Below are 112,533 nucleotides of genomic sequence, written 5' to 3'. Positions count from 1 at the left end.
AATTCGACGAAGTCCACTCCCCCGGCGACGGCGGCACGGACGGCGGCGAGACTGGTGTCCCAGTCCGGGAAACCCGGGACGAGATAGACGCCGAACCCGAGCCTGCCGGCGGTGGCGGCGCTCTCGCGAAGACCGGCGGTCATACCGTCAGCTCCTGACGGGAGGCCGCGATGTCCATCACCCGCAGCGCGCAGTAGGTCTCCCACAGTGTCGAACCGGGATTCTTGCCGAACCCGCCGTCCGGTTGCGCGCACCGCCGGACGGTGGCGTCCAACTCGGCCCACGGCCAGGCCAGATTCAGCAACTGCACGGTTCGCGCACCCCAGTAGGCGCTCGCGAGCGACCATTCCGCTTCGGACGGCCGCATCCGGATGTGCCCGGAACCGTCGTCGCACGAGACGACGAACGGACCACTCGCCCGCGCGTCGGCGTGGTCGCGTCCGGTGCCGAGCCACTGCCGGATCGCCACCGAGCAGTAGGTCCGCTCGATGTCGGACGGGCGATCGGGCAAGAGCGAGCACCCTCGATCGTCCTTGGTGCAAGCACTGAGGAACCTGCGGATCGCAACGGCCGCGGACGGTTCCGGCCGGGCATCGAGGATGATCAGGCATCGCACCCCGTAGAACAGGTCGTCCATGTCCACGACGGTCTCGTCCCCCGAGCAGAGCGCCTCGCCCACCCAGCGGACCACCGCGGCCGAATCGGGCACGGTGACCCCGGCGAGCTGATACAGCCGCAAGGCGTAGTACGTCGCGCCGAGGGAAGGCCCGCCACCGCGGAACATGGCGTAGGCACCGCCGGTCCTCGCCGCGGAGGCGAATTCCAGCTCCTGCCGGGTCAGGCCGTGTCCCCGCATGGCGCGGATCTCCGCGCCGAACCGGGTGGCTTCGAGGCTGGGGGCGTTCTCGTCGGTCTCGACGAGCAGCCCGTCGTCGTCACGGCAGCCCTCGACGAAGGTCATGGCGTCGGTCATCGTGATCGTTCCTTTCTTCCTCAGCCGGGCGCGGATCCGAAGATCTCGTTCTGTGGCGGGAAACTCTGGAAGTCGAGTGCTTCGAATCCGTAGTGGGCGGGCATCTGCTGCGGCGCGGGAGTGTGGAACAACAGCGAATCGGCGTGCAGCCGGTTCCCGGGGGCGTGGGAGTACGCGTTGTACAGATCCAGCGCCCGGCGTTGTGCCTGCGGGACCGAGGCCAGCGGCCCGGCGTCGACGAAGTCGGCGACCTCCTTCAGCACGGCCATCCCGAGGCAGAAGGTCAGCAGGTCCTGTGGTTCGGTGACCAGCCCGGCTCCGGTCCGGACCACGCGATACGGCTTCGGCATGGCTTCGAGGAGGTCCCCGGAGTAGATGACGAAGTCGGCGACGTCGGTGCCCGCGATGTCCAGTTCGAGGATGCTGGGGCTGAGCAGATAGTTGAGATAGCCGAAGATCTTGGGGTTGCGGCTGAAATAGAACAGGCAGGCGGCTTCTTCCTCGGCACGGGTCTCGGCGTCCACTTGCCCGGCCAGCCTGGACATGACGGTGCCGTAGCACCCGGAATCGACCAAGGCGACGCTTTCGGGCTCGAACCGCTCGCCGTCCCGCAGCCCCAGCACGTCTTCGAGCGTGCCGTGGTCGGCGCGGGACGCATGGGCGAGCCGGATGTCCAGCCCGGCGGACGGTTCGAGCCGTCGCGCCGTGAGGTAGGTGGTCAGCATGTCGCGCGCGAGGAAGAGGACGTGACGGCGATGACGGTGCACGCACCATCGGACGACCCAGTCCGCGAACGACACCCACAGCGGGATCCAGGGCCGGATCCGCCAAAGGAACCGTTCGATCGCCGAGCCGACACCGTCCGCGCCCGTGCGGCCGCGGCCGGGATCGACCGCGTGACACACCTGCGCCATCTGGACTTCGGAGAGATCACCTTCCCCGCGCATGGTTTCGATGAAGTCGTGGAGCGCCTCGTCCATACCGGGGGCGGGGGAACCCGTGATGGCGCACCAATGGTGGATCCAGTACTCACCCATCCGGGCCCACTCTGCCGACGCGCTGACCGCGTCGTGACCCGGACAGTCGACGAGCAAGCCGGTCAGCCACGCCGGGACGTCGCAGGCCGGCACTCGAGGGCCGGCGGCCAGCACGGCCGCGGCGCCTCCTCTTCGGGATCGTGTTTCGCGCTCCTGGGGCATACGCCTGGCCTTTCGGTCGGTGTTGCCGGGGGCGCCACGCCGCGGATCCGGTGGGGATGGGAAGAACGGGGTACCGGTGGGTGACGCCGTCGTTCGCTGGTGGTTTCACCGTATGAGGCGGGAGAAGCCGTGGCGATCACTTCGGCGCACGGTCCTGTCCATCATCCGTACCCGGCAAGGCCGTGTCCTGTAAGTAACGCCGGGGCGTGCTGAGCCGTGGAAAGGGAGCGGGGGACCTTCGGTGTCGCGTTCCCGGCGGGCCTAACCCGCAAGAAGGACGACGGCGGCGGCCGCGCCGAAGAGGCCGACGACCTGTGGCCGGGCGAGACGTTCCTTGAGGACGGCGATGCCGAGCAGCACCGGGATGGCGGGGTACAACGAGGACAGCACCACCGCGATGGCGAGCAACTGACGCTGCGTCGCCAAGGTGTACAACACGATCGCCGTCGCCCCCAGCACGCCGGTGAACACGGCCGGTAGCACCAGCTTCGGGCGCAGGCCGGGCGGTCCCGATCGGGTCATGGGGAGCAGGGCGAGGGTGGAGATCACGCGGCTGGCCACGATCGGCCACAGGCCCGCCGACGGATCGACCTGTCCGAGCCCGATGTTCTGCAGCGCGAATCCGGCGCCGGCGATCAGTCCGTCGACGGCGCCGTGCGCGGCGTTGCCGTCACCGTCATTCCCGCCGCGCGCGATGAGCCACAGCGCCGGGAAGGCGACGGCGATTCCGCACCAGGCGAGCGGGTCCGGACGGTCGTTCAGGATGGCGACCCCCGCGAGCACCGGAACCGCGACCCCGCCGACGACGCTGAGCGGCACGACCACGCTCATCCGGCCGCGGCTCATGCCCCGGTAGAGAAAGAGCACTCCGACCCCGGTTCCGAGCCCGGAAAGCCCGCCCCATGCCAGATTCGCGGCACCGATGGAGGGGGCCGAGACGAAGAAGGCGGCGGCCGCCGTCGCGATCAGGCCGCCGGCCTGGCCGATCAACGCGACGAGTTCGGGTTTGGCGTGCCGCGAAAGGAGGCCCGCGGAGAAGTCGGCGAGCCCGAAGCACAGGGCGGAGAACAACGCGAGTGTCTCACCCATGCTTTCCTGCCTAGTGCACGATCACCGGCCCCGCAACTTCTCCGGCATCAGCGAAAAGGGCCGATAAGGCGGCGCAGCGTATGGGAAGGGGCCTCGCCGAACCGGTCGCGATAGGTGGCCGCGAATCGGCCGAAATGGAAGAACCCGTGCCGCTGAGCCACTTGCGCCACGGTGACCACGTCGGGTTCGCCCGCCGACAGATCGGCGTGGGCGCGCCGCAACCGGACATCGCGGAGATAGGCGTTGGGAGTGGTCGCCAGATGCCGTTTGAAGCCCTTCTCCAGTGCACGGACGCTCACCCCCAGTTCACGGGCGAGACTCGGCACCGAATGGTTCCGATGCGGCTGCGCGTCGATCAACCTGATGGCCTCGCGAATGGTACGCGACGATACGAGTTTCGCATCACCGGTCACGACATCCCAATAGTTGTGCCGTTGCGATGCCAAAAACGTTGTCATCAATCCTTGTTCGACGGAATCCGCGACGGCGTCGATTTCCAGGGCACTGTCCGTGTCGTCCAATGACCCGAGGTAAGCACCCAAAGCGTCGTACCAGCCCTTCGCGGGCTGACGAGCGAGGTTGAGCACCTCCTCGAAGCGCAGCGGTTGCGGCAGAGCACGTCCGAGCATCGAACTCAGCCGCGTTTCCAGCACTCCGCGATCGATGACGACCATCAACTGGGCGAACTTCCGCGTCCAGCGCGCCTCCATCGCCGCGCCGGGATTGACCACGTGACCCCGCCGTTCCCGGATGTGCAGTCCTCGTTTGCCGCCGATGACGGCGGCACTGCCGGTCACCGGGATCGAAATCAGGAACCGGCGGCGAGGACATTCGACCCACAGCCCGGCCGCGACCGGATACTCGAGGTAGGCGACGGTGAAGTTCTTCGTCTGGCGGGCGTGCACGCGGCCCGTCGAACCTTCCGGCGCGGAAAGCGGCCGGAACCGGCATTCCCCGAGAAGACCGGCGAGCTCGTTCCCCATCTCGCCGGGGTCTTCCGAAACCAGCAGCGTGTAGTTTCCGAGCGGCCTGTGCACTCGAGTGCCCCCTTTTCGGACAGCGACGAACGGGGCACTTGCCGTGCGGCACCCCCATTTACCGGAACACCGGGCCATCGGTTCACGTGCGGCCCGCCTCCCGTATACCCGGAATCGATCGGGTGACGTGATTCAAGGGGTAAATACGTTCGAATAGCCCAGAAGATCCACAAATGCGCACCGGCGTAACCATTCGCGAGAACTCTAAACGCGTCGATTCCGGTCAATCCTCGCGGACTCGGCACCTCCCGTCGTCACCCAGCGCTGACGGGCAAGCGATACGCGCACAGAGACAAAGGGGGCGGGGCAGGCCGCTCCCATACTGGCCGTCCAGCGGAGATGAGGAGCAGCGAATGAGCCGAGACGACACGTCGCTCGCGAAGAACGTCTTGGGCGTGCCAGGCATCGTCTTCCTCGTGCTCGCCGCGGTCGCGCCCCTGACCGGGATGATCGTGATCGCGGCCATCGGCATCGCGCTCGGGAACGGCGGTGGGATGGTCGCGGCCTTCCTGCTGGCCACGGTCGTCCTGTTGCTGTTCGCGGTCGGCTACGCACAGATGTCGCGGGTGCTCACCAGCGCGGGCGGCTTCTACGCCTTCGTGGTCAAGGGGCTGGGCAGGACGCCGGGGCTCGTCGCCGGTTTCGTCGCGATGCTGGGCTACAACTGTTTCGTCGCGGGCGCGATCGGCACGAGCGGGTTCTTCACCTCCACGGCGATCGACGACGTCTTCGGGCTGCACCTCGATTGGCTCTTCTGGAGTGCGGTTTCGGTGGTGCTGGTCCTTCTGCTCAGCCGCCGGGGAATCGCGGTGAGCGCGAAGGTGCTGGGAGTCTCGCTGATCCTCGAGGTGTCGATCCTGCTGGTCATGGACTTCAGCGTGCTGTTCCGGCACGGCTTCTCGTTCGCCGCCTTCAGCCCCTCCGTGCTGTTCCAGGGTGCCGGTGGGCTGGCGTTGTTGTTCGCCGCCAACGCTTTCATCGGGTTCGAGGCGACGGCACTGTTCGGCGAGGAGGCCAAGGATCCCAAGCGGACGATCCCGCGGGCGACCTACATCGCCATCGGGTTCATCGGGGTGTTCGCCGCGTTCACGACCTGGGCCGTGGTCAGCGCGATCGGCGCCGAACAGGCGCAGGACGTGGCCGTCGCGCATCTTTCGAGCGGGGACCTCGTGCTCTCGGTCGCCCAGGAGTATCTCGGCGGCCCGCTGACCAAGGTGATGTTGCTGCTTCTGGTGGTCAGCCTGTTCGCGGCGTTGCTGGCGCTGCACAATTCGGCGACCCGGTATCTGTACGCGCTGGGCCGGGTCGGCGTGCTGCCACGTCTGCTGGGCAAGACCAGTCCGCGCAACGGAGCACCGCGCTACGCCTCGATCGTCCAGCTGGTCTTCGGCTCGGTGGTGGCACTGGCGTTCCGGCTCGCCGGGCTCGACCCGGTCGCCGACCTCACCGCGAGCATGACCGGCTTCGGCACGCTGGGCATTCTCACCCTGCAACTGTTCGCCGCGGTCGCGATCCTGGTCTATTTCCGCCGGACGCGGGATCGCCGGGTGGTGAAGACGCTGATCGCCCCCGGGCTGGGTGCGGTGGGGCTCGGGATCATCGTGACGCTGGCGATCCTCAACTTCCCGACGCTCGCCGGGTCGAGCAACGGCGTCGTCCCGCACTTGCCGTGGCTGCTCCTGGTGGTCGCGCTGGCGGGGCTGGCGCTCGCCGGCTGGCTGCGCAAGTTCCGGCCCTCGGTGTACGCGGCGCTGGAGACCGACCTGGAACGCGACGCCGCGCCGAAGCCGTCAGAGGCTGTTGGTCAGTGAGAGGTTGAACGAGTAGCGCGAGGCGCGGTACACGTGCCAGCCGTATTCCACGACCTTGCCGGAGTCGTCGTAGGTGGTGCGCCGCATGGTGAGCAGCGCCGCGCCCGGCTCCTCGTCCAGGAGTTCGGCGTCCTCCTCGGTCGCCTGCCGGGCCCCGACGTTCTGCTGCGCGGCGTGCAACCGGACACCCGCCGAGCGCAGTAACTGGTAGAGCCCCTTGTCCCGCAGTTCGTCGTCGGCCGGGTCGATGAGGCCGTCGGGCAGGTAGTTGTTCATGATCGCCAGCGGTTCGCCGCCGGTCGAGCGCACCCGCTTCAGCCGCCGGACGTGGGTCAGGCCCGGTGTCTCGAGGTGCTCGATCGCCTCGTCGTCCGCGGGCTCGACCCGATTGACGAGGACGACGGACTCCGGCCTGTCGCCGAGTTCGCTGAGGTCGTCGAAGAGGCTGCTCAACCGCAGCGGGCGGGCGACCTTGGTGCGGACGACCTGGGTGCCGACACCGCGTTTGCGGACGAGCAGCCCCTGGTTGACGAGCGACTGGATCGCCTGGCGGATGGTCGGCCGCGACAGGTGCAGCCGCGCGGCCAGGTCCAGCTCGTTGTCCAGCCGGGCGCCGTTCGGCAGCCTGCCGTCTTCGATCGCGGCGCCGAGCTGCCTGGCGACCTGCGAGTACAGCGGCTCCGGGCCGTTCGGATCCACCACGATCTCACCGGGTGCCCAGGGTTTCATGCGCGGAGCCTACCGCGTTGGGCCACTATGACCTTATGTCCATATGTCTTGACAAAGTCTCCGAGCGCTTGCGAAGGTCGAAGCACCACGCGAGCCTGGAGGAACGAAAGTGTCGGACACAGTGCGCCGGATAGTCGCCGCGCGGGTGCGCGATCCGGGGGCCGTCGCGGTGGCCGCGGCCACCCGGGTCCGGGCGAAATCGCCGTTCAACGACAACGGCCGAATGATGATCATCGCCGCGGACCATCCGGCGCGCGGCGCGAACGGTGTCGGCGCCGATCCGCTCGCGATGGCCGGCCGCGTGGGCCTGCTCGACCGCCTCGGCCTGGCACTGGAACGCCCCGGCGTCACCGGCGTGCTGGCGACCCCGGACATCATCGACGATCTGCTGCTCCTCGGCGCCCTCGACGGCAAGACCGTCATCGGGTCGATGAACCGCACCGGCCTCGCGGGATCGAGTTTCGAGATCGACGACCGGTTCGCCTGCTACGACGCCGAAACGATCGAGCGGATGCGGTTCGACGGCGGCAAGACGCTCACCAGGATCTGCCTGAGCGACCCGGCGACGCCGAGCGCGCTCGAGAACACCGCGAAGGCGGTAAACGACCTCGCCGACCGGAAGCTGATCGCGATGGTCGAGCCGTTCCTCTCCGAGTGGGTCGACGGACGCCTCCGCAACGACCTCTCCCCCGATGCCGTGATCCGGTCGATCACCATCGCCTCCGCACTCGGCCGCTCGTCGGCCTACACCTGGCTGAAACTCCCGGTGGTCGAGGACATGGAGCGCGTGCTGGCGGCCTCGACACTGCCCGCCGTGCTGCTGGGCGGCGAGGTCAAGGATCCCGACGCCGCGTTCGCCGCCTGGCAACGCGCGCTCGCGCTGCCGACCGTGCAAGGCCTCGTGGTCGGCCGCTCCCTGCTCTATCCGCACGACGGCGACGTCGCCAAGGCCGTCGACACGGCCGTCGGACTGCTGTGAACACCTGTGGAGGACAACGCGTGAAGACCATCGACCACTGGATCAACGGCACCGCGACCACGGCGGGCTCCACCCGCACCGCGCCGGTGTTCGACCCGGCCGCGGGGCGCCCGCAGGCGGAAGTGCTCCTCGCGGAACCGTCCGATGTGGACACAGCGGTGTCCGCCGCGGGCAAGGCCTTCGAGACGTGGGGCGATTCGTCGCTCTCGCAGCGGACCAAGGTGATGTTCGCCTTCCGTGAGTTGCTGGTGAAGCACGAGGACGAACTCGCCAGGATCATCTCCTCCGAGCACGGCAAGGTGATCGACGACGCGCGCGGCGAGATCGTCCGCGGCCGCGAGATCGTCGAGTACGCCTGCGGGATCGCCGACGCGCTGAAAGGCGGCTTCTCCGACCAGGTCTCACGCGACGTGGACGTGCACGACTTCCGGCAGCCGCTCGGGGTCGTCGCCGGGATCACGCCGTTCAACTTCCCGATCATGGTCCCGTTGTGGATGCATCCGATCGCGATCGCGGCCGGCAACACGTTCGTGCTCAAACCCAGCGAGCGGGTCCCGTCCGCGTCCCGGCTGGTCGCCGAGCTGTACGCCGAGGCCGGTCTTCCCGACGGCGTGTTCAACGTGGTCAACGGGGACAAGGTCGCGGTCGACGCGATCCTGGAGCATCCCGGTATCGCCGCCGTGTCGTTCGTCGGCTCCACGCCGATCGCCAAGTACGTCCACGAACGCGCGACGGCGACCGGCAAACGCGTGCAGGCGCTGGGCGGGGCCAAGAACCACGCCGTCGTCCTGCCGGACGCCGATCTCGAGTACGCCGCGAACCATCTCACGGCCGCCGCGTTCGGTTCCGCCGGACAGCGCTGCATGGCGATCTCCATCGGCGTCGCCGTCGGTTCGGCAGGTGACAAGCTGGTCGAGATCCTCGAACGCAAGGCGGCCGAGATCAAGGTCGGCCCCGGTCACGAAGCCGGCAACGACATGGGCCCGGTGGTCACCGAGGCCGCGCGGCGGCGGGTGATCGACTCCGTCGCCCTCGGGGCGGAGCAGGGTGCGACCGTGGTGGTCGACGGCCGGGAGCTGAGCGTCGCCGGTCACGAGAACGGGTTCTTCGTCGGACCGTCCCTTTTGGACAAGGTGACGACCGGAATGTCCGCGTATCGCGACGAGATCTTCGGGCCGGTGCTCGGGATCGTGCGGGCGTCCACTCTGGACGAAGCGATCGAGCTGATCAACGCGAATCCCTACGGCAACGGGACCGCCGTCTTCACCGGCAGTGGCGAGGCGGCGCGGCGCTTCCAGCGGGAGGTGAAGGTGGGGATGATCGGGGTGAACGTGCCCATCCCGGTGCCGATGTCGTACTACTCCTTCGGCGGCTGGAAGGACTCCCTCATCGGCGACAGCCCGATCCACGGCCCGGCGGGCGTCCGGTTCTACACGCGGGCGAAGGTCGTCACGACGCGATGGCCGCACTCCGCCGCCGGCTTCAACTTCCCGACGTCCAGCTGACCCACGCAATGGTGAAAGTGATGTGCCAGGGCGCTTGGCCGACCCTTGGCCGTCCACAAGGGACACCAACTCAAGCCAATGCGTCCATTTCGGGCCCTTTGCGTAAATTTGCAGAGGGGTCGTGAGTGGGCATGAGCGTTCTAACGAGCTTCCCCTTGGGTACCTACTGCGTGACCTGTGGCGCTTCTTGCGTGATGACGTGATGCCGGGTTGAAGTACATGAAGGACCCCTTCCTGTACCTAGGCGCAAGGATGGGGTCCTTCATGTACTCGGGTTCTGCGCGTGAAGGGCCCCTTTGAGACGTTCATCGTCTCAAAGGGGCCCTTCACGACATCCCCACGATCGCGAAAACTCACGTGAGCGCCTGGCTGGAGTCCTTTGGGTACCTGGGAGAGGTGTGAAGGTCGAGTTTCCTCGGCTGAGCCGAGGGAAGGCGGCCTTCACGCGCCACTGTTGTGACTGCTGGCGCCTGTGGGGCAAACGCGGCGATGACCGAATCCGGGGCCTGGCATCAACCGCAGCCTCAACCACGTAGGCACCTAAGACACCCTTGACTCTAACCCTCATTGCCACTCACGACCCTCACGCAAAACCGGTCATGCAGGCCATACACCAGACATTTCACCGCGCCATATTTGCCTTACCCTCAATAAATGCGAGAGTCAGCCCACCTCTTGCCGTTGCCGTTTCCCGACGATCCGCCAGCCGACCGCGAGTACCACGACCAGCACCGGGATCGAGTAGAACGCGATCTTCTCGGCACCGTCGGAGAAGCCCATCAGGACGACCACCAGCGCGAGGAAACCGAGCGTCGCCCAGCCGCTGTAGGGCGCCCACGGCATCCGGTAGGACGGCCGTTCCAGCTCCCCGCGCAGCGCCGCCTGGCGCATCCGCATCTGGCAGAAGATCAGCGTCGCCCAGGTGGTGATCACGCCGAGCGAGGCGATCGCGATCGCGATGTCGAAGGCGTCCTTCGGCACCAGGTAGTTGAGCACCACGCCGAGCACGTACGCGCCCGAGGTGAACAGGATTCCGCCGTAGGGCACGTGACGGCCGCTCATCTTGCCGACGAACTTCGGCGCCTCACCCTTGTCCGCGAGCGCCCGCAGGATACGACCGGTCGAATAGAGCCCGGAGTTGCAGCTCGACAGCGCGGCGGTGAGCACGACCGCGTTCATCACGTCGCCGATCCCCGGGATCCCGAGCCTGCTGAACACGGTGACGAACGGGCTCTCGCCGCCGTTGTAGAACGGCCACGGCAGCAGCATCGCCAGCAGCAGCACGGATCCCACGTAGAACACGCCGATCCGCCAGACCACCCCGTTGATCGCCTTCGGCAGCACCTTGCGGGCGTCCTTGGTCTCACCGGCGGCGATGCCGACGACCTCGATCGCCGAGTACGCGAAGATGACCGCCTGCAGCGTCATCAGCGCGATGCCGATGCCCGCCGGGAAGAAACCGTTGTGGGCGGTCAGGTTGTGCACGCCCGCCGTGGTGCCGCCGATGTCCGCGCTGGTGAGCACCAGCCCGGTCGCGGTGACCAGGAAGACCACGATGGCCAGCACCTTGACCACCGAGAACCAGAATTCCAGCTCGCCGAACAGTTTCACCGACAGCAGGTTCACCAGGATCAGCACGCCGAGCGCGACCAGCGCGGTGATCCACTGCGGCACGTCGGGCAGCCACTTGTGCACGTAGATCGCCACCGCGGTGATCTCCGCGATGCCGGTCATCGCCCAGTTCACCCAGTACATCCAGCCGGAGGCGAAACCCGCCCACGGCCCGATGAACTTGCGGGCGTAGGTGACGAAACTGCCGGAGGTCGGCTCGTGCAGCACGAGCTCACCGAGGGCGCGCATCACGAAGTAGGCGGCGATACCGCAGAGCGCGTACGACAGGACCAGCGAAGGCCCGACCTGGTGGAGCTTGCCACCGGCACCGAGGAACAGCCCGACGCCGATCGCGCCGCCGATGGCGATCATCTGCACTTGGCGGTTGCCCAGTGCTTTTGAGTAGCTTTCACCTTTTTCGGTGAGCAGCGAGGAATCCATGGTTGCCAGACGCTAGAGCGTGTGCGGCACGTCACCAACAGTGCTAAGGAAGACTTAAGGTGTGCGGGACGTCACTCAGGTGGTTTAACCGGATTTTCCCATTTCGATTTGACAAGTTCACTCGCGAACCCCGATCTTCGCGCGCGAAGACGCACTTCTACGCTACGGCCGTGGACCTCGCAGCGCTGCTGGACCGGATCGCCGACGACGTCGCGCCGGAGATCGGCCGCGGCTCCGTCGCGGACTACATTCCCGCCCTCGCCAGGGTCGAACCCCGGCAGTTCGGCATGGCGGTGGCCGAAGTGGACGGTCGGGTGCACGGCGTCGGCGACTGGGAGGTGCCGTTCTCCATCCAGAGCATGTCGAAGGTCTTCACCCTGGCGCTCGCGCTCTCCCATGGCGACGGGGTGTGGGAGCGGGTGGGCCGCGAGCCGTCCGGCAACCCGTTCAACTCGCTGGTGCAATTGGAGAACGAGGACGGAATCCCCCGCAATCCGTTCATCAACGCCGGCGCGCTGGTGGTGACCGACGAATTGGCGCATCACGGTGACGCGGCGGAAACACTGCTTCGGTTCCTCCGTGCGGAAAGCGGCCGCGCGGACATCGGCATCGACGACGAGGTCGCCGCTTCGGAGGCCGCGCACGCCGATCGCAACCGCGCGCTCGCCTATTTCATGGCGTCGTACCGGAACATGCGTCATCCGATACCCGCCGTCCTCGATCAGTACGTGCGTCAATGCTCGATCGCGATGAACTGCGGCGACGTCGCGCGCGCGGCGGTGTTCCTCGCCCGCCACGGCGTTCGCAACGACGGCACCCGGCTGCTCGAGCGGAGCGCGGCCAAGCGGGTCAACGCGGTGATGCTGACCTGCGGCACCTACGACGCGGCGGGCGAATTCGCCTACCGTGTCGGGCTTCCCGGCAAAAGCGGCGTCGGCGGCGGCATCGTCGCGATCGTCCCCGGCCGGTGCGCGATCTGTGTGTGGAGCCCCGGACTGGACCCGCGCGGCAACTCCGTCGCGGGCGTCGCGGCGCTCGACCGGTTCACCACCATGACCGGCTGGTCGATCTTCTGATCGGTTTGAACCCGCGGCGACGGGGAAGCCGCCAGCGTGCAGACCTTTCTCCCGTGTGCCGATTTCCGGGCCTCCGCTTCCGTCCTCGACCAGCGGAGGCTCGGAAAGCAGCGCGTGGAGGCGATCCAGGTCCTGCGTGCGCTGACGGTGCCGGGGTACGGCTGGCGCCATCACCCGGCCGCGGCGATGTGGGCGGGCTACGAAGAGGCGCTCGTCCGGTACGGCTTCGACATCTGCGACGTCTGGTGCGAGACCGGCCGCCAGGACACCTGCCGCGAAACGCTCCGGCTCGACCTGCTCCGCGCCACCGGGCTGGACGACGTCCGCACACAGGCCCGGCTCGCGGACGCGAAGGAGCTCCCTCCCTGGCTCGGCGACGCGGACTTCCACCGCAGCCACCAGTCCGCGCTCGTCCGCAAACAACCCGAGCACTACCGCCCGAGGTTCCCGGACGTCCCCGACGACCTGCCCTACGTCTGGCCCGCGTCGGACCGTCCACGACGAGAAGGAGCGTTTCCGCAAAGGCGGCAAGGTCCGCTGGAGAAGTCGTGAGCGAAGAGCAGCGGCTCAGGTGCTGGGCCGCCCCATTTCGTGTCCCGGCCGTCCCTCGGTCCGCCGTTGCCGCTTGATCCGCTCTTCGTGCAGGTGCCGCCGCCCTCCGGTCAGGTCTTCGGCGACGTCCCGGGTCAGGTCGCGGTAGGCCCGGTAGTAGCCGTCGTCGTACTCCTCGATCAGCTGGAAGGTCCACCGGTCCGACAGCACGTTGAGCCCGATCAGCTCGGTCTCGATCCGCTCGGCCCAGTCCGCGTGCCCCGCCTTCCGGAGCCCTTCGACGGCCTCGCCGACGGCGAAGTCGGCGGTTCCCGTGAGGTGGTGGAAGGCATACAGGTGGCCGCGCGCCTGTTCGACCGTTTCGAGCGCGAAGACCAGCTTTCCGACCGCGTCGACGGTCGCGTCGTCGGGTTCTGAGGATGAGTCCGGCATAGGCGATGACTTCCCCGGAGCCGTCGTCTTTACACCCCGGCGACGGCGATCCGGACGAACGAGCGGATCAGCGGGGTCTCCCGCCCGGTCGTCCACGCGACGACGAGCGGGCTCGGCGGCATATCGGCCAGCGGTACCCAGGTGAGCCCGTCGGGCAGCGCGTGCCCGAGCGGCGCGATCCCGGCCGAGCCGTTCCACAGGACGGCCTGAAGGCATTCGCTGACCGTGCGCACCACCGGACCGGCGGGCCGCTCCCCGATGGGCGCCGCCCCGTTCCAGTACTCACGCCACCGCGGATCCGTCCCGTCCGGCAGCTGGAACCAGGGCCGATCGGCGACGTCGGCCAGCGTCAGCGACTCACGACCGGCGAGCGGGTCGCCGGTGCGCAGGACCAGCCCCACCGGGTCGGAGCGCAGGACGCGGACGCTGATGCCGGTCTCGTCGAACGGTGAGCGGGTCAGCGCGACGTCGGCCAGCCCGGCGAGCAGGCCGGTGGTGGGATCGGTGAAATCCGCCTCACGGAAGCGGATCGAGACCTCGGGATGGCGTCGCCGGAACGCCTCGGCCAGCCGGATGCCCGACTCCCCCGCTCCGTCGGCGAGCGTGCCGATGGTGAGCGTGGCGGGGCCCGCCGCCGCCGTCACCAGGGCGCGGGCGCGTTCGGCCTGGTCCAGCAGGGCGCGGGCCTCGTCGTACAGGATGGTCCCGGCGGCGGTGGGTTCAACCCCGGCGGCAGAGCGGAGCAGCAGGACGACGCCCAGTTCGTTCTCCAGCTGCCGGATGGCCCGGCTCAGCGGCGGCTGGGTCATGTGCAGCCGCGCGGCGGCCCGGCCGAAGTGCCTCTCCTCGGCGACGGTCACGAAGTAGCGCAGCAGTCGGAGCTCCATCACCAGCGATGATACCCATCAGGTATCAGGGCCAGCGGATCGGACTTGGACGGCGGGCGGAGACCGGCGGAACAGTGAGGTCATGCCCTTCGAACCCCTCACCCACGAACCCGCCGTCGAACCCGGCCGGGCCCGCGAAATCGCTCGCGACCTCGTGGTGATCCCGAATCTCGGTGTCGACCTCGTCCCCAACATCGGGGTCATCGGCGGCTCGCATTCGGTGCTCGTCGTCGACACCGGACTCGGTCCTCGCAACGCCGAGAAGGTACTCGCCTTCGCGGCCGAACACGCCCGCGGCCGCAGGCTGTACCTGACCACGACGCATTTCCATCCCGAGCACGCTTTCGGCGCACACGTATTCGCGGAACAGGCGACCTACCTCGTCAACAGCGCGCAGGCGGCCGATCTGGTCCACAAAGGACCGGGCTATCTCGAGATGTTCCGCGGTCTCGGCACCCCGGTCGCCCGGGCACTGGACGGCGTCGGCCTGGTCACCCCGGACGTGGTCTACGACGAAACCTACGACCTCGATCTCGGCGGCCGGATCGTGCGCATGGCGGCCACCGGACGCGCCCACAGCACGGGTGACCAGGTGGTGACCGTGCCCGACGCGGGGGTGCTGTTCACCGGAGATCTGGTCGAGACCGGTCAGTTCTCGATCTTCCCGTGGTTCCCGCCGTACGACATCGATGTCTCGGGAGGGCGCTGGATCGAAGTGCTGCGGCGGCTGGCCGCCGCCGGGCCGGACATCGTCGTCCCCGGCCACGGCGACGTCTCCGGACGCCGGATCCTGACCGACGTCCGGGAGTACCTCGAACTGCTGCGTGACGAGACCTGGACGCGGCGCGACTCGTCCCTCCCCGAAGAGACCATCGCCGCCGAGGTCGAAGCGCTGATGATCGAACGCCACCCCGAATGGGAAGGCCGGGACTGGATCGCGAAGGGCGTCGGTTGCTTCTGTGCCGATCACTCAGGCCATGAGACAGCAGGCACCGGTGAAGCAGCCGAAGGTGCCTCCGCTTGACGTGTTCTTCCAGTTGTCGAAGTGATCGATGACGATCTCGACGTCGGTCTGCCCGGCGGCGGTGACATCGATACCCGAGTCGGCGAAGAAGCTGCGGATATCGTCGGAAACGGCGCTCTTCATGGAAGATCTCCCTCGAACCTGCGGTGTTTGATACCGAAATCGTGCAGGTTCACCCCCGTCGGCCGACAGTGCGAAGCGCTATGGACGGGGTGTGGCTTTCGACTGCTCCACTCGTGTCAACCGGGTGGCGCGAGTGGAGCAGCCGAGCGCTACTTGAAGATCGCGATCGGATGGACGACGAGTTCCCCGGTCTTGGGATCCCAGTCCTCGACCTTGCCGAGGCACCGCGCCCGGAACGCGCCAGCCGGGGCGGAGTCCCGCAGGTCGCTGGTCACACAGGTGAAGCGGATGCTCCTGCTCTTCGACGGATCGTCCGGGTTGCCGTACGGCGCGACGAAAACCGTCTCGGTGTCGGTCTGGGAGCGTTTACGGAACAGGCCCTTCACGGAAACGAACGCCTCGACGCCACGCAGCCGGGTCTGGAGCTGCCGGGTGCTTTCGGGACCGTCGGACCAGCCGAGTTCCTTCACCAGCGCGCGATTGTGGACGAGTTCCTGCTTCGCCAGATCGACGTGGATGATGTCGTGGTGCTTCTCCAGCACCTTCGTCACGATGCCGATCACCGTGATCGGTTCGGCCTTGCGGATGTACCGCCGGAACTCCTCATCGGTGTCCGTGCGCTCCGATTCCCCTCTGAGCGGACCGATACCGCCCGATCCCAAGAACCGCCAGCCCCGGCTTTTCCGTTTCTCCACCTCCTGTTCCAGCGCCTCGTTGTAGCGATGCAGCTGGTACAGACCCATCACGGATTTCGTGTGCAGGTAGAAGCCGATGCCCCGGACCATCCCCTGATCGCCGTCGGAACGCGCACGGCGCCAATGCCGTACGAAGACGACGATCGCGACGACGAAGGCGACCACGGTCAGCACCCAGACCGCGAGCCACAGTCCCCAGACTTCCCACCACAGATCATCGGCAGCCACGGATCTCCTTGAAGGCGTCGAGCAGGGATGTCGCGTTCGCGTCGACCATCCGGCCACCGGTGGCCACGGCCGCGCGATCCAGTTCGGCGGGATTCGCCTCGCCGAACCGGATCGTGTACGTGTGCACGCCGGGATCCCTTGGCGCGCGCAGGAATTCTTCGATACCGGGGCCGGTGTTGCTCTCCCCGTCGGTCATCAGCACGATCGAAACGCCGCTGCCGGGCTCGGCGCGGCGATGGGCACCGGCCTTCGCGTACGCCTCGCCGAGCGCGGACCAGACCGCCGTGTTGCCGTCGAACTCGTCGGCGGCGATGAAGGCCCGCAGCGCGCCGAGATCCTGCGGCCCGCCGATGGTGAACTCCTTGTCCCCCAGTATCTTCCCGCCGAAGCGGAGGACCGTGAGCCGCTCGCCGCGGTAGAAGCGGTCGAATCCGCCGTCCGGGCCGCCGCTCAGCCCGGCGAAGGTCGCCCGGAGCGCGGCGATCCGCGGCCCCTTCATCGAACCCGAGAAGTCGAGCACGAAGATCACGCGTCCGGGTGTCCGGCCGGCGGGGGCCGCGTAGTCGTCGAGCAGTTTGTCCACGACTGCCTGCTCGTCGGGGAAGTACAGCGAGTTCCCGATCGAGGCGGGCAGCCTCGGGTCGAGCGCCACCTCCCCGGCGATCGGCCGCCGGAGAGTCCGCTCCATCAGCTTCTTCTGTGTCGCCGGGCTTCTCAGCCAGGAGACGACCTTGTCGTACGCCTCCCGTTTGGCAGGGTCGAGCAGGAGGAGCGGGTAGTCGGACTGGACGATGCCGTCCCTCGGGTACACCAGCTCAAGTGGCGTCTTGAGCCGGCCGCTCGCGTTGAGGGTGAGCAAAGTGGACTCGTACCCGATGATCGCGTCCACGTCCTGGCGCTCGGCGAACCGGTCGGTCACCGCGGCCGACGTGTCCGCCGTGAGCGTGTGCCCGGTGCGGAAGCCCTGCAGCTTGTCGCATTTCACGTCCTGGAGCCGCAGTGCCGCTCCGGTGCCCGAGGCGGCCGTCGCCACTCCGACGAGTGAGGTGAGCCCGCTGGTCGACTTCGCCGGATCCGCCATCGCGAACCGGAACCCGCCGCCGGCCGCCGCGTCCGCGAGATCGGCCCACGAAAGCTTGCCGTCCGGTTTGCCGCGGCGCAGCTCCGCCGCCTTCGCCGGGGTGATCCCGACGATGACCGGCGACACCATGGTCTTGGTCGCGAGCGGCCGTTCCCCCTTGTCCGCGGACTGCCGGTACTTGAGCTGGAAATACCGGTCGGTGGAAAGCCAGGCGAGATCGTGTGCGGCCTTCCCCGGCGTGAGGGAAGTGGTCGCGTCGACGGTTCCCCGGAAATCCATTTCCAGTTCGATTCCCGTTTCCCCGCGAAGGTCGTCGAGAATCGGCCCGAGGTCGGCCAGTTCGGAACTGGCCAGCACGCGCAGTTTCACCTTCTGCCCGCCGCTCGTACAGGCGGCGACCACCAGGAGCAGGCAGCACAGGACCGCGAGGAGCCGCTTCACGGGCAGTCCCCGACGGTCTTGATCATCTCTTCCAGTACCGGATTGTCCGGTAGCGGCGTGGTGCTGTCGTCGTCCGCGACCTCCGGGGCGGTCAGCCCCTGTTCGCGCAGGAAGTCGTACAGCCGCGCGCTTTTCGTGGTGCCCGCAGGGGTCGCGACGCCGAAACCGAGCTCCATCGCGCGGCGTTGCAGCTCGGGATCGAAGGTGATCAGCTCGCCCAGCCGTTCCGCTTCCGGTTTCAGCGCCAGGAACTGCGGTTTCGTCAGGATGTTGTCCTTCGGGTACAGCAGGACCCGGTCGAGATCCGGCCGCCCGCTCTGCGCCTTGGCGCGCAACTGCATCGCGAGGTACTGATGCTCGTAGATGACGACGATCGGCTTGTCCCCTTCGGCGAGGTTCGCGTACGACTCGGACAGATCCGCCGATGGGAAGCCTTGCGCCGCCACGAGCGGTTTGACCCGTTCGGCCAGTGCCTTCGCGCTCGTCAGGTTCGGCGGCCCGGCGGGCGCGCCCGCCGGGCGCGGGTCGACGACCGGGACCTGACGGCCGTTCTCCAGGAACGCCAGCAAGATCAGGTACGTCGCGCCCGAGTTGGAGTCGCAGATGTTCGACGTCTGCGCGAGCACCCTGTTCCCGTTCTCCGCGCCGAACTCGCCGACGCCCAGTGAATCCCAGGTGCGCTCCTGCCGCATCGTCTGGATGAACTTCTCGGTGTCCAGCGTGTAGTACAGCGGATCCTGCTGTCCCGGCGGTTTCGTGGCGATCTTGTTGCTCTCCAGCGTTTCCGCGTAACGGCGATAGGTGGCGAGGACGATCGGGCTGGTGAACGGCTGCCGCGCGCTGCCCGTCCACTCGTTCGCCCTCGACCGCCGGACGAGACTCGCGGCCGGCTCGCCCGACATGAACACGAAGTCGTACTGGCTGAGGTCGTGGGTGGCGACGTCACGCGATCCCGCCCTGGTCACGTGGACGCGGATGCGGTGGCGCATCAGGATTTCCTGGACCTTCGCGTCCTCGAAGAGATCCGATTTGGAGCCCATCTTGCCGCGCAGGACCAGGGTCTGCTGGAACGGCACCACGATCGTCCCGCTCAGGAGCAGGGCGATCAGGCCGCTCACGGCCAGCGCGAACGCGGGCCCGAAAGTGCGGAGAAAACGACGGCGAAGAAAGAACGCCGAGGGTTTTGGTCGGATGGTGAGCTGGGGTTCTTCACGAAGCGAGCTATCGGTGGTCACCGATTTCCTCCCCGAATGTCCGGCAAGCCCATTTTACCGGGAGGCACCGACGGAAAAGCACGTCTCGATCCGGCTTCGGTACCCACCCTCACCAGGCCGGGAGGCCGGACGGTTAGGCTCTTCGGTGGCGAAAACCGCCATGCACCACGACGCCGGGAGATCTGAACCGCCATGCTGGACCGAGCAGTCATCGACGCCCTCTTCCCCGCCGACCTGCCCGAGCCCGAGCACTGGGAACAGCGTTACCCCGCCCGCGAGCTCCCCGAGGGCGCCATGGTCACCCGATTCGGCCCCTCGCCGACCGGGTTCGTGCACATCGGCGGCGTCTACGTCGCCACCATCGACCAGGACGTCGCCCGCCGCAGCGGCGGCCGCTACCTCGTCCGGGTCGAGGACACCGACCGCTCGCGCGAGGTCGAAGGCGCCATCGACCAGTTCGAGCGCGGCTTCGCCTACTTCGGCCTCGCCGCCGACGAGGACATCCACCGCGGCGGCGACTACGGCCCGTACCAGCAGTCCGAGCGCGAGCAGATCTACCTGACCTACGTCCGTCACCTGCTCCGCTCCGGCCGCGCGTACCTCGACTTCGCCACCAAGGACGAACTGGCGGCGATCACCGCCCGGCAGCAGGCGACGAAGCTGCCGACCGGCTACTACGGCTCGTGGGCCATCTGGCGCGACGCCGACCCCGCCGACGTCCAGGCCAAACTCGACGCCGGAGACCCGTACGTCGTCCGGTTCCGCGCGCCGGACGACACTGGCGCCCGCGCCCGGTTCACCGACGCCATCCGCGGCCCGCTGGAGGCCGAGGCCAACCGCAACGACGTCGTCATCCTCAAGAGCTCCGACCAGAGCCCGCGGCTGCCGACCTACCACTTCGCGCACGCCGTCGACGACCACCTCATGCGCGTCAACCTGGTCATCCGCGGCGACGAGTGGATCTCGTCGGTGCCCGTGCACCAGCAGCTGTTCGACGCGCTCGGCTTCGACCCGATCACCTACGCGCACATCGCCCCGCTGATGAAGCAGGAGGGCGGCAGCAAGCGCAAGCTGTCGAAGCGCAAGGACCCGGAAGCGAGCGTCGACTTCTACATCGAGTCCGGCTACCCCACCAAGGCCGTCCTCTACTACCTGCGCGGCCTCGCCAACGGCAGGCTCGCCGAAATGCCGCTCGACCAGGCCCTGGCCGAGCCGATCAACCTGGACGAATGCGGCGTCGCCGGCCCGCTGGTCGACCTGGTCAAACTCGACGACATCTCGGCCGACCACATCGCCACGCTGTCCGGCGCCGAGATCCTCGAAGAGGTCCGCGCCTGGGCGGAGCTGTTCGACCCCGAGCTGAAGACCGTCCTCGACGCCGAGCCGGACCTCGCGCTCCGCGCCCTCGCCGTCGAACGCGACGGCGCCGAGAACCCGCGCAAGGACCTGAAGAAGTGGAGCGAGTTCCGCGCCGTCTACGGCTTCTTCTTCCCGCAGCTGCACGCCGCCGTCGCGAGCCCCGACGACGAGCGGATCACCGCCCTCGGCGTCGACCGCGAGGTCGTCCAGGCCGTGGCGCGGGACTTCGTCGGCAGCTACCAGCAGCTCGACGACGGCCAGGAGTGGTTCCAGCAGATCCGCGAGGTCGCGGCGAAGCACGGCTTCGCGAAGAACGCCAAGGAGTTCAAGAAGAACCCCGAAGGCTTCCCCGGCTCCATTCGCGAGGCTTCGCAGATCATCCGGATCGCGATCACCGGCTCGACCCGGAGCCCGGACCTGCACTCGATCACGCAGGCGCTGGGCCGCGAGGAGACGCTGGGCCGGTTCGCCGGCCTCGTAGGCGAGTGACTCGTAACCGCGGTTTCGCGTGTCTGGACGGACGACACACGTGACCAGACGGACGACACACGTGATCGGGCGGACGACACGAGGCGGAACCCGGCCCCACGCGTGTCGTCCATCCAGACACGCGTGTCGTCCGTCTGATCACACGTGCCGTCCCCTCAGTCACGCGAGTCACGTCCCCAAGCACGACCGGCGCCGGGGTCACAGCTGCCCACGGTCACCAGGGATCACATCTGAAAGTAGCGAAAGCCTCTTTCCCTACCTTCACAGTAGGCAAGGAGGCCCTCACTACAGGAGAACGCCGTACTCAGCAGCGACACCGGCCCCGCGCCACGACACGTTCGACTTTCCCCTCAAGAGAACCGTCCTTACCGGTTACGAGGCGGGCAGGAACTGGTCGTAGAACGCCGTCTTGATCGCGACGACCGCCTGCTCCGTCTCCCGGAACCGCTCCCGCGCCTCGCTCGAGTCGATCAGCTGCACCAGCCGCAGCCCGAGCTGATCGGAATGCGTGAGCGAGAGCGGGGACGCGGCGGCGAGCGGGCGGGACTTCGCGTCGTGCACGTGGTGCGGGTAGTAGAAGACGGACCGGTCGCCGAGCACCGGACCGATCCGGCGCCACAGTTCGCCGTACTCGACGGAGACCAGCACCTCGCCCCAGAAGCGCAGAATGGTCAGCAGTTCGACGTCGGCGTACTTCGAGTCGCCCGCCGAGGCGATCAGCTCCATCGTGGTGTCGACGCAGGCCGTCGTGGCCAGTGACTTCCGCGACCGCACCAGCGCTTCCCGCGGGACGCCCAGCGCGAGGATGTCCGCCATCATGTCCTCGCGATGCGAAGGCGTATTGCCGGGCGAAGTGGTGTCCGGGTACTCCTCACGGACGATGACACGGGCGATCCGTTTGGACTGCTCGTCGGTGAGCAGGTCGATCGCCAGGTCGTAGGCCATGGTGAACGCCAGCGACAGGAAACGCCGCTGCAGCAGGACGGTCTGCAGACCCTCCTGCGACAGCTCGGTGACGCCGCGCAGCGCCGGGTGGTTCCGGAACCGTTCGATCAAACCGTCTTCGAACTCGTCGAGTTCGCGCATCACTTCACCTCTTGCTCAGAAACGGATCATGTCGATGCTTCGGTTCCAGTCGCCGAGGTCCACGTCGCGGCCGATGTCCCACAACGTGTCGAGCTCGCGCTGGATCTGTTCGCCGAGCACGGTGTCGTGCGTGCCCTCGATTTCGAACTGCGGCGAATCGATCGCCAGTTGGCCGTGCAGGAACATGCTGACCAGGTAGCGCCCGTCGGCCCGGTACACCGAGACCGAGGCCTGCGAGTTGAACACTCGCACCTTCAGGTTGGTCTGCCGCTTCGCCAGCCGCCGGTGCAGACGGGAGAGGGTCTCCAGGCACTCCCCGATCCCGGTGCTCACGAAGGTCTTGCCCGCGCCGTCGCTCCGGTCCAGTGCCGCTTCCCGCAGCCCCACGAGCATCGAATTCGGGTGCAGCAGCATGATCCGCACCTGGGCGCGCCGGTCGACGATCGCGGCTTCCAGTTCCTTTTCCAGGCGTTGCAGGTTGGGGATCCAGGTGTTCAGGATCGTCACCTGCTTGGCCTTCGCGATATGCGCGGCGAACTCGTCGTCCGGGAAGCGTTTGTGCACCTCGACCACACCGCCGTAGTGCGAACGGCGGCGGCTCGCGGCGATGGTGTCGATGTCGAGGCCGGCGAGGCGATCGCGGATGTCTTCCAGCGCGCGCAACGGGGTCAGCTCGATGAGCAGCACGACGACCACGCCGCTGACCATGATCAGGGTCAGCGTGCTGATGCCCTTCGGCGCCACTTTGTCCAGCAAGCCGAGCTGTTCCGCGATCCCGACCGCGAAGCCGACCACCGCCAACCCGCCGAGACTGAGCAATTCGAGCCAGCGACGCATTCTGCGGAGCATTCACCCTCCGGGATCCGGCAGCCTTGGCCCTTATGCTCCCACGATCTTCGACAGTGATTGTGATCGGGGTCACCACTTTGGCGCCTTGCCATTCTTTCTGCGGATTCATGCGAAAAATCGAATTCGACGCGGGAATCCGCGGTACGAAGGGCGCACGTCACAAAGCAGCCGTGAAACGCGCGGGCCCCGACAGACGACTTACCCGGTACGCAAGTACGGAAAGTTGTGGTCGATGAGCGCTGATCGTGTTGTCCAGCTGCGCTGGGAGTTCCGCCACGTGGCCGGCGACGGCCGCGCGGCGCTGTCCTACCCGGGGATCTCCGTGACCCGGAGCAGGTTGGGCGAGATCGTCGACCGTACTTGGCTACCGGTCGGGGAAGAACCCACCTTCGACGACGACGAGGCCTTGATCGCCGTGCTGCACGCCGCGTGGCGTTGGACCAGGCCGGCCGCGTAAGTCCTTACTCCTCGCCGGATTTGTACCGGCGCTGGAGCTCTTCTTCCTGTTCACGCGGCGACTTCTCCACCCAGCGCCCGTGGACGAGGTCGTTCTCCGTGTAGTCGGCACGCCGGGAAGCCCAGTCCGGCAACATGAACTTGCGGCTCCCGCCGCGTCCGCGATCGCGCAGATCGGTGAGAACGGCGATGCCGATCACCAGGACGAGTATCCCGAGCGCTATCCAGATTCCGACCATGTCCGCTCCCCCGCAGATGAAGTCGTTTCCGTCAGCTTAGCGCCGAACGACTCGTGAGCGGACATCCTTTTCGGGAAGTGCCGGAATGGAGCATGACGGTCTCCCCGATATCCATGGGATACCGGGGAGACCGGGGGCGGTCAGCCCCGGGCGTTCGGGTCGATCGCGTCGCCGGCGAGTCCGGTGGCGGCGTCACCGAGGGCACCGGTGGAGTCGACGACGCCCTGACCGGCCGCGGTGGCCGAGTCGACGGCGTCCTGGCCCGCGGCGGTGGCGTTCTCGGCGAGACCCTGGCCGGTCTCGGCCAGTCCACCGGCGGACTGGGTGACCTGGTCGGCGGCGCCGGAAAGGTCGACGCCGGTCAGTTCGCTGACCTTGTCGCCCGCGCCGCCAAGGAGTTCGGCGGCCTTTTCCTTCAGCGAGTCGAACAGGCTCATCTGGGGTACTCCTCGGATCGATCGTGCAGAGGCGGCTGAAGGTTCACCGTACAGGACAAATCGGTCACGGTGCGCCGCCCCCGCCGCTCCGGACAGGTGAATACCGCGAGGAATTCAGCGGCAGGGCGGCCGGTAGCGGTCGATCGAAAGACCACGGAAGTCGAGCTTGTTCGGGGTCTTGCCGACGAAGACCAGTCCTCGCGCTTCGGTCAGCGCCGAGGCGAAGGAGTAGCCGGGCGTACCCAGCTCGGGCAGCGTCGTCCACGCGTCGGCCTTGAAGCTGAAGAACTTCTTCACGATCTTCCCGCCGGTCGACGGCACCTTCGTGAGCCACTTGTCGCCGCCGCTCCAGTGCGAGGCCGGGCGCAGCTGGACATAGAGGTCGTCGGTCGCGCTGTAGGTCATCCAGAAACCGGCGGATTTCGAGAGATCCGCTTGCGCTTCGAACTGATTGCCCAGCCACACCACGACCACGTGCCATTCGGCGTTGAGGAAGGTCACCTTGGCCGCGTAACCGCCGCGTTCGCGGACGAGCAGACTGCCGGTCGGCGGAATCGTGGTTCCCTCACCGGAAGCGAGCCAGTGCTGCAACCGGTCGATCGAGGGGGTGGCGCATTCGCAGCCGTGCCGCGGCGGATGGCCGCCGGACGCGTTCGCGACGGCACCAGGGCCGATCAGCGAAGCCAGGAGCACCGACGCGATCACCGCGAACGTACGACCGAAAGGAACCCCGGATCCTTTGCGCATCCGCGGAAGTTAGCACAACGATCACGAGGATCGGGACGCTCCGGCGAGCAGATCGTCCAGCTCCGCGGCGAACAACAGGGCAGGGTCGAATCCCATCCCGTCGAAGTGCCCTGCCAGTTCGAGGGACAGGACACCGTGGAGCCGGGTCCAGAACGTCACGGCACGGCGGAGAACAGCGGACCGCACCGGCGAATCACCCGCCCATTCGCGATGGTCCTCGAGATGACTGTCGAACAGCGTCACCCGTCCGTCGTCCGGGCACGCGGCATGGACCTCGATCAGCGCGGCCATGATCTCGTTCGAGATCGCCGTCATGTCGCCCGGCGCGCGATAGCCGGGGATCGGAGTTCCGTAGACGAACAGGTATCGCTGGGGATCCGTCAGCGCCCATTCCCTGACGGCGTAGGCGACTTCGGCCACGCCACCGGACGCGGCGGCCGCCTGGACGGTGTCGGCGAGGCTTCGATAGGCGTCGCGGATGAGGTCCGTGACGAGGTCGTCGCGACTGGCGAAGTACCGGTACAGCGCCGGGCCGCTCATGCCGACGTGTTTGGCGATCGCGTTGAGGGACAACGCGGACACGCCCGCCGTGGCCAGCTGCTCCCACGCGTACCGCTTGATCTCCGCGCGCACCTGCGCCCGGTAACGCTCACGCGAGGTCTTCCCGTCCGTGTCCATCGACCCCTCCTTCCTGACGGTTAGAGGTTATCACTTTCCCTATTGACACTCACTCTGTCCTGATTATAGCTTCTAACTATCGCAAGACTAACTAAGCAGATGAAGGAGCAAGACCATGCCGGACACCAAGATCCGCCGCCGCACCGTCGCCGCGCTCCCCTTGGCGATCGGCCTCCTTGGCGGCGCCGTCACCCCCGCACAGGCCGCCACCCCCACTTCCCCGGCGCCGCTTTCCTGCCAGGGCAAGACCATCGACACGAAGGCCCCGATCCACTACCGCACCGAGACCCTGATCAACGCTCCCCTGAGCAAGATCTGGCGGCTTCAGACCGACGTCGAACGCTGGCCGTCGTGGCAGGAGCCGGTGCTGAGCAGCGAACGCCTGGACTGGGGCCCGCTCCGGAAGAACTCCCGGTTCCGCTGGACCACTCCGGCACCGCCCACGGCCACGACGCCCGCCACCACGTTGTCGATCACCTCGACCGTCCACCAGCTCCAGCGCGGCAAGTGCATCCGCTGGAGCGGGCCCGCGATCGGCGAGGGTCTCGGCATCGACAACGGCATCCACGTCTGGAACTTCACCGAGGTCAAGGGCGGTGTTCTCGTCCGCACCGAGGAGAACTGGTCCGGTGCCCAGGTCGAGGCCGACGTGCCCACCGCGACCAAATTCCTCGGCTGGGGCCTCGAAGCCTGGCTGAAGGACCTCAAAGCCACCGCCGAATCCCGCTGCTGACCCCCGCAAGTAGGTGACTAATTGCGGGGCACGGCAGCGTGGCGTGTTGCCTGGGTGTCGGCTCGCGCCGCGGTCTGATGCCCCCAATGTGGCATTGGGGACGCTGACCGTCCCCAATGCCACATTGGGGGCACGCCCGGCTTCCCAAGTCCTCAGCGAGGTGTTGTCAAAGTGGCTTTCGCAACCCAGCCAACCCCAGAGCACGACACGTTCGCCTTACGCCTCACTAATTGCGGGGCACGCTGTCGGTGAACGAGGGAATCACGCCGAAGGAGGCCTTCCGTGAAGCCCGGCGCAACGTCGCGAGCACGGCGGGTCCCAGCACCAGGATCGCCACCGCGTTGGTGATCGCGCGCCCCGTGTCCCATCCCGCGGTCGAAGTCAGCAGCGTGAACACGGCGAACCGGTGCAGGTTCTCCAGCACCGGGGCGCCGGGGACGTAGGAGATATGCCCGTCGTGGTACGGCACTTCGACGTCGGTGATGAACGGCCAGAACCACAGGTTCATCAGGAATCCGAACACGTACGCGACGAAGATCCCGAACACCACCAGCATCGCGATCTCGGCCTTGCCGGTGACGCGGCGTGGCAGCAGTCCCGCGCCCATCCCGATCCACGCCGAGCACATCATCTGGAACGGCAGCCACGGTCCCACCCCGGCGGTCAGCAGCGCCGAGGCGAACATCGAGGTACAGCCGAGCACGAAACCGAAGCCGGGCCCGAACACCCGCCCGGCCAGCACCAGCAGGAAGAACACGGTTTCGATACCCGCGGTCCCCGCGCCGAGAGGCCGCAGGGCCGCGTTCACCGCCGAAAGCACGCCGAGCATCGCGAGGGCTTTGGAATCCATGCCCCCTTCGGACATTTCGGCCAGCACGATGACGATCAGGATCGGCAGGATGCCGAGGAACACGAACGGCGCGTCCGTGCCGTGCTGCATCGACTGGGGTTCGACGCGGACCAGAAGCGGCCAGAGGAACATCATCAGCCCCGCGAGCGACGCGAGGCCGAGCACCGTCGCCGAGCGCGGCCCCAGCCGGACCGCGGGCGCCGTCTTCACGGGACCTCCTGCGGCAGCGCCGATCGGACCTCTTCGACGGTGAGCCAAGGCTCGCCGAGGATCTTGGCGATCTGCGTGGCGAACGCCGGGGAACCGCCGAGCACCTCGCCGGTCGGGCCGTCGGAGACGACCTCCCCTTCCGCCATCACGAGCACGCGGTGCGCGATCGTCGCGACGAACTCGACGTCGTGGGTGGCCACGACGACCGCCCTGCCCTCGGCGGTCAGCGACGCGATCATCCGCGCCAGCGCCGACTTCGCCGTGTAGTCGAGGCCGCGGGTCGGTTCGTCCAGCAGCATGATCCGCGGCGCGGCGGACAGCTGCACCGCGAGCACGAGCGCGAGCCGCTGGCCTTCCGAAAGGTCACGGGGATGCGACGCGGGATCGATGCCCGGAGCGAGCTTGTCGAGCAGATCCCGGCAATGCCCCGGCTCCGCACCCGATTCCGCGTCGGCCGCCTCGCATTCGGCGGCGACGGTCTGCAGGTACAGCAGGTCACTCGCGGTCTGCGGAACCATGCCGACGAGTGTGCGGGCCGCGGCACTGCTCAGCGTCTTCGGATCCTGGCCTTCGACGGTGACCTTGCCACCCTGCCGGGGGCCGGAGCCCTGCACCGCCCACAGCAGCGACGACTTGCCGGAACCGTTGCGCCCCATCATCGCCAGCACCTCGCCGGCGCGCAGGGTCAGGTCGACCTCCCGCACAGCGACCTTCGGCCCGTACCGCACGACGACCCCCGACGCGGTCAGCAACTCTTCGCCGTCGGTCGTGCTTCGCGCGGGCGGGGTGCCGAGGGACAGCGACGACGCGCGCCGCCGGGCGTCACGCACCGACATCGGCAGCGGATCCCAGCCCGCCAATCGTCCCAAGTGGACGATCGGCGGCGCGATGGGCATGTCCCGCAACACCTCCGGCGGTGTCCCGTCGATCACTCCCCCGGTGCCGGGGACATGGATCATCCGGTCCGCGAACGGGATCACGCGTTCCATCCGGTGCTCGGCCATCAGCACCGTCGTGCCGAGGTCCTCCACCAGCCTGGCCAGCGTCGCCAGCACCTCCTCGGCGGCGGTCGGGTCCAGCGCCGACGTCGGCTCGTCCAGCACCAGCACCTTCGGATGCGTGGTCAGCACCGAGCCGATCGCCACCCGTTGCTGCTGCCCGCCGGACAGCGTCCGCAGCGCGCGTCTGCGCAGCTCCGCGATGCCGAGGAGGTCGAGGGTCTCTTCCACCCGGCGGCGCATCACCTGCGGGCTCAGGCCGAGTTGCTCCATGCCGTACGCGAGTTCGTCCTCGACCGTGTCGGTGACGAAACCCGCGAGCGGGTCCTGGCCGACGACGCCGACCAGGTGCGCGAACTCGCGCGGCGGCCGGGATCGCGTCGTGACACCGTCGACGGAGACCGTTCCTTCGAGGTGTCCGCCGGTGAAATGCGGGACGAGACCGTTGATCGTGCCGAGCAGCGTCGACTTGCCCGCCCCCGTCCGGCCCGCGAACAGCACGAGTTCGCCTTCACCGATGGACAGGGTCACATCGGCCAGCACCGGTTCGGAGCGGCCGTGATAGGTGAACGAGACGTTCTTCAGTTCGATCATGCGTGCACTTCTTTTTCTAGTGCGGCGTAGGGAGGTTCGGGTACCGGGGTCAGGAAGGCGGGCAGCACGCCGATCAGGACTCCGAGCAGCGGCCCCCACGAAAGCGTCGGCCAGGACAGGTCGATCAACGACGGGTTCATGTTCATCGGGTTCACGCTGGACGTCACGAACAGGATCACCGCGACCCCGATTCCGCTGACCGCGACGAGGATTTCCGGCGGGTGCCAGCGATCCGGCCGGTAGCGCGTGCGCCGCACCCGCTTGCCCGCCGACCAGAACCCGATCAACCCGATCACCAGTCCCGCCGAAAGCACCGGTGCGGCGAGGTATCGGGGCGTCGAACCGTCCAAAGTGGCGTAAACGCCGACGCAGACGCCGATCAGGCCGACGATCATCAGCGTTCCCGTGATCAGCCTCGCCCGCGCCTCGACCAGTCCCGCGCGGCCGTAGCCGCGAGAGTCCATCGACGCGGCGAGTTGCAGTGAACGGGAAAGCGCGTCCTCCAGCACCGGGATGAGGACGGTGTGCAGGACCTTCACCTTCTTCTTGCCCGAGCCGCCGCGCAGCTTGCGTGCCCGCCGGACCCGCAGCACGCTTTCGGCGAGCTGAGGGAACACCGACAGTGCGACGATCACCGCCGTGCCCACCTCGTACAACGCCGGCGGCATCGCCTTGAGCAGCCGTTTCGGGTTCGCGAGCGCGTTGGCCGCGCCGAGGCAGATCACCATCGCCGCCAGCCGCATCCCGTCGTAGAGCCCGCCAAGCAACGATTCCGCGGACACGTCGCCGAAGAGCCGGATCCCCGCCGCCCATTCCGGCAGCGGGATCTCGGGCAGCCGCAGGAGGATCGTGGAACCCTCGGCGCCGCCGAACACGACACGGAAGAACACGCGGATCGCGACGATGAACGCGCCGAGGTACAGGTAGAGCCGGAAGGCCAGCGCCCACGGCGCTTCACTGCGCCGGGCGACGACGACGTACCCCGCGACGGCCACGATGGTCAGCAGCAGCCACGGGTTCGTCGTGCGGGTCGCCGCGACGGCGAGCCCCAGCGCCCACACCCACCAGGCGGCCGGATGCAGGTCGCGCGGCAGGAAGTAGGACGTCATCAAACTCCTTGTGCGCGTTTACGTCTGCGTGCCACCAGGAATCCTGCCACGCACAACGCCAGTACCGCGCCGCCGGCGGCCCAGGGCGCCCAGTCGCTGGCTCCGGACTCGCGTTCGATCACCGCGTTGACGTCCTCGGCGTTCTCGCCCCCGGTGAACGCGACGTTCGACGACGGGTCCTTCGCCTTCGGCCTCGCCGACGCGCTCGAACGCGGCTTCGGCGGCGGGAGCGCGCCGGAACTCGGCCCCGCGGCGGTGGCTTCCCCCGCGCCCGGCTCCGCACCAGCCGTCGGTCGCGGACCGTCGGCCTGACCGTTCCCGGGCTGCGGCCGCTGCCGCTCACCGGGGTCTCCGGTGACCGGTTTGGCCTCCTCGCGCGGCACGCACGGCCGGCCTTCGGTACCCGGCCGCACCGCGGCGATCCGCGGGACCGGATTGTTGTCGGTCGTGGCGTTCAAGGAGAACGACCAGCCTTCGAAACCGCCGGGGATGAAGTCACGGTTCTTGACGCCCCACTGGCTGTAGTCCCACGCGCAGTTGTTCGAAGCGTTCCAGTAGGACCAATAGGCCTGCGCCGGGGGCGTGTCGACACACTGCTCCCGGTACTTGTCGTGGCCGGTGACCGGCAGGTTCTCGGCCGCCGAAGGGCGGTTCTCGATCCGGCAGACGAACGACTCGCCCCAGCGCTGCACCCCGGCGATCTGGAAACCGGCGCCCTTGACCGCGTCCAGCCCGGTGCCGCGGGTGGTCTGCGGATTGCAGCGCACGATGGTCGTGCCGCCGAGCCGCTGGAAGTCGACCACCACGGTGACCCCGTTGCCGTCCTTGCAGAAACCGGGATATCCCTTGCTCTGGTCGACGGCGTGCGCGGACGGCGCCGTGGCGGCGATCAGGAAGATCGCCGCCACCGCGAAAAGAACCCTCCTCACGGGATGGCCGGGTTCCTCGGCGTGACACCGGGCGGCGGGTTGGTGGCCGCCGACTTGTTCAGCGAGAACGACCAGCCCTCGAAGCCGCCGGGGGTCACGTTCCGGTTGACGGCGCCGGAGGTGCTGTAGGTCCAGGTCGAGCCGGAACCGTTCGCATGCCAGTAACCCCAGTACGCGCCGGTGGGCGGAGTGGTGACGCACGCCTCCTTGTAGCTGGGGTTGGCCGACAGCGGGAGGGTCTCCGTCGCGGACGGGCGGCCTTCCACGCGGCAGACGAAAGCGAGCCCCCAGCGTGCGGTGCCGGCGACCGCGATTCCCGCGTCCTGCAAGGCCTTGATGCCCGTGCGGGCGGTACCCGGCGCGACGTTGGGCGAGCAGCGGGTGATCGTCGGCGCGGCGGTCCCGCCGTTGCCGTCCAGTTCCTGGAAGTCGACCACGACGGTGACCCCGGTGAGCGCGTCGGCGCCGGTGCAGATCCCGGCGTAGCCCTTGGTGGTGTCGACCGCGTTCGCGGGTGCGGCGGAAAGCCCGATCAGTCCGATGAGGACGGATGTCACGGCCAGCATTCTCTTCATGGTGTTGCCCCCTTTTTCTTGGTGTAACGGCGAAGTACGAAAACCAGTGCGAGCACGGTGAGCAGCAGCAGGACGGCCAGCCCGGCGAGCCCCCAGATCAGCCATGACGGCGGGGAGCCGGACTGCTCCGCGGCCAGCACCGGTGCGGCGGACGGATTCGCCTCGGTCAGCGGCAGCCGGATCGCGGGCGAGAGCGGCGAATCCGCCGCGTTGAGCCAAGATCGGCCCGCGACTCCTTGCGCGGCGGCCAGACTGGTCGGGAAATCGGTCTCCCCGGCGGATCCCTTGGCCAAACCGCCATCGGGCTGGACCAGTTCGCCCAGTGATCGCGCGGTTCCGCTCGCGTCGAATCCGGCGGTCTGCCGCGCGGCGGCGACGGCGGCGCTCAGCGCGACGTCCGGCTCGCCGCCCTCTCCGGTGACCATGCCCTCGCCGGTCGGCCGGACGCCGAGCGCGCCCACCGCGGAGACGAACGCCGACACGCGCCGCTCGCTCCAGCCGTCCGGGCGCCTGGTCGAGGGCGCGGCGTCGGTGTGCGGACGGGCGGCCAGCGCGGTGACCGCGGCGGCGGTCGCGGCGAGGTCACCGGAACCGCACTCCACGGTGTCGAGGTGCTTCGGGAAGGTTCCGTCGGCGCACTGGCGCGAAAGGAGCAGTTCGACCGCCGGACCAGGATCGGCGGCGGTGGCGAGCACCGCCCAAGCGTGCCGCTCCACGGTCTCGTCGGCGTCGGCGAACGATCCGGTGTCGGTGAACTTGCCGTCGACGCCACGCAGCTTCACCAGATCGGCGCGCAACTGCCCGGCGATGTCCGCCTTGGCGAATTCGGCGACGAGCACGAGTTTCGCGAGCGGTCCGGCATACGATGCCTCGCCCTGCTCGTACGGCGCGCCGTGGGCATAAGCCTGTACGGCTTCCGGCTTCACCAGGAACTGCGACGCGCGGGCGACCGAGTCCGGCTGCTGGTCCAGCGCTCGCAGGGCCAGCACCACGTCGGCGGTGGCGTCGTAGTCGACGTAGGTCTTGCCGTCCTCGGTCACCTCGACGTGGTCACCGTCGGTGAGCCGGTTCGCCAGGTAGGCGCCGAGGCGGGCGGCCGGTGTCGCCGTGTCCGGAGTGGTGATCGCCGTCGATGTCCGCACCCGGACGCCGGTGGACGTCCCTGCTTTCTTGGGTTTGGGCGGCGGCGTCACCGACGTCGTGATGGTGGTCGTCGTCGTCGCGGGAGCCGGGACGCTGCTGGCCGGCGGCTGAGTTTTGCCCTTCGCGAGCGAGTAGAAGCCGATCTGGGACAACCCGAGCGAAGCCTGGGCACCCGCACGGATCCAGGTGTCGACCCCGCTGATACCCGAGGTACGCGCGGCCTCGTAGGAAGCCGGGTCGTAGGCGATCGCGCCGAGTTCGCCCGCGAGCTTGGTGCCGGAGTCGGCGGCGTTCGCCTGCGCGGATTTGAGATACCGCACCCCCTTGTCCACCGCCGCCTCCGCGCCACCCGCGTCGGCGAGCGCCTTGACGATCATTCCGGTGCTGTTGGTGTTCGGCGCCTCGGTGCTGGCGCCACCACCCCAGCCGCCACCGGCAGTCTGGTTCGCCTTGAGCCAGGAGACGGTCTTGGCGATCGGGGCGTCGAGTCCGGTCGCGCCGGCCTTCCGTGCGGCCAGCAGCGCCGAGAGCCCGAGACCGGTGGCGTCGCCGTCGGTCGGGGAAAGGTCGAGCGGTTTGCCTTCGTCGCAGGTCGAAACCTTATCGCCGCCCGGGGTCACGTGGTCCCCGGTCTCGTTCGTCGGGATGTATTTGAACAAGAGGCGGAAGTAGCCCTCGGAACACTGCTGGGTCAGCAACCTGTCGATGGCGATCCGGTCGTTCTCGCCGGCCGCGGCAAGGCCGATGACGCCGAGCGCCTGGCCGAACGAGTTCGCGTCGTTGTTCACCGCGCCGGTGCGCTCCGGATCTTTGGAGTAATCGCTGATCCGGCCCTTGTCGGGGCCGTTGCGCATGATCGCGGCATGGGTCTCGGCTACCAGGTCGTACCCGTCGACATTTCGCGGGTCGCGGCCGGAAACCTGGGCGGCGACCAGCGTCTTCGCCAGCGCGCCGCCGACGACGACCTTGTCGTATCCGGCACCGGGAACCAGTCCGTCCCAGGTGAAGTAGTCGGTGGCGTGGCCTTCGTCGTCCAGGAACTTCATGATCGGCTCGGCCTTCGCGCCGTCACCCGACGCGTACAGCGCGAAAAGCACGTCGAGCATCAGGCCGTGGTCGGGCAGCGCGCCACCGGAGGGGTTCTCGAGCGTGCCGTCCGGCTTCAGCTTCGTCGCGAGCCAGCGGGAATTCGCCTTCGCGGCACCGGGATCGTTCGCGGCGGTGGCCGTCCCGGTGAGCAGCGCGGCGATCACACCGACACTGACGGCGAACGCCACTGCGGCGAGGGACCGGCGGCGCATGACTCCTCCTTGCGGCATGACGGAGGACAGGCGTGAGACGCCGCAGTCACCCCTGTTTATCGCGACAGTGGTTCGTTCATCCGCCCGTTCGGTATCCCGGCTCGCCCTGGTGAAGGGCCCACGGTTGCGCGACAGCGCCGGATTTCGACCGGCTTCCCCGTCACGGGCGGCGGTATTCGGTTGTCGAGCCAGCCGAGGTTAACACCCGATCACCACCGGCAGGCACCGCTGACCAGGTCGGTCGCCAGGATCACATCGGCTCTTCGCGCCCGGCGGTACCCGGACGCTCGGCCGGGGTGAGACTCTTCGGTTCGTTCACAGCGGTCGTTGGGGGAAGGGTTCTCATGAGACGTTTGATTTTCGCTGTCGCCATGGTGTGCGGCATCGGGCTGGTCGCCGCTCCGGCGGCGGCCGCGGCCACCCACGACAAGGCGGACGCCGCCGCGGGCTGGCTCGCGAGGCAACTGGTCGACGGGGAAAGGTTCGAGGCCGACTTCGGCGGCCAGAAGTTTCCCGACCAGGGTTTGACCATCGACGCGATCTTCGCGTTCGCCGCGGCCGGGGTGTCGGACACGAACGCGGGCAAGGCGATCGCCTGGCTGGCGAAACCGGAGATCACCATGGGCTACGTCGGCGGCGGCACCGAGGCGTACGCGGGCGCGCACGCGAAACTGCTGCTCGCCGCGCAGGTTCGCGGCAAGAACCCGGCGTCGTTCGGCGGCGTCGATCTCAAGGCGGGCCTGCTTTCGTTGCTCACGCCGTCCGGCCGGTTCTCCGACCGCTCCGAATACGGCGACTACTCCAACGCCCTCTCGCAGTCGCTCGCCCTGCTCGCGCTGGACCGCACCGGCGACGTCCCGGAGCAGGCCGTGACGTTCCTCGCGGGCACCCAGTGCCCCGATGGTGGGTTCCCACTGAACTTCGGCGAAGCGACGTGCACGAGCGACGTCGACGCGACCGCGACGGTCGTCCAGGCCTTGCGCGCCACCGGTGACCCGGTGAACGCCGGCGAGGGCACCTCCTGGCTGGTCACCAAGCAGCACCCGAACGGCGGCTTCGGTTTCGCCACCAACGCGCCGAACGCCAACAGCACCGGACTCGCCGCGCAAGCGCTGGCCGGGCACCGTCCCGCCGCCGCGCTCAAGGCGCGGGAATTCCTGCGGTCACTGCAGACCGGCTGCGCCGGCACCGAGGCGGCCCGCGGCGCGATCGCCTACGACGCCACGGGCCTGAACCCGTCGACCGCCCCGCGCGCGACCGCGCAGGCGATCCTCGGCCTGGCCAGGGTTCCGCTGAGCGACCTGCACGGCGGCGGCCGTCCGCAGGCCCCGGTCCTCGCCTGCCCGTAACTCGCGTGATCAGAGACGGAACTCGCGTGATCAGAGGCGTAACACACGAATCACGCCTCTGATCACGCGAGTTACGCCTTAGATCACGCGAGTTACGCCTTCGAGGGCAGGTCCGGTCAGCGGAGCTGCTCGACGATCTTGGCCAACTCGTCGAGACGCTCCAGGGTTTCGGCTTCGGGCAACGTCGGCAGGATGAGCGAGACCTCGTCGGCCCCGGCGTCGGCGAGCCGTCGCAGCAGCCCGGGATCGGCCGGGGCACCGAACACACTGATCCGGACGTCCTCGCGGCCCTGGTCGGCGAGCCAAGACCGGACCCGGCGCAATTCCTCTGGCGGTGTCACGGAATGCGGCAGCCAGCCGTCGGCGTGCTCGGCGAGCCGTTTGAGGCCCGCAGGCCCCTGGCCTGCGACGTAGATCGGCGGATGCGGTTTCCGCACCGGTTTCGGCCAGGAGTAGACCGGGTCGAAGTCGATGTGCTTTCCGTGGAACTCCGCCTCGTCCTTGGTCCAGATCTCCTTGAGCGCCTGGAGTTGTTCGGTCAGCAGCGCGCCCCGTGTCCGCGGCTCGACGCCATGGTTGCGCATCTCCTCGATGTTCCAGCCCGCTCCCACGCCGAAGATCACCCGTCCGTTGGAAAGCAGGTCAAGGCTGGCGATCTCCTTGGCCGTATAGAGCACATCTCGCTGGATCATCAGGGCGACCGCGGTGCCGAGGCGGAGGGTCGAGGTGACGGTCGCGGCGGCGGCCAGCGCCACGAACGGGTCGAGATTGCGGAGGGCCCCTCGCGGCAGCTCACCGCCGGGGTACGGACTCTCCCGGCTGACCGGGATGTGGGAGTGTTCGGGGAGGTAGAGGGAGTCGAAGCCTTTCTCCTCCAACGCCGCGGCCAGTACGTGCGGCCGGATTCCTTCGTCGGTCACTGAAGTCGCGATACCGAAGTCCATACTCGGCTACGACTCCAGGACCGGGGTGAGTATTCCGCCACGCCGAAAGACGCCGGTCCAGGTGGCGTGTCATTCGCCGGCGGCGACGCGGCGCGCGAGTTCCACGCGGGACCGCACACCCAGTGCCGTGAAGATGTTCCGCAGGTGGTGATCCACCGTTCGATGGCTGATCACCAGCCGCCGCGCGATCTCCTTGTTCGTCTCCCCCGCCGCGACCAGCCGGGTGATGGCGTCCTGCTGCGGCGTGAGCCCGGCGAGTGATCGGTGCGGCACGTCGACGGTCTCACCGGTGGCGCGCAACCCGGCGCGGGCCCGGTCGGCGAACCGCTTCGCGCCGACGTTCTCGAAGCCGCGCAAGGCATCGCGGAACTGGTCGCGCGCGTCCCGGGTCCGCCGGTGACGGCGTAGCAGGGTGGCGTAGGCGAACCGGGTCCTGGCGAGTTCCACCGCGCCGCCCGCCCGCCGGTGCGCGTCGATGGCCAGCCGGAAACGCCGTTCCGCGATCTCCGGATCCGGCGTGGTCAGCGCGTGGCAGCGGTGGCTCAGCGCGAGCCAGCAGGGTTCCGCTCCGGCCAGGGTCCAGCGGTCGAACACCTCCAGCGCGGCAAGGGCCCGTTCGGGCCGCCCGGAACTGACGGCGGCCTCGACGAGTTGCGGAGTGGCCAGCACCCGGATCACCGGCTGGTCGCCGGAGACACCCGAAGCGAGATCTTCGAGCCTGCTCAGGGCGTCGTCGGGCCGGTCTTCGGCCAGGTCCAGACAGGCGTTCGCCCACGCGGCGACGGCGGCGGGCCTGCCGAGACCGCGTTCGGCGATGCCTTCGGTCGCCTCGTCCAGTTCCGGTACGCGGTCGCCGAGGAGCGCGGCGGCCAGCCCCAGCAACGTCAGATGTTCCATCCGCAGGTTGTGGGGCGCGTGCAGACCGTCGCGGGACGCCGCCCGCGCGCACGGGATCCGGTCGAGCGCGATGGCCGAAAGCGACAGGTAGATCAACGCCCACGGCAGTTCCGCGTGCCGTTTGCCGAGCCGCGCGCGGCTCACGGCGGCGGCAGCGTATTCGTGCGCCCGTTCGGCATGCCCGCGGGCGAAGGCCGCTTCGGCGGCCCAGACGGCTCCGGCGACGTCCGCTCCGGCCATCCCCCGACCGACGGCGTCGTTCAGCGGGAGGACAGCGTCGTCGTGACGTCCGGCGTAGACCGACGTCAGACCACGGAAGTGCGAGAAGGCCAGTCCCTCGCCGGCGGGGACCGTCCGCGCGAGCGCCCGGTAGCCGCTCAGGTCGCCGCCGAGCCGCCGTGCCTCGCCCGCCAGCAGGAGTGCGGCGGCCGGATCGGGCAGCAGTTCCGCCGCCGTGCCGAGTTCGTGGGTGGCGACGGCGGGATCGCCGTCGCGCAGCTCGATCTCCCCGTGCAGCAACGCCACCGCGCCCGGCTTGCTGTCCACTTTGGACAGCAGCAGACGAGCCCACCCTGGTCTTCCCGCCTGCCAGGCCGCGTCCGCGGCGGCCAGCAACCGGTCCGCCCGCGTGGCCGGATCGGCGGTCAGGGCGGCAGCGCGTTCCAGCTGCCGCGCCGCGGCCGCGTGATCCGCCGCCGGTGCGGCGGCGAGCGCGTCGGCGAGCGGCGCGGACGGCGTGGCGGCCGCCATCGCGCGATGCCAGAGCGCGTCGGGCCCCTCCTCGGCGGCGGCCAGCCGCGCGTGCGCCGCCCTGCGGTCGGCCGGTGACGCCGCCGCGTACCACGTCGCGTTCCTCGCGGAAGAGTCCATGCAGGTGGCGAGGAACCGGAGGCGCTCGTCGAGCGGCAGCGCGTCGAGCTCGGCCGCGTAGCGAGGCAAGCGCTCCCGGAGGATCGGCGACACCGGCTCCCGTCCCGCCGCCTGCGCGGGCGTCAACGAAGCCGCCAGCGCGACGAGATCCGCGGGGTTCCCGTCGCCGAGTTCGACCAGCTGCGGGCGTACCCCGGCGGGCACGCCGCGATCGCGCAACACCAGGTCCGCGGCGGATTCGGTCAACGGCGGCAGCTCGACGGAGTCGAACTCGTCGGATCCGGATCGCGACGCGAGCACCATGCCGACCGGGGCCCCGGCCAGCCGTCTGCCCGCGAAACCCAAGGCCGCCAAGGACTCCGGATCGACCCACTGCGCGTCGTCGACCCAGCAGATCGTCGGTGCCGAAACGGCGCCGAGCCGGTCCCTGGCCTCCGCGCCGCTGGAGACGGACGCGCCGAACATCCGATGCAGGGCGCCATACGGCAGCGTGCTTTCGGCCCGCAGGCCCCGCACCCCGACGAGACGGACGCCGAGGGTGGCGCGCAGTGCGGTGAGCAGGGCCGATTTACCGAGCCCCTCCGTGCCGTGGACCAGCACGGCACGGCCGGCGGGCGACCGCAGCCCGCCGAAGAGGTCGTCCCTGCCCCGCAGCGGGTACACAGGCATCGGCGCCTCCTCGAGCTCCCTCTCGATGAAACACCAGGCGCAAGTGTTTCACAAGGTCCTGCTCGGCACCCGTCCTTCCACGAGGGCTCCGAGCAGTGTCGACGCCGCGTCGAGATCGGGTGTCCGGGAGGCGAGAACGTCCGAGTAAAGGAAGGCCTCCCCCAGCCGCACGATCGCGTAACAGAGGCTGTCCAGGCCGACCGCGGGCACGAAACCGCCGTCCTCGACGTCGCGGCGAAGCAGCTCGACGTGGGCCGCGATCACCCTCGGCTGGACGCGTCCGTCCGGGTCGGTCAGCAGCCGGATCGCCAGCACCGGCTCGTCGTCGAGGAAGCGCCGGAACCCGGCGCTCGCCGCCAGCACGGACCGGTACTCGCGCATGATCGAAAGACAGCGCAGTTCACCGGCCGCGTTGCGCACCACGTCGCCCTCTTCGCGCTCCCAGGTGCGCGCGGCGGCCGTCAGGGTGCGCTCGGACAGGTAGTAGAGGGCATCACCGAGCAGGTCTTCCCGGTTGCCGACGCGGCGGAACAGGGTGCTGCGCGAGATGCCGAGGTCCTGGGCGAAGGCGGAGGTGTCGACGCGGAGGCCGCGATCGATCCACCGCGCCGCGGTGCGGACTATGTCCTCGGCTGAGGGGTTCACGATCGCCGATCGTACGGGCGACCGGCCCGGCGGGGGCGGTCGCGGATCAAGACTGGCGATTTCACCGATGCAGCCTGCTCCGGCCGTTTGCCACAGTCCATCACCACGGACTGTGTTCAACGGCGAACGGAGAGGGCACCATGCGTAGTACGACCCGGATCCTTTGTGGACTGGCCACCGTCGCGGCACTCACTATCGCTCCCACGGCCTACGCCGCCGAGAATCCCTACGAACGAGGCCCGGACCCGACGGAAAGCAGCATCGAAGCCTCCCGCGGCTCCTTCGCGGTGTCGCAGACCTCCGTTTCGAGCCTGGCCGTCACCGGGTTCGGCGGCGGCACCATCTACTACCCCACCAGCACCACGCAGGGCACGTTCGGCGCGGTCGCCATCTCGCCGGGATACACCGCGTCCCAGTCGAGCATCGCGTGGATGGGCCCGCGGCTGGCGTCGCAGGGCTTCGTGGTGTTCACGATCGACACCAACACGATCTACGACCAGCCCGCGAGCCGCGGCGACCAGCTGCTGGCCGCGCTCGACTACCTGACCCAGCGCAGCACCGTCCGGTCCCGCGTCGACACCAGCAGGCTCGCGGTGGCGGGCCACTCGATGGGCGGCGGCGGTTCGCTCGAAGCGGCGCAGGACCGGCCTTCGCTGCAGGCCGCGGTGCCACTGGCGCCGTGGAACACCCAGAAGTCGTGGTCCTCGCTGCGGGTGCCGACGTTCATCGTCGGCGGCGAGTCCGACTCGGTCGCACCGGTGTCGTCGCACTCGATCCCGTTCTACACCAGCATTCCCGCTTCGGCGGAGAAGGCGTACATGGAACTGGACAACGCGAGCCACTTCTTCCCGAACACGGCGAACACGACCATGGCCAAGTACACGATCTCGTGGCTGAAGCGGTTCGTGGACAACGACACCCGCTACGAACAGTTCCTCTGCCCCGCCCCGGACGACCGCACGATCAGCGACTACCGGGACACGTGTCCGCACGCCTGAGTGTCTTGGGTCCCGGCGCACCCGCGCCGGGACCTCCTCTCTCCGTTGGGAGTTCCTGCGTGACCCTGTCGACCTTCGAGATGTCCGGCGTGTCGGTGACCTTCGGTGGTCTCGTCGCGCTGTCGGACGTCTCCCTGAGCGCCGCACCCGGCCGGGTGCTCGGCGTGATCGGCCCGAACGGGGCGGGCAAGACCACGCTGTTCAACGTCGCGTGCGGGTTCGTCCGCCCGGACACCGGCACGCTGACCTGGCGCGGTACGGAACTGCGGCGGCTGCGCCCGCATCACCTCGCCGGCCTCGGCATCGCCCGCAGCCTGCAGGAACTCGGCCTGTTCGACCGGATGACCGTGCTGGAGAACGTGCTCGTCGGCGCGGGAAGGCATGCGAAGTCCGGCTTCTGGACTTCGTTGCTGGGCATGACGAAAAGCGAGAAGGCGCTGGCCGAACGGGCGATGGCGCGGTTGGAGGAGTTCGGCATCGCCGACGTCGCGCATCGCTATCCCGCCGCTCTTCCTTATCCGGTGCGGAAAAGGGTCGCCCTGGCGCGAGCGCTGGCGGCCGAACCGGATCTGCTGCTGCTGGACGAACCGGCGGGCGGCCTGTCGTCGGCGGAGATCGCCGAGGTCGGCGAACTGGTCCGCGGACTGACCGAACGCATGTCGGTGATGCTCGTGGAGCACCACATGGATCTGGTGATGGGCGTCTGCGACGAGATCGTGGTGCTGGACTTCGGCAGGGTCATCGCCCGCGGGACACCGGACGAGATCCGCGCGGACCCGGCGGTCCAGGCGGCGTACCTCGGCGAGGAGGTGGCCGGTGCTGACCGTTGAGAACCTTTCGGCGAGCTACGGCCCGGTGCGCGCGCTCGATTCCGTGAGCCTTTCGGCCGCGGAAGGCGAGATCACCGCGGTGCTCGGCGCGAACGGCGCGGGCAAGACCACCTTGCTGCGAACCATCTCCGGACTCGTCCGGCCGACGGGTGGCAGTGTCTCGCTCGCGGGCCGGGACCTGGGCCGGGTGTCCACAGAGGACCTTCCCGCGCTCGGACTCGCGCATGTGCCCGAAGGCCGCGGCGTACTGGCCGAACTGACCGTCGAGGAGAACCTGCGGCTCGGCGCCCTCGGGGCACGCGGCCGCGCGTCGGCGGCCGATCTCCGCCGGATCTACGACCTCTTCCCGGCGCTCGCCGACCGCAAGAACGGTTCCGCGCACGTCCTTTCCGGCGGGGAACGGCAGATGCTGGTCATCGGCCGCGCACTGCTTTCCCGGCCGAAGGTGCTGCTGCTCGACGAGCCGTCCTTGGGGCTCGCGCCCCGGATCGTGGCGCGGATCTTCGGCCTCCTGCGCGGTCTCGTCCACGACGAGGGACTGGCCGTCGTGCTGGTCGAGCAGAACGCGCGCAGCGCGCTGTCCATCGCCGACCACGGCGTCGTGCTCAACCTCGGCGAGGTCGTCGTCCGGCGGGACGCGGCCGCGCTCGTCGCGGACGACGACCTCCGGCACGCCTACCTCGGATTCTGAAAGGGAGCACTGTGCAGCAACTGCTCACCACCGCGCTCACCGGCCTGACGCTGGGCGTGGTGTACGCCGCGTTCGCGCTGGCGCTGGTGCTGATCTGGCGGGCGACGCGGATCGTGAACTTCGCGCAGGCGCCGATGGCGATGATCACCACCTACCTGGCGCTGGTCCTGATCGACGCGGGCTGGTCGTACTGGGCCGGTTTCGCCGTCGCCCTGATTTCCGGGCTCGTGCTCGGCGCGCTGGTGGAACGCTTCGTCGTCCGGTTCGTCGACGGCAAGGCCGAGATCAACGCCGTCATCCTCACCCTGGGGTTGTTCATCGTGTTGCACGCGCTGGCGGCGCTGGTGTTCGGGTCGCGGTACCGGTCGTTCCCGGCGCCGTTCGGGCTCACCGGGTTCCGGGTCGGCGACACGACGATCGCGCTGACCGGATTCGGCGTGTTCACCATCGCCGCCGTCGGCGTGGTGCTGATCGGGCTCGTGGTGCTGTTCCGCGGTACCGACCTCGGCCTGCGGATGCGGGCCGCGGCGTTCGATCGGGAAGTGGCCCGCCTGCTCGGCGTGCGGGTCGGGCGGATGCTCACCCTCGGCTGGGCCCTGGCCGCTCTCGCCGGTTCGCTGTCGGGCCTGCTGATCGCCGGCGGCGGCCTCGTCCATCCGTCCTATATGGATGGTGTGGTGGTGTACGGCTTCGTGGCCGCCGTGCTCGGCGGGCTGGACAGCCCGGTCGGCGCGGTCGTCGGCGGTGTCGTCCTCGGCCTGTCGTTGAGCCTGGTGAGCGGTTACGTCGGCGCGGAACTGGTGCCGCTCGCCGCGCTGGCGCTGCTCATGGTGGTGCTGCTGCTCAAACCCGGTGGCCTCTTCGCCGTCGTCCGTGAACGGAGGGTCTGACTTGCCGCGCGGTCATCTGCTGGGCGCGCTCGCCGCGCTGGTCGTCGTCGTACTGGTCCTGGAGACTTCCGGGCCGTTCCTCACCGCGCAATTCACCACGATGGCGTACCTCGCGATCGCGGCGGGCGGCCTGACCGTCCTCACCGGACTCAACGGGCAGCTTTCGCTCGGGCACGGCGCCTTGATGGCCGTCGGCGCGTACTCGACGGCGCTCCTGCTGAAGTCGGCGGTCTTGCCGCTGCCGGTGATCCTGCTGCTGGCGGTGGTGATCACGCTCGCCGTCGGGGCGCTCGTGGGAGTCGCCGCGGCCAGGCTGCACGGCCCGTATCTCGCCGGGGCGACACTGGCGCTCGCCGTCGCCGTACCCGGGATCCCGTTGTTCTTCGGTGAGGCGCTCGGCGGCGAGCAGGGCTTGCCCGTGCGCATGCCGGAGATACCCGGCTGGCTGGCCGACGCCGCGTACTTCGTCACCGGCCAGGATCTCACGTCGATCCGTTATCTCGCCTACCTTTCCTGGCTCGCGGTGATCGTCGTGTTCGTGCTGCTGGCGAACCTGTCCCGAGGCCGTGTCGGACGTGATTGGCGGGCGGTGCGCGACGAGGATGTGGCCGCCGAACTGGCCGGGATCGACCTCGGCCGCACGCGGGTGCGGGCGTTCGTCGTCAGCGCGGGCTGCGCGGGGCTGGCCGGAGCGCTCATGGCGTTGTCGGCGCGGCTCGCGGCGCCGAGCGGGTTCGCGCTGACGTTGTCGCTGCTGCTGGTGTCCGCGGTGGTGCTCGGCGGTCTCGGGAGCCTCACCGGAGCGCTCGCCGGGGCGGCGCTGCTGACCTTCCTGCCGCCGCTGGTGACCGGCGCTGGCACGGATCTCGGCCTCTCCGACGTGCAGGCCGCGCATCTGGCGCCGTTGATCTACGGCCTGGTCACCGTCCTGATCGTGCTGCTCGCACCCGCCGGTCTCGCCGGTGGGCTGCGGAAACTCATCCACTCTAGGAGAAGTTCATGAAACGCTGGACCAAGGCCGTGGCCGTCTTCCTCGCCGTCACGGTCACCGCCGCGTGCGGCGCGGGCGGCAGACCCGAGGGCGAACAGAAGGGCTCGACGGTCGGCATCACCGACACGACCATCAAGATCGGCGCGCATTTCCCGCTGACCGGCGTCGCCGCGCCGGGCTACAGCGAGATCCCGAGCGGGCACCAGGCCTACTACGACTACGTGAACGCGAACGGTGGCATCAACGGCCGCAAGATCGAGTTCGTGGTGAAGGACGACGGCTACAACCCGACCAACACCAGCGCCGTCACCAACGAACTGGTGCTCAAGGACGAGATCTTCGCGATGGTCGGCGGCCTCGGCACGCCGACGCACAGCGCCGTCGTCGAATTCCTGAACACCTCGAAGGTGCCGGACCTGTTCGTGTCGTCGGGTTCGCTGCGCTGGGGCGACGATCCGAAGAAGGCGCCGGTCACCTTCGGCTGGCAGCCGGACTACGAGATCGAAGGCAAGATCATCGGCGACTGGGTGCGCAAGAACCTGCCGAACGCCAAGGTCGGCCTGTTCCTCCAGGACGACGACTTCGGCCGCGACGGCGAGAAGGGCGCCCGGCGGTACCTCGGCGACCAGATCGTGGAGGTCGCGAAGTACTCCCCGGGCAACACCGACATCGCGCCGCAGATCGCGAAACTCAAGGCCGCGGGCGTGGATCTGGTGCTGGGCTTCACCGTTCCGTCGTACACCGCGCTTTCGCAGCTGGCCTCGCTGAAGATCGGGTTCAAGCCGAAGTGGGTATACAGCAACGTCGGCTCCGATCCCGCCCTCGTCGGATCACTGCTCGCGCGGTTCTCCGAAGGCAAGGTCACTAACGGCGCGTCGCTCATCGACGGCGTGATCACCACCGAGTACCTGCCGGGTGTCGACGCGCCGGACAACGCGTGGACCAAGCTGTGGCACAACGTCTGGAAGGCGCACGGCAAGGGCGGCGACCTGACGAACTACCGCATCTACGGGATGGCGCAGGCGTACACGTTCGTCCAGGCGTTGCAGGCGGCCGGAAAGGATCTGACGCGCGAGCGCCTCGTCGAGGTGATCCAGCAGTCCGGGAAGGCGTTCGAGGGACCGGGATCGGCGCCGTTCCGCTACTCCGCCGACAGCCACCTCGGCATCTCCGGCATGTCGGTGGTCGAGCTCAAGGGCGGCGTCGGCAAGGATCTGACACCGGTACTGGTGACCGACCTCGGCGACGCGCCCATCAAGCCGGACGACTCCGCCGCGAACGACGGGCCGCCGCCCAACGGGATTCCGGGCAGCTGAGTCAGTTCGCCGGCAGAACGCGCCCGCGTACCTCGCCGAACCCGATCCGCGAGCCGTTCGCGCCGGGCGCGGTGCCGGTGATCACGACCTCGTCGCCGTCCAGCAGGAAGGTGCGTTCCTCCCCCTTGACCGTGAGCGGTTCCTTGCCGCCCCAGGACAATTCGAGGAACGCACCGCGCTGGTGCTTCTCCGGTCCGGAGATCGTGCCGGAACCGTAGAGGTCGCCCGTGCGCGAGGAGGCGCCGTTGACCGTCAGGTGGGCGAGCATCTGCGCGGGCGACCAGTACATCTCGCGGAAGGGCGGGTGGCTGACCTCCTCGCCGTTCCATGCGATGACCAGGTCGATGTCGAGGCCCCACGGGTCGCTTTCCCGCAGGTACGGCAGCGGCTCCGGATCCGTCTGGCCGGGCAGGGGGATCCGCGCCGCCTCCAGCGCGATGATCGGCACCACCCAAGGCGAGATCGACGTCGCGAAGCTCTTGCCGAGGTGCGGGCCCAGCGGGACGTATTCCCACGCCTGGATGTCGCGGGCCGACCAGTCGTTGAGCAGGACGGCGCCGAAAACGTGGCGGGGGAAGGAATCTGGGGTGATCGGGGCGTTCAGCGGGGTTCCGGTGCCGACGATGAAGCCCATCTCGGCCTCGATGTCCAGCCGCGTGCTCGGCCCGAACACCGGCGCCGTGTCTGCGGGGGCCTTGCGCTGGCCGCTCGGGCGCATGATGTCCGTACCGGAGACCAGGACGGTGCCGGACCGCCCGTGGTAGCCGACCGGGAGGTGTTTCCAGTTGGGCAGCAACGGTTCCGCGTCCGGGCGGAACAACCTGCCGACGTTCGAGGCGTGGTGCTCGGAGGCGTAGAAGTCGACGTAGTCCGCGACCTCGATCGGCAGGTGCAGGGTCACCCGTTCGATCGCGTGGACCGCGCCGTCGGGGACCTCGCCGGCGACCAGGTCGCGGATCCGCTCCCGGACCGCCACCCAGCGGTCGTATCCCTGCGCCATGAACGGGTTCAGCGTCGGCGCGGCGAAGACGTCGTCGCCGAGCGCCGCGGCCAGGTCGACAAGGGAGTCGCCGACGCGCACGCCGACACGCGGGGAACCGCCGTCGACGGAGAACACGCCGTACGGCAGGTTGTCGATCCCGAACAGCGAGCCTGCGGGGATGTCGATCGTGGTCATGCCTCTCCTCGGGGCGCCTCGAGCAGGCCGAGTCCGGCCAGTTCGGTCAGGGGGTCGGTGATACTGCAGGTGCCGAACGACGTGAACGCCGCGCGGACGGCGGCGACGCGATCCGCGTCCAGCGCCCGAAGCCGTCCGGCGATGACGGCGCCGTCTCGTTCGGCGAGAACGGCTTCGACGTCGCCATCGGTGAGGACGGCGTCCGCCGCGAGCATCAGGTTGAGGAAGCCGTGCTGTTCGAAGCCGGTCTCCGGATCGGTGTTGCGGAGGGCGTGGTGCAGCCCGGCGGTGGCCTTGAACGGAACGCCCGCCCCGACGGCCGCCCGGACCGCGGCGGCGAGTTCGGCTTCGCCCGGGTACAGGTCGGCCCGGACGCCACCGGTGCGGAACTTCGCGCGGTGACCGGTGCCGGAAAGGGCGGTCAGCAACGGAAGACGCCGGTCGTCACGCGGGATCTCGACGAAAACCGGTGCGGTGGCACCGGAAATCGCGGCGAGCACCTCGTCCGGGCCCATTCCCTCCGGGACGGCGATCTCGAGCGCGTCGAGGTTCACCGGGAGCTTCTCCACTGCGTCGAGCACGCCGTCGAGCTGCGCGGGCCCGCCGGGCAGGGTCACCGAGACCGGCAGTGGGGTGTCCCGGTCTCCCAGCACTTCGGCGAGGTCGCCGAGCGCGGTGGCGGCTAGGACGAGCGGGCCGACCAGGCCCGCGTACCAGGCGGAGACGTGCTCGTCGTGCGCCGCGACGGCGTCCGGCAGCGGGGCCAGCCCCGGCGGGAACACCGCGGCGTCGTCGCACAGCCCGGCGAAGAGCGCGGGAATCCGTCCGCCGTCCACCATGGTCTCCTCCTCGCCGATTTAGTTCACACTTTGACTACCCCTCGGGCAGCGTAGTCCGGTCCTCGCCGCGACGGGAAGGCCTACTTGCGGCTCCGCGTGCCGAACTCGGCGCGGCTCGTGATCAGCTTGCCCAGCAGCATGACGAGGATGCGCTGTTCGGTCTCGGTCAGCGCGTTCGTCCAGCCGAACTCGCGCTCGTTGTGCTCACGGAAGACCGAGACCATCTCCTCGTGCCCCGCCTCGGTCAGCGAGAGCTGCACCGAACGGCCGTCGCGCTCGTCCGGGACCCGGTGGAGCATCCCCTCCGCGACCAGCGTCTTGACCAGATTCGACACCGCCGCCCGGCTCATCCCGGTCAGCCGGGCCGCGCTGGTCGGTTCGAGCGGCCCGGCGAGCCACACCACGAACAGCAGCCGGAACGCCGACCACGACCGGCCGCGTGGCCGGTGCACCGCGGCTTCGAGATCGTAAGTCACCAGGTCGGAGGCACGATTGAGGGTCAGCAGCACCTCGGTCGCCAACTGGTGCCGGAAGCCGTACTCCTGCGCGAGCCGCCGGTTCGCCAGCGCCACGAACGACCAGAAGTCGAGCCCGGCCGCGTCCACCGCGTCCACGTCTTCCATCACCGAACACTAACCCGGCTTCGCGAAAATAATCAAAGTCGAAACTATCGCTCCCCGTAACTCGCGTGATTGGAGCCGTAACACGATGTTCCGCCTTCAATCACGCGAGTTACGGCTTCAATCACGCGAGTTACGCCTTTGTCGCATGGAGCTTTCTCTATCAAGGTGCCTGGAGAGTGGAGGTTTCTCCATGGCGAGCCACCGGCCCGCCCCTGTTTGCTGAAGGCATGAGCAGAACGCAAGTCCCACCGGGCACCGCCAAGGCCGTACGGGTGGCCGCCGGAGACCTCGTCCGGGTGATCGACGTCGAAGGGGGCCAGGTCGGCGACGTGTTCGCGTTCACCGGCACCGGGGCCGAGCTGACCGAGCACCACAGCGCGGCGCACACGCGCGCCGGGATCGACCGGCTGTTCCCCGCGGTCGGCGAGTCCTTCCTGACCGGCCTGCGCCGCCCGATCCTGACCCTGGTCGAAGACACCTCACCCGGCGAGCACGACATGCTCATCCCGGCGTGCGACCCGGCCCGGTACGCCGCGCTGGGCGCTCCGGGTCACCGGTCCTGTGCCGCGAACCTGCGTGAGGCGCTGGCAGACGAAGGCCTGGGCTTCACGGGTCCGACGCCGCAGCCGATCAACGTCTTCATGCGCGTCCCGGTCGGCGAGGGCGGCCGCCTGAGCTGGCTGACCGCGTCTTCGCGGCCCGGCGACGCGGTGACCCTGCGCGCCGAACTGGACTGCGTCGTCGTGGTCTCCGCCTGCCCTCAGGACCTCGTCCAAATCAGCGACGCCGGACTCACCCCGCTCGCCATCGAAATCGTCCACAATGGAGGAACTCAGTCATGACCACGACCGTCGGACACCCCGCGCTGGCCCCGATCACGCTCGGCGGCCTCGCGCTGCGCAACCGGTACGCCGTCGCCCCCATGTCCCGCGTCTCGGCGAGCCCGGACGGCACCCCGACCGGCGAAATGGCCGACTACTACACCGAATTCGCCCGCGGCGGCTTCGGGCTGGTGTTCAGCGAGGGCACCTATCCCGACAGCGCGGCCAGTCAGGGCTACCTCAACCAGCCGGGCCTCGCGCGGGACGAACACGTCGCGGGCTGGCGCGTCGTCACCGCCGGTGTACGCGCGGCGGGCGGCCGGATGATCGCCCAGCTCATGCACGCCGGGGCGATCTCCCAGGGAAATCCGCACCGGGGCCACACCGTCGCTCCTTCGGCCGTCCAGCCGCGCGGGGAGATGATGCCCGCGTACGGCGGCTCCGGGCCGTGGCAGGTCCCCCGCGAATTGACCACCGCCGAGATCGACGACGTCGTCGACGGTTTCGCGGCCGCGGCCGTGCGTGCCCGTCAGGCCGGGTTCGACGGCGTCGAGGTGCACGCGGCCAACGGGTATCTCCTCGACCAGTTCCTCACCGACTACACCAACCAGCGCACGGACTCCTACGGCGGGCCGGTCGCGAACCGGATCCGGCTGACCTCCCGTGTCGTGACCGCCGTCGCCGAGGCCGTGCCGGACCTCGTGACCGGTGTGCGGCTGTCGCAGACGAAGGTCAACGACTTCACTTACCGCTGGCCCGGCGGGCGCGACGACGCCGAGGTGATCTTCGCCGCGGTCGCCGAGGCGGGCGCGCAGTACCTCCACATCGCCAGCGAGGGCCGGAACTGGCTCGAAACGGCGAAGCTGGCCGACGGCGGCACCATCACCGCACTCGCCCGGCAGGTCACCGGGCTGCCGGTGATCGCCAACGGCGGGATGCACGACCTCACCCAGGCGCACGAGGTCCTCGCCGGCGGACACGCCGACCTGCTCTCCCTCGGGCACGGCGCGCTGGCCAACCCGGATCTGCCCGCCCGCGTCGCCGCGGCCCAGCCCCTGGTCGAGTTCGACCGGGCGATGGTCTCCCCGACGGTCACGGTGGCGAACGCGCGCCGCTGGCGGGAGAGTCGGCAAGCGTGACGGAACCAAGCTGGCATGGCGGCGCGGCCGCGGTGGCGACCCTGACCTTCGACGTGGACGCGGAATCCCCGATCCTCGCGCGAGGACGGGGCTACGCCGAACACCTGTCGACCATGTCCCATCAGGCGTACGGGCCCCGCGTCGGGGTGCCGCGCATCCTCGACCTGCTCGACGAACTGGCCGTGCCCGCGACGTTCTTCGTGCCGGGCTGGGTCGCCGAACAGCGGCCCGGCCTCGCCGCCGCGATCGTGGAGCGCGGGCACGAGGTGGCCCACCACTCCTACAGCCACCGGCCGCCGACCACCATGACCGCCGCCGAGCAGCGCGCCGATTTCGAACGGGGCATGGCGGTCTTCGCCGCACAGGGCATCGAGATCAGCGGGCATCGCGCGGCGGGCTGGGAATCCACTTGGGACACTCCGGCGCTGGTGGCCGAGCACGGATTGAGCTACGACTCGTCGCTGATGGCCGACGACCGGCCGTACCTGATCGAGACCGGGGCGGGCCGGATCGCGGAACTGCCGGTGCACTGGTCGCTCGACGACTGGGAGCAGTACGCGTTCCTTCCCTCACCGCAGATCGGTTCGGTGATCACCTCTCCGGCGCGGGTGCTGGAGATGTGGCGCGCGGAGCTGGACGCGATGCGCCGCTACCGATGCCTGTTCAACCTGTGCCTGCACCCGTTCCTCTCGGGCAGGCCCGGGCGGCTGGCCGCCGTGCGCTCGCTCATCGAGTTCGGGCTCGGCCTCGGCGACGTGCGGTTCGCCCGGTGCCGTGACGTGGCCGCCGCGGCGCTGGCCGACCCCGCCTTGCCCGTGGAGCCGTTGCGGCGACTGGAAATCGATCCGGCGGTCTATCCGGACTGAGCTGCCTCCAGCGCCAGGAACAGGTCGACCCGGTCCGCGGTCCGCCCGACGTCGCGGCCGGTCAGCTCGGTGACCTTGGCCAGCCGGTTGCGCAAGGTGTTGACGTGCACGTACAGCGCCGCGGCGGTGGCCGCCCACTGGCCGTCGTGGTCGAGGAACGCCCGCAGGGTCGTCTCCAGGTCGCCGTCGCGGAGGCGGTCGTGCTCGCGCAGCGGGCCGAGCAGGGCGTCGGCGAAGGTGTGCCGCCACTGCTCGTCATGCGACTCCAGCAGCAGCCGGTAGCTGCCCAGTTCGGCGAAACTCGCCGCCACCGGGCCGCCACGCCTGCCACGGAGCACACGGCAGGCTTCGCGGCTGCGCGACAGCGGCTCGCGCAGTTCGGCCGCGCCGGACACGGGATCGGCGAGCCCGACGACCCCGCGCCCGCCGCCGAGCCGGTGTGACACCGCCGCCGCCAGCCGGGGCGCGAACGCGGCGGGCGACTGCCTTCCCGACCGGAACGGCAGCACCGCGACGACGTCTCGGCTGCCCGCCGCCACGACCGCGGGCAGCCCGTCCGCCAGCAGGAAATCCGTCACGGCCTCCGCCATCCCCGCCCGCGTCGCGGCGTCGTCACCCGCGAACGCCAGCGCGATCACGGACAGGGGCCCGTCCGGGTCGACCCCGAAGGCCCGCAGCCTGCCGGGCACCTCCGCGACGCGTTGCGCGCCCGACAGCACCATGTCCAGCAGTTCGACGGCGAACCGCATCTCGATCGCCTGCACCGCCTGATGCCGGGCCACCTCCAGGCTGAGGTAGCGCGCGGTCTGCTCCAGCGCGTCCCGCTCCTCGCGCGTCAGGTCGGCCGCGGGACGCAGGCACAGCAGCGCGGCGTCCGCGTCGCCGATCGCGCCCACCGGGAACAACGCCGCCCGGGTCCCCGCGCCGAGATCCGCCTCCAGCGGCGGCGGACGACCGGCCAAGGCCTCCGCCGCGGCACGCGACTGCCCGGCGTCCAGTTCGGCGCCGTCGGACGCGAGCTCCCGGCCCATGCGGTCCACGACCGCCAGCGGCAGTTCGTGCTCACGGCGGAGGACCGCGAGCACCCCGGACGTGCCCGCGCCCCTCGACAGCGCCGAGGTGAGCTCGTCCCCTCGGCGTACCAGCGACATCAGCGCGTTCTGCCGGTCCGCGGCCTGGATCGCGGCCGCCGCACGGGTGACCGCCGTGAAGGGCACCGCCACCGAGATCTCCAGCAGCGGCAACCCGGCTTCGCGGCACGCCTCGGCGAGCGCCGGAGGGGTGTCGCGTTGCTCCACGCGCAGCCCGAAGATGATCCCCGCCGCTCCGGCGCCGACCACCCGTGCGACGAACTCCGCCGGCTCGACGCGGTCCAGCCACAGGCCGTTGGTCAGCACGACCTCGTGCTCGCGCACGTACGGCCCGGGATCGGGAAGTTCGGTGTTGTGCACCCACAGCACCTGCTCGGTGAGCGCCCCGTCGCGGCCGGGGACGACCACCCGCAATTCGAGATCCGGGTCGTCGGCCAGGGCCGCCAGCGTCAGCATGACTGTGAATATATCCAGCCGCGTACGTCCTTTATGGATGAACGGCCATTTCATCGTTTTGTCATGAGCGCTGGTTAGCGTGCCTCGGAGACCCTTCAGGATTCGAGGAGAGCCACTGTGACGGCAGTTTCCCGCACGATCGCCGAGCGCTACACCCTGCTCGAGGAGCTGGGTCGCGACGGGACGGCCGTGCTGTGGCGTGGCGAGGACGGGCCGGACGGCCGCCAGGTCGCGATCAAGGAACTACCGTTGCCCACCCACGAGCCCGCCCTCGTGGAACGCCTCCAGCGGGAGGCCCGCGTCGCGGTGGATCACCCGTCGGTGGTGCCCGTGCACGACGTCGTCGCCGACAACGGGACGGCGTTCATCGTGATGGACCTGGTGGAGGCGCGGACCCTGGAGGAGCTGGCGTCGGCGGGTCCGATGCAGCCGCGGTTCGTGGCCGAAATCGGCGGAAAGGTGCTCGGCGCGCTCGCCGCCGCGCATACCGCGGGCATCGTGCACGGGGACGTGCGGCCCGCGAACATCCTGGTGGGTCCCGACGGCGCGGTGAAACTGACCGGTTTCGGGATCGCCAAGGCCCTCGACCCGGTCGGTACTCCGGCCTTCCTCGCCCCCGAAACGATCGCGGGACACGAAGGCACTCCCCACTCGGATCTCTGGTCGCTCGGCGTGACCCTGCTCAGTGCGAGCGAGGGCGGGAATTTCTTCCAACGGGCGAACGTCGCGGCCACGCTGTACGCCGTCGTCAACGAGCAGCCGTCCTTCGACCGGACGTACGGGCCGCTCGCGGACGTCCTCCGCGGGCTGCTGGCGAAAGCGCCGCAAGCGCGCCTGCTGCCGGATCACGCGCTCCCGCTGCTGGCCCAGGCCGCGAGCGGGGTCGAAACCCCGGTGCCGATCCTGCCCGCGCCGCGGCGGCCCGGGCTGACCCCGCCCTCCGTGTTCGCGGTCCTGGCCGGGGTGGCGGGCATCGTGCTCGGCTTCGCGCTGCTCGCGAACGCGATGCTGGTGCACCAGGCGTACTACTTCTTCGAGTTCGCGCATCTGCCGATCACCGTGGGAGACATCAGCTTGGTCCTCGCCGGAGTGGCCGCGGTCGCGGGTGGCGCGAGCCTGCTCGCCAAGGTCCGGGCAGGGCAGATCATGCTCAGCGTCTCCGCACTGCTGACGCTGTTCTCGCTGTGCCTGCTGACCTTTCTCGGCGACGATCGAGAGCACCTCGGCCTCCCGGTTCAGCCGGGGCTCACCATCGATGTCCTCGTTCTCGTCTTCGCCGTCGTCCTGGCGGGAGTCGTCTGGCTGGTACCGGCCAAGCGTCCTGCTGTCGGCTGATCCGCTCACAGCAGAGAAACCGGCGGCCGCCCGCGCCCCGGCGGCATGGTCGGGGCATGACCGACTACGAGAAACAACCACTCTTCGACCAACGGCTCCGGGAACGGTTCTTCAGCCAGCGTGTGCTGGTCCTCGACGGCGCGCTCGACGACGACAACGGCACGGTCCTCACCACCCAGCTGCTGTCCTTGGCGAGCGAGGATCCCCGCAAGGACATCGCGTTGTGGATCCACTCTCCCGGCGGTTCGGTCCCCTCGATGCTCGCCATCCGCGACGTGATGCGGCTCGTGCCGTGCGACGTCGCCACCCTCGCACTCGGGCTGGCGTGCAGTGCCGGGCAGTTCCTGCTTTCCGCGGGCACCCCTGGCAAACGGTTCGCCCTGCCGCACGCGCGGATCCTGATGCACCAGGGTTCGGCGGGCATCGGCGGTTCGGCCGTCGAGGTGGAGGTGCAGGCGGACGACCTGCGCTACACGCGGGACACGGTGCTGGGCCTCATCGCCGACGACACCGGGCAGCCCATCGACCGGATCTTCGCCGATTCCCTCCACGACCGCTGGTTCACCACCGAGCAGGCGCGCGAATACGGCTTCATCGACCACATCGTCGAAAGCCTCGACCAGGTCGTCCCCGTCCGCACGCACAGACTCGGCCTCGGCACGGAAAGGGGTGCGGGCGCATGAGCACCTACACCATCCCCAACGTCATCTCCCGCAGCCCCGCAGGCGAGCGGATCATGGACGTCTACTCGCATCTGCTGTCGGAGCGGATCATCTATCTCGGGACCGCGATCGACTCCGGCGTGGCGAACGCCCTGATCACGCAACTGCTGTACCTGGAAGCGGACAACCCCGAGCAGGAGATCAACCTCTACATCAACACCGAGGGCGGCGACCCGTCGGCGATGCTCGCGCTGTACGACACGATGCGCTTCATCAAGGCGCCGGTGGCGACGACCTGCGTCGGCCAGGCCGTCGCGGCCGGCGCGATCCTGCTGGCCGCGGGCGAGGCGGGGCACCGGTTCGTGCTGCCGCACACCCGGGTGGTGCTGCACCAGCCCGCCGCGCAGGGCCGCGGCACCATCCCGGACCTCATCCTGCAGGCCGACGAGGTGGTGCGGGTGCGGACGCAGCTGGAGGAGATCCTTTCCGCGCACACCGGCCGCTCCGTCTCGGATCTGCGGCACGACACCGACCGGGACCGCGTGTTCGACGCGGCGGGCGCGGTCGCCTACGGACTCGCGGACCGCGTCCTCGACGAACGTGCCTAAGCGCTGTCCTGTAACTCTGTTCGCGGTCTCCGCGCCTAGTGTCCCGGGTCGGAAGTTCGTGTGGCGGTTCGGCGTGGTGCCGAAGGATCTTGTTTCTTGTTTCGTGCGGTGAAGATGCTGTCGGCTGAGGCCGTGAGCATTTCGCTGACTTCAAGGTAGCCAGGAGGCCTTCATGGCGAGGTTCCGGACCGGACACAGGAGCCTGCCCCATCTTGAGTGTCCACAAGGGACACTTCCAGGCGGGTCGTGAGTGGCGATTCGGGTTCTATTGAGGGGTAAGGCAAACGTGTCGTGTCTCGGGCGAGACGGCGGGCTGGGTGACGCGACACCGCACTCGCGTGTTCATAGCCGGATCTCGCGTGTTCAGACTCCGCACACACCCGAGTGCGGCATCCAGACACGCGAGTCACGTCCCCAAGCACGCGAGTCACGCCTTGCCGAAGTACATGAAGGCCCCCCTTCCAGTACCTGGGCGCAGGGTCCCGGCAAAGTCGAGATCTTGCAGGTCAGGCGACTACTCCTGCTCTATCGCGGGGCCGCATGTGCCGATGATGGAGCTTGATTCTGGACGCCGACGGGGCTTCAGCGTCCACAAGGGACACCGCCGGGCGATTGAGTGTCCGATTAATGCCGCTATGCACGTTTCCGCGAGGGGTCGTGAGTGGCAATGAGGGTTAGAACGACACAAATCACTCACGACCCTCTCGCGAAACCGTGCAAGTCACCCAAATCGGGCACCTTTGTCTCGTAAAAGGTCCCTTGTGGACAGTCAAGAGCCGGGTGAGGCTCCTTGCGGGAGCCCGCTCCAGTCGGGTCCGCCACGACACGTTCGCCTAGTCCCGCTCTAGCGGCGGAGCCGACCAGCAGTTATGCGACTTTGCCGGCACCCTGACCTAGGCGCAAGGAACGGGGCCTTCATGTACTTCACGACCAGCCGCCGAAGTCACAGCCGCCCCACCGTCACCAGGGACCACATCCGACGGTAGCGAAAGCCTCCTTCCCTACCCTCAGAGTAGGCAAAGAGGCCCTCACTACCAGGAGAACGCCTACGCAGAAGCGTAGGCACCGGCCCCACGCCACGCCACCTTTGCCTTTCCCCTCAAGAACCCGAATCGCCACTCACGACCCCCGGACCAGGCGCGAAACGGCCGGATATCGATACGGATTTACGGCGCGAACTTCCGGTGCAGGACACTGGCGCTGTGTCCGCCAAGTATCGCCTGGATTGCCGACCTGCGGAAAGAGAGCGGGGGACCTTTGGTGTCGCGTTCCCGGCGGGCGGGGTGTGTGGATATAGGGACGTTGAGTGTCCCTCTATCCACACACCCCTCACTCGCTGTCAGGGCCATCGCTGACCGTGTGGATCTTGGTGCGTTGGATGACCCGAAATCCACACGGTCACCGCGAGAGGACCGCGAACATGACTTGCAGGACAGTGCCTAAGCGGCCATGAGTACGGGCCCTCGCGGGCGGCGGCCGACCGCGAGCCCCGTGCCGCCGCCCCGGCTGATCGTGCCCGCGATACCGAAAAGAAGGTCCGCCAGGTCGATCCCGAGCGCGCCGGTGACCGGGTCGCTCATCTCGCTGGACGGTTCCTTGCGGCCGCGCTCGATCTCTGAGAGGTACTGCGGCGAGATCCCGGCGCGTTCCGCGATGTCGACGAGGCGGCCGCCCTGGTCCTCCCGCGCGGCGCGCAGGCTCTTGCCAAGCACGTCACGCCACAGCGGCTCCGGTTCGGGGCGCTTCTGCTGGAAAGGGAGGATGTCCGCCATACGATCATCGTGACATCGCGCCGGGACGCGCGGGCGACGTTCCGCTCAAGGCGAAACCGAGCCACGGAACGCGCGCCGGTACGCGCCCGGCGTCGTGCCGACCTGATCGCGGAAGCGCCGTCGGAGGTTCACGGCCGACGTCAGCCCGACTCGGGTCGCGATCACCTCCACCGGCAAGCCGGTCTCCTCCAGCAGAGCGCGCGCCTCGGTCACGCGGCGCGTCAGCAGCCATGCCCCCGGCGTGGTGCCCAGCTGATCGGCGAACCGCCTGGCGAGCGTGCGGGGCGAGACGTTGAGGTGCGTGGCCAGGTCGCCCACCGACAACGGTGTCCCGAGGCGGTCGCCCGCCCACTCGAGGAGACCGTCCAGTTCGTCGCCGGGCGGCGGGGCCGGGACGAACTGCGCCTGACCACCGTCGCGGTGCGGCGGCATCACCATGTGCCGGGCGACGAGGGCGGCGTGCGCGGCGCCGTGGTCACGCCGGACCAGGTGCAGGCAGAGGTCGATCCCCGCGCCCGCCCCGGCACTCGTGGCGACGTCGCCGTGGTCCACGTAAAGCACATCCGGTTCCACGCGTATCCGAGGGAACTCTTCCTGTAGCTGAGAAGCACGCGCCCAGTGCGTGGTCGCCGCCCTGCCGTCCAGCAGCCCGGTGCGGGCCAGCGCGAACACGCCGGAACAGATCGTGACGAGCCGCGCTCCCCTGGCGTGCGCACGCAAGAGCGCTTTGCGCACGGGGACCGACAGGGGCGCCTCCACCGGGGACCAGCCGGGGATGAGCACGGTGTCGGCGCCCGCCAGCGCGGACAGGCCCCGGGGCACGGACATCGCGTATCCGGCCGTGGTGGGGACCGGGCCGGGTTTCTCCGCGCAGACGTCGAATTCGTAGTACCGCGGCACCCCGGCGCGCTCCGTGCCGAAGACCTCGGCGGCGATCCCGAGCTCGAAGGTCGACTGCACGGGCCGCACCAGTGCCATCACGCGATGCATGGCAAGAAAGTACCCTATGGTGTCTTCCCTGACACTGTCCGGCGGCCCGTCGGTCGCGGCACCATGAGGTCATGCACCCCGAGATCCTTGCCCAAGAGGGCTACATTTCCGTCCCTGTCGAGGAATCCCCCGTTCGCGAACTCTTTCCCGGGATCCGGATACGTCCACTGTGGACAGGGTCGGACGGCGCGCACGCCAACGTGCTGGAAATGGATCCCGGCACCTCGTGGCCGCATCGCGACGTCCACGAACCCGGCCCCGAAGAGGTGTTCGTCGTCTCCGGCACCTTCAACGACGGTGCGCGCGACTATCCGGCAGGGACCTTCCTGCACGCTCCGGCCGGTTCGTGGCACGTGCCCGCCTCGGCGACCGGGTGCACGCTCTTTCTCTTCTACCCCGAGGGCTGAATCGCCAGGAACTCCAGAACTCGTTGCCAGGTAAGGGCCGCGGCGTCCTCGTCGTGGTCGGGCAAGCTGCTGTCGGTGTAGAAGTGGCCCGCTCCGGGGTACGTGAACAGTCGCGCGTCAGCGCCGGAGCGGGTCGCCGCGTCGAGCCAGCCGGGGAGCGCGGCCGGCGGCGCGAAGTCGTCCGGGTCGGCCGCGTGAAGCTGGATCGGCAGCCCCTGGCGGACTTTCGGCGGAATATCGGCGATGGCGTGGAGCAACAGGACACCGGCGGTGGCGGGCCGGTGCGGGAGCAGGCCGGCGGCCACGACCGCGCCCATCGACAGCCCGGCCAGCACGGTGTCGTCGGGCAGCTCGCGGGCCGCGTCGAGCGCACGCCCGGCGACGGTGCCCCACCCGATCCGATCCTTCAACGCGAATCCGTCTTCGAGCGTGGACGCGATCTCGCCGCGGTACAGGTCAGGAGTGGTGACCTCGTGACCGGCGACGCGCAGCCGCTCCGCCGCGGCCAGCTCCGCCTGCCGTAATCCCAGTACCGAGTGGAACAGCACGACGTGTGTCATCCGACGACCGACAAACCGCTTTCGGCCGCCAGGATCCCCGCGACCGACACGGCTTGTTCGCCGGTGATCTTCGCGCCGCGTAAAGTCACCAGCCCCCGGACACCGGACAACCGCGAGCCGCGGAGATCGCAGTCCAGCGCGCCGGTCGCGGCGAATTCCGTATCCGTGAACTCACAGTCCACAAAGGTCAGACGCGACAGGTCGCCGGAGAACATCGTTTCCCGGAACGAACAGCCGGAGAACACGACCGGACTCTTCACCCGTTCGACCGTCACCGACGCGTAGTCGAACCGCGCGTTCTCGACGTACAGATCGACGGCCGACGTGATCGCGACCCCCAGCCCGATCGCCCGGCAGCGAAGGATTTCGACCCGGCGCGCGGTCAGTTCGCGGATCGCCGCGTTCGACAGGTCGACCCCTTCGAGGATCACGTCGGAAAGCGCCAACCTGTCGAGGCGGGCATTCGCCAGGCTCACGTCGGAGACAAGGGAATGCGCGATCCCGCCGCCGCCGCGGACCCCGCCCTGGTCGCCGCCGTCGAGATGGACCGAGTCGAAGTCGAAGTCGCCCCGGAACACGGCGGGTTCACTTTCGAGGCCGTCGCGCTCGACCGAAGGGCGCCGCACCTTGATGCCGTCGAAATCCCGGAAGTCCATGGGCCGGACCGTACCGCAGGGCTCGCGCGTGAAGGCCCCCTTCCCTTCGCTGAGCCGAGGGAAGGGGGCCTTCACGCGCCGGCGGCCCGCAAGTCAGTCGCGAACGCCCTTCGCCGCGTCCTTGATCTTCTCGCCGGCCTGCTTGACGTTGGCCTTGCCCTGCTCGGTCTTGCCTTCGGCCTGCCACTGCTCGTTGTCCGTGGCGTCGCCGACGGCCTCCTTGGCCTTGCCCTTGAGCTCTTCGACCTTGTTCTCGGCCTTGTCGTTCATCAGGGCCTCCCTTCGTTGTCGGCCACCCCCGGGTACCCGGCCTCCGCCTCCGGAAACGGCGTATCCGCTGTGGCCCTCATCTCTCGCCACCCGAGTGGCCGCACGGGAACACCGTCTTCGCGACGAGGACTTCGCACGCCGGGCAGTTGTTCACCGGTCGTTCACGACGGCCCCAATAGGGATGGACGGTCCCGCAGAGCGCGGTGACCCGCTCACCGAGTCCGGGATCGGGGTTACAGACGGGGCAGTAGGCGTGCGCCGCCCGCTCGACTTCGGCTGTCATCCGCCACCTCCGGGTTTGGCTCGACGTCCGGCCGTCTAGGTCGTTATACATAGTTTCGGCCCTGTACGCCCGTCATCGGGTTGCCTGAGAACGAATACCGCGCCGCAGCAGATGATCGCGCCCGACAGCACCAGTCCGGGCAGCGTGCCGAAGACCGTGCCGACGAAGCCGGCGGCGAGACCACCCAGGGTTCCGGTGCCGAAGACCACGGAGAGCGCGGTCCCGTTGACCCTGCCCATCAGCTCCGGCGGCGTGATGCGCTGGACCAGGCTGAGCACGTGGATGTTGAAGACCGAGTCGGCGAAGCCGATGAGGAACTGGCTCACGATCAACATGGTCAACGCGGCTTCGTTTCCGCCGATCGGCAACAGCAGGAAGCCCGCTCCGGTCAGCAGGATCGAGGTGGCCAGCGTCCGGCCGAGGGTGAGCCTGCGGGCGATCGCGCCGGACGACACCGCGCCGAAGATCAGGCCGAGGGTGCCGATCGCGAACGCGAGACCGACGGCACCCGGGCTCAGCTTCCCGTCCCCGTAGGCGAAGATCAGCACGAGGGCGTTTCCCGTCGCCACACCGAGATTCACCGTCGTGCTCGCGAACATCAGATTGCGCAGCCTGGCGTCGGACAACAGCACCGCCAGGCCCTCCCTGGCCTCTCTCAACGCCGATCGCGGCTCCCCGGCCCTTGCCTGGGGTAGCTCGCGGTGGCGCATCAGCATCAATGTCAGCAGCGAAGCGAGAAAGGACAGGGCGTCGGCCAGGATCGCCAACGCGGTGCCGAGGATCTGCATCAGCCCGCCCGCGGCGGCCGCACCGCCGACCTCGGCGACCGCGCGGGAGGTTTGCAGCCGTTCGTTCCCCGCCACGATGCCCTCGGGCCCGGCGAGTACCGGCAGATAGGACTGGGCGGCGATTTCGAAGAAGACCGTCAGCACGCCGACCACACCGGCGACCACGAACAACTGGGTGAGGGTGAGCACGTCGAACAGGTACGCGACCGGGATCGACCCCATCGCCACCAGCCTGCCGGCGTCGGCCCCGATCATCGTCTCGCGGAGCGGGAGCCGGTCGACCCACACCCCCGCCAGGGTGCCGATCAGCACGAACGGCAGAAACCTCAGCGCGGCCAGCAGTCCGACGTCCCATGCGGTCCCGCCGAGCCCGAGCAGGGCGGCGGTCGGCAACGCGATCCGCGAAACCTTGTCGCCGAACGCGCTGATCGTCTGGCCGATCCACAGGCGCCGGAAGTCACCGGGGAACGCGAAAGAGGAAGGCATCGAAATCCGATCACTGGAAGGAAAATCGAGCCTAAGATCCAATAGACGTCAAAGCCGGGTCGGTTATTCGAAGTCGAGGAGAGCGGGAAATGCCCCAGCGGCCGGTCGGTTCCCCGGGAATCGCGGGAATGATCCAGCTGCACCAGGCAGCACCCCTGATCGAGCGACAGCACGCGATCATCGAACTCCTGCGGGTGCGGGCGCCGCGCCGGGTGACGGGCGCGAGCCTCGCGGAGGCGACCGGGGTGAGCCTGCGGACCGTGGAACGCGACATCACCCGTCTGCGCGAAGCGGGCGTTCCCATCACCATTCACCGGGGGCCGCGCGGCGGCTATGGCATCGACGCACGGCCCGTATTGCCGCCGATCTCGTTGACGCCAGGCGAGGCATCTGCGCTCATCGCCTCCTTGGTCGCCGTCGGTCCGTACACCTCGGCGGTGGCGCAGTCCGCGTTGGGCAAGATCCTCGCGGCGCTCACCGGGAAATGACCTCGGGAACCAGTGAACCGCCGTCCCCCGATCGTGGCTCGCCGGGCCCCTGAATGGCCGATATGCCTTTACTGCGTGCGGTTCTATCGTTCGGACGCATGGCTAGCGACTTGCAACGGCGCAAGATCTCGGGCGTCTTCGCCGCGATGGATGCCGACGGCGACGGTTTCCTTCAGGAACAGGACTTCCGAGAGCTGGCCGAGCGCTGGGCGCGGCGGCGCGGGCCGGGTGACGAGCGGCTCCTGACCGGCATCATGCTGAGCTGGTGGACGACGTTGCTGGCGGCCTCGGATCTGAACCGCGACGACAAGGTGACCCTCGACGAGGTCCTGCTGGTGGTGGACAAGCTGCCGGACACGCCAGAGGCCGTGACCGCGACCGCCGACGCGATGTTCGAAGCGATCGACGAGAACCGCGACGACCTCATCTCCGCGGCGGAGTACCACCAGCTGATCGAGGTCTGGAACGGCCGCCCCACCGACACCGACACCACCTTCCCGCTGCTGGATTCCGACGGCGACGGAATGCTCTCCCGGGACGAGTTCGCCGCGCTGTGGCTGGAGTTCTGGGCGGGTGACGACGCCGAGGCGCCGGGCACCCTGGTCTTCGGACCGCTCGCGGCCTGACGTCGCGGCTCTCTGTTCCGGCCGCTGTGCGTTCCACCGCTCTGTGACATCGTGGAGATGACAGGGTGGGAGGAGCTGATCGTGACGTTTCGAGCGGTCTTCGGAGCCAGGAAACGGCATCATCCGATACGGGTTTCCTTCAGTGCCCTGCTGCGGGTGACCGATGACGATCGGTACGTCCTGTTCGATTCACCTGCCCGGCCCAGTTCCTACGGGCCGCCCGGCGGCGTGTTCAAGGTCCATCCTCCCGCCGGGCGGATCCTCGAGTCCTGGGGGTTCCAGCCCGATCGTACGGCCGAAGGTGCCGACCGGATGAAAGGCGACCTCCGGGGACTCCTCCCGGCCGACTCCTTGCGATTCTTCCAAGAATGGTTCGACACCGGCGCGTACCGGGAAACCGCCGCCGAATGCCTGTGCCGGGAGTTGCGGGAAGAAATGTCGGAAGTGGGCATCGGCGCACCGGGATGGTCCCTCGGGTCGCTGACCTTCGATCCGATCCGGACGGTACGGGAAGGACCCGGCGCGGTACCCGGGAAGCCGTATCTGCAACTGCGTAATTTCGAGGTGTACGAACTGTCCACGCGGTCGCCCGAAGCTGTCCGGTTGCGCCGGGAACTGGTCGAGGCCGGACACGACGACAGTTGTCCAGGAGTGATCTGTGCGAGCTTCGACGACATCACGCACGGCCGCCTCGGCCGCGCTCTCATCGCTCCGCAGAGCGCGTTCCTCGCCGGTTCGACGCGGCTCGCCGCCGACCTTCCCTCGCTGCGATGATCAGCATCGTCAGCGGTGACGTGCACCTCGGCGCGGTCCGCTTCGAACCGCCACACACGCGCCCGGCGTCCGCACTCGCCGGCCCGGGGTACTTCGAGGTGCATGGACGGTTCACGCTCGAGCAGGCACGGAGCGAGATGCCGTTCGTGGCGGCGCACCTCGTCATGGGCTTCGACGACCCGCGAATCGAAGTACCGGAAGCGGCGGGCGAGGCCGTCGAGCCGGGCAGCCCGATGGCGGTCGGCGAGCCGCCCGGAGGTTGTGGCTGGCTGCTCGGCGATCCTCTGGGTGACACGCCGATACCGGCAGCCGGAACGGTGCGAGCCCTGCTCCGCGCGCCGTCGGATCTGACCGCGTTGTCGGGATTCCTCCGGCTGGACGCCACGGTCCTGACCGGCCGCGGCCGCCCGCGCCGCGCGCACGGCGGTTGCCCGCCGGTCCGGTTCGAAGCCCTGCCACCGGAAGGCTGGGCACCGGCCGTCGTCTCTCCCGCGCCCACGGCCGGTTTCGCGACACCGGCCGTGCGCTTGTGCGTCGCGGTGGACACCGAGTCCTACAGCCGGTTCACCACGAGCGAAGCCGCTCGTTCCCAGCAACGGCTTCTCGACGTGCTCGTCCATGCGCGGGAACACGCCGGGGTTCGCGAGGCGAACATCGACCTCCAGCACTCCGGCGACGGGCAGTTCGCGATCTTCCCCGCCGGAATCGACGAATCGGTGGTCATCCCCCGATTCGTGGCCGGGCTGCGGACCGCGCTCGCCGCGACCAACGCGGACCTCAGCCCGCATGCCCGGCTTCGACTGCGCGTCGCCCTTCACCGCGGGCATGTGGCCGCGGGGGTCAACGGCTGGATCGGCTACGCGCCGATCGCCGTGCACCGGTTGCTGGACAGCGCTCAGGTCCGCGCCGCGCTCCTGCGTGAAAGCGACGCGGACTTCGCGTTGATCGTTTCGGAAGTCCTCTTCACCGACATCATCGCGGACGGATCGGCCTCACTGGACCCGGCGAGCTTCGAGCCGGTCGAGGTACGGGTACCGGAAAAGAACTTCGCCGAACGGGCGAGGGTGTACGTGCCGGGATGCTGAGAACCTCGCTCAGTGTTCTTTGCGGAACAGCACCGGGACCTCCCCGCCCCGCCCGTGACCGTCGCCGGTCATCATCGACGCTCTCGCCATCCGGTACGCCGGTTCGATCGCCAGTCCGGCCGCCAGCGCCTGATAGAAACCCACACTGAAGTCCATCGCGGACTGGTCCCCGATCCAGCTGCGCATCCCGATCACGTAGTCGATGTGTTCGGACAGCGCCTTCGCCATCGTCTCGCTGTAGCAAGCGTTGACGAGGACGCACTCGACCGTGCCTGCCATCTCCGCGAACAATGCGGCGACCCCTGCCACCGGAAGCGGTTGTTGTCCGCCACCCGCGTTCTCGGCGATGAACCGGCCGTCTTCGTCACCGTGGCCGGAGAAGTGCACGATCCGCGGCTTGTGATCGAGCAACGCCTGAGTCAGGTCCCGGGGTTGCAGCGCTCCGTGATCGTCCAGTTCGAAGCGCTCGCGATGGGCGCTCTTGCGCAAGGTCTCCTTGATGTCCCGGACTTCTCTCGCCAGCCTGAGCCGCTGTTCACTGTCCGGATTCGCGGAGAGGTAGAGAATCCGGATCTGCCCGGAGCCCACCTTCCCCGCCTGACTGACCTGCACCGTGAATCTCCTGGAGATCTGGGCCCGCTGCGCGGCCTTGCCGGTACAGACCGCCGTCACGTGCACCGGCACCTCACGTCCGGCTTCACCTGCCAGCAAAGGAAACTCGAACGGTTCCTGCCCGCCGGGCGGCAACCTCACGAGCTCGACGAAAGTCCCGCCGGGGTCCACCGTGAACGGCCCCCGCAGGCTCACCCTGCCCCATTCGATCGGCGTCTCACCGATGTTGGTCAACGACCCGCGCAGGATGTCCCACTCACCGTGGGCCAGGACCGGCGTGGCCAGCGCGACCTCGAACCGCGGCGGCGGCACCTTGATCTCCTCGACCGGCGGAGCGACCACCAGCGACGCGCTGAAATCCGGAATCCGGCACGCGGCGCCGCGCGGGTCACGGAACGAGAAGTTCGCGCCCGCCGTCCAGGATCCGGCCCGCAACGGACGGACCCGGACGACGCCGCTACAGCTCTCTCCGGGTGCCAGTCTGCCCACTTCGAGCTCTTTGCTGCCGCGCACGGCTGAAACCTGTGGCGGCAACCTGAGCGTGAACACGATGTTGGTGCAGACACCGGCCCCGTGATTGGTCAGCCGGACGGTGAGGTCGGTGGCCCGGCCGACGTTCAGCCCGTCGGTGAGTACCTCTGCCGTGATCATCCTTGGATCCCTTCGAGCAGGGTCGCCCGCACGTGATGCGTCTTGTTGCAGCTGTCGCAGTGCACGGCGGACCGGTTCCCCGGGATCGGCAGGGCATCCGGAGGCGCGGCGAAGGCTTCGTCGATTCCCACGATCGCCTGATGTTCACGGCACAACGGTTTGCCGCAGTGGTGGCAGACCGCGTCGACGGCCACCCCCTTCTTCTCGTCCTCGCGGGCGTTGCAGTCGCCGCATTCCCAAGCCATCTCAGTCCTCCTCTTCCCACGAGCCGCCTTGCCGGTCGGCCTCGGCCTGCTCGTTCTCGAGTTCGGCGTCCAGTTGCCGGAAGAGCTGTTCCGAGATGCGTCCCTCCATCACGGCGGTCCTCAGCTCCCTCCGGCGCCGATGTACTTCGTGCGACCCGGTGGACGCCTCACCGCTGTCCCGTCCGGCGTGCCGAGGCCGATACGAATCGTCCGTGGTGCGGCCGTTCACTTCCGGGCGTTTGCGTTCTTGGAGGGTGTCGCTGACTATGTCGCTCAGCCCGTACCAGACGGACTTGATCCGTTCCTCCATCTCCTCGCTCGCGTAGGCGCCTTTGACCGAGAGACGGACCTTGCTGTTGCCCGCGATCGCGTGGATGTCCCCGCCGTAGATCTCATCGCCCGCGAGCCCGACGTAGAAGTCGACCGGGTAGACGCCTTCGTAGAGTCGGCCACCGATGTCCCAGGCCCGGGTCAGGGCGTTCGCCCGATCCCCGCTGCGAGGGGAATGGCCGATGACCCACTTGACGTAGTAACCGCTTTCGCTCATCGCGTCGGTCAACGCGATCAGTGTTTCGTGGTCGGGGATCACGCCAGGGAATTCACGGCTTTCCGGACACTGCACGAGGTCGTCCCGCTTCTGGTCCGGTACGACCCGTACATCCTGGTAACGCACTCCGCGCAAACTCAGCGAAATGCCGGCCGTGACCTCGGTCTTCACTTCCTTGTCCCGGTTGTCACCGTTCCGGGGGCCGCCCATCGGGTGGTAGAAGTCGACGCCCTCGAGTCCGGAAAGCGCCCCTTTGAACGAGACGACCATGGAACCGGTGATCACGTCGCTCAACTGGATCCGGTCCTCGAACCGCACCGACAGGGTGAGCCGGTGATCGGCCTTGGCCCCCAGCGGCAGCTGCTTCCACTCGATCAGCCGTCCACCGGTCTCCGGGTCCGCCTGGCTGCTCACCGTCGGACCTTCGGAAGCGAATTCGATGTTCCCCCAGGAAACGGGAACGTACAAGGTCAACCGCTCCACGCGGTCCGCCTCGAGGGTCACCTCGTCCGACGGCCAGTTACCGAGCCACTGCAGATCCAGTTGCAGCGCCCGCTGATCCGATTCGGGGACCAGCGCGGGAGTCAGCCACAGGGGGATCTTGTCGACGTCCAGCCCGCCGGACAGCCGGTGAGTGAGCCTGAACCGCCACTTCGCACCCGCTCGGCTGTCTCGTCCGGCCAGGAAGGGATGCTCGCTCGCGAAACCGGACAGCGGAAGCACCGGGGGCCGGAACCCCGGGTCGACGAACTCGAGCCCGGCCCTGCCTGCCAGGACCGCGTACCCGGCCGAGAACTCGATGTCCTGGCTCTCGTCGAGCCGGAACTTGTCGCGGTAGGCGCGGAGGCGGTCCTGATCAGGACGGCCGAAGGTCATGTCCAGGGCGATCTCGCCTTCGACCGGGGTCATGGAACTGTGATAGGCCCCGTGCTCGTCGAGGGCGAGACTGCCCTGCACGACCTCGCGGACCCGGATGGAATCGATACTCGGCACCACCGGCAACGGTGGCCGGTTCGCCAGCGCGGTGGCGACCCTGCGGTGGTTTTCGTACCAGGCCAACGCGCCGCCCGCCAACCCCAAGAGGAGCAGCGCCAGCCCGAGTGGCACCCAAAGGAACATGAGCAGGACACCTAGCGCAGCTGTCGCACCGCCGAGCCAGATGTACTTGTCGATCGGCGGTTTGACCACGTGTTCGTGGTCTTCGCAGTGCTGGGGTTCGGCCTTCTGGAAGCCCAGGTCGCCGAACTCGCTGGTGATGATGGGCCCCGACCGATGCTCGGGGCAGAGTGGGCGTCCACAGTGGTGGCACAGCGCCGCGATGTCCGGTGAACCGCAACGATGACACCGCGGCCGGGGCGCGCGAGCCTGGATCGTGATCGACATTTCTCGGCATTCCTCTCGTGACGGGTCAGTGCGTGGCGCGAATACTGGCGAAGCGGTCCCGGAGGATGGCGTGAAGTGCGTTCATCTCCCGGGTGATCACCCGGCTCGTCCGCGGCAGCGCACCGGACATGAACAACCGGAGCTCGCCACTCGGGAACGTCGTTTTGTACGTCTTCCCTCCGCGTTGGACCCGTCGTTCGGTTTCGTGCCGGGTGCCGTCGACGTACAACGTCAACTTCATCTTTTCCGGCCCTTCGGAGCGTTCCGCCTCCCCCGTCCACTGACGATTCGTCCCGTTGTCCGAAATACTCCGGAATCGGACGGTGAAACCGCGGGTCCGAAGCGCGTTTTCGATATCGGCGATCCGCGCGTCCTCCGGGATCACCTCGTCGAAGTACAGATGCTGATGCGGTTTCAGTGGGCGACGGGCGAACGCGTCGTCGAGGATGAGGTGAACCCGCGAGCCGATCCAGCTGACTTCTTCATGGCCCTCGCAGTCGGCCTTGCGCCCGGCACCGTCGAACACCCTGCTTCTCATTCCCGAAAGCAGGCAGTCCGGGATCTTCACCTCGACCCGGCCGTCCAGGCTCGGTTGCTGGTACAACTCCCCGGGTTGCTCGATCGACAGGAACATCTTCTCGGTGACGAACTCGAGTTCGCCTTCACGCCCCTCCGGTCGTTGCCTCGGCCTCATCGGGATGTTCCGCCACTCGATGCTGCGGCCGACCGGGTTGTAGGTGATCGGCACCGATTCCCGTCCGCTCTCCGGAAGGCTGAGCGTGAGCGCGTGGAGCGAGGTGATCGACGGCCAATCGAGCGCTATCCGGTCGATGACCGGCCTTGGCGCCTCTCGCTCGTTCTTCCACGGCAGGACCAGCCTGACCTGCAGCATGAGCAGGAGGAACGACTCGAAGTTCGGCTGCTGGCTCAGCTTCGCGAAATCCACGCCGCCTTCGCCGCTCATCGGCAATCCCCGGATGTCGCTGATCGTGTCCGGGTCGATCAGTTCGACCTGAACGTCGATCGGGATCAGATCGAGCTGCCCCGGCGCGTAGTCGTGCCTGATCGTGCAAGCGTGCCGGTCACTGCTCAAATCGGTCACCTCACCCGGGCCACCTCCCCCGGTCACTGGGACGCGGATCGGGAGCGAGCCATAGGTGTCGTCGAGGCCCAATCGCTCGCCAAGATCGGTCTGCTGGTGGCGGGCGAAGACCACGTGCCCGATCAGCGCGCTGACCGCCTCGCCGGAGGGCTGCCTGAGGAGGGCGGCCGCGACATCCTCGCAGGCCTCGCGAGTGAAGTGATCCGCCCCATCGAAGGGCACGACGATCTCGATCTCCCCGTCGGGGGCCTGGCTGTGTCCCATCGACGAGTTCCGGGAGATCTCCTGTTTGTAGTAGTACCTCTCGGTCACCTTGACGGTCTCGGGATGGGCGCGGGCGAAGACCTCCGTCCCGGGCCCCGGCCCCGCCCGCCGCGGATCGAACTTGCTGACCACCTTGCGCACGATCTGGAAGCTGTCGCGGGAAGCCGGCATCAAGAACCCTTTCGGCGCGGTCTTGCGTAACACCTTCGCCCGGACGGACGCGCCCGGATGCGGGCAAAGTCCATCGTTTGGCGGTGGCGGAACGATGACGGCCCCACTGTGTGACACAACGCGCCGGGTGACCCCGTACTAGTACGGGATCTCGTCAGAAAGTTCGCCGAATCGCCGCAGACGGTCCACATCGGTGATCAGGACACGGCGATAAAGCCGGTCGAGGGCTCCGCCTTCTTCCAGTTGGCGGAAGGCCTTCTCCACCGAGCTCAGCCCGGTTCCCGCCAATGAGGCGATGTCCTTCTGGGACAACGGAATCGCGAGCCCTTGGCCGACGGCCGGGGACTCGCCCCATCTCCCCGTTACCTCGAGCAGCGTCCTGGCGATCCGGACCGGGGCCGGGCACGCGATCAGATCGACACCTCGGCGGTCCGAACCGCGTAAGCGGCCGCTCAGCACCTTCGCCAAGGCAAGGGAGGTCTCCGGGCTCCGTTCGAGGAACTCCACCAGGTCCCTGCTGTGGATCACTTTCGCCTGGACCGGGACGCACGCGATCACATGCGCCGACCGCGGTCGCCGTTCGAGCGCGGCCATTTCCCCGATCAGGTCGCCCGAGCCCCGGACGGCTATCACCACGTCCTTGCCGCGCTCGGTGTCGACGACGATCTTGACCAGACCGGCGAGGATGAGGACGGCGTACCGCGCCGATTCGCCCTGGCGGACGATGCGCTGATGGGCCGCGTAGGTAGTCGACGTGCCGAGACCGAGCAGTGCTTCCTTGTTCCGGCGACCGAGCACGCCCAACAGGGAACGCTGTGGCCATTCCTCGACGTTCACCGGCTGCACTTTGCCGAATGGATTGCCGCCGAACCCCGTTCTGGCACGGGATTCGGCGGGTTCACCGCAGTCGGGCGGACTCGCCTCAAGCCGGGAGGACCGCGGCCGCCCGCAGCGCGGGTAGATCCATGATCGTCATGCGCCGATAGCCGGTATCGAGGATTTCCCGCCGTCGCAACTCGGTGAGCGATTTGTGCACCGTCGGTTCGGCGGCGCCGATCAACGCGGCGATTTCGGGCTGGGTGAGCGGGAAACCGATCTCCCACCCCCGCGAAGTGTGGGTGCCATAGGCCGAAACGAGGGCGACGAGGACGCGCGCCAGGCGTACCGCGACGTCGTAGCCGCTGAAGTCGACCCGCCGTTCCGTCGACCACCTCAGCTTGGCGGCCATCAGCCTGCCGACCGCGACCGCCGCGTCAGGATGCTCCACGAGGAAACGGTGGAACTCGGCTCGCGGCGCCACCCGGGCGCACAGCCGCCCGACCGCCGTCACGGTGGCCGAACGAGGTTCACCGTCGAACCCGGCCAGTTCGCCGATCAGGTCACCGGCACCCCGGATCGCCAGCAGCGCCCGGCCACCGTCGGCGGTGGTCGCGGTCACCTTGGCACAGCCCTCCAGCAGGAGTAGGACGAACGTCGTCGCTTCCCCTTCGCGTACCAGCACATCCCCGGGCCGGAAGACGCGTCCCGTGCCGATCCGCATGAGGCCCGCGGCGGTCCCGGGGTTCACCGCGGCGCACAGCCCTCGGTCCGGCGGGATCGGAGCGCGGACGGTCATCGCTGATCCCGGCCCTTCCCGAATATCCGATTTCACGCCAGTAAGCTCGCAGAAAATAGCGTAGGCGTTACGGTCCTCCCCGATCGGCCCAATCAGCAGGGGCGGGGCAGAAGTTTTCCGTGTTTTCGTTCCGCTTCGTAAGTCAGTTCTTCGAGGAGCGCCCGTCGCTCCGGTGTCGTTCCCGGTTCGGCCGCTGACCGCAGCAGTCTCGCCGCGATTTCCCTGGGACCGTGCGATTCGACCGGCGTGCACGGCCCCGGCGCCCAGTGAAGGATCGCCTGGCGCGCGGCGGTATCCAGTGGTCCGCCATCGCCCTTCGCCGCGCGGAGCAACGGTTCCCAGTCACCCAGGAATGCCAACCCCGTCGAACGTCCCGCTTCGACGGTGGGATGCAGCCCGGCGGTGTCGAAGCCGGCGAGAGCACGGTGGGCGTCCGCGTATTCTCCCGTTTCCCGGGCGAAGCCTCCCAGTGCCGCCAGAACCCGTGCGTGTGGCGCGATTCCGACGATTCCGTGACGCCCTGTCGAAAACGTCTCCGCCGCGGTGGCGAGCTTACGATTTCCGGCGATTTCGATTACCTCGGGAAGCGCATTCGTCAGCTTTGCCGCCGCGACTGCCAGCACCCAGTCCACGACGTCGTCGCGCCGCTCGAGTACCGCCTCGCGAGCTGCCACGCTCAGCGGCGGGATGGGAGGACAGGTGCCGTCCCACGATGGCGCATACAGCGCCAGTTCTTCGATGGCACCGTCGACGCCGTCGGCGAGAAGGCGGTCCAGCTCGTCCGGCGCCGGACTGGTGTGCGCCATCATCGTGCTCCACGGCCAATACAGACGAGCCGCCAGATCACGGTCGCGGAGGATTCGCGCCGAACTCCTGGTCAGGGCGAACCCCCGGCGCGGGTCGGCCCGCACCACTGCGTGACACAGGGCGGCCAGCCCTTCGATCCGGTCCGCCTCGACGACGGGCGCGAGTGCGATGACCAGTCGCTCCGCATGATCGACGGCAGCGGGCGAAGCCGCCGCGCCGGCAGCGATCAGCAGGAGATGAAGCGGCGACGTGGCCAGGACGGGAAGGACCAGTGCGTCGCGAGACTGCGGATCACGGGAAAGCAGTTGGTGAGCCGACAAAACGGCCTCGGACTCGGGCAATTCCGTCAGCCGGCGAACTGCACCGAGAGACGGCGGCTCGAAGGAGAAGCCGGACAACAGATCACCGACGTCGTAAGCGATCCCGTAGGAGAATCGTCTGGTGATCAGTTCCGCCTGCGAGCTCGTCCGCTCCAGCAGGCGCACTCGCGTTTCATTCGCTTTCCGGATTTCCCGGCTGCCGGACATGGTCGGAAGCCGCGCTTCGACATCGCGGAGACCGCTCGCCGTCAACTCGTCCCGCACTTCGCCCAGTCGTGGTGGCACCACCACTTGGAACCGGCGCAAGAGGCCGTCGGCCGCGAGGGCGACTCGCGGATCACCTGCCTGGAGCAACTCCCCCAGCAGCATCTCGAGGCCCCTGATCCGCGCCGCGCCGATCACCGCGATGGCCGCGAGCACCGTTTCGGCCGGATGTTCCCCGCGCGCCAGGACTTCGCCGAGGACGTGACGAGCCCAGACGGCGTATGCCCAGTCGGGTCCTGCCCGCGTGGCGGAGAGTTCGAGCGCCCCCAGGATCTCGAGCTGAGCCGCGGCAGGGGTTCCGAGGTCGAGAAGAACGCCGGCGAGGGCTTGGCGTGCAGACGGATTCCCGGTCAGCAAAAGGGCTTCCGCGACCGAGCGACAGGTGTGTGAACCCGCGCCGGCATCGGCGAGCGAGGCCTTCCAGTCCCGCACATGGCCGAGCGCCAGTACCGGTCTGAACGCCAGCATCCGCGCCGCGAACCGCGGGTCAGCGGAGATCACGCTTCGCACCATGAGTTCGACGACGGCGTCCGGCGTACTCGGCAACCTCGCCGCGAGGACGCAGATGTCGCGCCACGCGAAGGTCCGCGCCCGATCCTCGGCGAAACCGCCGGACAACGCCCGCGCGGCGAAGTAGTCGCGCTCGGCGAGCCTGAGGAAGCGCACACCGTGCGGCACCGCTTCCAGGATCCCGTGCGCGAGAAGGCCGCCCAGCTCGAAACCCGGCCGGACGGGCTCGGCGGTGTCGACGGCCATGGCCGCCACGGATGCCAGAGTCTTCGTCTCCGCTTCGGTGAGATCGCCCGCGAAATACCGTTCGTACAGGGCACCGATCGACGCGGACGATTTTTCTTTCATCGCGGCCTCGGCGAGCATCGCGACCAGGCCTTGGGGTGCTCCTCCATCGGCGCGATGCGTCTCGGCGAGTGTGGACGCCAGCTCCCGCCGCACGGTCATCGGGATCGGACGCCTGCTCAGGAACCAGGTAATGTCCTCTTCGTCCCAGAGGGCCGGCCTGAGCACCGGAAGCTCGAACGCCCCCGCCGCTCGGCCACCGTCGCGAACGGCGACCGTCAGGCGAACTCGGGGAAAAAGGGTGAGCAGCGAACGAGCCCACTCCGCGATCCGTTCGTAGCCCGCGTCGGGTACCTCGTCGAGGCCATCGAGCAGCAGGTGGACGGCACCGAGCACGAGCGCTTCACGAGGGACGTCCAGGCGCGGCCCCTCCGGATCCGCCAGGAGTTCGGCCGCCGCGAGGAGCAGGGGGAACCGCAGCGGACCGGAGCCCGGCCCGGGGCCGGCGATGTCGATGGCACGCCAGTAGGCCAGCTCCAGCAGCAGACGCGATTTTCCCGCCCCCGGCCCGCCGGTCACCACCGCCGAGTCCTCGTGGTCGGCCGCGAGAGGGAATTCGCCGTGCTCGCGGGAAAGACGGACGATCAGTGCACGCGCTCGGTCGGCATAACACGTCCGAGTGAACCGATCACGCAGTTCGTCGACCTCCGGGGCTGCCAACCCCGGATGTCGCGCATCCACGGCGGCGAGCAGGCTCGCCATCAGCGAAGCCGCTCCCGGCCTGGCAAGGTCGATCGCCGGGGCGACCCTGCTGAAGAGTTCGGTAAGCCGATCCCCGTGGGCGAAGGGGTTCTCGGCTGCCAACCACTCCGTGGCGACCGCGGCGATCGCATGTGTGGCGCGCAACGCCCGCTCGGGGTGCGCGGACCATTTCACCGTGCGGTAGGCCGACAAATGCAACACTGCCGCGTAGTCGAGCCAAGCGGTGTCACCCGGATATAGGCGTTGGGACGCCAACCTCACCTCGTAGAGGATCCGAAAGGCCACGAGGGCCTGATCTTCGAAGAACCCCTCGACGATCCGGTCGAATTCGGCGACATCCGTCGCCACTGTCCTGACTCGGGTGGCGAACGCGAGCGAGCGCTGAATCCGGACGAGGTCCGCGTACGGGATTCCGGCGAAGACGTCACGCATCAGGCTGACCTCCAGCCAGGCGGCGTCCGACAACACCGGCCGGTCCTCGGCCGTCCGCGCGAAATCGATCAGCACCGGACGGCTTTCGACGCACATCACGTTGCGCGCGTTGAGATCGCCGTGCACGACACCGCGCACCCGACCGAATCGCGGATCAGTCAACGCGGGCCTGAGCCCGGCTGCGGGATCCGCCGTCCGGACACCGTCCGCGACGACCGCGCCCTCTTCCCGCTCAAGGGAAGCGAAAGCGCCATCGAGTGTTCGGCGCTGTTCGGAGAACCTGCTCCGGATCACCCGCCCGGAAAGAACAGCGTACTTGTCCTGCCCCGACGTTTCGACCCGGACTTCAGAGTCCCCGAAATCCGCGATCCGGAGCTCTTGCCCGAAGATGAATTCACCATGTCCAAGAGAAACTTCGAGAACGTCCTCCGCATAGATCGGTTCTCCTGGAACCGTTCCGGCACTGAGGACGAGATCAGGCCCCAAAGTCGGGTTGAGATCCCGCAAGCTCCGCGAAGAAAAGAATTCCCTCCGGTTGTGAAACGGAGTGGCCATGTGAGCGAAGAGATCGCCGATCACCCGCCGGACGGCCGATACCGAGGCGAAATCTCCGAGCGCCGTCCGGACGAGATCCTCCAAGGTCGGCACCGCGGCCTGCGGCCTGCCCGCGTACTCGGCGACGTGCGTGTACACAACGGCCTCGATCTCGCCGTCACGCTTGCTTCCGATGTCCAGGGCACCTTGCGTCGCCTCTTGAATGGGAGCGCACACCGCTGCCGGATACGGAACGAGCAACCGCCGGTAATTCCCGTACTCGGCCGCCATTTCCTCGGCGGCGCCGATCTTCACCACACGCTGCCGGTACTCCGCACCCGCACGCAGGGCGACTTCGAGCACGAATGCCCCGCTCCGGCCGCCGTCGATCACTCGAGTGATTTCGATGCTTTCGACAGGTCCTTGCCAGCCCTGACCGGATCGGCCGATCCGGTGCAGCGCATGCCAGAACATGCCTTTCCGGCCCGGCGGTATTTCGACGTTTCCCGAAAGGATCTCGACGTTGGCCACCTGAACCTCCCCGGCGAGGCGCCATGCGTAGGGTGACACCCTAGCGAGATCCTGGTGCCTGGCAACACCGGAGGTGGCATGTCGCAAGACCCTCGTCGCGAAGAGTGGGCAGCCCTTTGCGCGCGCCTGAGACGGCTCGCCGGTGACGCGAACTGGTTCGCGCTCCGTCCGGATTTCGATGATTTGACGGCGGCGACCCGTGCCGGAGAAGACACCCTCGACGGTTGGCGAGCACTCGAGACGAAACTCGCTCGCCTCGCCGAGGCGGAGCTGAACCAGATGTACCGCCACGCCGAAAGTGGCAACGTGCGGACGCGTCCGGACACCGGCTCGGAGGCGAGGCACGGCTGCCCACGCGAGCTCTGCGATCGCGTCGCGCCAGCACCCGCCGGCGCACCGCCGAAGTGCCCTCTCTTCGGTGTTCCGATGCATGAGCTGCACTGACGTCGCGGCTTTCGGGCCGACCCGGCGTCCATACGGGCCAGAGCGCGCCGCGTACCGGGTCATGAACGCCCCGTCGGCTCACGATGGCAGGCGTGGACGCCGTACAGGAAACCGACTCGACGGTCTCGAGCGCGATCGCGCTGTGTCTGCGTGACCGGTGGGCCGAAGCGGCGGAACTGTTGGCGGAGAACGATTCCTGGCGCGCCGAGTCGGCGGTTTCCGCCCTGTTGGGCGAGCTCTTCGGCGGCCTGGCCGAGCTCTGGAACGGCCGCCCCGCACGATTCGGCGTGAACCTGACCGAACGCGAGCGGTGGCCGTTGAGGACGGTGCCGCGGCACCGGGACGAGCAGATCACCTCGTACGTCTCCGCGTTGCTGGTGCTGGGCGAACGAGCCCGCGCGGAAAAGCTGCTGTCCGACGAGGACTTCCCCGAATCCGGTCTGCGGGACAGCGAACGTTCGATGCTCGCGGCCATGCGCGGCCAGCCCGCCCGGGCGATCGACTTCGCTCGCCGAGCCGTCGCCGACCGTTCTCCGCGCGGCTACGACATCGGCTCGGCCGCGATGTACCTGTCGACCGTGTCGGTCCTGCTGTCACAGGGGCGGCCCGCCGAGGCACGGGAACTGCTGGCCTCGGCCCGCGCCACGGCGCCGACGCTGGCGCATCTGCTCGACATCGCGGAAGCCCGCGTCGACATCGCGGCGGGCGAAACCGACCGCGCCGCCCGGCGCCTGCACGCGGCCACCCGCGGGCTCGCCGTCGGTACCGACATCGCCTGGGCCGATCTCGCCGAACTCGCGTTGCGGAGGAACGACCGGGCAGCGGCGAAGCAGGCACTCGACGCGCTGGAGACTCTCGCCACCGCGATGCCGACGGGACGCGTGTTGCTGCATCGCCACCTGGTCCGGGCCTGCCTTGGTGAGGAGCCCGCCGGAGAATGCCTCTGGCTAGCTCGCGAACGCGATCAGCCGCTCGAACTGGCCGTCGTCACCGAACGCCTGGCCCGGCACAACCGGTGACTAGATGACTCCGGCCCGTACGGCGTAGGCGACGGCGTGCGGGCGGTTCTTCAGCTTCAGCCGTCCGGTGATGCCCTGGATGATGTGCTTCACGCTGCGTTCCGAGTAGCTGAGCTCGCCGGCGATCTCGACGGTGTCCTTGCCCTCGGCCATCAGCCGCAGCACGTCGATCTCCCGCGTGGTGAGCCCGGCGGTGTTGACGCCCATCGGGTCGAGCACTTCGCGCTGGAGCCGTTCGACGTGTTTGAGCAGCTCGCCGAGCAGGCTCGGCGGGAGTACGCCGCCGCCGGTGGCCGCGGCGCGGACGGCGTGCGCCAGCCGTTCGCTGGTCGTGGCCGATCGCGGCAGCACCGCCACCACCCGGCATTCGATGGCGGGTACGAGTTCCGTCTCGCTGATCTGGCTCACCACGAGCACCACGGGCTTGCCGTCCTCGGCGGCGAGCCGCCGCAGCCAGAGCACCGTTTCGGGCGTCAGCCGTTCGGTGGCGAACACCAGTACGTCGGTCTCGGCGCGCCGGTCCCAGTCCCGGATGCCGATCCCCTGCTGCGTGCCCAGCTGGCTGGCCAGGCCCGCCGTGGTGATCGGGTCGGGCGCGTGCACCGCCACGGTGATCTGTCGGGTTTCCGTGTCCACTTCGTCCCCTCCGCTTGTCCGCGGCCCCAGTCGGATGGGACACAGTCTGCGAAGGAGCTCTTCACGAAGTCTCCACGAGTTCTCAACGAGGCGTGAAGGACTTCGTGGCCAGCTGAAACGCCTCCACGTACTTCGGCAGCTCGTCGAGGATTTCGCGGAGCCTGGCCTCGGGGCCGGTGTAGTCCGGGTCGGCGAGCAGGGCGTGACCGAAGGCCAGCGTGCGCCGAAGCTCGGTGATGCGTGCTTCGGCCTCGTCGGCGTCGAGCACCAGCCTGCCGTTCTCGGCGAGGCTGAGCAGGACATCTCCGGCGAACAGCTCCTGATCCTGGCTCACCGGCACAGCATGCACAGCCGCGCATACCCGCCACCAGCGCCGGACGACACTTTGCCCCTGCGAACGTCCGGGTTGCCCACTCGCCCGTTCCCACCTCGGCGCCACTAGGCTTTCCGCTGAGCAGGACCCTTCTTTTCGGCAGTCGGACGCACAGGCGGCAGGTCATGGACGAGGTTTCCTCGCTGACGGTGCGGTTGCTGGGCGGTCCCCCTGCCCGGTCAGACGCCGGCGAGATCGCCCTCGGTCCGGCTCAGCGGCAAGCGGTGTTCGCCGTGCTCGCCCTGCACGCGGGTCAGTTCGTCTCCCGCAAGGAGCTCATCGACGCCGTCTGGGGCGAACGGCCGCCGGACAGCGCTACCGGCATCGTGTACACCTACATTTCCGCGCTGCGCCGCGCGCTGGAGCCGGTGGGCGGACCGCTCGTCGCCTCCCGCGCCGGTTACCGCCTCGACCTGCCGAAGCAGCAGGTCGACGTCCACGTCTTCGAAGCCGAACTGGAACGCGCCCGCGCGCATCGGCTCGCCGGCGCGCACCAGCGGGAGCTGGACTCGCTTCGCTCAGCGCTCGGGCAGTGGCGGGGGTCCGCGCTGGACGGGATCCCCGGTCCGTTCGCCGAGACCCAGCGCGCCCGGCTGGACGAACTGCGCATGAGCGCGCTCGAACGCCAGGCCGAGGTCGCGCTGCACCTCGGCGGCTACCGCGAACTCGTGGACGAGCTCACGGTGCTGGTCGAGCGCCATCCGCTGCGCGAAGGCCTGCACCGCATGCTGGTCACCGCGTTGTTCCGGGCGGGCAGGCAGGCCGAGGCGCTGGCCGCGTTCGACCGTGCCCGCGAGACGATCATCGAGCAGTCCGGCCTCGAACCCGGCCCGGAACTGCTGGCCCTGCGGCAGCGCGTCCTTGACGACGATCCCTCGCTGCACCACCGTGACCAGCCGGAACGACACCGGCCGCCCGGACGGCCGTCCGTCTTTGTCAGCCGCGAGTTCGAACTCGCCCGGCTGCGACGGCATCTGTCCGCCCTGCTGAACGAAGGCCGCGGCGGGACGGTCTGGCTGGACGGCGAGGCGGGCAGCGGCAAGAGCACGCTTCTGGCGGAGGCCCTCGCCTCGGCGAGAAGCCACACGCGCTGGGTCACGGCCGACGAGCTGACCAGCGCGGTCCCGCTGAACCTCATCGCCGACAGCCTCGGCGGCGAAGCACTCGACGATCTCGACAAAACGGTCACCGACCTCTGCGAAGACGGGCCGCGGGTGCTCGTCTTCGAAGATCTGCACTGGGCCGACGAGGAAAGCCTGCTCGCCTGGCAGCGGCTGCACCGGTTCACCGCGCGGCTGCCGCTGCTGCTGATCGGTTCGGCGCGCCCGCTCCCCCGGCACCGCCTGCTCGACGTCCTCCGCTCGGGGCTCGACGGCGAGATCGTCTCACTTCCACCGTTCGACGCCCCTGCCGTCGCCGCGCTCGCCGAAGAGACGCTGGCCAGAGACCCCGGCAGGGACTACCTCGAATTCGCCGCCGACTACACCGCCGGGAACGTCGGCTACCTGTGCGAACTGTTCGCCGAGTTCGCCGACGGCCGGGAGGCGACCACCGCGCCGCACAGCCGGATCGCCTCGATCGTGGAAGCTCATCTCGCCACGCTTTCCTTGGCCTGCAAGCGAACACTGAACTCGGCCGCGCTGCTCGGCTCGTCGTTCACGGTCGCCGAGCTGGCGGGCGTCACCGGCCGCGAACCGGCGGCGCTCATCGAAGCGGTCGAAGAGGCGCTCGCCGCGCGTGTGCTGGAATCCGAGGGAGAACGCCTGCGGTTCCGCGTCCCGCTGGTGGCCTCGGTCTTCGCCGCGAACACCCCGCCCGCCATCCGCGCCGTACTGCACCAGGAGATCGCCACGACCATGGCGGATTCCGGCGCGCCCGCGGACCGGGTCGCCGAGCAACTGCTCCAGGCAGGCGACGAACTGACGGCGCCCTGGATCCCGCGATGGGTGCTCGACAATGTCCGCGCGCTGCCGGCCGGACCCGCCGTCGAGCTGCTCCATTTACTTTCGCGCCAACGGAATCTCACCGAAGAGCAGCATCAGGACCTGGCGGGCGAACTCGCCGCGCTGCTGCTGCCCGCAACGGACCTCGCACCCGCCCAGCCCTGGTGCACACCGCTGCACGCGCTCGCCCGGGTGCGCAACCGAACCGCGCCGGGGACGTCCTAAACTGCGGGGACACAGTAGTGATCCGGCCACTTTCGGTGCATGACGAGAAACGGAGCCGGCGTGACGAACGGGCTGCGCGTCGAGCTGCTCGGGCCGCCTCGTGCCTGGCTCGAAGACGTCGAGCTGAAGCTCGGGCCCGCCCGTCAGCGCGCGGTTTTCGCCACCCTGGCGGCGCGCCGCGGCCAGACGATCTCGCTCGGCGAACTGATCTCGAGCGTCTGGGGCGAGTCGGCGCCCGCCAGCGCCACCGGCAGTGTCCACACCTACGTCTCCGGTCTGCGCGGGGCGATCCGCAAGGCGGGCGGCGACGCGCACGAAATGCTGCGTTCGTCCGGATCGAGTTACGCCCTGCGGCTGGACCGCGAGTCGCTCGACGTCCACCGGTTCGAACAGGACGCCGCCGCGGCCAGGCGGCTGCTCGCCCACGCCGACCAGCGTGGCGCGGCCGCGCGGCTCACCACCGCGCTCGGGGTCTGGCGCGGCGAGGCCTATTCCGGCGTACCGGGCCCGTTCGCGGAAGCGGAACGCGTCCGGCTGACCGAACTCCAGCTGACCACCACCGAGCTGCGCGCCACCGCACTGCTCCGCCTCGGCGACCACCGCGAACTGGTGGCCGAGCTGACCGCGCTGGTGCGGCGGCATCCGTTGCGCGAGTCGCTGCACGAGACGCTCATGCGTGCCCTGCACGCCAGCGGGCGCCAGATCGAGGCGCTCGCCGCGTACCGCGAGGCCAGGCGAATACTCCGGGACGAGCTCGGCGTCGAACCCGGCGCCCCGCTGCGTGACCTGCACCAGCGCATCCTGAGCGGCACCGAAAAGCCGGTCACCGACGCGAAACCGGCCCCGATCCGGGTCGTGCCGCCGCCGGTGGCCAAGGCGATCGAACGCGGCGGCCAGAATCACCTGCCCGGCCGGACCCGGCAGGTCGAACGGCTGGACGGGTTCGTCACCGACGTGCTCGCCGGCCGCGGCCGTCCGGTCTGGCTCGAAGGCGAACCGGGTATCGGCAAATCGGAGCTGCTGATCGCCGGGCTGTCGGGCGCCGCGGCACGCGGCTGCCAGCTCGCCTGGACCGCTGCCGACGAGCTCCAGCAACGCTTCCCGCTGCAGGTGATCATGGAATGCCTCAGCGTGGCGGATCCTGCCAAGGCCAAGCTGGCAGGCGAGCTGCACGCCGAGCCCGCGCACGGGAACTGGGGCCCCGCCGACCCGATCCTGTCCACTGTGGACAAGCTGCTGGCACTGGTCGACGACACCTGCGCGGCGGGTCCGCTGGTGCTGGTGATCGACGACCTCCATTGGGCGGACGAGGCCAGTGTGCTGCTGTGGCAGCGGCTGGCCGCCGCCACCCGCCAGCTGCCGCTGCTGCTGGTCGCCGCCACCCGCACCGGGCACGGCCGCCCGGATCTTGCCCGGCTGCGCCGCGGGGTCGAGGCGAGGGACGGCGAGATCATGCCGGTCGAGGTGCTGAGCGACGACGAGATCGCCGCCGTGTTCGAGGTGGTGCTCGGGGCCAAGCTGGGGCCGAGCCTGCGTCCGCTGGTCCGGCGCGCGGCCGGGAACCCGCTCTACGCCAGGGAAATCGCGTACGACCTGGTGCGCACCGGCGCTCTGCTGATCAAGGCGGGCGTGGCCGAGGTGACGCTGGACGGCACCGAGAACGCGCCCCGGTCACTACTCGCCGCGGTGGCCCGCACGCTGGAATGCCTCGATCCTGCCACGACCGAGATCCTGCGCACCGCCTCGTTGCTGGGCGCGGAATTCGCCGTCGAGGACCTCGCCACGCTGGCTGGCAAGAGCCCGCTGGAGGTCCTGCGGGAACTGGAACCGGCCACCACCGCGGGCGTGATCGAGTACGCCGGTGACAAACTCGCCTTCCACCACCCGTTCCAGCGGCAGGCGCTCTACGGCGGCATCGCCGAACCGGTCCGCGCCGCGCTGCACCGGCGTGCCGCCGAGTCGCTCGCGCGGGCGGGCGCGCCGGTCAAACGGGTCGCCGAGCAGCTCGCGGCCGGGCCGGTGCCGTTCGACCCGTGGCTGGCGGGCTGGCTCACCGCCAACCACGTCGCGGTGGCCAACCGTGCCCCGCATATCGCGGCCGACCTCCTCCGCGGCGCGCTCGACAGCACGGTGCCCACCCGCGAACAGCGGGGAACGCTGATCGCGGCGCTGGTGCGGGTGCTGTTCCGCCTCGAACAGGCGCCGGAGGCCGAAGCCGAGCAGGCGGTGAAGACGGTCGAAGACAAGGCGGATCTGGCGCAGATGCGGCATTTCCTCGCCGCGCTGCGCTACCGCCGGGGCGACACGCCCGGCGCGATCGAGGCACTCGCCGACACCGCGGACGACCCGTCGATACCGGAACTGTGGCGCACCAGCACCAGGACCCTGCTCGCCAACTTCCGGCGCGGCACCCTCGACGATCTCGACGAGACCGAACGGATCGCGCGGGGCCTGCACACCGAAGCCGTCGAGGCGGGCGAACGCTATCCCGCCGCGCACGCGCAGCAGACGTTGTGGCTCGTGCACTCGATCCGCCGCGAGCACGACCGGGCGCTGACCGCGATCGACGCCGCGCTCGAGACCACCGGCGACCAGGCCGAGCTGGCGACCCTGCGCTTCGACCTGCTCGACAACCGCCTCTTCACCCTGCAGAACCTCGACCGGCTCGCCGAGGCCGACGCGACGCTGCACGCCGGATACGAGACGGCGGCCCGGCACGGCTTGCCGACCGGTCCGCAGGTTTCGGCGGCCGTGCACTACTACTGGACCGGCCGCTGGGACGAGGCGCTGGCCGAACTGGACTCGGTCACCGAGGACGGCCCGGCGATCACCTTCTACGGGGTGCGCGAGCCGGGAGCCGCCGCTCTGTTGCTGCACGGGGTCGCCGCCCTCATCGCGGGCCACCGGGGCGAACGCGTCTCCGTCCGCGCCCATCTGGAAGCCGCCGAGGCGCATTCGCCGTCGAACTCGTCCGAGCGCGAAAGCTGCGACTTCTACCTCGCTGCCTTGGCGATGGCCGCCGAACAGCGCGGCGCGCTCGACGACGCGTTGCGGCTGATCGCGCCGGTGCTGCGCCCCGACTACGCCCGGATGATGCTGCGCCACCAATGGCTTCCCGACGTCGTGCGCGTCGCGCTCGCGGCCGGGAACGACGCCGTCGCAAGGGAAGCGCTCGCCGTCTGCGCCGAGGAGGCGAGCCAGGAGACCGTGCCCGCAAGGGCGACCGCGGCCGCCGCCCGATGCCGCGCGCTGATCGACGGCGACCCCGAAGGCATGCTGTCCGCGGCCGACCACTACCGCGAGGTCGGCCGCCCGATCGAACTCGCCGCCGCGCTGGAGGACGCCGCCGAACTGCTCGGCCGAGCCGGTTACCTCGAAGCGGCCACCCGCTCGCTCACCGAGGCGTGCGAGGTGCTCGGGCCGGTGGGCGCCACCTGGAGCATCCGCCGGGCGGAAAACCGGCTGCGCCGCTACGGGGTGCTGAGCCGCGCCGAACGCGGGCCTCGGCACAGCGGGGCGCTGTCGCCGCTGGAACTGCGGGTCGCGCGGCTGGTGGCGGCGAAACTGTCCAATCCCGAGATCGCCGCGGAGCTGAGCCTGCCGAGGAGGACGGTGCAGTCGCTGGTGTCGAGGGTGCTGACCAAACTGCACGCGGATTCCCGGCTGACCGTCGGCGATCAGCTGCCCAGACGGCTCGCGTGAAGGCGATAACACAGACGGCTCGCGTGAAGGCGATCACCACCGTACGACCGAGGAGAACCATGACCCGCGTGCTGGCCTGCTTGACGGCCCTCGTGCTGCTGCTCACCGGCTGTTCGGGCACGCCGGAACCCGGCGACCCGATCAAGCTCACCGTCGCCACCTTCGGCGAGTTCGGGTACGAGAAACTCTTCGACGACTACGAAAAGGCACATCCGGGCATCACCGTCGATGGCCGGGTCGCCGACTTCGAGACGCACCACCGGCAGCTCGCCACCGGCCTCGGCGCCGGACGCGGCAGCGCGGACGTCGTCGCGATCGAGGAGCAGTACCTCCCCAAGTTCCGCCAGTCCACGGACAAGTTCACCGATCTGTCCGAATTCGGCGCGCAGGGTCTCCGCGAGCAGTGGCCTGCCTGGAAATGGGACCAGGGCACCGCGGACGGCGGGAAGTTCGTGATGGGCCTCGGCACCGACATGGGCAGCCTCGCCCTCTGCTACCGCCGTGACCTGTTCGCGAACGCCGGCCTGCCGACCGACCGCGATCAGGTGGCCGCGCTGTGGCCGACCTGGGAAAAGTTCGCCGAAACCGGGGAGCGGTTCAGCGCCAAGGCGCCGGAAGACGTCAAATTCGCCGACTCGGCGGGCACGATCTACACGGCGATGCTCAACCAGGCGGAGGAGAACTACTTCGCCAAGGACGACACGTTCGTCGCGGACAAGAACCCCAACGTGCGCAAGGCCTTCGAGCTGGCGGGCGGGATGGCGCTGAAGAAGGAGACGGCGGCGGTCACCACGTTCACGCAGCCGTGGACGGTGGCGATCAAGCAGAGCCGGTTCGCCGCCATCACCTGTCCCGCGTGGATGCTCACCCAGATCGAAGAGGCGGGCGGACCGGAACTGGCGGGCAAATGGGACGTCACCGCGGTTCCCGGCAAGGCGGGCAACTGGGGCGGCTCGTTCCTGACCGTGCCGAAGCAGGGCGCGCACCGCAAGGAGGCCTACGACCTCGCCGTCTGGCTCACCGCGCCCGAACAGCAGAAACGGATCTTCCTGGAAAGCGGGCTGCTGCCGAGCTCGCTCGGCGCCTACCAGGACAGTGCCGTGCTTTCCCACACCAGCAAGTACTTCGGTGACGCGCCGGTCGGCAAGATCTTCGCCGCCTCCGCCGAGGCGCTGCGACCGAACTACCGCGGGCTGCGTGACGGCGAGGTGCGGCCCGTGTACGGGCACGCGCTCGGCCGCGTCGAGGAGGGGCGGCAATCGCTCGACGAGGCCTGGAACCAGGCTTCGACGGAGGGCCGCGCCGCGGCCGCCAAATGAACGAGGACGGCGTGACACGCGGATTTCCGGCCGGGTTCCGCTGGGGCACGGCGACGGCGGCGTACCAGATCGAGGGCTCGACGACGGCCGATGGCCGTGGACCGTCCATTTGGGACACTTTCACCGCGCGGCCCGGCCGGGTGCTCGACGGCGCCACCGGCGAACCGGCGTGTGACCACTATCGGCGTTATCGCGAGGACATCGGCCTGCTGAGCGGACTCGGTGTGCCGTACTACCGTTTCTCCGTCGCGTGGTCGCGGGTGATGCCCGACGGCCGCACGAGCGAACCCCGCGGCCTCGCCTTCTACGATCGCCTTGTCGACACGGTGCTGGAGCACGGGATCACCCCGATGGTGACGCTCTACCACTGGGATCTGCCGGAGGCGCTGCAAGCGGAAGGCGGCTGGCCCAACCGCGATCTCGCGGACCGTTTCGCCGACTACGCGCTGACCGTCCACAAAGCACTCGGCGACCGCGTCCGGCAATGGACCACGATCAACGAGCCGTTCTGCGCCGCCTTCATCGGCTACGGCAACGGCGACCACGCGCCGGGCATCCGCGACGAGGGCGCGGCACTGGTCGCCGGGCACAACCTCCTGCTCGCGCACGGCCGGGCCGCACAAGCGTTGCGGGCAGGCGGCGGCGAGCAGGAAGTGTCCATCGTACTCAACTTCGCCCCCGTGCTGACCGACGTGGACGACGCCGCGCACCGAGAGGCCGCGCGCCGATTCGACTTCCTGCACAACAGGTTCTTCCTCGATCCCCTGCTCGGCCGCGGCTATCCACCCGAACTGCTGGCGGATCTGGCGCATCTCGGCACACTGGAACCGGCGATCGCCGACGGCGACCTGGAGATCATCGCGCAGCCGCTGGACGTCCTGGGCGTCAACTACTACGCGCCAGCCCGCGCCGTGCCGCTCGACGACCCCGAAGCCGACAGCAACTGCCCGTTGCCCGGCCTGCGCGGGATGGACGTCCAGCGACCACGCGGCGAACTGACCTCGCTCGGCTGGGAACAGCGGCCGTCGTCGTTCACCGATCTGTTGCTGTGGCTGCACGAACACTGTCCCGGCCTGCCGCTCGTGATCGCCGAGAACGGCGCCGCGTTCGAGGACGAGGTCGTCGACGGGCGCGTGCACGACGCGAAACGCGTGCGGTACTTCGCCGAGCACCTCGCCGCCGTGCACGACGCGATCGAACAGGGCGCCGACGTCCGCGGCTACATGGCCTGGTCGCTGCTCGACAATTTCGAGTGGGCGATGGGGTACACGCAGCGGTTCGGCCTCGTGCACGTCGACTTCGAGACGCAGGAACGGGTGCTCAAGGACAGTGCCCGGTTCTACGCGGATGTGGTGGCGCGCAACGGGCTCTAGCGGTTCTGAGGGGGCTGATGTTGCCGTTGTCGGAAACTGTCGGTGGTCGGTCGTATGTTCTGGGTGTGGACACACGCAACGCCACTGTGGCGCTACTCAAGGAAATCACCTCCTCTGATGCGTTGAAGGAGGTCAATGTCGCGCTGGAATCGTTGGAGGACAAGGATGCTGTCGATGCTGCCGTGGCGGCGTCGGAGGGAATCGCACGGTTGGAAGCGGTCCGGTTCCGCGCTCTCGCGCAACTGAACCGGCACCGGGACGGCGCGTCCAGTGTGACGCAGGAAGTCGCGTTCGCTCTGTCTGTTGTGGACGGTCACGCGGCAGGACTGGCCTCCACGGCGGCGGCGTTGACCACCCGGCTGCCACGAACACTGGGGCTCCTGGATCGCGGGCAGGTGGGCGGCTACGGGGCGATGAAAGTCGCCACCGCGACCGCGTGGCTGTCCGACGACGACGCACGTGCGGTGGACGAGGTACTGGAGGACCGGTTACCGGGCAGGAACTCCGACCAGATCCGGAAAACGGCGAACCACGCGGCGATGATGGCCGACCGCGACGGGGCGGGTCTTCGGACCGAACGCCACCGCGCCGGGCGGCGGTTGTCGATCCGACAAGGCGAGACCGGAGTGGCCTCGATCGAGGTCGAAGACGGCCCCGTCGAGAAAGTCGCCGCCGCCTACACCCGGATCGACCGCGAAGCACGCGCCCTCAAAACCGGCGACGAGACCCGCACCCTCGACCAGCTCCGCGCCGACGTCGCCCTCGACCTCCTGCTCAGTGGCCAAGGCGGGAAGAGTGAACGGTGCGAAGTGTTCCTCTATATGGATCTCAACACCTATCTGGGAGTGAACGAGGATCCCGCCGAGCTGGCTGGACACGGCCACATCCCGGCCTCGCTGGCCCGGCACATCGCGTCCGGGCCGGACACCGTGCTGCGCCGGATCATCACCGACCCACTCTCCGGACAGGTCCTGGATCTGGGCCGGGACCGGTATCGGCCCACCGCCGGGCTGGGCGAGTTCGTGCGGGTACGCGACCGGGAATGCCGAAGACCCGGCTGCCACCGTGTCGCCCAAGCCTGCGACCTCGACCACTCGCTGCCGTGGCAACACGGCGGCCACACCAGTGACACCGATCTGATCGACCTCTGCCGCCGCGACCACCGCCTCAAAGACGAACCGGGCTGGGTCTACCGGCTGGCTTCCGATGGGACTCTCACCATCACCACGCCCACGGGGCGAAGCTACGACAGCACACCGCCGCCACTGCACGAACCCCGCACTGAGGAACCACCGCCGTTCTGAGCCGTCGCCGGAAACCGGCCACGGCGCCGGCCTGGCTGCCATCGGCGCCGGCCTGGTTGCCGAAAAACGGCAACGGTCCGTGTCCGCGACGAGTGGCACTGGCTGGTTGCCGAAATATGGCCACGCCTCGATCGGGGCTGGATCCGCTCACGGTCACGCAGAGGTGCCCCGCGTCACCACGCTCTGGTCTGGCCTGGCAGTGCCTGCGGAACCACTCGCTGCCTATCGACATCACCGAAAAACGGCAACGGCCCGCCTGCCAGCCCGAACCCAGGCGCCCAACGCGACACGCGAATCAGCCCCGTGGCGCGCCACGCATGACGCCGTCGCCGAAATACGGCAACAGCCCGTGCCCACGACGAGTCGCACTGGTCTTGTTACCGAAATACGGCCATGACTCGATCGAGGCTGGAATCCGCTCACGGTCACGCAGAGGTGCCCCGCGTGACCACGCTCCGGCCCGGCCCGGCAGCGGCTGCGGAACCACTCGCTGTTCATCGACATCACCGAAAAACGGCTACAGACCGACCCCCGGAGCTCAACGCGACCCCAAATCAGCCCCGTGGCGCGCCACGCATGACCCCGTCGACCACCTTCCTCGCCAGCACGATGAACAGCACGATCACGGGCAGCACGCCGATCGTGGCCGCGGTCAGCATCAGCGAGTAGTCGGTGAAGTAGCCGCTCGCCAGCCGCGACAGCGCCACCTGGACGGTCGGATGCGCGTTGGGGTCGAGCACGATCAACGGCCAGAAGAAGTCGTTCCACGCCGTCATGAACGTCAACATCCCGAGCACGGCTGCCTGGGGGCGGACGGCGGGCAGGGCGACGCTCCAGAACAGCCGCACCGTCGAACAGCCGTCGACTCGGCCGGCGTCGAGCAGTTCGCCGGGGATCGCCTCCTCGCACGCCTGCCGCATCCAGAACACGCTGAAGGCGCCGACCAGCCCCGGCACGATCACCGCCTCCAGCCGCCCGTACCAGCCGAGTTCGCCGACCACCAGGTAGAGCGGGATCACCCCGAGCTGGGCCGGCACCATGGCGGTGCCGATGACGACCAGGAAGAGCGAGTCGCGGCCGGGGAAACGCAGGCGCGCGAAGGCGAATCCGGCCATGCTGGAGAGCAGCACGTTCGACACGGTCACCGTGCCGGCGACGATCAGCGAGTTCTGCATCGCCAGCCAGAAATCGACGGTGTCGAAGACCTTGGCCACGTTCTCGATCAGGTTGCCGCCGGGCAGCAGCGGCGGAGTCGTCTCGCCGAGCGCGGAATTGTCCTTCGAGGACACCACGAACGACCAGTACAGCGGGAAGATCGACGCGATGGCGACGGCGAGCAGCAGCCCGTAGACGACGAATCCGGTCCGTTCCCTCGCCGCCACGGTCACTCACCTCCCCGCATCCGGCGCACGAGCGAGAAGTTGACCAGTGCGAAGCCGGCCGAAAACAGGAAGAGCAGCCACGCGATGGCCGCCGCGTATCCGGCGTCGAACTCGCCGAACCCCTTCTCGTACAAGTACATGGCGAGCGTCTGGAACTGGCGGTCGGCACCGCCGGTGCCGTTGGTCCCGGTGTCGTCGAACAACTGCGGTTCGGCGAACAACTGCAACCCGCCGATGGTCGAGACGACGACGGTGAAGGCGATGGTCGGGCGGATCGCGGGCACGGTGATCGACCAGAAGGTGCGCCAGCGCGAGGCGCCGTCGAGCATGGCGGCGTCGTAGCGTTCCTGCGGCACGGACTGCATGGCCGCGAGATACAGCAGCGCGTTGTAGCCGGTCCAGCGCCACATCACCATCACGCTGATCGCGACGTGCGCGGCGAACCGGTCCGTCCGCCAGTCCACCGGGTCGAGCCCCACCAGGCCCAGCACCCAGTTGACGACGCCGTAGTCCTCGGCGAAGAGCTGGCTGAACACCAGCGCCACCGCGACCACCGAGACGACGTTGGGCAACAGCACACTGGCCCGCCACAGGGTCCGCGCACGCAACGGGCGGTCGAGGAGTGCCGCGAGCCCGAGCGCGGCCAGCAGTTGCGGGACGGTCGAAAGGACGAAGATGCTGACCGTGTTGAAAAGCGCGTTGTAGAACTTCGGGTCCTGGAGCAGGACGGCGAAGTTGCCGAGACCGGCGAACCCGGTGTCACCGTTGACCAGATGCCAGTGGTGTAACGCCACCCAGGCGGTGTAGAGCAGCGGGAACAGACCGAACACGCCGAACAGGACGTAGAACGGCGCTGTCATCAGATATCCGGCGAGTCGCTCGCCCGTACGCTTCAACCGGTGATCACCTTGACGCCTGCCCGGGTGATCTCGTCGGCCGGCAGCACCGTCCGTCGCGCTGCCGCTCTTCGGTGTAGAACGCCTCACGGGGACACGAGGCGTGCCCGGCGGTCCTCCAGGAAGGCCCGTTCGGTGTCGTTGGTGGCCAAGGCGATCGCCTCGTCGTAGGCGGCGATGGCTTCCGAAGCCCGGCCCAGGCGGGCGAGCAGGTTCGCGCGGGTGGCGGGCAGATGGTGGTAGCCCGGCAGATCCAGCTCGGCGATCCCGTCCAGTGCCGCCGCCGGGCCGTGCACCTCGGCGACGGCGACCGCGCGGTTGAGCGCGACGATCGGTGTCGGGGTGAGCCGCCACAGCCGGTCGTAGAGCGCCAGCACCTGCGTCCAGTCGGTCGACGATCCGTCCGTGTGCACGGCGTTGATCGCGGCCTGCACCTGGTACGGGCCCGGCCGGTCGACACGAAGGCATCGCCGCACCAGTTCGTGCCCCTCGGCGATCAGTTCGCGATTCCACAAGGACCGGTCCTGGTCCGCGAGCACCACCAGCTCACCGGACGGCCCGACCCGCGCCGGCCGCCGCGCTTCGGTGAGCAGGAGCAACGCCAGCAGCCCGAGCACCTCCGGTTCGTCCGGCATCAGCTCGATGAGCGCCCTCGTCAGGCGGATCGCCTCCAGACAGAGATCCGTCCGCAGCAGGTCTCCCGACGTGGACGTGTATCCCTCGTTGAAGACCAGGTAGAGCACGGTGAGCACGGAACCCAGCCGATCGGCGAGTTCGTCGTCCCGCGGCACCCGGTACGGGATGCCCGCGTCGCGGATCTTCTTCTTCGCGCGGACGATCCGCTGGGACACGGTCGCTTCCGGGACGAGGTACGCCCGCGCGATCTCCCCCACCTCCAGCCCGCCGAGCAGCCGCAGGGTGAGCGCGGTCCGCGCGAGCGGCGAAAGCGCCGGATGGCAGCAGGTGAAGATCATGCGGAGCTGGTCGTCACGCACCGGCCCGGCCTCGGCGGGCTCCTCCGGCTGGTGCAGCAGCAAGGCCTGCGCGTGCCGGGACTCACGGGTGGATTCCCGGCGCAGGCGGTCGATCGCCCGGTTCCGGGCGGTGGTGACGATCCAGCCGCCCGGGTTGGGCGGTGGCTCGGCCCACTTCTCGACCGCGGTCGCGAACGCGTCCTGAACCGCCTCCTCGGCGAGCGAGATGTCGCCGAGGAGGCGGGTCAGGGTGGCCACGCACCGGCCGTACTCCGCCCGGTAGATCCCGTCGAAATCCATCGACGTCAACGCCGCGGGTCGCCGAACGGCCGCACTTCGATCGGCTGCCCGCAGGCGAGCGCGCATTTCTCGGCCCAGGCCAGCGCTTGATCGAGGTCGTCGACCTGGATCACCCAAAACCCGCCGAGCTGTTCCTTCGTCTCGGCGAACGGCCCATCGGTGATCGTGGTCGTGCCGCCTTCGGGACGGACGACCGTGGAGACGTCCGAGTGCTCCAGGCCGCCCACGAAGACCCAGGACCCGGCGGCCTTCATCGCGTCGGTGACCTCGCCGGTCCTGGCCATCATCGCCCGGACCTCGTCCTCGGGCGCGTCCCGTGTGCTCTCGTCGAGCTGGACGGCGAGCAGGTACTGCCTCATGACTGAACCCCTTCGACGGCTCAGGAGATCATTCCACGGTGACGGACTTCGCGAGATTCCGCGGCTTGTCGATGTCGTGGCCGAGGATCAGCGCGGCGTGATAAGCCAGCAGCTGCAGCGGGATCGTGAGCAGGATCGGGTCGAGTTCCGGCTCCGAACGCGGGACGACGAATCGCGGCACGTCGAGATCGCCGAAGTCCACGTCGTCGTGGGTGATCGCCAGCACCTGGCCCTTGCGTGCCTTGATCTGCTGCATCGCGGCCAGGTTGCGGTCGGCGAGGTCGTCGGACGGCACGATCGCGACCGTCGGCAGCTCCTCGTCGATCAGCGCGAGCGGGCCGTGCTTGAGCTCCGAGGTCTGGTAGGCCTCGGCGTGCCGGTACGAGATCTCCTTGAACTTCTGCGCGCCCTCCCGCGCCACCGGGAAGCCGCGGACCCGGCCGATGAAGAACAGGCTCCGCGCGTCCGCGCAGATCTTGGCGTGCTCGGCGATCCGGTCCTCCGCCTCGACGATCTCCGCGACCTGCTTCGGCAACGCGCGGAGTGCCGCGACGATCCGCTGTCCGTCCGCATTGGACAGATCGCGGACGCGGCCGAGCGCCAGCGCGATCATCGCGAAACCGACGGCCATGTTGGTGAGCGCCTTGGTCGAAGCGACGGCGATCTCCGGACCGGCGTGCAGGTACAGGCCGCCGTCGCAGGCCCGCGCGATGCTCGAGCCGACGACGTTCACGAGGCCGACCACCCGGCCACCCTTGCGTTTGACCTCTTCGACGGCGAACGCGGTGTCCGCAGTTTCGCCGGACTGGCTGACCGCGATGTAGAGCGTGTCCGCTTCGATGATGGGGTTGCGGTAGCGGAACTCGGACGCGGCCTCCGCGTCGGCCGGGACCCGCGCGAGGTCCTCGATCATGGTCGCGCCGATCTGGCCCGCGTAGTACGCCGAGCCGCAGCCGAGGATCTTCACCCTCGCGAAACCACGCAGGTCACGGGGAGTCAGGTTCAGACCGTCCAAACGGGACACTCCGAACCGGTCGTCGAGACGGCCCCGGATCATGCGCTCCAGGCATTCCGGCTGCTCCTGGATCTCCTTGTACATGTAGTGCCGGTGCCCGCCGAGGTCGAGGTCGTCGGCCTGGATGTCGATGGCCGTGGCGGCCTTGCCGGTGTCGCTCTCGTCGACGGTGAAGGTGCGGTAGCCGGTGGCCGAGACGCTGGCGAACTCGCCGTCGTCGAGGTGCACCACCTGCGAGGTGTGCCGGACCAGCGCGGACAGGTCGCTGGCCACGAACATCTCGCGGTCGCCGACGCCGATGATCAGCGGCGAACCGTTCCGCGCGACCACGACACGGTCGGGGTGTTCGGTATCGGTCACGGCGATCGCGTAGGTGCCGGTGACGCGCGAAACGGCCTCGACGACCGCGTCTTCGAGGGTCTTCGCGCCCGACCTCGCGACGAGGTGGGCGAGCACCTCGGTGTCGGTCTCCGACGTCAGCGTCACCCCGGCCTGCGTCAGCTGCTCGCGCAGCGCGTCGGCGTTGTCGATGATCCCGTTGTGCACCACCGAGATCCGGCCGTCCTCGGAAACGTGCGGATGGGCGTTGGCCTCGGTCGCCGGACCGTGCGTCGCCCACCTCGTATGCCCGATGCCGACCTTGCCCGCGAGCCGTTTGGGCAGGGCCGCGGTCAGATTCCGCACCCGCCCCACGATCCGGTGCACCTGGGCGCCTTTACCGCCCAGGACGGAGATCCCGGCCGAGTCGTAGCCGCGGTATTCCAGCCGCGTCAGCCCCTCGATCAGGATCGGGGCGGCGTTCTGGCCGCCGATGTAGCCGACGATTCCGCACATGACGAGTCAACCTCACAAAAGAAACGGACGGGCGTGTTCCGTCAGCCGTAGACGATGCGGCGCAGTTGCCGCTCGGACAGGTCGGGAGGCGCGACGAGACGACGGCTCAGTTCGACGGCGATCCGGGGGAAGATCTCGGGATTCTTCCTGCCCTCGGCCTGCAACCGGGCATGCCGCTCCCGGACGTACTGCTCGACCGGCTGCCGGTAGAACGCCAGGACGTCCTCGACGACACGGGCGGCGATGGCCGTCGACAGACCCGTCGACAAGGCAACCTGCTCGACGATGTCCGCGTCCTCCACGGAGCCCATCATGCACATCGGGACCCCGAAACGCCAGTTCTTGCCCGAAATCGGGCAAGACTTGCGGTTCAGTGCCCCCTGATCGCCGTCACCAGGCCGGTGACGAGGTCCACCCGCTCCGCCATCGACTCGACCAGCAGATACTCGTGATCGGCGTGCGCACCGCCGCCGCCGGCGCCCAGCCCGTCGAGGGTCGGGACGCCGATCGCGGCGGTCAGGTTGCCGTCGCTCCCGCCGCCGACGGCCACCCCGGCGACTCCGGGCAGCAGCCGTCCGGCGACGGCGAAGAGGTCCGCGGCGGCGGACCCGGGCATCGGCGGCCGGTGGATCCCGCCCCGCACCACGATTTCCGCCCCTTCTAGGCGCGGGGTCAGCGCGGCGAACCCCGCTTCGACGCGCTCCTTCTCCGCGGCGGACTCGACCCGTACGTCGACCACGACGGTCGCGGAGGCGGGCACGACGTTGCTCGCCGTTCCCGCCGAGGCGACGGCCGGAGTGACGCTCGTCCCGATCTCGGGCCTGCCGAGCGCGACGATGTCCAGTACCTGATGCGCGGCTTCGGTCAGCGCGTTCACGCCTGCCTCCGGCTCGAGGCCGGCGTGCGACGCCCGGCCGGTGATGACGACCTCGAACGTGCCGCAGCCCTTGCGGGCGATCTTGAGGCCGCCGCCGTCGGCCGCGCCTTCGAACACCAGCACCGTGCCGCAAGCGCGGGCGCGCTCCTCGATGAGCGCCCGGGATTCGTGCGAACCCGTTTCCTCGTCGGCCGTCACCAGGATCTCGACGCCGGTCAGATCGTCGAGCGCCGCCAGGCCGTGGATCGCCTGCACCAATCCGCCGAGCATGTCGAACACCCCCGGTCCGGTCACCCGGCCGTCGGTCACCGCGAACGGGCGGCGCGCCAACGTGCCGATCGGGAACACGGTGTCGTGATGCCCCAGGATCAGCACGCGCGGCTCACCGCCGCCGGACCACCGGACGTGCGGTCCCGCCGCGCTCTCCACCAGGGTCGCCGTTCCGCCGAGACGGGCCTCGACGAGAGCGGCCACGGCCTCGGCCGATGCCGTCAAAGCCTTGATGTCCCCCGAAGGTGACTCGATCTCGACAAGCGTCCTGAGGTCTTCGATCATCGCGTCGGCTGTCATGCGAACACTTTCGCGTATGCGCCGTCGTAACCGCGCATAGGATCGGGTGATGCTCGAAAACCTGCTCACGCCGGAGACCAGGACCGATCCGTATCCGTTCTACCGCCAGGTCTTCGCCCGAGGTCCGGTGTTCGAGGCCGCCGACCGGTTCTTCGTGGTGAGCGGGTTCGAGGAGGCGTCCGCGGTACTGAAGAATCCCGCGTTCGGGCACCCGGAGCCCGAAGTGCTGCCGAATCCGCACGAGAACGAGCCGGTCGACGAGCAGGGCCGCGTGATCCGGTCGTTCCTCGGACTCGATCCGCCCGATCACACGAGGCTGCGGCGGCTGGTCTCGAAGGCGTTCACGCCGAGGATGGTCGAGCAACTCGCCCCGAGGGTCGACGAACTGGCGAAGGAACTGGTGTCGAAAGCGCTCGAAATGGGCGAATTCGACCTGATGACCGAGATCGCGAAACCGCTGCCGGTCGTCGTGATCAGCGAGATGCTCGGGGTGCCCCTGGCCGACCGCGCCCGCTTCGAAGGGTGGTCGCACGCCATGGGGCGCGCGCTCGACCCGTCGTTCCTGATCGCGAAGGAGACCGTCGCCGCGGCTGTCGCGGCCCGGCGCGAGTTCGTCGCCTACTTCCGTGAACTGGCGAAGGAACGGCGGAAACGGCCGACCGGCGACCTGTTCTCCGATCTGGTGTCGGTGTCCGACGAGGGCGACCGGCTCAGCGAGGGCGAACTGGTGATCACCGCGATGCTCCTGCTGGTCGCCGGGCACGAGACGACGACCAACCTGATCGGCAACGGGATCCTCGCGCTGCTGAACCATCCTGAGCAGCACCGGAAACTGGCCGAAGACCGCTCGAAGATCCCGAACGCGGTCGAAGAGATGCTCCGGTACGACTCCCCCGTCCAGCTGACCACGCGCACCGCCTTGCGGGACGCGACCGTCGGCGACCGATCCGTCGGCGAAGGCGCGCAAACGGTCGTACTGCTGGGAGCGGCCAACCGCGACCCTCGCGTCCACGAGAACCCGGACGGCTTCGACGTCGACCGTCCCTCGACGAGGCATCTCGCGCTGGGGCAGGGTATCCACTTCTGTCTCGGCGCCCCGCTGGCACGCCTTGAGGGCCGGACCGTGTTCGAGGCGCTGCTCGCCGCCGGCCGCGCCTTCCACCGGACGGCCGATCCGGTCTGGGTGAAGCAGGTGACACTGCGCGGCCTCGAAAGCCTGCGGCTCGAATTCGCCTGAAAGTCCGGTTTTCGACCTTAGGCGGTTGCCGACCGGCGCCGGACTGCGCATGCTTTGCGCCAACCCGGCGTCGGTGGGGGTGTCCATGTACCAGGAACGCGAGGTCAGACCCAGCCCGTTCCCCCGCGCGCTTTCCGAAGCGGTGGAGCACCGCGGGCTTTCCCTGTCCCGGATCCGCGCGCATTTGGCGGCACGTGGGGTTTCCGTGGCCGAATCGACCTTGAGCTACTGGCAGCGCGGGCTCCGGCATCCGTCGACACCGCGCTCGCTCGACGTCGTCCGCGCGCTCGAAGCCGTGCTGGGGCTGCCCGCGGACAGTCTCGTCGTCCTGATCGGCCCGCAACGGCGGCCGCCCGGCGACGACCGCAGGCCCTCCTTGCCGGAGCTGCGGCAGAGCTGGGCCGAAACCTGCTCGCTGCTGGACGAACTGAGCGAAACACCCGGCGCGGCGGGAAACGCGAAGCTCGACGTCGTGACCGTCGTCGACGTGCTGACCATGACCGCCGAAGGCCGGATCTCGGAGATCGCCTCGACCATGGTGGTGCGGGCCAGGGAACCCGGCGCGGACGGTTTCGTGGTGACCCATCAGGACGAGCCCGGCACCGACATGGAGGCGACGACGGTCTTCGCCACCGACGGATGCCGAAGAGGCAGAGTGCGCCGAAGCGCCTCTTCGCCGGGGATGGTGTTCGAGCTCCTCTTCGACCGAGGCCTGGCCGAAGGGGAAACGCACACCTTCGCGTTCACGTTGCGCCTGGCCGCGTCGGTCCGTTCGACCTGTTTCCACCGGACGGTGCGCTCCCGCATGTCGGCGTATCTGCTCCGGATGCGCTTCGACGCCGGCGCGATCCCGGCCCGCTGCGTCAAAACCGTGCGGGAGCGCGAAGAACTGGCCCCCGTGGTCAGCGAGCCGCTGCACCCCGGGCCGGGCGCGACGGTCAGTGCCTACTTCGAGGATCTCGGCGTCGGGATAGCGGGCATCGACCTCATCTGGGAGTGAGGCGGCGTTTCCGCCACACCGCGACCAGCACGACTCCCACCCCGGCGGCGATCAGACCGGCCACGATCGCGACCGGCGGCCCGGTGTCGTCGGGCGGGGTCACGGCCTGCGTGAAGCCGAGCCCGCGGTCGCGCTGGTAGTCCGATCCCGGCAGTTTGTCGGCGTAGCGGCCGTGTACTTCCCGCTGATAATCGGAAAGCGGGACTAACTTTCCCACCGGCGACTGCGGCAGGCTCGCCTGCAAAAGCACGACACCATCGGGGCCCAGTTCGTACCAGCCGTTGATCTGGGGTTCGTTGAGCAGGACCGAACCGGGTTTCAGCCGCGCGCTCAGGGTTTCTTCGTCGTTGCCGGAGAACACGCTCGCCGCGACCCACTTTCCCGCGCCTTCGGGCATCGTCTGCAGCGTGGCCTTCTGGCCGGAATCCGCGGTGGCCGTCACGGCGACGGATCTCAGCACGCCCGCCGGCGCACCGGCGATGCCCCTGACGAAGTCGGGATTGAGGGTGTAGACCGGGATTCCCTTCTCCCCCATGGTGATCCGCTGGGGTTCGATCCGGGTGACCTGCCGGAAGTTCGATCTCGCGAGGCCGATCGCGTCCGGCTGCCCGGCGACACGCACGGCGGCCGCGAGATCGCCGTCCGAAGGCGGGACGACTCCCTCGCCAGCCGCGGCGGGAAGCGTGGCGGGCAGCAGCGTCGCGACGGCCACCGCGAGACAACCGGCGAACTTCCGGCAGATCGTGTTCATGATCGCGGCTCAGCCCTTCCGGATGTTGACGATGGTGTCGTTCCAGCGGAACTGGCCGTTGCTGCGGTACTGGTTGTAGTTCCAGGTCTGGTAGCGCTGATACGTCGGCCACGGGTCACCGACCATGATCGACTGGTTCGCCGAGTCGTAGCCGTAGATCACCTCGGCGTGGCCACCGCCGGAGGTCCAGTAGATCCCCGTCAGGTTCAGGATCCCGGCGTCGATCTGGCTGACGACGGAGCTGAAACCGATGGGCCCGCCCGCGTCCTGCGCGGAGAAGCCGGTGCCGCGGAAACCGCGGACGATCTCGGGGATCTGGGCGGGCTGGTTCGGGCAGTACCCGGCCGACGTGCCCTTGCCCGCGGCGCAGAACTGGGCCTGGGTGGCGGTGCCGCCCATCGACCGCTCGATGCTCGAACCGTCCGCCGCCCAGCACCATTGGTTGTACTGCTGCACTTGCTGGGTGTAGTTCAGCTGCTTGGACGCGGCGGTCGCGGCGACCGTCATCGCGGTTCCCGCCACCGGCGCGATCTCGCGCACCTGGGTGTGGGTCTGGGTCTGGATCAGGCCGTGGGGCCGGTCCCCGGCGTCGCCGGGCTGCGCGAGGGCGGTGGCGGGCAGCATGCCCAGCGCGAAGACGGCGGCTCCGGTGGCCAGCGCGGCCCTCGAAAGGCTCTTCACAGATGTCTCCTTTGACACGGGGATGGGGAGATCACCGTGCGCCGCCCCGGCTTCGGGAACAACGCCCTCACCAGGCGCGAAGGAGCCGCTGTGATCGTTCACAGGACCGGAACGCGCTCGCGTGCCAGGAAACATCGGGTCCGTGCACGGCGGAGCGAGGGCCGCCGCGCAAGATTCACGGCCCCTTCACAAAGGCTGTGAATCCACCACAGGTCAGGCCTTGGGGGTCGCGAGTGTGGTGGGCCGAGTGCGGCCCCGCAACGTGACGTCCTCCGTCGCCTTCCACTGGGCGGCCTCGTCTTCGGCCGCCGACTCGATCGCCGTCCACGAAGCGAGCAACCGGGCTTCGACGTTCTTCGCCAGTTCGGTCAGCCGGGCGGCTTCGTTGACCGGGTCGCCGATCACCGTGTACTCGAACCGCCGCGGGTCGCCGACGTTCCCGGCGACCACCTCACCCGTCGCCACGCCGATCCCGGCCGGGCAGTCGGGCACCTCGGCCGCCAGCCTGCGCGAAATCGCCCGGCCGGCGGACAGCGCGAGGGTCGCGTGGTCCTCCAGCCGCACCGGTGCGCCGAAGATCGCCAGCGCGGCGTCACCGACGAACTTGTTGACCAGCCCGTGGTTGCGGTCGACCTCGTCGACCACCACCGCGAAGAACCGGTTGAGCAGGCCGACGACCTCCTCGGGCGGACGGCTCGCGGCCAGCGCGGTCGACCCGATCAGGTCGACGAACAACACCGACACCGTCCGCACCGTGCCGCCGAGTTCGGCGGACGTGCGCATCGCCTCGATCGCGACGTCCTCGCCGACATGCCTGCCGAACAGGTCGCGCAAACGTTCGCGTTCCGCGAGACCGGCGGCCATCCCGTTGAAGCCCGCTTGCAGCAGACCGAGTTCGGTGCCGTCGTAGACCGGGATCTCCACGGCGAAGTCGCCGGCACGCACCCGGCCGAGCGCGTGCTGCACCGACCGGATCGGGTTCACCACGGCGCGGGCGGTGAACACGGTCACCAGCAGACCGAAGACCAGCACCACCAGGCCGAGCGCGATGACCGAGATGGCGAGCTTCGTGGTCGACACGTCACCGCGCGCCCACGCCAGCACCGCCGTGACCACCAGTCCGGCCACCGGCACTCCGGTGCCGAGGCACCAGAACAGCAGCATCCGCAGATTGACCCCGCCGCTGAGCCGCCGCGCCGGCGAGGTGCCCGTCAGCGCCAAGGCCGCGTACGGCCGCAGGATGAACTCTCCCGCCAGATAAGCGATCGCGCAGACGACCACGCCCGCGAACGCGACGACGAGCAGTTCGGTGAGCACGACCTTCGGCTGCACCAGCGCGGCCAGCACGCCGAAGACCACGGTCGCGACGCCCCACAGCACCGCCTGCACCAGCGTCAGGCGCAACGGGACACGAAGACTCGCCGCACGCTCCTCGTCGGTCGGCGTCCGGCCGTCGGCCGCCCAGCGCAACGTCCGCAACGCGCCGCGGGTGCCCCACAGCGCGCCCACGACCACGGCGGAGACCACGTAGACGGGGACCGCGATCGCGGTGACCCGGACGAGATCGCCGGACATGCCGGGCGCGGGCATGAGCAGGGCCGCCAGCCCGACCACGACCAGCGCGCCGATGACGTTGGTCGCGATCAGCGTTCCGGTGAGCAGTCCCTGGACGCGGCGCCGCAACACGGCCGAGTCCTGATCGAGCGGGCCGAGCAGCCAGGAGCCGAACGGTCCTTGCCCGCGGCCCCGAACAGTGGAGTCGTTGTCTGGTCGCACCCGTGTCCCACCCGTTCACCCCGGTTTGAGTGAACGACTGTACACCGAAGCGGACGCGGTCGTCAGCGGACCGTGCCGGAGCCGATCAGCGTCGTCGCGTCGAGTTCTGTCACGCCTTCGGCACGCAGGGAATCGAGGTAGCGCTCACGCACCTGCTCGACGGCGCCGGGTTCGAGGTCGGCGAGAAGACCGCGGAACCCGGAGCCGATGACGACCAGCCAGGCGACCTCCGGTGTCATGGTCAGCCGCAGCTCGTTGACCACGACGTCCACATCGGACAGATTCCGCCCGGAAAGCCATGCGGTATAAGTGTCGGCTTGGTTGACGCGGTCGATCAAACTCGGTTCCCGTTCCGGTGGCGGCGCGGACTCGGTCACCGCGGCCACCGCGCGGCCGAGGTGACGGCCCGCCGCCACCATGGATCCACCGCGCCAGATGGTGAACACGGCCCGGCCGCCGGACCGGGCCCGGGAGATCAGCCGCTCGGTGCCGTCCGTCATGTCGGGAAAGAAGAAGATGCCGAGCGCGGACTGCACGACGTCGTAGCCGCCCGTGTCCCACGCCGTCGCGTCGGCTTCGTGCGCGCGCAACTGCGGCAAGTCCGCCGAACGACGGCGCAACTCGCCGATCATCGGGCCGGAGAGGTCGATCGCGTCCACCACACCGCCGGCCCCGGCAGCGCGCGCCGCGGGAATCGCCGAGGCCCCGGTGCCGCAGCAGGCGTCGAGGACACGGTCACCTTCACCGATTCCGGCGGCCGCCACCGTGGCCGCGCCGATCGGCTCCCACAGATGACGGCCCAGCGCGGTGAAATCGGCGGCCGCGGCGTCGAAAGCGCGCCGGGTTCCCACTTCGCGAGAAGACATGCCGCGACGATATCCGGTTCGGCACCCGTTGACACCGATCCGGCGCGCCCACGGCTCCGAATACCGGACATGGACCAAGGAGACCTCGCCCCGGACTTCACCCTGCCCGACGACACCGGCCGGGACCGCACGCTGTCGGACTTCCTGACCGTCGGCCCGGTCGTCCTGTTCTTCTACCCCGCCGCGATGACCGGGGGCTGCACCGCCGAGAGCTGCCACTTCCGCGACCTGGCCGCGGAATTCGGCGCGGTCGGTGCTCACCGCGTCGGGATCAGTCCGGACGGGATCACCAAACAGCGGCAATTCTCCACGCTGCGCGGCTTCGACTACCCGCTTCTGTCCGATGCGGACGGAAGTGTCGCCAAACAGTTCGGCGTATGGCGCCGGTTCAGCCCGCTGCACGCCAAACGACGCACCTTCGTGATCGGCACCGACCGCCGGATCCTCGCGGTGATCAAGAGCGAGCTGAAGTTCGACGTCCACGCCGACAAGGCGCTCGCGGCCCTGCGGGAACGGACGCCCACCACCTGACTTCCGCCTCGTGAGCGGTAAGGACGGTCCTACGTACCACTCACGAGGGCTTGACCGGCTCGGTACCTCGGCAAGGTGTGAAGGTCGGGTTTCCTCGGCTGAGCCGAGGGAAGGGGGCCTTCACGCGCCACTGTTGTGACTGCTGGTGCCTGTGGGGCGAACGTGGCGATTATCGCCGTCCGTGAAGGCCTCCTTGAGGGACTCTGGGTCCCTCAAGGAGGCCTTCACGGACCGGGCCTGGCACCAACCCGCAGCCGAAATCCACGTCGGTACCTAAGCCGCCGGTTCTAACCGTCCCTACCACTCACGAGGTCCGGTAGGCGATGTCGCGTGATTGGACGGACGACACACGTGATCCGGCGGACGACACGCGTGACTGGACGGACGACACGAACGCGGCCGGGTTCCGCCGCGAGCCGTCCGTCCGATCACGCGTGTCGTCCCTCCAAGCACGTGTGTCGTCCATCCAGTCACGCGAAACGGCCACTCGCGCACCGGCAGTACTCACCTAAGACACCCTTGGCCCTAACTGTCCTTACCACTCATGAGGCGGGACAGCTCGGCGGTGCCGTCGAAAAGCGCCCGCGAGCGGGCCGTGATCCCGGCGTCTCGCACGGAGAGCGCGGCCGCGACGTCCTCCAGCCGCCGGGATCGCCGCAGCTCCGGCATCAGGGCCCGAAGGGGCGCGACGCGGTACCCGGCCAGCCGCAGCTGCTGCACGATCCGCGCGTCCCGCACCTGGGACGGCGTGTACCGCCGCGTCCCCCGCTCGTCGCGGCCGGGGACGACGAGCCGTTCCGCGTCCCAGTGGCGCAACGTCGAAGGACGCACGCCGAGCGCCGACGCCAGTTCGGAGACGCTCATCGAGTCCGAGCCGCGGACGTCCGCGATCGGTTCGCGGGAGATCACCCGGACGGCTTCCCTGGCCTCCTTGAGATCCGCGCGTTCGGCGTCGAGCCCGGCGTGGGCGGCGTCGAGGAGCGCGAGGACGTCGGGGAGCGGATCCCGATGCAGAGCGCGGACGATCTTCTTCGCTTCGACCGGCCCCACTCCGGCGGCGAGCGCGCGATAGGCCAGCGCGGACCGGAGATGGATCTCCTCGTAGCTCCGGTAGCCCGAGGCCGTCCGCGTCGCCGCGGGGAGCACGCCGTCACGTTCGAGGTTGCGCACCTGCTGCACGGAGTAGCCCGCCAGGCGAGCGATCTCCGCTGTGCGCATCGATTTGAGACTTGACACCTTCACCCCGTCGAAAACGTACCCGAACCCTCCATAAGCACTTTAATGCGACGCTTGAGCACATGAACATCGACGACATCATCGGCTTCGTTTCGGACCTCGACGGCGTCCTGACCCTCACGCCGGGACCGGGCGACGAGTGGCCGGAGCTCAGCTGGGGCGACGCGTTCTTCTACTACTCCCCCGACGGCGTCGTCCCGGCGAACGTCCAGCCCTTCGCGACGGTCGTGACCAAGAACTACCCCGGCGACGAGGCCTCGCGGCTGGACCGGCCGGATGCCTTCCGCGTGAACATCCACGCGGGCAAGGAGGAGTTCACCCGCCTGCTCGGCCGCGCTCCCCGGGACGCGGCCGAAACCGACGTCGACCCCGCCGTCGAAGACACCGTGATCGCCCACCCCGTCTACGGGACCGCGGGCTGGCTGGCGGTGGTGAACCCGGCGTCGAAGACCGAAGCGGTCGTCCGCGAACTGCTCGGCACGGCCTACCGGCTGGCCCGGGCGCGGTACGAACGGCGCGCGGACTCCTCGCGCGGTTAGCGGACCGAATATCGTGGGGCGGTGGGCCGAAACCTTCAAACCCGCGAGCGGCTCAGGCCGGTCGACCTGGCACGTGAGCACGGCCTGTCCACGCAGGCCGTCCGCAATTACGAGGCGGACGGCATCCTCCCCGCCGCCGAACGCGGTCCGCACGGCTATCGCACCTACACGCCCCGGCACGCCCAAGCCTTGCGGGCGTTCCTGGCTCTCGTGCCCGGGCACGGTCACGCGACGGCGGCGTCGATCATGGAGGCGGTCAACCGGGACGCGGTCGAGGAAGCGCTCCGGCTCGTCGACGAGAGCCACGCGCAGCTGCTCGAGGATCGCCGCACCCTCCAGGCCGTCGCGGAAGCGCTCCGCGATCTCGAACCCGTGCCGCAGGAGCGGGGTGAGATGTTCGTCGGTCCGCTGGCCGGGAAACTCGGCGTCCGGCCGGCCACGCTGCGCGAATGGGAGCGCGCGGGCCTTCTCCGGCCCGGACGCGACCCGCGGACCGGCTACCGCGTCTACAGCGCGGCCGACGTGCGCGACGCCAAGCTGACCCGTCAGCTCCGGCGGGGCGGCTACCTCTTGGAGCGGATAGCGCCGCTGATCGACCAGGTCCGCTCGGCCGGGGGTGTCGTGCCGCTCGAGTCGACACTGAGCGACTGGCACTCGCGGCTCTCGGCGAGGGGCCGGGCCCTGCTCTCCGGCGCCGCCGCGCTGAACACCTACCTCGACTGCTGACACTTTTCGGACAATGACACTCCCGCGCAATTGAATTCGCGACGATTCACGCCTTTTCGCCTACGAAAGTAGGAGCGTGATCACGGAACCTACTTTCGGCGCTACGGCGAGGAAGACGGGCGCTCGTACTGTGCGTGACATCGAGATGAACCGCCCGGTCCCTGCCGTTTAGAACATATCCCGGCGGTTCGTCGTTCCCTCCTTATCGAAGGAAATTCGCATGCGAATTCGCGGACCCGTCATGCTCACCCTGCTGAGCGTTTGCGCCGGAATCGGCGCCTTCGCCGTCCCGGCGACCGCCGCGCCGGCCACCGCCTACGACCAGACGATGCTGGAGACCCTCGCCGCCCAGCTCCGCGTCAGCCCGCTTCAGGCCGCGCAGAAGCTGGACCACGAGAAGAACCTGATCGCCTCGCTCGAGAGCATCAGAACACGCGGTCTCCACACCGACGGCGCGTACTTCGACGACGCCGGCGCCCTCGTGGTGAACGCCGCCGACGCCGGATCCGCCGAAGCGCTCCGCTCGGCCGGGCTGACCCCGCGCACCGGCGCCCTTGGTGAGAACGCGCTGAACGCCCTGTCCGCCACCGTCGGCAAGGTGATCGGCAAGGACGTCGGCCAGGTGCAGGCGTGGGGTCCGGAACTCGCGGCCGACAAGGTCGTCGTCACCGTGCAGCCGGGTGCCGACAGCGCGCTCGTCCACCGCCTCACGGCACTGTCCGGTGTGGCGGTCCAGACCGGTGTCGCCAACGGCAACACCACGCAGGCCGACGTCATCCCCGGCCAGATCATGGATCTCGACCCCGGCACCAACTGCTCGCTCGGCTTCCCCGGCACCACCAGCAACGGCAACAACGTGCTGCTCACCGCCGGGCACTGCGTCGAAGGCAACCCGGACATCCTGAACCGCAACGGCGTCCACATCGGACGGGGCGTCGCCACCCAGTTCCCGTCGGCCGACATGGGCCTGATGGACATCGACGCCGAGGACACCGGCCGCGGCTACGTGGACACCCGCAAGGGCACCACGGTGCGGATCACCGGCAGCTCGAAGGCGCCGGTCGGCACCACGCTGTGCAAGGCGGGCAACACCACCGGCTGGACCTGCGGCAAGATCACCGCTTACAACCAGACCGTCCGCTACAGCGGCGAAAGCGTCGCCACCTCCGGGCTGGCGAAGTCGACCGTGTGCACCGAGGGCGGCGACAGCGGCGGCGCCTACATCGCGGGCAACACCGCGCAGGGCATGACCTCCGGCGGCCCCGCCGACGGGCACGACTGCGGCTGGAACCAGGGCTCCAACGCCACCGGTTCGTACTCGTACTACCAGCCGGTCGTGGACGCGGCGAACAAGTACGGGGTCACGCTGACCCGTTCCTGACGAAGAACGCCCGATGGCGGGGAGCGCCTGCTCCCCGCCATCGGGCTTTGTCACGCGTTCAGGATCTGCTCCCGCAGGATGTCCGCGTGGCCGCCGTGCTGGGCGAGCTCACGCAGCAGGTGCAGGTACACCCACCGCAGCGGGAGCGGGCCACGCCGGTTGCCGTGGAGCAGGTCGTCCAGTTCGAGGGCCGAAGCCGCCTCACGCGACGCCTCGCAGGCTTCGCGATACGCCTGCCGCACGGTGGCGATCGTGTCCTCCTCGTCGAGGATGAACGATTCGTCAGGCGTGGCGGGGAGGCCGATCTCGGTGCGCGGGCGGCAGGTGACGGCTTCGTCGAACCACACCTTTTCCACGAAGGTCGCGTGCTTCACCAGACCGAGCAGAGTCGTGCGGGAGGGAACGAGCGACCGGCGCGCCTGCTCTTCGGTCAACCCCTCCAAGCAGTTGTCGAGCACCCGGCGATGTTCGTCGAGGAATACCTCGAACTGTTCGCGGAAAGGATGGTTGAGGACGTCCAACGAGCGCATCGGAGAAGAGGACACGGGCGAAGCATCGCAAAAGTCCTCGATCACGGGCAACCGAGTTGCGCTACTTCAGGAACTTGACCAGTTCGGCGCTCACGAACTCCGGATTCTCCTCGGCGGGCCAATGTCCAGCCCGCGGCACGGGTTTCGCGATCTCGGCGTCGTCGAAGGGCGACGGCGCCCCAGGGCCGCCGAACGCGGTCCCCGAGTAGGCGAGCTTGGTGAGGTCGCCGGGGAACTGCGCGGCGAGCCGGCGCTGTCGCCGAGACCGGGCAGGTCGAGGGCGTACACCGTGAAGTGCTCGGCCAGCGCGGGCATGACGCGGTGCCAGCCGTACCAGGTCCGCGGCCAGCCGTGCGGCAGGACGAGGGCCACGGCGACCGCGGCGGCTCGGTGAAGCATGGAAGTCTCCGTTTCAGCGCCCGGTGGCGCCGTCGATCAGTTCGCGCAGGATGTCGGCGTGGCCCGCGTGCCGTGCGGTTTCCTCGATCAGATGGGTCAGCGTCCAGCGCCGCGATCCCCGGCGGGGTCCCGGCGCGGCGAGGTCGTCCCATGACGCGATTTCGGCGTTCGCCTCGGCGATGGTTTCCCGGTACGCGGCGAGAATCGACGCCGCCGTGTCGTCGGGTCCCGGATGGAACGTCGCCTTCCAATCGGCGACGCGGTGGCCGAGCAGCCAATGCCGTTCCACCTGGGTCAGGTGGTTGACCAGGCCCAGCAGATTCGTCCCCGACGGCACGCCGGGAGTGCGGGCTCGCTCTTCCGGCACTCCTTCGGCCTTCGCCGCGACCGCGGAACGCAGGTAGTCGAGGAACCCGGCGAGCACGTCCTTCTCGCCAGGGCCTGTCGAAGGCGGCCCGGCGTCGCGTTTACGGCTCATCGCCCGGCCCTCCGGAGGATCAGGACGTGGTCGATCACGGTCGCGGTCCGGCCTTCCGGGCCGGTGGCCAGGCGTTCGGCCGCCTCCGCACGGTCGATCGACCATTCCGCCTGGTCGAGATCCAGTCCGGCCGCCACGGCACCCGGAGTGGGGTACTCGCCGTCCTGGTCCCACGACCAAGGTCGGCGATCTCGGCCAGCCTCGCGTTCACCTTCGGCGTTCCGGCGGCACGCCGTTCGTGGAGTTCGTCCCAGAATTCCGTCGCGTTCATGACCACACCTTCGCCTCAGCGCAGCCGAATTGGCACGAAAACTTGCCGACCTGGCAAGATCGGCGGCATGGCGGACGAGACGGACGAGGTACTGGACTCGGTGGGCCCCCGGTTGCGCGCCCTGCGCAAACACCGTGGCCTGACACTGGCCGAATTGTCGGTGGCGACCGGGATCTCGGAAAGCACGTTGTCACGGCTGGAAAGCGGCGGACGACGACCCACGCTGGAACTGCTGCTCCCGCTGGCCCGCGTGCACGGCGTGCCGCTCGACGACCTCGTCGGCGCTCCCCGTACCGGCGATCCGCGCATCCATTTGCAGCCGATCCACCGCCACGGCATGACGTTCCTGCCGCTCACCAGGCGCGCCGGCGGAGTGCAGGCGTTCAAGATGCTCATCCCCAGCCGCGACGAACCGGCGGAACCCAGCCCGAAGACGCACGGCGGCTACGAATGGGTGTATGTCCTCAATGGACAGTTGCGGCTGGTGGTCGGCGACCGTGACCTGGTGCTGCCGCCCGGCGAGGCCGCCGAATTCGACACCGCGCTGCCGCATTGGCTCGGCTCGGCCGACGGTCGCGCCGTCGAAACCCTCGTCCTGTTCGGACCGCAGGGCGAGCGCGCCCACGTCCGGCCACGCTAGAGCCAGTCGTGCTCGCGGGCGTACCTGGCCGCCTGGTGCCGGGTCTGCGTCTGGGTCTTCTGCATGGCGTTCGAGAGATAGTTCCGCACCGTGCCCTGCGCGAGGTGGAGCCGGGCGGCGATCTCGGCGACGGAATAGCCTTCGCCGGTCACCCGCAGAACCTCCAGTTCCCGCTCGGTCAGCGGGCAGTCGTCGACGACGGCGAGCGCGGAGACGTCCGGGTCGATCCAGCGTTTGCCCTGGTGCAGGGCGGCGATGACGAAGGTGATGTGCGACGGTTCGGCCGCCTTGCTGACGAAGCCCTGCACCCCGAGTTTGAGTGCTTTGCGGAGCACGCCGGGTTTCGCATGCCTGGTCAGCATGAGGATGACCTGGTTCGGCCGGGTACGGCGGATCTCCGCGACCGCGCCGAGGCCGTCCACGCCGGGCATTTCGAGGTCGATGACGAGGACGTCGGGCTCGTGCCGCAGGGTGGCCTCGACGGCCTGCTCGCCGTTCTCCGCTTCGGCCAGGACGGTGATCTCGCCTTCGAGCGGGAGCAGCGCGGCCATCGCCTTGCGCAGCAGGGCTTCGTCGTCGGCGAGCACCACCGTGGTCATGATTCCTCCCGGGCCGGGAAGGAGGCGGCCGTCACGAACTGCCCGTCTTCCTGTTCCACCGTCAGTTCGCCGCCGTCCGCGGCGACGCGTTGCCGGAGCGCGGCCAGCCCTCGGAGTTCGGGCAGCGGCCCTCGCTGGGCGCCGTCGTTGACGATACCGATGCTCCATTCCGACAGGGTGATCCGCACACGGGTCGCCTGCGCGTGGCGGAGGATATTGGTCGTGGTCTCACGCAGCACCTGGCCGAGCAGCCTTCCCGCCTCCGGATCGACGTCCGCCTCCCGGTTGACGCGCACGCGGATCCCCGCGGCCTCGAAAAGGTTCCTCGCGTTCTCCAGTTCGGCGGACAGGTTGAGCCGTCGCTGGGCATAGGCGAGTTCCTTCGTCTGGGTGATCGTGTCGGCCACGAGCGCGTGGATCTCCCCCAGTTCCTGTTTGGCCCGTTCGGCGTCGATGTCCACCAGCTTCCTGGCGAGCGCGGTCTTCAGCTTCACCACGTGCAGCGTGTGCCCCTGGATGTCGTGCAAGTCGCCGGCGAACCGGACACGTTCGCGGATCACGGCCAATTCCGCCTCCCGCTCGCGCGACTCCTCGAGTTCCTTGACGACGTCGTAGAACCGCTTGTTGGGGAACATGAGGCCGAGCACGACGGCGGTGATCGCGGCCGGGACGAAGACGAAACTGGTCAGCTCCCCGGTGACGTCCTCGTCGGAGGCCAGGAGCCGCATGGCGCCCACGCCCGCGATGTACACGATGAGCGCGACAGCCGCCGCGACCCGGTGGCGGGGCAACTGGGGGACGACGAGCGAGCCCACGAGGAAGACGCCGAAGAACGCCGAACTGCCGCCCGCCACCAGCACCGAGAACGGCCACACGGCCGCCGTGACGACCAGGCACGGGATCGCGACCCGCAGGACCTCCCCCGCCGCCCACCGCACGAACGCGACCATGGCCGCCAGCACGCCCGCGCCGAGGACGACCGCCTGCCACCAGGTCCGCGCGTCCGACGCCACCACGACCACCCCGCCGACGACGAGCAGCGGGAAGAACATGGTGAGGTTGAGCCTGCGCAGTTTTCCCTGCGCCGGCTCGGTGTCCACATCAGACATGGGACCAGTATCGGCCCTCCGCGACGGCGGGCACCAGTGACACCACGTCATGGGTCGGTGGTGACGTGACGGCACTGCCTTTGCCGGGCCCCGGCGGGTGAGATCTGGGTATGACACCAGTGATCGACGTTGAGCGGCTGAACCTGAAATACGGCGACTTCCACGCCGTGAAGGACCTGTCCTTCCAGGTCCGGCGAGGCGAATTCTATGCCTTGCTTGGCACGAACGGGGCCGGGAAGACCTCGACCCTCGAAACCCTGGAAGGACACCGGACACCGACCTCCGGCACGGTCCGGGTGCTGGGCAAGAGCCCGCGTGACCGCGCCGCCGTCCGCCCCGAGATGGGGATCATGTTGCAGGAGAGCGGATTCTCGCCGGATCTGACGGTCAAGGAGTCGGTCCGCCTGATCGGGACGCTGACCCGGCGCACGGACCGGCTCGAACGGGTACTCGGCATCGTGGACCTGACCCGCAAGGCCGACACGAAAGTGTCACAGCTTTCCGGTGGCGAGAAGCGGCGGCTCGACTTCGCGACCGCGGTGTACGGCTCGCCGCGGCTGGTGTTCCTGGACGAGCCGACGACCGGTCTGGACATCCAGTCGCGGGACGCGCTGTGGGACGCCGTCGACAAACTGCGCGAGGACGGTTCGACGATCGTGCTCACCACGCATTACCTGGAAGAGGCGCAGCAGCGCGCCGACCGCGTCGGGCTGATGCACCGCGGGACCTTCCACCGGGAGGGCACGGTCTCCGAACTGACGCGGACGCTGCCCGCCGTGATCCGGTTCTCGCTGCCGCCCTCGGCTCCGGCGCTGCCTCTGCAAGGCAGGCGCGAGACCGACGGGAAGTTCGTCATCGAGACCCACGGCCTGCAGAAGGACCTGCATGTCCTGTTGCGGTGGGCGCAGGATCACGCGATCGACCTGCAGGACCTCGAAGCGGGACCGACCCGGCTCGACGACGTGTTCCGCGCCATCGACAACGACTAGCCAACTATCCACAAAGGACCGAAATGATGCTTTCGATAGCCCGTGGCGAGCTGATCCAGATCTTCCGGAACCGCTCCGTCCTGATCACCAGCTTCGTGATGCCTGTCGCCGTCTCCGCGTTCTTCATCCACCAGCACGAAATCTTCGCCAAGATCGGCAGCCTCGGTTACATCGCGGCGATCGTGATGTTCACCGTCTGCGCTTTCGGTCTCTACGCCAGCTCGGTGACCACGCTCGCCTCGCGACGGCAGAACCTGTTCCTCAAACGGTTGCGCTCCACCGCGGCCGGTGACGGCTCCATCCTGGTCGGGCTGGTCCTGCCGGTCACCGTCATCGCGCTCGTCCAGGTGGCCGTGATCATGACCGTGCTGGGCGTGGTCACCGGAAAGCCCGCGAACATCGCCCTGCTGGCCGTGGCGGTACTCGCCACCGTCGCCATGATGATCGGCCTCGGCCTGGCCACCGCGGGCCTGACCAACTCCCCCGAGCACGCCCAGGTCACCACCCTGCCGGTCAGTCTCGGCGTCCTCGGCGTGGCGACCTGGGTCGGCATCTCCGGCACCGACGAGCTACCGCTGCTCAAGCGGCTACTTCCCGGAGGTTCGGCCACCGAACTCGCCGTCAACGCCTGGAACGGCGGCGTCGCGGTCGCCGATTCGCTGCTCCTGCTCGCCCCGACACTGGCCTGGGTCATCGTCGCCGTCGTCCTGGCTTCCAAACTCTTCCGCTGGGAGCCGCGCCGATGACCCTGCGCAAAGCGCTACCTCTTGTACTCGCGGCCGCCCTGGTGACCGCGGCGACCCCCGCCGTCGCGTCCACGGCTCCCCCGCCGAACTGGGGGTCGTGCCCGGAAGAGGCGTCGGGCCTCGGACTGGAGTGCGGCACCATCGAGGTTCCGCTGGACTACCGCGCCCCCGGTGGGAAGACCATCGAGATCGCGATCTCGCGGCTCGCGAGCACCAAGCCGGAAAAGCGCCGCGGCGTGCTGCTGACCAACACCGGCGGCCCCGGCGGTGAAGGCCTGGCCTATCCGGCCACTCTCAAAAAGCTGAACATCCCGCAGGAGGTGCTGGACACCTACGACGTGATCGGGATGGACCCGCGAGGCGTCCACAACAGCACACCGGTGACCTGCGGGCTGTCGACCGCGGAGCATCCGACCAACATCCCGAGGTACGCGCGCGACTCCGCCGACGTGACGACGGAGGCCCAGCGGGTGGCCGCCGTCGCCGCGAAATGCGGTTCGTCGGCCACCGCGCCGCTCCTGCCGTACATGACCACCGCCAACACCGCCCGCGACCTGGACCGCGTCCGCGAGGCGCTCGGCGAGCGGAAGGTGAACTACTTCGGCATCTCGTACGGCACCTACCTCGGTTCGGTGTACACGTCGTTGTTCCCGGAGCGCAGCGACCGGTTCCTGATCGACAGCGCCACCGGCCCCGGCGGCTGGGACGCCTCCTTCTCGCGATTGTTCGGGCAGGGTGTCGAAGACCGCTTCCCCGACTTCGCGAAGTTCGCCGCCTCGAAGCCCGAATACGGCCTGGGCCGGACGCCGGCACAGGTGACGGCGAAGTACTTCGAACTCGCCGCGCGGCTGGACAGGACGCCGAGCCCGGACGGCTACAACGGCCAGGTGTTCCGCCACGTCACCTTCGCCGAGCTCTACTACGACAACAGCTTGCCGCATCTGGCCGAGACCTGGCGCGCGCTCGACACCGGGAAACCCGTACCACCCGCCACCTCCGGGCAGTCGTCCACCGGCGTGCCTTGGCCGTCGGACAACTACCTCGCGAGCCAGCTGCACGTGATCTGCAACGACTCCGACTGGCCGGAGGACGTCGGGACGTACCGGCGCAACGTCGCGATCGACCGGTTCCGCCACCCGCTGTTCGGCGCGGCGGCCGCGAACATCACGCCGTGCGCGTTCTGGCCGTCCGAACCGATCGAACCGCCGGTGAAGATCACCGGCCGCGGCCCGTCGAACGTGCTGATCGTGCAGAACCTCCGCGACCCGGCCACGCCGCTGACGGGAGCGCGGAAACTGCGTGAGGCCTTCGGCGACCGCGCCAGGATGGTCACCGTCGACCAGGGCGGGCATCTGGCGTACCTGTTCAAGGACAACGAATGCGCCAACGACCTCGCGACGGAGTTCCTGGTCACCGGCGCGCGGCCGCGGCACGATCTCGCCTGCGGGAGTCAGGGGCAGGTCCGGTCCGCGGGGAGCGCTCCGCTGAGCAAGTAGTCCCGCACGGCCGTGTCGACGCACGCGTCGCCCTTCAAGAAGACCGAGTGGCGGTACGCGCCTTCCACCGTCACCAGGCGCGATCCGGCGAGCGCCCTGCGCATGGCGAGTTGCCCCGCGTAGGGCGTCGCGGGGTCGCCGGTCGAGCCGAGAAGCAAGGCCGGTGAGCCG

111 protein-coding genes and 1 riboswitch (2 of these 112 running past the window's edge) are annotated in these 112,533 nt (G+C 68.9%); of the genes, 44 read left to right on the top strand and 67 right to left on the bottom strand.

The genetic code is table 11. The annotated features are described in order from the left end of the window. The 5 genes from DMH03_RS42160 to DMH03_RS29880 form a co-directional block, all read right to left on the bottom strand. A protein-coding gene (locus DMH03_RS42160) for a tryptophan synthase subunit alpha (protein WP_158633133.1) crosses the window boundary here: on the bottom strand, positions 1-143 show its beginning. Its footprint begins 652 nt before the window's first position; the window shows 143 of its 795 coding nt (coding positions 1-143); the start codon lies at positions 141-143; its stop codon lies off the left edge, out of view. Continuing rightward, a complete protein-coding gene (locus DMH03_RS42155) occupies positions 140-973 on the bottom strand; it encodes a hypothetical protein (RefSeq protein WP_158633132.1) in 834 nt (277 codons plus the stop codon). The genes DMH03_RS42160 and DMH03_RS42155 overlap by 4 nt, the downstream gene beginning before the upstream one ends. Positions 974-993: 20 nt before the next feature. Continuing rightward, on the bottom strand, positions 994-2,124 hold the full coding sequence (locus DMH03_RS29890) for a hypothetical protein (protein WP_125795296.1): 1,131 nt from the start codon (positions 2,122-2,124) through the stop codon (positions 994-996). Between the two features lie 309 nt (positions 2,125-2,433). Further along, positions 2,434-3,261, bottom strand: coding sequence for an EamA family transporter (locus DMH03_RS29885; RefSeq protein WP_125795295.1), 828 nt, complete (start codon positions 3,259-3,261; stop codon positions 2,434-2,436). 47 nt (positions 3,262-3,308) lie between these two features. Further along, positions 3,309-4,298 (bottom strand): AraC family transcriptional regulator, encoded by a 990-nt coding sequence (locus DMH03_RS29880; RefSeq protein ID WP_158633131.1) that lies wholly within the window; start codon positions 4,296-4,298, stop codon positions 3,309-3,311. Positions 4,299-4,651: 353 nt separating this feature from the next. Between DMH03_RS29880 and DMH03_RS29875 the strand changes: the two genes are divergently transcribed. Beyond that, positions 4,652-6,109 carry an APC family permease gene (locus DMH03_RS29875; protein ID WP_125795293.1) on the top strand — a complete coding sequence of 486 codons (1,458 nt, stop codon included), beginning with the start codon at positions 4,652-4,654 and terminating at the stop codon, positions 6,107-6,109. Here the strand turns inward: DMH03_RS29875 and DMH03_RS29870 are convergent. Then, the gene (locus DMH03_RS29870) at positions 6,089-6,838 is read right to left on the bottom strand and encodes a GntR family transcriptional regulator (RefSeq protein ID WP_125795292.1); all 750 of its coding nucleotides are present in this window, start codon (positions 6,836-6,838) and stop codon (positions 6,089-6,091) included. The genes DMH03_RS29875 and DMH03_RS29870 overlap by 21 nt on opposite strands. A 109-nt stretch (positions 6,839-6,947) precedes the next feature. Between DMH03_RS29870 and DMH03_RS29865 the strand changes: the two genes are divergently transcribed. Together DMH03_RS29865 and DMH03_RS29860 are read left to right on the top strand one after the other, a co-directional pair. Beyond that, positions 6,948-7,817, top strand: a complete 870-nt coding sequence (locus tag DMH03_RS29865) for an aldolase (protein ID WP_125795291.1) — start codon at positions 6,948-6,950, stop codon at positions 7,815-7,817. 20 nt (positions 7,818-7,837) lie between these two features. After that, positions 7,838-9,322, top strand: coding sequence for a CoA-acylating methylmalonate-semialdehyde dehydrogenase (locus tag DMH03_RS29860; RefSeq protein WP_125795290.1), 1,485 nt, complete (start codon positions 7,838-7,840; stop codon positions 9,320-9,322). Between the two features lie 663 nt (positions 9,323-9,985). Here DMH03_RS29860 and DMH03_RS29855 read toward each other — a convergent pair. Further along, entirely contained in the window at positions 9,986-11,374 is a 1,389-nt protein-coding gene (locus DMH03_RS29855; protein ID WP_125795289.1) for an amino acid permease, read from the bottom strand. A gap of 170 nt (positions 11,375-11,544) precedes the next feature. Here DMH03_RS29855 and DMH03_RS29850 point away from each other — a divergent pair, with 170 nt between their 5' ends. Together DMH03_RS29850 and DMH03_RS29845 are read left to right on the top strand one after the other, a co-directional pair. Next, positions 11,545-12,450 (top strand): glutaminase, encoded by a 906-nt coding sequence (locus DMH03_RS29850; RefSeq protein ID WP_125795288.1) that lies wholly within the window; start codon positions 11,545-11,547, stop codon positions 12,448-12,450. Positions 12,451-12,486: 36 nt separating this feature from the next. Next, positions 12,487-13,002 carry an MSMEG_6728 family protein gene (locus DMH03_RS29845; RefSeq protein WP_125795287.1) on the top strand — a complete coding sequence of 172 codons (516 nt, stop codon included), beginning with the start codon at positions 12,487-12,489 and terminating at the stop codon, positions 13,000-13,002. 15 nt (positions 13,003-13,017) lie between these two features. Here the strand turns inward: DMH03_RS29845 and DMH03_RS29840 are convergent, their stop codons facing one another. Then, positions 13,018-13,434, bottom strand: coding sequence for a hypothetical protein (locus tag DMH03_RS29840; protein ID WP_125795286.1), 417 nt, complete (start codon positions 13,432-13,434; stop codon positions 13,018-13,020). A gap of 29 nt (positions 13,435-13,463) precedes the next feature. Beyond that, the gene (locus DMH03_RS29835) at positions 13,464-14,321 is read right to left on the bottom strand and encodes a LysR substrate-binding domain-containing protein (RefSeq protein WP_125795285.1); all 858 of its coding nucleotides are present in this window, start codon (positions 14,319-14,321) and stop codon (positions 13,464-13,466) included. Between the two features lie 82 nt (positions 14,322-14,403). Between DMH03_RS29835 and DMH03_RS29830 the strand changes: the two genes are divergently transcribed. Continuing rightward, positions 14,404-15,345 (top strand): MBL fold metallo-hydrolase, encoded by a 942-nt coding sequence (locus DMH03_RS29830; RefSeq protein WP_125795284.1) that lies wholly within the window; start codon positions 14,404-14,406, stop codon positions 15,343-15,345. On the opposite strand, the gene DMH03_RS42440 is transcribed toward DMH03_RS29830, so the two are convergent. From DMH03_RS42440 to DMH03_RS29815, 4 genes are all read right to left on the bottom strand, one after another. After that, positions 15,292-15,468 (bottom strand): hypothetical protein, encoded by a 177-nt coding sequence (locus DMH03_RS42440; RefSeq protein ID WP_199749064.1) that lies wholly within the window; start codon positions 15,466-15,468, stop codon positions 15,292-15,294. The genes DMH03_RS29830 and DMH03_RS42440 overlap by 54 nt on opposite strands. 149 nt (positions 15,469-15,617) lie before the next feature. Further along, positions 15,618-16,391, bottom strand: coding sequence for a hypothetical protein (locus DMH03_RS29825; RefSeq protein WP_125795283.1), 774 nt, complete (start codon positions 16,389-16,391; stop codon positions 15,618-15,620). Continuing rightward, positions 16,378-17,913 carry a substrate-binding domain-containing protein gene (locus DMH03_RS29820; protein WP_125795282.1) on the bottom strand — a complete coding sequence of 512 codons (1,536 nt, stop codon included), beginning with the start codon at positions 17,911-17,913 and terminating at the stop codon, positions 16,378-16,380. Before DMH03_RS29820 ends, DMH03_RS29825 begins: the two co-directional genes overlap by 14 nt. Beyond that, on the bottom strand, positions 17,910-19,148 hold the full coding sequence (locus DMH03_RS29815; RefSeq protein ID WP_125795281.1) for a hypothetical protein: 1,239 nt from the start codon (positions 19,146-19,148) through the stop codon (positions 17,910-17,912). Before DMH03_RS29815 ends, DMH03_RS29820 begins: the two co-directional genes overlap by 4 nt. Before the next feature lie 171 nt (positions 19,149-19,319). On the opposite strand from DMH03_RS29815, the gene DMH03_RS29810 reads away from it, so the two are divergent. Further along, entirely contained in the window at positions 19,320-20,975 is a 1,656-nt protein-coding gene (locus DMH03_RS29810) for a glutamate--tRNA ligase (RefSeq protein ID WP_125795280.1), read from the top strand. A 372-nt stretch (positions 20,976-21,347) separates the two neighbouring features. Here the strand turns inward: DMH03_RS29810 and DMH03_RS29805 are convergent, their stop codons facing one another. Both DMH03_RS29805 and DMH03_RS29800 read right to left on the bottom strand, forming a co-directional pair. Then, positions 21,348-22,061 (bottom strand): hypothetical protein, encoded by a 714-nt coding sequence (locus tag DMH03_RS29805; protein ID WP_125795279.1) that lies wholly within the window; start codon positions 22,059-22,061, stop codon positions 21,348-21,350. Positions 22,062-22,076: 15 nt separating this feature from the next. Then, a complete protein-coding gene (locus DMH03_RS29800; RefSeq protein ID WP_233611710.1) occupies positions 22,077-22,910 on the bottom strand; it encodes a hypothetical protein in 834 nt (277 codons plus the stop codon). A gap of 232 nt (positions 22,911-23,142) precedes the next feature. On the opposite strand from DMH03_RS29800, the gene DMH03_RS29795 reads away from it, so the two are divergent. Then, complete coding sequence (locus DMH03_RS29795) at positions 23,143-23,367, top strand: hypothetical protein (protein WP_125795277.1); 225 nt, start codon at positions 23,143-23,145, stop codon at positions 23,365-23,367. Between the two features lie 4 nt (positions 23,368-23,371). On the opposite strand, the gene DMH03_RS29790 is transcribed toward DMH03_RS29795, so the two are convergent. The 4 genes from DMH03_RS29790 to DMH03_RS29775 form a co-directional block, all read right to left on the bottom strand. Next, positions 23,372-23,605, bottom strand: coding sequence for a hypothetical protein (locus tag DMH03_RS29790; RefSeq protein ID WP_125795276.1), 234 nt, complete (start codon positions 23,603-23,605; stop codon positions 23,372-23,374). Positions 23,606-23,745: 140 nt separating this feature from the next. Beyond that, complete coding sequence (locus DMH03_RS29785) at positions 23,746-24,042, bottom strand: hypothetical protein (protein WP_125795275.1); 297 nt, start codon at positions 24,040-24,042, stop codon at positions 23,746-23,748. A gap of 114 nt (positions 24,043-24,156) precedes the next feature. Then, entirely contained in the window at positions 24,157-24,747 is a 591-nt protein-coding gene (locus tag DMH03_RS29780) for a hypothetical protein (protein ID WP_125795478.1), read from the bottom strand. A 63-nt stretch (positions 24,748-24,810) separates the two neighbouring features. After that, positions 24,811-25,467: a TetR/AcrR family transcriptional regulator gene (locus DMH03_RS29775; protein ID WP_125795274.1), complete on the bottom strand. Its 657-nt coding sequence runs from the start codon at positions 25,465-25,467 to the stop codon at positions 24,811-24,813. A gap of 115 nt (positions 25,468-25,582) precedes the next feature. On the opposite strand from DMH03_RS29775, the gene DMH03_RS29770 reads away from it, so the two are divergent. Further along, a complete protein-coding gene (locus DMH03_RS29770; protein ID WP_125795273.1) occupies positions 25,583-26,200 on the top strand; it encodes an SRPBCC family protein in 618 nt (205 codons plus the stop codon). Positions 26,201-26,426: 226 nt separating this feature from the next. Here DMH03_RS29770 and DMH03_RS29765 read toward each other — a convergent pair whose 3' ends face one another. The 6 genes from DMH03_RS29765 to DMH03_RS29740 are packed head-to-tail and all read right to left on the bottom strand — an operon-like array spanning position 26,427 to position 33,909. After that, the gene (locus DMH03_RS29765; protein WP_125795272.1) at positions 26,427-27,260 is read right to left on the bottom strand and encodes an ECF transporter S component; all 834 of its coding nucleotides are present in this window, start codon (positions 27,258-27,260) and stop codon (positions 26,427-26,429) included. Beyond that, the gene (locus DMH03_RS29760; protein WP_125795271.1) at positions 27,257-28,852 is read right to left on the bottom strand and encodes an ABC transporter ATP-binding protein; all 1,596 of its coding nucleotides are present in this window, start codon (positions 28,850-28,852) and stop codon (positions 27,257-27,259) included. The genes DMH03_RS29765 and DMH03_RS29760 overlap by 4 nt, the downstream gene beginning before the upstream one ends. After that, positions 28,849-29,961, bottom strand: a complete 1,113-nt coding sequence (locus DMH03_RS29755; protein WP_125795270.1) for an energy-coupling factor transporter transmembrane component T — start codon at positions 29,959-29,961, stop codon at positions 28,849-28,851. The genes DMH03_RS29760 and DMH03_RS29755 overlap by 4 nt, the downstream gene beginning before the upstream one ends. Then, a complete protein-coding gene (locus DMH03_RS29750; protein WP_125795269.1) occupies positions 29,961-30,890 on the bottom strand; it encodes an ABC transporter substrate-binding protein in 930 nt (309 codons plus the stop codon). Before DMH03_RS29750 ends, DMH03_RS29755 begins: the two co-directional genes overlap by 1 nt. Next, positions 30,887-31,465: a flagellar hook-length control protein FliK gene (locus DMH03_RS29745; RefSeq protein ID WP_125795268.1), complete on the bottom strand. Its 579-nt coding sequence runs from the start codon at positions 31,463-31,465 to the stop codon at positions 30,887-30,889. Before DMH03_RS29745 ends, DMH03_RS29750 begins: the two co-directional genes overlap by 4 nt. Next, positions 31,462-33,909, bottom strand: coding sequence for a hypothetical protein (locus tag DMH03_RS29740; protein WP_125795267.1), 2,448 nt, complete (start codon positions 33,907-33,909; stop codon positions 31,462-31,464). The genes DMH03_RS29745 and DMH03_RS29740 overlap by 4 nt, the downstream gene beginning before the upstream one ends. 90 nt (positions 33,910-33,999) lie before the next feature. After that, a riboswitch (cobalamin riboswitch) is annotated at positions 34,000-34,067 on the bottom strand. Between the two features lie 186 nt (positions 34,068-34,253). On the opposite strand from DMH03_RS29740, the gene DMH03_RS29735 reads away from it, so the two are divergent. Then, complete coding sequence (locus DMH03_RS29735) at positions 34,254-35,258, top strand: prenyltransferase/squalene oxidase repeat-containing protein (protein ID WP_233611709.1); 1,005 nt, start codon at positions 34,254-34,256, stop codon at positions 35,256-35,258. Between the two features lie 116 nt (positions 35,259-35,374). On the opposite strand, the gene DMH03_RS29730 is transcribed toward DMH03_RS29735, so the two are convergent. From DMH03_RS29730 to DMH03_RS29720, 3 genes are all read right to left on the bottom strand, one after another. Next, positions 35,375-36,202 carry an LLM class F420-dependent oxidoreductase gene (locus DMH03_RS29730; RefSeq protein ID WP_125795266.1) on the bottom strand — a complete coding sequence of 276 codons (828 nt, stop codon included), beginning with the start codon at positions 36,200-36,202 and terminating at the stop codon, positions 35,375-35,377. A 69-nt stretch (positions 36,203-36,271) separates the two neighbouring features. Continuing rightward, positions 36,272-38,638, bottom strand: coding sequence for a LuxR family transcriptional regulator (locus DMH03_RS29725; protein ID WP_125795265.1), 2,367 nt, complete (start codon positions 38,636-38,638; stop codon positions 36,272-36,274). A 48-nt stretch (positions 38,639-38,686) separates the two neighbouring features. Further along, positions 38,687-39,283: a QsdR family transcriptional regulator gene (locus tag DMH03_RS29720; protein ID WP_125795264.1), complete on the bottom strand. Its 597-nt coding sequence runs from the start codon at positions 39,281-39,283 to the stop codon at positions 38,687-38,689. Positions 39,284-39,423: 140 nt separating this feature from the next. Between DMH03_RS29720 and DMH03_RS29715 the strand changes: the two genes are divergently transcribed. Genes DMH03_RS29715 through DMH03_RS29690 form a run of 6 tightly spaced genes read left to right on the top strand, consistent with a single transcriptional unit; the run spans position 39,424 to position 44,999 of the window. Then, positions 39,424-40,281: a serine aminopeptidase domain-containing protein gene (locus DMH03_RS29715; protein WP_125795263.1), complete on the top strand. Its 858-nt coding sequence runs from the start codon at positions 39,424-39,426 to the stop codon at positions 40,279-40,281. Between the two features lie 59 nt (positions 40,282-40,340). Beyond that, positions 40,341-41,111 (top strand): ABC transporter ATP-binding protein, encoded by a 771-nt coding sequence (locus DMH03_RS29710; protein ID WP_125795262.1) that lies wholly within the window; start codon positions 40,341-40,343, stop codon positions 41,109-41,111. Then, positions 41,098-41,802 (top strand): ABC transporter ATP-binding protein, encoded by a 705-nt coding sequence (locus DMH03_RS29705; RefSeq protein WP_125795261.1) that lies wholly within the window; start codon positions 41,098-41,100, stop codon positions 41,800-41,802. Before DMH03_RS29710 ends, DMH03_RS29705 begins: the two co-directional genes overlap by 14 nt. A gap of 11 nt (positions 41,803-41,813) precedes the next feature. Continuing rightward, a complete protein-coding gene (locus DMH03_RS29700) occupies positions 41,814-42,692 on the top strand; it encodes a branched-chain amino acid ABC transporter permease (RefSeq protein WP_125795260.1) in 879 nt (292 codons plus the stop codon). 1 nt (position 42,693) lies between these two features. Continuing rightward, positions 42,694-43,695, top strand: a complete 1,002-nt coding sequence (locus tag DMH03_RS29695) for a branched-chain amino acid ABC transporter permease (RefSeq protein ID WP_125795259.1) — start codon at positions 42,694-42,696, stop codon at positions 43,693-43,695. Beyond that, positions 43,692-44,999, top strand: coding sequence for an ABC transporter substrate-binding protein (locus DMH03_RS29690; RefSeq protein ID WP_125795258.1), 1,308 nt, complete (start codon positions 43,692-43,694; stop codon positions 44,997-44,999). The genes DMH03_RS29695 and DMH03_RS29690 overlap by 4 nt, the downstream gene beginning before the upstream one ends. Before the next feature lies 1 nt (position 45,000). Here the strand turns inward: DMH03_RS29690 and fahA are convergent, their stop codons facing one another. The 3 genes from fahA to DMH03_RS29675 form a co-directional block, all read right to left on the bottom strand. Continuing rightward, complete coding sequence (gene fahA / locus DMH03_RS29685; RefSeq protein WP_125795257.1) at positions 45,001-46,176, bottom strand: fumarylacetoacetase; 1,176 nt, start codon at positions 46,174-46,176, stop codon at positions 45,001-45,003. Continuing rightward, on the bottom strand, positions 46,173-47,015 hold the full coding sequence (locus tag DMH03_RS29680; protein WP_125795256.1) for a hypothetical protein: 843 nt from the start codon (positions 47,013-47,015) through the stop codon (positions 46,173-46,175). The genes fahA and DMH03_RS29680 overlap by 4 nt, the downstream gene beginning before the upstream one ends. An 80-nt stretch (positions 47,016-47,095) precedes the next feature. Further along, complete coding sequence (locus tag DMH03_RS29675; protein WP_125787490.1) at positions 47,096-47,638, bottom strand: MarR family winged helix-turn-helix transcriptional regulator; 543 nt, start codon at positions 47,636-47,638, stop codon at positions 47,096-47,098. Positions 47,639-47,865: 227 nt separating this feature from the next. On the opposite strand from DMH03_RS29675, the gene DMH03_RS29670 reads away from it, so the two are divergent. From DMH03_RS29670 to DMH03_RS29660, 3 genes are read left to right on the top strand one after another with little or no spacing between them, the layout of a single operon-like run. Then, positions 47,866-48,480: a DUF1989 domain-containing protein gene (locus tag DMH03_RS29670; RefSeq protein WP_125795255.1), complete on the top strand. Its 615-nt coding sequence runs from the start codon at positions 47,866-47,868 to the stop codon at positions 48,478-48,480. Further along, positions 48,477-49,598, top strand: coding sequence for a tRNA-dihydrouridine synthase (locus DMH03_RS29665; protein WP_125795254.1), 1,122 nt, complete (start codon positions 48,477-48,479; stop codon positions 49,596-49,598). Before DMH03_RS29670 ends, DMH03_RS29665 begins: the two co-directional genes overlap by 4 nt. Beyond that, positions 49,595-50,464, top strand: coding sequence for a polysaccharide deacetylase (locus tag DMH03_RS29660; RefSeq protein ID WP_125795253.1), 870 nt, complete (start codon positions 49,595-49,597; stop codon positions 50,462-50,464). The genes DMH03_RS29665 and DMH03_RS29660 overlap by 4 nt, the downstream gene beginning before the upstream one ends. On the opposite strand, the gene DMH03_RS29655 is transcribed toward DMH03_RS29660, so the two are convergent. After that, a complete protein-coding gene (locus DMH03_RS29655; RefSeq protein ID WP_125795252.1) occupies positions 50,452-52,011 on the bottom strand; it encodes a PucR family transcriptional regulator in 1,560 nt (519 codons plus the stop codon). The two genes, DMH03_RS29660 and DMH03_RS29655, sit on opposite strands and share 13 nt — an antisense overlap. A gap of 117 nt (positions 52,012-52,128) precedes the next feature. Between DMH03_RS29655 and DMH03_RS29650 the strand changes: the two genes are divergently transcribed. From DMH03_RS29650 to DMH03_RS29640, 3 genes are read left to right on the top strand one after another with little or no spacing between them, the layout of a single operon-like run. Beyond that, a complete protein-coding gene (locus DMH03_RS29650) occupies positions 52,129-53,346 on the top strand; it encodes a serine/threonine-protein kinase (protein ID WP_125795251.1) in 1,218 nt (405 codons plus the stop codon). 56 nt (positions 53,347-53,402) lie between these two features. Beyond that, positions 53,403-54,029 (top strand): ClpP family protease, encoded by a 627-nt coding sequence (locus DMH03_RS29645; protein ID WP_125795250.1) that lies wholly within the window; start codon positions 53,403-53,405, stop codon positions 54,027-54,029. Then, positions 54,026-54,616 carry a ClpP family protease gene (locus DMH03_RS29640; RefSeq protein ID WP_125795249.1) on the top strand — a complete coding sequence of 197 codons (591 nt, stop codon included), beginning with the start codon at positions 54,026-54,028 and terminating at the stop codon, positions 54,614-54,616. The genes DMH03_RS29645 and DMH03_RS29640 overlap by 4 nt, the downstream gene beginning before the upstream one ends. A gap of 1,439 nt (positions 54,617-56,055) precedes the next feature. On the opposite strand, the gene DMH03_RS29635 is transcribed toward DMH03_RS29640, so the two are convergent. Continuing rightward, positions 56,056-56,388, bottom strand: a complete 333-nt coding sequence (locus DMH03_RS29635; protein WP_125795248.1) for a helix-turn-helix domain-containing protein — start codon at positions 56,386-56,388, stop codon at positions 56,056-56,058. 45 nt (positions 56,389-56,433) lie between these two features. After that, positions 56,434-57,378 carry a helix-turn-helix domain-containing protein gene (locus tag DMH03_RS29630; RefSeq protein WP_125795247.1) on the bottom strand — a complete coding sequence of 315 codons (945 nt, stop codon included), beginning with the start codon at positions 57,376-57,378 and terminating at the stop codon, positions 56,434-56,436. A gap of 71 nt (positions 57,379-57,449) precedes the next feature. On the opposite strand from DMH03_RS29630, the gene DMH03_RS29625 reads away from it, so the two are divergent. Then, a complete protein-coding gene (locus DMH03_RS29625) occupies positions 57,450-57,785 on the top strand; it encodes a cupin domain-containing protein (RefSeq protein ID WP_125795246.1) in 336 nt (111 codons plus the stop codon). Here DMH03_RS29625 and DMH03_RS29620 read toward each other — a convergent pair. The 5 genes from DMH03_RS29620 to DMH03_RS29600 form a co-directional block, all read right to left on the bottom strand. Continuing rightward, positions 57,770-58,345 (bottom strand): dienelactone hydrolase family protein, encoded by a 576-nt coding sequence (locus DMH03_RS29620; protein ID WP_125795245.1) that lies wholly within the window; start codon positions 58,343-58,345, stop codon positions 57,770-57,772. The two genes, DMH03_RS29625 and DMH03_RS29620, sit on opposite strands and share 16 nt — an antisense overlap. Then, positions 58,342-59,001 (bottom strand): pentapeptide repeat-containing protein, encoded by a 660-nt coding sequence (locus tag DMH03_RS29615; protein WP_125795244.1) that lies wholly within the window; start codon positions 58,999-59,001, stop codon positions 58,342-58,344. Before DMH03_RS29615 ends, DMH03_RS29620 begins: the two co-directional genes overlap by 4 nt. 93 nt (positions 59,002-59,094) lie before the next feature. Then, positions 59,095-59,271 (bottom strand): CsbD family protein, encoded by a 177-nt coding sequence (locus DMH03_RS29610; protein WP_125795243.1) that lies wholly within the window; start codon positions 59,269-59,271, stop codon positions 59,095-59,097. Positions 59,272-59,347: 76 nt separating this feature from the next. Beyond that, positions 59,348-59,554, bottom strand: a complete 207-nt coding sequence (locus tag DMH03_RS29605; RefSeq protein ID WP_125795242.1) for a hypothetical protein — start codon at positions 59,552-59,554, stop codon at positions 59,348-59,350. A 35-nt stretch (positions 59,555-59,589) separates the two neighbouring features. Further along, positions 59,590-60,828: an MFS transporter gene (locus tag DMH03_RS29600; protein WP_125795241.1), complete on the bottom strand. Its 1,239-nt coding sequence runs from the start codon at positions 60,826-60,828 to the stop codon at positions 59,590-59,592. Between the two features lie 89 nt (positions 60,829-60,917). Here DMH03_RS29600 and DMH03_RS29595 point away from each other — a divergent pair, with 89 nt between their 5' ends. The 4 genes from DMH03_RS29595 to DMH03_RS29580 all read left to right on the top strand — a co-directional run bounded on the left by DMH03_RS29595 (position 60,918) and on the right by DMH03_RS29580 (position 63,801). Then, on the top strand, positions 60,918-61,316 hold the full coding sequence (locus DMH03_RS29595; protein ID WP_125795240.1) for a YafY family protein: 399 nt from the start codon (positions 60,918-60,920) through the stop codon (positions 61,314-61,316). Positions 61,317-61,414: 98 nt separating this feature from the next. Next, entirely contained in the window at positions 61,415-61,942 is a 528-nt protein-coding gene (locus tag DMH03_RS29590; RefSeq protein ID WP_199749063.1) for an EF-hand domain-containing protein, read from the top strand. A gap of 81 nt (positions 61,943-62,023) precedes the next feature. After that, entirely contained in the window at positions 62,024-62,716 is a 693-nt protein-coding gene (locus tag DMH03_RS29585) for a hypothetical protein (RefSeq protein WP_125795239.1), read from the top strand. Then, positions 62,713-63,801 (top strand): hypothetical protein, encoded by a 1,089-nt coding sequence (locus DMH03_RS29580; RefSeq protein ID WP_125795238.1) that lies wholly within the window; start codon positions 62,713-62,715, stop codon positions 63,799-63,801. Before DMH03_RS29585 ends, DMH03_RS29580 begins: the two co-directional genes overlap by 4 nt. 9 nt (positions 63,802-63,810) lie before the next feature. Here DMH03_RS29580 and DMH03_RS29575 read toward each other — a convergent pair whose 3' ends face one another. The 7 genes from DMH03_RS29575 to DMH03_RS29545 form a co-directional block, all read right to left on the bottom strand. Beyond that, complete coding sequence (locus DMH03_RS29575) at positions 63,811-65,064, bottom strand: CHAT domain-containing protein (protein ID WP_125795237.1); 1,254 nt, start codon at positions 65,062-65,064, stop codon at positions 63,811-63,813. After that, positions 65,061-65,309, bottom strand: a complete 249-nt coding sequence (locus DMH03_RS29570) for a hypothetical protein (protein WP_125795236.1) — start codon at positions 65,307-65,309, stop codon at positions 65,061-65,063. Before DMH03_RS29570 ends, DMH03_RS29575 begins: the two co-directional genes overlap by 4 nt. A gap of 1 nt (position 65,310) precedes the next feature. Then, positions 65,311-67,239, bottom strand: a complete 1,929-nt coding sequence (locus tag DMH03_RS29565) for a hypothetical protein (protein ID WP_125795235.1) — start codon at positions 67,237-67,239, stop codon at positions 65,311-65,313. Between the two features lie 25 nt (positions 67,240-67,264). Beyond that, the gene (locus tag DMH03_RS29560; protein ID WP_125795234.1) at positions 67,265-68,776 is read right to left on the bottom strand and encodes a hypothetical protein; all 1,512 of its coding nucleotides are present in this window, start codon (positions 68,774-68,776) and stop codon (positions 67,265-67,267) included. A 138-nt stretch (positions 68,777-68,914) separates the two neighbouring features. Then, positions 68,915-69,613 carry a Crp/Fnr family transcriptional regulator gene (locus DMH03_RS29555; RefSeq protein WP_125795233.1) on the bottom strand — a complete coding sequence of 233 codons (699 nt, stop codon included), beginning with the start codon at positions 69,611-69,613 and terminating at the stop codon, positions 68,915-68,917. A gap of 85 nt (positions 69,614-69,698) precedes the next feature. Then, complete coding sequence (locus DMH03_RS29550; RefSeq protein ID WP_125795232.1) at positions 69,699-70,391, bottom strand: Crp/Fnr family transcriptional regulator; 693 nt, start codon at positions 70,389-70,391, stop codon at positions 69,699-69,701. Between the two features lie 92 nt (positions 70,392-70,483). Further along, complete coding sequence (locus DMH03_RS29545; protein ID WP_233611726.1) at positions 70,484-74,779, bottom strand: hypothetical protein; 4,296 nt, start codon at positions 74,777-74,779, stop codon at positions 70,484-70,486. A gap of 135 nt (positions 74,780-74,914) precedes the next feature. Here DMH03_RS29545 and DMH03_RS29535 point away from each other — a divergent pair, with 135 nt between their 5' ends. Together DMH03_RS29535 and DMH03_RS29530 are read left to right on the top strand one after the other, a co-directional pair. Then, complete coding sequence (locus DMH03_RS29535) at positions 74,915-75,280, top strand: hypothetical protein (protein ID WP_125795229.1); 366 nt, start codon at positions 74,915-74,917, stop codon at positions 75,278-75,280. Positions 75,281-75,372: 92 nt separating this feature from the next. Next, a complete protein-coding gene (locus DMH03_RS29530) occupies positions 75,373-76,299 on the top strand; it encodes a hypothetical protein (RefSeq protein WP_233611708.1) in 927 nt (308 codons plus the stop codon). On the opposite strand, the gene DMH03_RS29525 is transcribed toward DMH03_RS29530, so the two are convergent. After that, on the bottom strand, positions 76,300-76,935 hold the full coding sequence (locus DMH03_RS29525; RefSeq protein ID WP_125795228.1) for a response regulator transcription factor: 636 nt from the start codon (positions 76,933-76,935) through the stop codon (positions 76,300-76,302). It abuts the gene before it with no gap. 82 nt (positions 76,936-77,017) lie between these two features. Then, on the bottom strand, positions 77,018-77,269 hold the full coding sequence (locus DMH03_RS29520; RefSeq protein WP_125795227.1) for a hypothetical protein: 252 nt from the start codon (positions 77,267-77,269) through the stop codon (positions 77,018-77,020). 164 nt (positions 77,270-77,433) lie between these two features. On the opposite strand from DMH03_RS29520, the gene DMH03_RS29515 reads away from it, so the two are divergent. The 5 genes from DMH03_RS29515 to DMH03_RS29495 all read left to right on the top strand — a co-directional run bounded on the left by DMH03_RS29515 (position 77,434) and on the right by DMH03_RS29495 (position 87,174). Then, positions 77,434-79,476 (top strand): BTAD domain-containing putative transcriptional regulator, encoded by a 2,043-nt coding sequence (locus DMH03_RS29515; RefSeq protein ID WP_125795226.1) that lies wholly within the window; start codon positions 77,434-77,436, stop codon positions 79,474-79,476. A gap of 60 nt (positions 79,477-79,536) precedes the next feature. Beyond that, positions 79,537-83,178, top strand: coding sequence for a BTAD domain-containing putative transcriptional regulator (locus DMH03_RS29510; RefSeq protein ID WP_125795475.1), 3,642 nt, complete (start codon positions 79,537-79,539; stop codon positions 83,176-83,178). A gap of 59 nt (positions 83,179-83,237) precedes the next feature. Then, positions 83,238-84,497 (top strand): ABC transporter substrate-binding protein, encoded by a 1,260-nt coding sequence (locus DMH03_RS29505; RefSeq protein WP_125795225.1) that lies wholly within the window; start codon positions 83,238-83,240, stop codon positions 84,495-84,497. 11 nt (positions 84,498-84,508) lie between these two features. Continuing rightward, on the top strand, positions 84,509-85,870 hold the full coding sequence (locus tag DMH03_RS29500) for a GH1 family beta-glucosidase (protein WP_125795224.1): 1,362 nt from the start codon (positions 84,509-84,511) through the stop codon (positions 85,868-85,870). 65 nt (positions 85,871-85,935) lie between these two features. Next, entirely contained in the window at positions 85,936-87,174 is a 1,239-nt protein-coding gene (locus tag DMH03_RS29495; protein ID WP_370310932.1) for a DUF222 domain-containing protein, read from the top strand. A 554-nt stretch (positions 87,175-87,728) separates the two neighbouring features. Here DMH03_RS29495 and DMH03_RS29490 read toward each other — a convergent pair. The 7 genes from DMH03_RS29490 to DMH03_RS29460 form a co-directional block, all read right to left on the bottom strand. Continuing rightward, positions 87,729-88,556, bottom strand: a complete 828-nt coding sequence (locus DMH03_RS29490; RefSeq protein WP_199749062.1) for a carbohydrate ABC transporter permease — start codon at positions 88,554-88,556, stop codon at positions 87,729-87,731. 2 nt (positions 88,557-88,558) lie between these two features. Continuing rightward, positions 88,559-89,452, bottom strand: a complete 894-nt coding sequence (locus DMH03_RS29485; RefSeq protein ID WP_125795222.1) for a carbohydrate ABC transporter permease — start codon at positions 89,450-89,452, stop codon at positions 88,559-88,561. Positions 89,453-89,538: 86 nt separating this feature from the next. Beyond that, complete coding sequence (locus DMH03_RS29480; RefSeq protein ID WP_125795221.1) at positions 89,539-90,726, bottom strand: RNA polymerase sigma factor; 1,188 nt, start codon at positions 90,724-90,726, stop codon at positions 89,539-89,541. 5 nt (positions 90,727-90,731) lie between these two features. Then, positions 90,732-91,085: a YciI family protein gene (locus tag DMH03_RS29475; protein ID WP_125795220.1), complete on the bottom strand. Its 354-nt coding sequence runs from the start codon at positions 91,083-91,085 to the stop codon at positions 90,732-90,734. 28 nt (positions 91,086-91,113) lie between these two features. Next, the gene (glmS, locus tag DMH03_RS29470; RefSeq protein ID WP_125795219.1) at positions 91,114-92,934 is read right to left on the bottom strand and encodes a glutamine--fructose-6-phosphate transaminase (isomerizing); all 1,821 of its coding nucleotides are present in this window, start codon (positions 92,932-92,934) and stop codon (positions 91,114-91,116) included. Between the two features lie 41 nt (positions 92,935-92,975). Beyond that, on the bottom strand, positions 92,976-93,248 hold the full coding sequence (locus DMH03_RS29465) for a hypothetical protein (RefSeq protein WP_125795218.1): 273 nt from the start codon (positions 93,246-93,248) through the stop codon (positions 92,976-92,978). Between the two features lie 56 nt (positions 93,249-93,304). Next, on the bottom strand, positions 93,305-94,381 hold the full coding sequence (locus DMH03_RS29460; RefSeq protein ID WP_125795217.1) for a M20/M25/M40 family metallo-hydrolase: 1,077 nt from the start codon (positions 94,379-94,381) through the stop codon (positions 93,305-93,307). Between the two features lie 49 nt (positions 94,382-94,430). Between DMH03_RS29460 and DMH03_RS29455 the strand changes: the two genes are divergently transcribed. Together DMH03_RS29455 and DMH03_RS29450 are read left to right on the top strand one after the other, a co-directional pair. After that, positions 94,431-95,618, top strand: coding sequence for a cytochrome P450 (locus tag DMH03_RS29455; RefSeq protein WP_125795216.1), 1,188 nt, complete (start codon positions 94,431-94,433; stop codon positions 95,616-95,618). A gap of 25 nt (positions 95,619-95,643) precedes the next feature. Beyond that, positions 95,644-96,618 carry a helix-turn-helix transcriptional regulator gene (locus tag DMH03_RS29450; protein WP_233611707.1) on the top strand — a complete coding sequence of 325 codons (975 nt, stop codon included), beginning with the start codon at positions 95,644-95,646 and terminating at the stop codon, positions 96,616-96,618. Here DMH03_RS29450 and DMH03_RS29445 read toward each other — a convergent pair. The 4 genes from DMH03_RS29445 to DMH03_RS29430 form a co-directional block, all read right to left on the bottom strand. Then, complete coding sequence (locus DMH03_RS29445; protein WP_125795215.1) at positions 96,605-97,369, bottom strand: hypothetical protein; 765 nt, start codon at positions 97,367-97,369, stop codon at positions 96,605-96,607. The two genes, DMH03_RS29450 and DMH03_RS29445, sit on opposite strands and share 14 nt — an antisense overlap. Before the next feature lie 9 nt (positions 97,370-97,378). Further along, positions 97,379-98,050: a papain-like cysteine protease family protein gene (locus DMH03_RS29440; RefSeq protein ID WP_125795214.1), complete on the bottom strand. Its 672-nt coding sequence runs from the start codon at positions 98,048-98,050 to the stop codon at positions 97,379-97,381. Positions 98,051-98,263: 213 nt separating this feature from the next. Continuing rightward, the gene (locus tag DMH03_RS29435; protein ID WP_125795213.1) at positions 98,264-99,826 is read right to left on the bottom strand and encodes an adenylate/guanylate cyclase domain-containing protein; all 1,563 of its coding nucleotides are present in this window, start codon (positions 99,824-99,826) and stop codon (positions 98,264-98,266) included. Positions 99,827-99,888: 62 nt separating this feature from the next. Further along, the gene (locus DMH03_RS29430; protein WP_125795212.1) at positions 99,889-100,692 is read right to left on the bottom strand and encodes a class I SAM-dependent methyltransferase; all 804 of its coding nucleotides are present in this window, start codon (positions 100,690-100,692) and stop codon (positions 99,889-99,891) included. A gap of 69 nt (positions 100,693-100,761) precedes the next feature. On the opposite strand from DMH03_RS29430, the gene DMH03_RS29425 reads away from it, so the two are divergent. Further along, positions 100,762-101,223: a peroxiredoxin gene (locus DMH03_RS29425; RefSeq protein ID WP_125795211.1), complete on the top strand. Its 462-nt coding sequence runs from the start codon at positions 100,762-100,764 to the stop codon at positions 101,221-101,223. A 525-nt stretch (positions 101,224-101,748) separates the two neighbouring features. Here DMH03_RS29425 and DMH03_RS29420 read toward each other — a convergent pair. Continuing rightward, positions 101,749-102,441, bottom strand: a complete 693-nt coding sequence (locus tag DMH03_RS29420; RefSeq protein ID WP_125795210.1) for a MerR family transcriptional regulator — start codon at positions 102,439-102,441, stop codon at positions 101,749-101,751. 80 nt (positions 102,442-102,521) lie between these two features. Between DMH03_RS29420 and DMH03_RS29415 the strand changes: the two genes are divergently transcribed. The 3 genes from DMH03_RS29415 to DMH03_RS29405 all read left to right on the top strand — a co-directional run bounded on the left by DMH03_RS29415 (position 102,522) and on the right by DMH03_RS29405 (position 105,105). Beyond that, positions 102,522-102,998: a DUF6194 family protein gene (locus tag DMH03_RS29415; RefSeq protein ID WP_125795209.1), complete on the top strand. Its 477-nt coding sequence runs from the start codon at positions 102,522-102,524 to the stop codon at positions 102,996-102,998. A gap of 21 nt (positions 102,999-103,019) precedes the next feature. Next, positions 103,020-103,724 carry a TioE family transcriptional regulator gene (locus DMH03_RS29410; RefSeq protein WP_125795208.1) on the top strand — a complete coding sequence of 235 codons (705 nt, stop codon included), beginning with the start codon at positions 103,020-103,022 and terminating at the stop codon, positions 103,722-103,724. A gap of 220 nt (positions 103,725-103,944) precedes the next feature. Further along, positions 103,945-105,105: a S1 family peptidase gene (locus DMH03_RS29405; RefSeq protein WP_125795207.1), complete on the top strand. Its 1,161-nt coding sequence runs from the start codon at positions 103,945-103,947 to the stop codon at positions 105,103-105,105. A 50-nt stretch (positions 105,106-105,155) separates the two neighbouring features. Here DMH03_RS29405 and DMH03_RS29400 read toward each other — a convergent pair whose 3' ends face one another. From DMH03_RS29400 to DMH03_RS42150, 4 genes are all read right to left on the bottom strand, one after another. Next, a complete protein-coding gene (locus tag DMH03_RS29400) occupies positions 105,156-105,635 on the bottom strand; it encodes a DinB family protein (protein WP_125795472.1) in 480 nt (159 codons plus the stop codon). Between the two features lie 90 nt (positions 105,636-105,725). Then, positions 105,726-106,034, bottom strand: a complete 309-nt coding sequence (locus tag DMH03_RS29395; RefSeq protein ID WP_370310927.1) for an alpha/beta fold hydrolase — start codon at positions 106,032-106,034, stop codon at positions 105,726-105,728. A 13-nt stretch (positions 106,035-106,047) separates the two neighbouring features. Then, positions 106,048-106,512, bottom strand: a complete 465-nt coding sequence (locus DMH03_RS29390) for a DinB family protein (protein WP_125795206.1) — start codon at positions 106,510-106,512, stop codon at positions 106,048-106,050. Beyond that, positions 106,509-106,649, bottom strand: a complete 141-nt coding sequence (locus tag DMH03_RS42150; RefSeq protein WP_158633130.1) for a hypothetical protein — start codon at positions 106,647-106,649, stop codon at positions 106,509-106,511. The genes DMH03_RS29390 and DMH03_RS42150 overlap by 4 nt, the downstream gene beginning before the upstream one ends. Positions 106,650-106,850: 201 nt before the next feature. On the opposite strand from DMH03_RS42150, the gene DMH03_RS29385 reads away from it, so the two are divergent. Beyond that, positions 106,851-107,423, top strand: a complete 573-nt coding sequence (locus DMH03_RS29385) for a helix-turn-helix domain-containing protein (protein ID WP_125795205.1) — start codon at positions 106,851-106,853, stop codon at positions 107,421-107,423. Here the strand turns inward: DMH03_RS29385 and DMH03_RS29380 are convergent. Together DMH03_RS29380 and DMH03_RS29375 are read right to left on the bottom strand one after the other, a co-directional pair. Further along, positions 107,420-108,022 (bottom strand): response regulator transcription factor, encoded by a 603-nt coding sequence (locus tag DMH03_RS29380; protein WP_125795204.1) that lies wholly within the window; start codon positions 108,020-108,022, stop codon positions 107,420-107,422. The genes DMH03_RS29385 and DMH03_RS29380 overlap by 4 nt on opposite strands. Then, positions 108,019-109,122: a sensor histidine kinase gene (locus DMH03_RS29375; RefSeq protein ID WP_125795471.1), complete on the bottom strand. Its 1,104-nt coding sequence runs from the start codon at positions 109,120-109,122 to the stop codon at positions 108,019-108,021. Before DMH03_RS29375 ends, DMH03_RS29380 begins: the two co-directional genes overlap by 4 nt. Positions 109,123-109,241: 119 nt before the next feature. Here DMH03_RS29375 and DMH03_RS29370 point away from each other — a divergent pair, with 119 nt between their 5' ends. Genes DMH03_RS29370 through DMH03_RS29360 form a run of 3 tightly spaced genes read left to right on the top strand, consistent with a single transcriptional unit; the run spans position 109,242 to position 112,362 of the window. Further along, positions 109,242-110,120, top strand: a complete 879-nt coding sequence (locus tag DMH03_RS29370) for an ABC transporter ATP-binding protein (RefSeq protein ID WP_199749061.1) — start codon at positions 109,242-109,244, stop codon at positions 110,118-110,120. A gap of 26 nt (positions 110,121-110,146) precedes the next feature. Beyond that, a complete protein-coding gene (locus tag DMH03_RS29365) occupies positions 110,147-110,866 on the top strand; it encodes an ABC transporter permease (protein ID WP_125795469.1) in 720 nt (239 codons plus the stop codon). Further along, positions 110,863-112,362, top strand: a complete 1,500-nt coding sequence (locus DMH03_RS29360) for an alpha/beta hydrolase (RefSeq protein ID WP_125795203.1) — start codon at positions 110,863-110,865, stop codon at positions 112,360-112,362. Before DMH03_RS29365 ends, DMH03_RS29360 begins: the two co-directional genes overlap by 4 nt. Here DMH03_RS29360 and DMH03_RS29355 read toward each other — a convergent pair. Continuing rightward, positions 112,317-112,533, bottom strand: partial view of an alpha/beta hydrolase gene (locus tag DMH03_RS29355; protein ID WP_233611706.1) — the 3' end only. It continues 1,232 nt past the right edge of the window; 217 of the gene's 1,449 nt are visible here — the last part of the coding sequence; its start codon lies off the right edge, out of view — the gene reads right to left on this strand; it ends in the stop codon at positions 112,317-112,319. The genes DMH03_RS29360 and DMH03_RS29355 overlap by 46 nt on opposite strands.

The sequence above is a fragment of the Amycolatopsis sp. WAC 01376 genome (assembly GCF_003947415.1).
Taxonomy (GTDB): domain Bacteria; phylum Actinomycetota; class Actinomycetes; order Mycobacteriales; family Pseudonocardiaceae; genus Amycolatopsis.
Note: the sequence above shows the minus strand (reverse complement) of the source record. Positions and strands in the feature narration are given on the sequence as shown.

Coding starts and splice junctions, on each gene's coding strand:
- DMH03_RS29595 (WP_125795240.1), top strand. CDS start 60,918: ATGCCCCAGCGGCCGGTCGGTTCCCCGGGAATCGCGGGAATGATCCAG.
- DMH03_RS29840 (WP_125795286.1), bottom strand. CDS start 13,434: ATGCCGGACTCATCCTCAGAACCCGACGACGCGACCGTCGACGCGGTC.
- DMH03_RS29550 (WP_125795232.1), bottom strand. CDS start 70,391: ATGACCGTCCGCGCTCCGATCCCGCCGGACCGAGGGCTGTGCGCCGCG.
- DMH03_RS29605 (WP_125795242.1), bottom strand. CDS start 59,554: ATGACAGCCGAAGTCGAGCGGGCGGCGCACGCCTACTGCCCCGTCTGT.
- DMH03_RS29730 (WP_125795266.1), bottom strand. CDS start 36,202: ATGGACTTCGGTATCGCGACTTCAGTGACCGACGAAGGAATCCGGCCG.
- DMH03_RS29645 (WP_125795250.1), top strand. CDS start 53,403: ATGACCGACTACGAGAAACAACCACTCTTCGACCAACGGCTCCGGGAA.
- DMH03_RS29505 (WP_125795225.1), top strand. CDS start 83,238: ATGACCCGCGTGCTGGCCTGCTTGACGGCCCTCGTGCTGCTGCTCACC.
- DMH03_RS29610 (WP_125795243.1), bottom strand. CDS start 59,271: ATGAACGACAAGGCCGAGAACAAGGTCGAAGAGCTCAAGGGCAAGGCC.
- DMH03_RS29775 (WP_125795274.1), bottom strand. CDS start 25,467: ATGGACACGGACGGGAAGACCTCGCGTGAGCGTTACCGGGCGCAGGTG.
- DMH03_RS42155 (WP_158633132.1), bottom strand. CDS start 973: ATGACCGACGCCATGACCTTCGTCGAGGGCTGCCGTGACGACGACGGG.
- DMH03_RS29625 (WP_125795246.1), top strand. CDS start 57,450: ATGCACCCCGAGATCCTTGCCCAAGAGGGCTACATTTCCGTCCCTGTC.
- DMH03_RS29580 (WP_125795238.1), top strand. CDS start 62,713: ATGATCAGCATCGTCAGCGGTGACGTGCACCTCGGCGCGGTCCGCTTC.
- DMH03_RS29875 (WP_125795293.1), top strand. CDS start 4,652: ATGAGCCGAGACGACACGTCGCTCGCGAAGAACGTCTTGGGCGTGCCA.
- DMH03_RS29630 (WP_125795247.1), bottom strand. CDS start 57,378: ATGCATCGCGTGATGGCACTGGTGCGGCCCGTGCAGTCGACCTTCGAG.
- DMH03_RS29735 (WP_233611709.1), top strand. CDS start 34,254: ATGAGACGTTTGATTTTCGCTGTCGCCATGGTGTGCGGCATCGGGCTG.
- DMH03_RS29620 (WP_125795245.1), bottom strand. CDS start 58,345: ATGACACACGTCGTGCTGTTCCACTCGGTACTGGGATTACGGCAGGCG.
- DMH03_RS29795 (WP_125795277.1), top strand. CDS start 23,143: ATGAGCGCTGATCGTGTTGTCCAGCTGCGCTGGGAGTTCCGCCACGTG.
- DMH03_RS29640 (WP_125795249.1), top strand. CDS start 54,026: ATGAGCACCTACACCATCCCCAACGTCATCTCCCGCAGCCCCGCAGGC.
- DMH03_RS29835 (WP_125795285.1), bottom strand. CDS start 14,321: ATGGAGCTCCGACTGCTGCGCTACTTCGTGACCGTCGCCGAGGAGAGG.
- DMH03_RS29675 (WP_125787490.1), bottom strand. CDS start 47,638: ATGGAAGACGTGGACGCGGTGGACGCGGCCGGGCTCGACTTCTGGTCG.
- DMH03_RS29565 (WP_125795235.1), bottom strand. CDS start 67,239: ATGTCGATCACGATCCAGGCTCGCGCGCCCCGGCCGCGGTGTCATCGT.
- DMH03_RS29560 (WP_125795234.1), bottom strand. CDS start 68,776: ATGCCGGCTTCCCGCGACAGCTTCCAGATCGTGCGCAAGGTGGTCAGC.
- DMH03_RS29635 (WP_125795248.1), bottom strand. CDS start 56,388: ATGGCGGACATCCTCCCTTTCCAGCAGAAGCGCCCCGAACCGGAGCCG.
- DMH03_RS29800 (WP_233611710.1), bottom strand. CDS start 22,910: ATGCTCCGCAGAATGCGTCGCTGGCTCGAATTGCTCAGTCTCGGCGGG.
- DMH03_RS29870 (WP_125795292.1), bottom strand. CDS start 6,838: ATGAAACCCTGGGCACCCGGTGAGATCGTGGTGGATCCGAACGGCCCG.
- DMH03_RS29400 (WP_125795472.1), bottom strand. CDS start 105,635: ATGCGCTCGTTGGACGTCCTCAACCATCCTTTCCGCGAACAGTTCGAG.
- DMH03_RS29680 (WP_125795256.1), bottom strand. CDS start 47,015: ATGGTGGACGGCGGACGGATTCCCGCGCTCTTCGCCGGGCTGTGCGAC.
- DMH03_RS29515 (WP_125795226.1), top strand. CDS start 77,434: ATGGACGAGGTTTCCTCGCTGACGGTGCGGTTGCTGGGCGGTCCCCCT.
- DMH03_RS29600 (WP_125795241.1), bottom strand. CDS start 60,828: ATGCCTTCCTCTTTCGCGTTCCCCGGTGACTTCCGGCGCCTGTGGATC.
- DMH03_RS29690 (WP_125795258.1), top strand. CDS start 43,692: ATGAAACGCTGGACCAAGGCCGTGGCCGTCTTCCTCGCCGTCACGGTC.
- DMH03_RS29415 (WP_125795209.1), top strand. CDS start 102,522: ATGAACATCGACGACATCATCGGCTTCGTTTCGGACCTCGACGGCGTC.
- DMH03_RS29360 (WP_125795203.1), top strand. CDS start 110,863: ATGACCCTGCGCAAAGCGCTACCTCTTGTACTCGCGGCCGCCCTGGTG.
- DMH03_RS29465 (WP_125795218.1), bottom strand. CDS start 93,248: ATGATGGGCTCCGTGGAGGACGCGGACATCGTCGAGCAGGTTGCCTTG.
- DMH03_RS29810 (WP_125795280.1), top strand. CDS start 19,320: ATGCTGGACCGAGCAGTCATCGACGCCCTCTTCCCCGCCGACCTGCCC.
- DMH03_RS29785 (WP_125795275.1), bottom strand. CDS start 24,042: ATGAGCCTGTTCGACTCGCTGAAGGAAAAGGCCGCCGAACTCCTTGGC.
- DMH03_RS29590 (WP_199749063.1), top strand. CDS start 61,415: ATGGCTAGCGACTTGCAACGGCGCAAGATCTCGGGCGTCTTCGCCGCG.
- DMH03_RS29420 (WP_125795210.1), bottom strand. CDS start 102,441: ATGCGCACAGCGGAGATCGCTCGCCTGGCGGGCTACTCCGTGCAGCAG.
- DMH03_RS29670 (WP_125795255.1), top strand. CDS start 47,866: ATGAGCAGAACGCAAGTCCCACCGGGCACCGCCAAGGCCGTACGGGTG.
- DMH03_RS29395 (WP_370310927.1), bottom strand. CDS start 106,034: ATGCTTCACCGAGCCGCCGCGGTCGCCGTGGCCCTCGTCCTGCCGCAC.
- DMH03_RS29535 (WP_125795229.1), top strand. CDS start 74,915: ATGTCGCAAGACCCTCGTCGCGAAGAGTGGGCAGCCCTTTGCGCGCGC.
- DMH03_RS29370 (WP_199749061.1), top strand. CDS start 109,242: ATGACACCAGTGATCGACGTTGAGCGGCTGAACCTGAAATACGGCGAC.
- DMH03_RS29770 (WP_125795273.1), top strand. CDS start 25,583: ATGCCGGACACCAAGATCCGCCGCCGCACCGTCGCCGCGCTCCCCTTG.
- DMH03_RS29725 (WP_125795265.1), bottom strand. CDS start 38,638: ATGCCTGTGTACCCGCTGCGGGGCAGGGACGACCTCTTCGGCGGGCTG.
- DMH03_RS29570 (WP_125795236.1), bottom strand. CDS start 65,309: ATGGCTTGGGAATGCGGCGACTGCAACGCCCGCGAGGACGAGAAGAAG.
- DMH03_RS29655 (WP_125795252.1), bottom strand. CDS start 52,011: ATGCTGACGCTGGCGGCCCTGGCCGACGACCCGGATCTCGAATTGCGG.
- DMH03_RS29575 (WP_125795237.1), bottom strand. CDS start 65,064: ATGATCACGGCAGAGGTACTCACCGACGGGCTGAACGTCGGCCGGGCC.
- DMH03_RS29430 (WP_125795212.1), bottom strand. CDS start 100,692: ATGTCTTCTCGCGAAGTGGGAACCCGGCGCGCTTTCGACGCCGCGGCC.
- DMH03_RS29385 (WP_125795205.1), top strand. CDS start 106,851: ATGGCGGACGAGACGGACGAGGTACTGGACTCGGTGGGCCCCCGGTTG.
- DMH03_RS29390 (WP_125795206.1), bottom strand. CDS start 106,512: ATGAGCCGTAAACGCGACGCCGGGCCGCCTTCGACAGGCCCTGGCGAG.
- DMH03_RS29425 (WP_125795211.1), top strand. CDS start 100,762: ATGGACCAAGGAGACCTCGCCCCGGACTTCACCCTGCCCGACGACACC.
- DMH03_RS29740 (WP_125795267.1), bottom strand. CDS start 33,909: ATGCGCCGCCGGTCCCTCGCCGCAGTGGCGTTCGCCGTCAGTGTCGGT.
- DMH03_RS29855 (WP_125795289.1), bottom strand. CDS start 11,374: ATGGATTCCTCGCTGCTCACCGAAAAAGGTGAAAGCTACTCAAAAGCA.
- DMH03_RS29665 (WP_125795254.1), top strand. CDS start 48,477: ATGACCACGACCGTCGGACACCCCGCGCTGGCCCCGATCACGCTCGGC.
- DMH03_RS29545 (WP_233611726.1), bottom strand. CDS start 74,779: ATGTTCTGGCATGCGCTGCACCGGATCGGCCGATCCGGTCAGGGCTGG.
- DMH03_RS29805 (WP_125795279.1), bottom strand. CDS start 22,061: ATGCGCGAACTCGACGAGTTCGAAGACGGTTTGATCGAACGGTTCCGG.
- glmS (WP_125795219.1), bottom strand. CDS start 92,934: ATGTGCGGAATCGTCGGCTACATCGGCGGCCAGAACGCCGCCCCGATC.
- DMH03_RS29480 (WP_125795221.1), bottom strand. CDS start 90,726: ATGGATTTCGACGGGATCTACCGGGCGGAGTACGGCCGGTGCGTGGCC.
- DMH03_RS42440 (WP_199749064.1), bottom strand. CDS start 15,468: ATGAAGAGCGCCGTTTCCGACGATATCCGCAGCTTCTTCGCCGACTCG.
- DMH03_RS29380 (WP_125795204.1), bottom strand. CDS start 108,022: ATGACCACGGTGGTGCTCGCCGACGACGAAGCCCTGCTGCGCAAGGCG.
- fahA (WP_125795257.1), bottom strand. CDS start 46,176: ATGACCACGATCGACATCCCCGCAGGCTCGCTGTTCGGGATCGACAAC.
- DMH03_RS29790 (WP_125795276.1), bottom strand. CDS start 23,605: ATGGTCGGAATCTGGATAGCGCTCGGGATACTCGTCCTGGTGATCGGC.
- DMH03_RS29455 (WP_125795216.1), top strand. CDS start 94,431: ATGCTCGAAAACCTGCTCACGCCGGAGACCAGGACCGATCCGTATCCG.
- DMH03_RS29475 (WP_125795220.1), bottom strand. CDS start 91,085: ATGAGGCAGTACCTGCTCGCCGTCCAGCTCGACGAGAGCACACGGGAC.
- DMH03_RS29885 (WP_125795295.1), bottom strand. CDS start 3,261: ATGGGTGAGACACTCGCGTTGTTCTCCGCCCTGTGCTTCGGGCTCGCC.
- DMH03_RS29405 (WP_125795207.1), top strand. CDS start 103,945: ATGCGAATTCGCGGACCCGTCATGCTCACCCTGCTGAGCGTTTGCGCC.
- DMH03_RS29745 (WP_125795268.1), bottom strand. CDS start 31,465: ATGAAGAGAATGCTGGCCGTGACATCCGTCCTCATCGGACTGATCGGG.
- DMH03_RS29460 (WP_125795217.1), bottom strand. CDS start 94,381: ATGACAGCCGACGCGATGATCGAAGACCTCAGGACGCTTGTCGAGATC.
- DMH03_RS29830 (WP_125795284.1), top strand. CDS start 14,404: ATGCCCTTCGAACCCCTCACCCACGAACCCGCCGTCGAACCCGGCCGG.
- DMH03_RS29365 (WP_125795469.1), top strand. CDS start 110,147: ATGCTTTCGATAGCCCGTGGCGAGCTGATCCAGATCTTCCGGAACCGC.
- DMH03_RS29715 (WP_125795263.1), top strand. CDS start 39,424: ATGCGTAGTACGACCCGGATCCTTTGTGGACTGGCCACCGTCGCGGCA.
- DMH03_RS29760 (WP_125795271.1), bottom strand. CDS start 28,852: ATGATCGAACTGAAGAACGTCTCGTTCACCTATCACGGCCGCTCCGAA.
- DMH03_RS29755 (WP_125795270.1), bottom strand. CDS start 29,961: ATGACGTCCTACTTCCTGCCGCGCGACCTGCATCCGGCCGCCTGGTGG.
- DMH03_RS29445 (WP_125795215.1), bottom strand. CDS start 97,369: ATGAACACGATCTGCCGGAAGTTCGCCGGTTGTCTCGCGGTGGCCGTC.
- DMH03_RS29615 (WP_125795244.1), bottom strand. CDS start 59,001: ATGGACTTCCGGGATTTCGACGGCATCAAGGTGCGGCGCCCTTCGGTC.